The sequence below is a fragment of the Saliphagus sp. GCM10025317 genome (genome assembly GCF_042663665.1).
GTDB lineage: Archaea > Halobacteriota > Halobacteria > Halobacteriales > Natrialbaceae > Natronosalvus.
In genome coordinates, this window is record NZ_JBHTAQ010000007.1 from 1333236 (window position 1) to 1445782 (window position 112547).

The 112547-nt window shown below is 65.2% G+C and carries 106 protein-coding genes and 1 pseudogene (2 of these 107 cut by a window edge); 59 read left to right on the forward strand and 48 right to left on the reverse strand.

Features of this window, described 5'->3' with window-relative positions; all coding sequences use genetic code 11:
* The 3 genes from ACFQS4_RS21265 to ACFQS4_RS21275 form a co-directional block, all read right to left on the reverse strand.
* Positions 1–1526, reverse strand: partial view of an outer membrane protein assembly factor BamB family protein gene (locus tag ACFQS4_RS21265; RefSeq protein ID WP_500196340.1) — the beginning only. It extends 2833 nt beyond the left edge of the window; only the first 1526 of its 4359 coding nucleotides appear in the window; it begins with the start codon at positions 1524–1526; its stop codon lies off the left edge, out of view.
* A 242-nt stretch (positions 1527–1768) separates the two neighbouring features.
* Positions 1769–2269, reverse strand: coding sequence for a DUF2062 domain-containing protein (locus ACFQS4_RS21270; protein ID WP_500196342.1), 501 nt, complete (start codon positions 2267–2269; stop codon positions 1769–1771).
* Between the two features lie 259 nt (positions 2270–2528).
* Complete coding sequence (locus ACFQS4_RS21275) at positions 2529–3527, reverse strand: AIR synthase family protein (protein WP_500196345.1); 999 nt, start codon at positions 3525–3527, stop codon at positions 2529–2531.
* 193 nt (positions 3528–3720) lie between these two features.
* On the opposite strand from ACFQS4_RS21275, the gene ACFQS4_RS21280 reads away from it, so the two are divergent.
* Together ACFQS4_RS21280 and ACFQS4_RS21285 are read left to right on the forward strand one after the other, a co-directional pair.
* The gene (locus ACFQS4_RS21280) at positions 3721–4074 is read left to right on the forward strand and encodes a four-helix bundle copper-binding protein (RefSeq protein ID WP_500196691.1); all 354 of its coding nucleotides are present in this window, start codon (positions 3721–3723) and stop codon (positions 4072–4074) included.
* A 100-nt stretch (positions 4075–4174) separates the two neighbouring features.
* Positions 4175–4498 (forward strand): hypothetical protein, encoded by a 324-nt coding sequence (locus ACFQS4_RS21285; protein WP_500196347.1) that lies wholly within the window; start codon positions 4175–4177, stop codon positions 4496–4498.
* A 137-nt stretch (positions 4499–4635) separates the two neighbouring features.
* Here the strand turns inward: ACFQS4_RS21285 and ACFQS4_RS21290 are convergent, their stop codons facing one another.
* On the reverse strand, positions 4636–5058 hold the full coding sequence (locus ACFQS4_RS21290) for a CopG family ribbon-helix-helix protein (RefSeq protein WP_253436824.1): 423 nt from the start codon (positions 5056–5058) through the stop codon (positions 4636–4638).
* Between the two features lie 482 nt (positions 5059–5540).
* Here ACFQS4_RS21290 and ACFQS4_RS21295 point away from each other — a divergent pair, with 482 nt between their 5' ends.
* The 7 genes from ACFQS4_RS21295 (at position 5541) to ACFQS4_RS21325 (ending at position 12653) form a co-directional block, all read left to right on the forward strand.
* Positions 5541–6992, forward strand: a complete 1452-nt coding sequence (locus tag ACFQS4_RS21295) for an extracellular solute-binding protein (protein ID WP_500196349.1) — start codon at positions 5541–5543, stop codon at positions 6990–6992.
* An 8-nt stretch (positions 6993–7000) separates the two neighbouring features.
* Positions 7001–7996, forward strand: coding sequence for a carbohydrate ABC transporter permease (locus ACFQS4_RS21300; protein ID WP_500196351.1), 996 nt, complete (start codon positions 7001–7003; stop codon positions 7994–7996).
* Positions 7997–9055, forward strand: a complete 1059-nt coding sequence (locus ACFQS4_RS21305; protein ID WP_500196353.1) for a carbohydrate ABC transporter permease — start codon at positions 7997–7999, stop codon at positions 9053–9055.
* A gap of 3 nt (positions 9056–9058) precedes the next feature.
* Complete coding sequence (locus tag ACFQS4_RS21310; RefSeq protein WP_500196356.1) at positions 9059–10267, forward strand: ABC transporter ATP-binding protein; 1209 nt, start codon at positions 9059–9061, stop codon at positions 10265–10267.
* Positions 10264–10467: a DUF8005 family protein gene (locus ACFQS4_RS21315; RefSeq protein WP_500196359.1), complete on the forward strand. Its 204-nt coding sequence runs from the start codon at positions 10264–10266 to the stop codon at positions 10465–10467. The genes ACFQS4_RS21310 and ACFQS4_RS21315 overlap by 4 nt, the downstream gene beginning before the upstream one ends.
* Positions 10468–10506: 39 nt before the next feature.
* Positions 10507–11586, forward strand: coding sequence for a Gfo/Idh/MocA family protein (locus ACFQS4_RS21320; RefSeq protein WP_500196361.1), 1080 nt, complete (start codon positions 10507–10509; stop codon positions 11584–11586).
* 98 nt (positions 11587–11684) lie between these two features.
* The gene (locus tag ACFQS4_RS21325; RefSeq protein ID WP_500196363.1) at positions 11685–12653 is read left to right on the forward strand and encodes a sugar phosphate isomerase/epimerase family protein; all 969 of its coding nucleotides are present in this window, start codon (positions 11685–11687) and stop codon (positions 12651–12653) included.
* Between the two features lie 50 nt (positions 12654–12703).
* Here the strand turns inward: ACFQS4_RS21325 and ACFQS4_RS21330 are convergent, their stop codons facing one another.
* Together ACFQS4_RS21330 and ACFQS4_RS21335 are read right to left on the reverse strand one after the other, a co-directional pair.
* Entirely contained in the window at positions 12704–13597 is an 894-nt protein-coding gene (locus ACFQS4_RS21330; RefSeq protein WP_500196366.1) for a phosphatase PAP2 family protein, read from the reverse strand.
* Positions 13598–13775: 178 nt separating this feature from the next.
* The gene (locus ACFQS4_RS21335; protein WP_500196368.1) at positions 13776–15656 is read right to left on the reverse strand and encodes an ABC transporter substrate-binding protein; all 1881 of its coding nucleotides are present in this window, start codon (positions 15654–15656) and stop codon (positions 13776–13778) included.
* 452 nt (positions 15657–16108) lie between these two features.
* Here ACFQS4_RS21335 and ACFQS4_RS21340 point away from each other — a divergent pair, with 452 nt between their 5' ends.
* The 4 genes from ACFQS4_RS21340 to ACFQS4_RS21355 all read left to right on the forward strand — a co-directional run bounded on the left by ACFQS4_RS21340 (position 16109) and on the right by ACFQS4_RS21355 (position 19792).
* The gene (locus tag ACFQS4_RS21340; protein ID WP_500196370.1) at positions 16109–17281 is read left to right on the forward strand and encodes a tubulin/FtsZ family protein; all 1173 of its coding nucleotides are present in this window, start codon (positions 16109–16111) and stop codon (positions 17279–17281) included.
* 200 nt (positions 17282–17481) lie between these two features.
* Entirely contained in the window at positions 17482–18258 is a 777-nt protein-coding gene (locus ACFQS4_RS21345) for an SDR family NAD(P)-dependent oxidoreductase (RefSeq protein ID WP_500196372.1), read from the forward strand.
* A 36-nt stretch (positions 18259–18294) separates the two neighbouring features.
* The gene (locus tag ACFQS4_RS21350) at positions 18295–19299 is read left to right on the forward strand and encodes a TIGR04024 family LLM class F420-dependent oxidoreductase (RefSeq protein WP_500196374.1); all 1005 of its coding nucleotides are present in this window, start codon (positions 18295–18297) and stop codon (positions 19297–19299) included.
* 112 nt (positions 19300–19411) lie between these two features.
* On the forward strand, positions 19412–19792 hold the full coding sequence (locus tag ACFQS4_RS21355) for a cupin domain-containing protein (RefSeq protein ID WP_254160592.1): 381 nt from the start codon (positions 19412–19414) through the stop codon (positions 19790–19792).
* Positions 19793–19837: 45 nt separating this feature from the next.
* Here ACFQS4_RS21355 and ACFQS4_RS21360 read toward each other — a convergent pair whose 3' ends face one another.
* Complete coding sequence (locus tag ACFQS4_RS21360; RefSeq protein ID WP_500196376.1) at positions 19838–20278, reverse strand: hypothetical protein; 441 nt, start codon at positions 20276–20278, stop codon at positions 19838–19840.
* Positions 20279–20447: 169 nt separating this feature from the next.
* On the opposite strand from ACFQS4_RS21360, the gene ACFQS4_RS21365 reads away from it, so the two are divergent.
* Positions 20448–21374 (forward strand): MBL fold metallo-hydrolase, encoded by a 927-nt coding sequence (locus ACFQS4_RS21365; RefSeq protein ID WP_500196378.1) that lies wholly within the window; start codon positions 20448–20450, stop codon positions 21372–21374.
* 6 nt (positions 21375–21380) lie between these two features.
* Here the strand turns inward: ACFQS4_RS21365 and ACFQS4_RS21370 are convergent, their stop codons facing one another.
* The 6 genes from ACFQS4_RS21370 to folP all read right to left on the reverse strand — a co-directional run bounded on the left by ACFQS4_RS21370 (position 21381) and on the right by folP (position 26838).
* The gene (locus tag ACFQS4_RS21370) at positions 21381–22118 is read right to left on the reverse strand and encodes a TOBE domain-containing protein (protein WP_500196380.1); all 738 of its coding nucleotides are present in this window, start codon (positions 22116–22118) and stop codon (positions 21381–21383) included.
* A gap of 9 nt (positions 22119–22127) precedes the next feature.
* A complete protein-coding gene (locus ACFQS4_RS21375; RefSeq protein ID WP_500196382.1) occupies positions 22128–22973 on the reverse strand; it encodes an amino acid ABC transporter ATP-binding protein in 846 nt (281 codons plus the stop codon).
* The gene (locus ACFQS4_RS21380; RefSeq protein ID WP_500196384.1) at positions 22970–23689 is read right to left on the reverse strand and encodes an ABC transporter permease; all 720 of its coding nucleotides are present in this window, start codon (positions 23687–23689) and stop codon (positions 22970–22972) included. The genes ACFQS4_RS21375 and ACFQS4_RS21380 overlap by 4 nt, the downstream gene beginning before the upstream one ends.
* Before the next feature lie 47 nt (positions 23690–23736).
* Positions 23737–24705: an ABC transporter substrate-binding protein gene (locus ACFQS4_RS21385; protein ID WP_500196387.1), complete on the reverse strand. Its 969-nt coding sequence runs from the start codon at positions 24703–24705 to the stop codon at positions 23737–23739.
* A 105-nt stretch (positions 24706–24810) separates the two neighbouring features.
* Positions 24811–25509 carry a 6-hydroxymethylpterin diphosphokinase MptE-like protein gene (locus tag ACFQS4_RS21390; RefSeq protein ID WP_500196693.1) on the reverse strand — a complete coding sequence of 233 codons (699 nt, stop codon included), beginning with the start codon at positions 25507–25509 and terminating at the stop codon, positions 24811–24813.
* 135 nt (positions 25510–25644) lie between these two features.
* A complete protein-coding gene (gene folP / locus ACFQS4_RS21395; RefSeq protein ID WP_500196390.1) occupies positions 25645–26838 on the reverse strand; it encodes a dihydropteroate synthase in 1194 nt (397 codons plus the stop codon).
* A 226-nt stretch (positions 26839–27064) separates the two neighbouring features.
* Between folP and ACFQS4_RS21400 the strand changes: the two genes are divergently transcribed.
* The 4 genes from ACFQS4_RS21400 to ACFQS4_RS21415 all read left to right on the forward strand — a co-directional run bounded on the left by ACFQS4_RS21400 (position 27065) and on the right by ACFQS4_RS21415 (position 30206).
* The gene (locus ACFQS4_RS21400) at positions 27065–27622 is read left to right on the forward strand and encodes a DoxX family protein (protein WP_500196392.1); all 558 of its coding nucleotides are present in this window, start codon (positions 27065–27067) and stop codon (positions 27620–27622) included.
* A gap of 52 nt (positions 27623–27674) precedes the next feature.
* Positions 27675–28226 carry a DUF8114 family protein gene (locus tag ACFQS4_RS21405; RefSeq protein WP_500196394.1) on the forward strand — a complete coding sequence of 184 codons (552 nt, stop codon included), beginning with the start codon at positions 27675–27677 and terminating at the stop codon, positions 28224–28226.
* Entirely contained in the window at positions 28223–29008 is a 786-nt protein-coding gene (locus tag ACFQS4_RS21410; RefSeq protein ID WP_500196396.1) for an RNA methyltransferase, read from the forward strand. The genes ACFQS4_RS21405 and ACFQS4_RS21410 overlap by 4 nt, the downstream gene beginning before the upstream one ends.
* 82 nt (positions 29009–29090) lie before the next feature.
* Positions 29091–30206 (forward strand): hypothetical protein, encoded by a 1116-nt coding sequence (locus tag ACFQS4_RS21415; protein WP_500196398.1) that lies wholly within the window; start codon positions 29091–29093, stop codon positions 30204–30206.
* 123 nt (positions 30207–30329) lie between these two features.
* Here the strand turns inward: ACFQS4_RS21415 and gatE are convergent, their stop codons facing one another.
* The 3 genes from gatE to btuC all read right to left on the reverse strand — a co-directional run bounded on the left by gatE (position 30330) and on the right by btuC (position 34663).
* Positions 30330–32201: a Glu-tRNA(Gln) amidotransferase subunit GatE gene (gatE, locus tag ACFQS4_RS21420; RefSeq protein ID WP_500196400.1), complete on the reverse strand. Its 1872-nt coding sequence runs from the start codon at positions 32199–32201 to the stop codon at positions 30330–30332.
* Positions 32202–32273: 72 nt separating this feature from the next.
* Complete coding sequence (locus ACFQS4_RS21425; protein ID WP_500196403.1) at positions 32274–33632, reverse strand: heme ABC transporter ATP-binding protein; 1359 nt, start codon at positions 33630–33632, stop codon at positions 32274–32276.
* Positions 33629–34663: a vitamin B12 ABC transporter permease BtuC gene (btuC, locus tag ACFQS4_RS21430; protein ID WP_500196694.1), complete on the reverse strand. Its 1035-nt coding sequence runs from the start codon at positions 34661–34663 to the stop codon at positions 33629–33631. Before btuC ends, ACFQS4_RS21425 begins: the two co-directional genes overlap by 4 nt.
* A gap of 116 nt (positions 34664–34779) precedes the next feature.
* On the opposite strand from btuC, the gene ACFQS4_RS21435 reads away from it, so the two are divergent.
* Positions 34780–36003 carry a PGF-CTERM-anchored ABC transporter substrate-binding protein gene (locus tag ACFQS4_RS21435; RefSeq protein WP_500196406.1) on the forward strand — a complete coding sequence of 408 codons (1224 nt, stop codon included), beginning with the start codon at positions 34780–34782 and terminating at the stop codon, positions 36001–36003.
* 211 nt (positions 36004–36214) lie between these two features.
* On the opposite strand, the gene ACFQS4_RS21440 is transcribed toward ACFQS4_RS21435, so the two are convergent.
* On the reverse strand, positions 36215–37078 hold the full coding sequence (locus tag ACFQS4_RS21440; RefSeq protein ID WP_500196409.1) for a hypothetical protein: 864 nt from the start codon (positions 37076–37078) through the stop codon (positions 36215–36217).
* Positions 37079–37435: 357 nt separating this feature from the next.
* On the opposite strand from ACFQS4_RS21440, the gene srp19 reads away from it, so the two are divergent.
* Positions 37436–37717, forward strand: a complete 282-nt coding sequence (gene srp19 / locus ACFQS4_RS21445; protein ID WP_312908984.1) for a signal recognition particle subunit SRP19 — start codon at positions 37436–37438, stop codon at positions 37715–37717.
* Positions 37717–37992, forward strand: coding sequence for an H/ACA ribonucleoprotein complex subunit GAR1 (locus ACFQS4_RS21450; RefSeq protein ID WP_500196416.1), 276 nt, complete (start codon positions 37717–37719; stop codon positions 37990–37992). Before srp19 ends, ACFQS4_RS21450 begins: the two co-directional genes overlap by 1 nt.
* 88 nt (positions 37993–38080) lie before the next feature.
* Here ACFQS4_RS21450 and ACFQS4_RS21455 read toward each other — a convergent pair whose 3' ends face one another.
* The gene (locus tag ACFQS4_RS21455) at positions 38081–39703 is read right to left on the reverse strand and encodes an outer membrane protein assembly factor BamB family protein (RefSeq protein ID WP_500196418.1); all 1623 of its coding nucleotides are present in this window, start codon (positions 39701–39703) and stop codon (positions 38081–38083) included.
* A gap of 363 nt (positions 39704–40066) precedes the next feature.
* Here ACFQS4_RS21455 and ACFQS4_RS21460 point away from each other — a divergent pair, with 363 nt between their 5' ends.
* Positions 40067–41182 (forward strand): presenilin family intramembrane aspartyl protease PSH, encoded by a 1116-nt coding sequence (locus ACFQS4_RS21460; protein WP_500196421.1) that lies wholly within the window; start codon positions 40067–40069, stop codon positions 41180–41182.
* A gap of 94 nt (positions 41183–41276) precedes the next feature.
* Positions 41277–41714, forward strand: a complete 438-nt coding sequence (locus tag ACFQS4_RS21465; RefSeq protein WP_500196422.1) for a DUF7575 domain-containing protein — start codon at positions 41277–41279, stop codon at positions 41712–41714.
* A gap of 199 nt (positions 41715–41913) precedes the next feature.
* On the opposite strand, the gene cysS is transcribed toward ACFQS4_RS21465, so the two are convergent.
* Positions 41914–43413, reverse strand: a complete 1500-nt coding sequence (gene cysS / locus ACFQS4_RS21470; protein WP_500196424.1) for a cysteine--tRNA ligase — start codon at positions 43411–43413, stop codon at positions 41914–41916.
* A gap of 156 nt (positions 43414–43569) precedes the next feature.
* Here cysS and ACFQS4_RS21475 point away from each other — a divergent pair, with 156 nt between their 5' ends.
* Positions 43570–44736, forward strand: coding sequence for an inorganic phosphate transporter (locus ACFQS4_RS21475; protein WP_500196426.1), 1167 nt, complete (start codon positions 43570–43572; stop codon positions 44734–44736).
* Between the two features lie 39 nt (positions 44737–44775).
* On the opposite strand, the gene ACFQS4_RS21480 is transcribed toward ACFQS4_RS21475, so the two are convergent.
* Entirely contained in the window at positions 44776–45267 is a 492-nt protein-coding gene (locus tag ACFQS4_RS21480; RefSeq protein ID WP_500196429.1) for a DUF7523 family protein, read from the reverse strand.
* Positions 45268–45412: 145 nt separating this feature from the next.
* Here ACFQS4_RS21480 and ACFQS4_RS21485 point away from each other — a divergent pair, with 145 nt between their 5' ends.
* From ACFQS4_RS21485 to ACFQS4_RS21515, 7 genes are all read left to right on the forward strand, one after another.
* Positions 45413–45670, forward strand: a complete 258-nt coding sequence (locus ACFQS4_RS21485; RefSeq protein ID WP_254160583.1) for a BolA family protein — start codon at positions 45413–45415, stop codon at positions 45668–45670.
* A gap of 172 nt (positions 45671–45842) precedes the next feature.
* Positions 45843–46304: a PH domain-containing protein gene (locus ACFQS4_RS21490; RefSeq protein ID WP_500196433.1), complete on the forward strand. Its 462-nt coding sequence runs from the start codon at positions 45843–45845 to the stop codon at positions 46302–46304.
* Positions 46301–48022, forward strand: a complete 1722-nt coding sequence (locus ACFQS4_RS21495; RefSeq protein WP_500196436.1) for a PH domain-containing protein — start codon at positions 46301–46303, stop codon at positions 48020–48022. Before ACFQS4_RS21490 ends, ACFQS4_RS21495 begins: the two co-directional genes overlap by 4 nt.
* A 20-nt stretch (positions 48023–48042) precedes the next feature.
* Positions 48043–49449 carry a class II fumarate hydratase gene (locus ACFQS4_RS21500; RefSeq protein WP_500196439.1) on the forward strand — a complete coding sequence of 469 codons (1407 nt, stop codon included), beginning with the start codon at positions 48043–48045 and terminating at the stop codon, positions 49447–49449.
* Positions 49450–49683: 234 nt separating this feature from the next.
* Positions 49684–49917 carry a transcriptional regulator gene (locus ACFQS4_RS21505; RefSeq protein WP_253436729.1) on the forward strand — a complete coding sequence of 78 codons (234 nt, stop codon included), beginning with the start codon at positions 49684–49686 and terminating at the stop codon, positions 49915–49917.
* 123 nt (positions 49918–50040) lie between these two features.
* Positions 50041–50529, forward strand: a complete 489-nt coding sequence (locus ACFQS4_RS21510) for a PH domain-containing protein (protein WP_500196442.1) — start codon at positions 50041–50043, stop codon at positions 50527–50529.
* Positions 50526–52301, forward strand: a complete 1776-nt coding sequence (locus tag ACFQS4_RS21515) for a PH domain-containing protein (RefSeq protein ID WP_500196445.1) — start codon at positions 50526–50528, stop codon at positions 52299–52301. Before ACFQS4_RS21510 ends, ACFQS4_RS21515 begins: the two co-directional genes overlap by 4 nt.
* 38 nt (positions 52302–52339) lie before the next feature.
* On the opposite strand, the gene kynU is transcribed toward ACFQS4_RS21515, so the two are convergent.
* A complete protein-coding gene (kynU, locus tag ACFQS4_RS21520) occupies positions 52340–53674 on the reverse strand; it encodes a kynureninase (RefSeq protein WP_500196448.1) in 1335 nt (444 codons plus the stop codon).
* A gap of 25 nt (positions 53675–53699) precedes the next feature.
* Here kynU and lipP1 point away from each other — a divergent pair, with 25 nt between their 5' ends.
* Entirely contained in the window at positions 53700–54644 is a 945-nt protein-coding gene (gene lipP1 / locus ACFQS4_RS21525; RefSeq protein ID WP_500196449.1) for a LipP1 family hormone-sensitive lipase, read from the forward strand.
* Positions 54645–54883: 239 nt separating this feature from the next.
* Complete coding sequence (locus ACFQS4_RS21530) at positions 54884–56269, forward strand: glycerate kinase type-2 family protein (RefSeq protein ID WP_500196451.1); 1386 nt, start codon at positions 54884–54886, stop codon at positions 56267–56269.
* Positions 56270–56391: 122 nt separating this feature from the next.
* Here the strand turns inward: ACFQS4_RS21530 and ACFQS4_RS21535 are convergent, their stop codons facing one another.
* Positions 56392–57432, reverse strand: a complete 1041-nt coding sequence (locus ACFQS4_RS21535; RefSeq protein WP_500196453.1) for a tyrosine-type recombinase/integrase — start codon at positions 57430–57432, stop codon at positions 56392–56394.
* A complete protein-coding gene (locus tag ACFQS4_RS21540) occupies positions 57422–57814 on the reverse strand; it encodes a DUF5805 domain-containing protein (protein WP_500196455.1) in 393 nt (130 codons plus the stop codon). The genes ACFQS4_RS21535 and ACFQS4_RS21540 overlap by 11 nt, the downstream gene beginning before the upstream one ends.
* Positions 57815–59693: 1879 nt before the next feature.
* Here ACFQS4_RS21540 and ACFQS4_RS21545 point away from each other — a divergent pair.
* Positions 59694–60092, forward strand: coding sequence for a universal stress protein (locus ACFQS4_RS21545; RefSeq protein ID WP_500196457.1), 399 nt, complete (start codon positions 59694–59696; stop codon positions 60090–60092).
* A 129-nt stretch (positions 60093–60221) separates the two neighbouring features.
* Here the strand turns inward: ACFQS4_RS21545 and ACFQS4_RS21550 are convergent, their stop codons facing one another.
* Positions 60222–62132 carry a glycoside hydrolase family 36 protein gene (locus tag ACFQS4_RS21550; protein ID WP_500196460.1) on the reverse strand — a complete coding sequence of 637 codons (1911 nt, stop codon included), beginning with the start codon at positions 62130–62132 and terminating at the stop codon, positions 60222–60224.
* Between the two features lie 132 nt (positions 62133–62264).
* Between ACFQS4_RS21550 and ACFQS4_RS21555 the strand changes: the two genes are divergently transcribed.
* Positions 62265–64331, forward strand: a complete 2067-nt coding sequence (locus tag ACFQS4_RS21555; RefSeq protein WP_500196461.1) for a beta-galactosidase — start codon at positions 62265–62267, stop codon at positions 64329–64331.
* A gap of 52 nt (positions 64332–64383) precedes the next feature.
* Here the strand turns inward: ACFQS4_RS21555 and ACFQS4_RS21560 are convergent, their stop codons facing one another.
* Genes ACFQS4_RS21560 through ACFQS4_RS21585 form a run of 6 tightly spaced genes read right to left on the reverse strand, consistent with a single transcriptional unit; the run spans position 64384 to position 70739 of the window.
* Positions 64384–65202, reverse strand: a complete 819-nt coding sequence (locus ACFQS4_RS21560) for an SDR family NAD(P)-dependent oxidoreductase (RefSeq protein WP_500196464.1) — start codon at positions 65200–65202, stop codon at positions 64384–64386.
* 1 nt (position 65203) lies between these two features.
* Positions 65204–66352, reverse strand: a complete 1149-nt coding sequence (dgoD, locus tag ACFQS4_RS21565) for a galactonate dehydratase (RefSeq protein WP_500196467.1) — start codon at positions 66350–66352, stop codon at positions 65204–65206.
* A complete protein-coding gene (locus ACFQS4_RS21570; RefSeq protein ID WP_500196468.1) occupies positions 66353–67474 on the reverse strand; it encodes an ABC transporter ATP-binding protein in 1122 nt (373 codons plus the stop codon).
* A gap of 37 nt (positions 67475–67511) precedes the next feature.
* Complete coding sequence (locus ACFQS4_RS21575; protein ID WP_500196470.1) at positions 67512–68348, reverse strand: carbohydrate ABC transporter permease; 837 nt, start codon at positions 68346–68348, stop codon at positions 67512–67514.
* Positions 68348–69379: a carbohydrate ABC transporter permease gene (locus ACFQS4_RS21580; protein ID WP_500196472.1), complete on the reverse strand. Its 1032-nt coding sequence runs from the start codon at positions 69377–69379 to the stop codon at positions 68348–68350. The genes ACFQS4_RS21575 and ACFQS4_RS21580 overlap by 1 nt, the downstream gene beginning before the upstream one ends.
* Positions 69380–69398: 19 nt before the next feature.
* Positions 69399–70739: an ABC transporter substrate-binding protein gene (locus ACFQS4_RS21585; RefSeq protein ID WP_500196474.1), complete on the reverse strand. Its 1341-nt coding sequence runs from the start codon at positions 70737–70739 to the stop codon at positions 69399–69401.
* 318 nt (positions 70740–71057) lie between these two features.
* Between ACFQS4_RS21585 and ACFQS4_RS21590 the strand changes: the two genes are divergently transcribed.
* The 3 genes from ACFQS4_RS21590 (at position 71058) to ACFQS4_RS21600 (ending at position 73758) form a co-directional block, all read left to right on the forward strand.
* Entirely contained in the window at positions 71058–71822 is a 765-nt protein-coding gene (locus ACFQS4_RS21590; RefSeq protein WP_500196476.1) for an IclR family transcriptional regulator, read from the forward strand.
* Positions 71823–71909: 87 nt separating this feature from the next.
* Entirely contained in the window at positions 71910–73055 is a 1146-nt protein-coding gene (locus ACFQS4_RS21595) for a methionyl-tRNA formyltransferase (protein WP_500196478.1), read from the forward strand.
* A complete protein-coding gene (locus tag ACFQS4_RS21600; RefSeq protein ID WP_500196481.1) occupies positions 73048–73758 on the forward strand; it encodes a polysaccharide deacetylase family protein in 711 nt (236 codons plus the stop codon). The genes ACFQS4_RS21595 and ACFQS4_RS21600 overlap by 8 nt, the downstream gene beginning before the upstream one ends.
* Positions 73759–73797: 39 nt before the next feature.
* Here the strand turns inward: ACFQS4_RS21600 and ACFQS4_RS21605 are convergent, their stop codons facing one another.
* From ACFQS4_RS21605 to dph2, 4 genes are all read right to left on the reverse strand, one after another.
* Positions 73798–74727, reverse strand: a complete 930-nt coding sequence (locus ACFQS4_RS21605) for a phosphoribosyltransferase HisG-related protein (RefSeq protein ID WP_500196484.1) — start codon at positions 74725–74727, stop codon at positions 73798–73800.
* 218 nt (positions 74728–74945) lie between these two features.
* Positions 74946–76784, reverse strand: a complete 1839-nt coding sequence (locus ACFQS4_RS21610) for an AAA family ATPase (RefSeq protein ID WP_500196487.1) — start codon at positions 76782–76784, stop codon at positions 74946–74948.
* A gap of 71 nt (positions 76785–76855) precedes the next feature.
* Complete coding sequence (locus ACFQS4_RS21615) at positions 76856–77698, reverse strand: MBL fold metallo-hydrolase (RefSeq protein ID WP_500196489.1); 843 nt, start codon at positions 77696–77698, stop codon at positions 76856–76858.
* 157 nt (positions 77699–77855) lie between these two features.
* On the reverse strand, positions 77856–78905 hold the full coding sequence (dph2, locus tag ACFQS4_RS21620; protein ID WP_500196490.1) for a diphthamide biosynthesis enzyme Dph2: 1050 nt from the start codon (positions 78903–78905) through the stop codon (positions 77856–77858).
* 97 nt (positions 78906–79002) lie between these two features.
* Between dph2 and ACFQS4_RS21625 the strand changes: the two genes are divergently transcribed.
* The 3 genes from ACFQS4_RS21625 (at position 79003) to ACFQS4_RS21635 (ending at position 81546) form a co-directional block, all read left to right on the forward strand.
* The gene (locus ACFQS4_RS21625) at positions 79003–79395 is read left to right on the forward strand and encodes a YlbF/YmcA family competence regulator (protein ID WP_500196492.1); all 393 of its coding nucleotides are present in this window, start codon (positions 79003–79005) and stop codon (positions 79393–79395) included.
* Positions 79396–79515: 120 nt separating this feature from the next.
* A complete protein-coding gene (locus ACFQS4_RS21630) occupies positions 79516–80424 on the forward strand; it encodes a cell division protein CdpA domain-containing protein (protein ID WP_500196495.1) in 909 nt (302 codons plus the stop codon).
* Positions 80425–80520: 96 nt separating this feature from the next.
* Positions 80521–81546 (forward strand): disk-shape morphogenesis protein volactin, encoded by a 1026-nt coding sequence (locus tag ACFQS4_RS21635; RefSeq protein WP_253436680.1) that lies wholly within the window; start codon positions 80521–80523, stop codon positions 81544–81546.
* Between the two features lie 97 nt (positions 81547–81643).
* On the opposite strand, the gene ACFQS4_RS21640 is transcribed toward ACFQS4_RS21635, so the two are convergent.
* Positions 81644–81814 (reverse strand): zf-TFIIB domain-containing protein, encoded by a 171-nt coding sequence (locus ACFQS4_RS21640; protein ID WP_254157201.1) that lies wholly within the window; start codon positions 81812–81814, stop codon positions 81644–81646.
* Positions 81815–81975: 161 nt separating this feature from the next.
* Between ACFQS4_RS21640 and ACFQS4_RS21645 the strand changes: the two genes are divergently transcribed.
* The 3 genes from ACFQS4_RS21645 (at position 81976) to ACFQS4_RS21655 (ending at position 84511) form a co-directional block, all read left to right on the forward strand.
* The gene (locus ACFQS4_RS21645) at positions 81976–82383 is read left to right on the forward strand and encodes a DUF7961 family protein (RefSeq protein WP_500196499.1); all 408 of its coding nucleotides are present in this window, start codon (positions 81976–81978) and stop codon (positions 82381–82383) included.
* A gap of 3 nt (positions 82384–82386) precedes the next feature.
* Complete coding sequence (locus tag ACFQS4_RS21650) at positions 82387–83085, forward strand: METTL5 family protein (protein ID WP_500196501.1); 699 nt, start codon at positions 82387–82389, stop codon at positions 83083–83085.
* A 169-nt stretch (positions 83086–83254) separates the two neighbouring features.
* Positions 83255–84511, forward strand: a complete 1257-nt coding sequence (locus ACFQS4_RS21655; RefSeq protein ID WP_500196504.1) for an RNA-guided endonuclease InsQ/TnpB family protein — start codon at positions 83255–83257, stop codon at positions 84509–84511.
* A 76-nt stretch (positions 84512–84587) separates the two neighbouring features.
* Here ACFQS4_RS21655 and ACFQS4_RS21660 read toward each other — a convergent pair whose 3' ends face one another.
* Complete coding sequence (locus ACFQS4_RS21660) at positions 84588–86417, reverse strand: rhomboid family intramembrane serine protease (RefSeq protein WP_500196506.1); 1830 nt, start codon at positions 86415–86417, stop codon at positions 84588–84590.
* Positions 86418–86574: 157 nt separating this feature from the next.
* Here ACFQS4_RS21660 and ACFQS4_RS21665 point away from each other — a divergent pair, with 157 nt between their 5' ends.
* Positions 86575–86859: a DNA-directed RNA polymerase subunit L gene (locus tag ACFQS4_RS21665; protein WP_500196508.1), complete on the forward strand. Its 285-nt coding sequence runs from the start codon at positions 86575–86577 to the stop codon at positions 86857–86859.
* Positions 86860–87109: 250 nt separating this feature from the next.
* Here ACFQS4_RS21665 and hisF read toward each other — a convergent pair whose 3' ends face one another.
* Positions 87110–87922, reverse strand: coding sequence for an imidazole glycerol phosphate synthase subunit HisF (hisF, locus tag ACFQS4_RS21670; RefSeq protein WP_500196509.1), 813 nt, complete (start codon positions 87920–87922; stop codon positions 87110–87112).
* Between the two features lie 214 nt (positions 87923–88136).
* On the opposite strand from hisF, the gene ACFQS4_RS21675 reads away from it, so the two are divergent.
* Complete coding sequence (locus tag ACFQS4_RS21675) at positions 88137–88319, forward strand: DUF7550 family protein (protein WP_253436664.1); 183 nt, start codon at positions 88137–88139, stop codon at positions 88317–88319.
* Positions 88320–88506: 187 nt separating this feature from the next.
* Here ACFQS4_RS21675 and ACFQS4_RS21680 read toward each other — a convergent pair whose 3' ends face one another.
* Together ACFQS4_RS21680 and ACFQS4_RS21685 are read right to left on the reverse strand one after the other, a co-directional pair.
* Complete coding sequence (locus tag ACFQS4_RS21680; RefSeq protein WP_252701061.1) at positions 88507–88719, reverse strand: ribbon-helix-helix domain-containing protein; 213 nt, start codon at positions 88717–88719, stop codon at positions 88507–88509.
* 122 nt (positions 88720–88841) lie between these two features.
* On the reverse strand, positions 88842–89135 hold the full coding sequence (locus ACFQS4_RS21685) for a hypothetical protein (protein ID WP_500196513.1): 294 nt from the start codon (positions 89133–89135) through the stop codon (positions 88842–88844).
* Between the two features lie 200 nt (positions 89136–89335).
* Here ACFQS4_RS21685 and ACFQS4_RS21690 point away from each other — a divergent pair, with 200 nt between their 5' ends.
* Positions 89336–89926: a sulfite oxidase-like oxidoreductase gene (locus ACFQS4_RS21690; protein ID WP_500196516.1), complete on the forward strand. Its 591-nt coding sequence runs from the start codon at positions 89336–89338 to the stop codon at positions 89924–89926.
* 1 nt (position 89927) lies between these two features.
* Here the strand turns inward: ACFQS4_RS21690 and ACFQS4_RS21695 are convergent, their stop codons facing one another.
* The 4 genes and pseudogenes from ACFQS4_RS21695 to ACFQS4_RS21710 form a co-directional block, all read right to left on the reverse strand.
* On the reverse strand, positions 89928–90713 hold the full coding sequence (locus tag ACFQS4_RS21695) for an ABC transporter permease (RefSeq protein WP_500196518.1): 786 nt from the start codon (positions 90711–90713) through the stop codon (positions 89928–89930).
* A complete protein-coding gene (locus ACFQS4_RS21700; RefSeq protein ID WP_500196520.1) occupies positions 90706–91722 on the reverse strand; it encodes an ABC transporter ATP-binding protein in 1017 nt (338 codons plus the stop codon). Before ACFQS4_RS21700 ends, ACFQS4_RS21695 begins: the two co-directional genes overlap by 8 nt.
* A 163-nt stretch (positions 91723–91885) precedes the next feature.
* Positions 91886–92245 (reverse strand): annotated as a pseudogene (locus tag ACFQS4_RS21705) (group I truncated hemoglobin).
* Positions 92246–92387: 142 nt separating this feature from the next.
* Positions 92388–95087 carry a heavy metal translocating P-type ATPase gene (locus ACFQS4_RS21710; protein WP_500196522.1) on the reverse strand — a complete coding sequence of 900 codons (2700 nt, stop codon included), beginning with the start codon at positions 95085–95087 and terminating at the stop codon, positions 92388–92390.
* A 193-nt stretch (positions 95088–95280) separates the two neighbouring features.
* On the opposite strand from ACFQS4_RS21710, the gene ACFQS4_RS21715 reads away from it, so the two are divergent.
* From ACFQS4_RS21715 to ACFQS4_RS21760, 10 genes are all read left to right on the forward strand, one after another.
* Positions 95281–96633: an isochorismate synthase gene (locus tag ACFQS4_RS21715; RefSeq protein WP_500196525.1), complete on the forward strand. Its 1353-nt coding sequence runs from the start codon at positions 95281–95283 to the stop codon at positions 96631–96633.
* A 4-nt stretch (positions 96634–96637) separates the two neighbouring features.
* Positions 96638–98440 carry a 2-succinyl-5-enolpyruvyl-6-hydroxy-3-cyclohexene-1-carboxylic-acid synthase gene (menD, locus tag ACFQS4_RS21720; protein WP_500196527.1) on the forward strand — a complete coding sequence of 601 codons (1803 nt, stop codon included), beginning with the start codon at positions 96638–96640 and terminating at the stop codon, positions 98438–98440.
* Between the two features lie 88 nt (positions 98441–98528).
* Positions 98529–99767, forward strand: coding sequence for a cation:proton antiporter (locus tag ACFQS4_RS21725; protein ID WP_500196529.1), 1239 nt, complete (start codon positions 98529–98531; stop codon positions 99765–99767).
* Between the two features lie 97 nt (positions 99768–99864).
* Positions 99865–100752, forward strand: coding sequence for a 1,4-dihydroxy-2-naphthoyl-CoA synthase (locus ACFQS4_RS21730; protein WP_500196530.1), 888 nt, complete (start codon positions 99865–99867; stop codon positions 100750–100752).
* Between the two features lie 34 nt (positions 100753–100786).
* Positions 100787–101437, forward strand: a complete 651-nt coding sequence (gene thiE, locus ACFQS4_RS21735; protein ID WP_500196532.1) for a thiamine phosphate synthase — start codon at positions 100787–100789, stop codon at positions 101435–101437.
* 70 nt (positions 101438–101507) lie between these two features.
* A complete protein-coding gene (locus ACFQS4_RS21740) occupies positions 101508–102476 on the forward strand; it encodes a 1,4-dihydroxy-2-naphthoate polyprenyltransferase (RefSeq protein WP_500196535.1) in 969 nt (322 codons plus the stop codon).
* Positions 102476–103519 carry a mandelate racemase/muconate lactonizing enzyme family protein gene (locus ACFQS4_RS21745; RefSeq protein ID WP_500196537.1) on the forward strand — a complete coding sequence of 348 codons (1044 nt, stop codon included), beginning with the start codon at positions 102476–102478 and terminating at the stop codon, positions 103517–103519. Before ACFQS4_RS21740 ends, ACFQS4_RS21745 begins: the two co-directional genes overlap by 1 nt.
* On the forward strand, positions 103516–105189 hold the full coding sequence (locus ACFQS4_RS21750) for a class I adenylate-forming enzyme family protein (RefSeq protein WP_500196539.1): 1674 nt from the start codon (positions 103516–103518) through the stop codon (positions 105187–105189). The genes ACFQS4_RS21745 and ACFQS4_RS21750 overlap by 4 nt, the downstream gene beginning before the upstream one ends.
* A 100-nt stretch (positions 105190–105289) precedes the next feature.
* The gene (locus tag ACFQS4_RS21755) at positions 105290–106123 is read left to right on the forward strand and encodes an NRDE family protein (protein ID WP_500196540.1); all 834 of its coding nucleotides are present in this window, start codon (positions 105290–105292) and stop codon (positions 106121–106123) included.
* Between the two features lie 75 nt (positions 106124–106198).
* On the forward strand, positions 106199–106549 hold the full coding sequence (locus ACFQS4_RS21760) for a helix-turn-helix transcriptional regulator (protein ID WP_253436621.1): 351 nt from the start codon (positions 106199–106201) through the stop codon (positions 106547–106549).
* A gap of 56 nt (positions 106550–106605) precedes the next feature.
* Here ACFQS4_RS21760 and ACFQS4_RS21765 read toward each other — a convergent pair whose 3' ends face one another.
* The 3 genes from ACFQS4_RS21765 to gatC form a co-directional block, all read right to left on the reverse strand.
* Complete coding sequence (locus ACFQS4_RS21765) at positions 106606–107034, reverse strand: DUF8048 family protein (RefSeq protein WP_500196542.1); 429 nt, start codon at positions 107032–107034, stop codon at positions 106606–106608.
* 67 nt (positions 107035–107101) lie between these two features.
* On the reverse strand, positions 107102–108376 hold the full coding sequence (gene gatA, locus ACFQS4_RS21770; RefSeq protein ID WP_500196544.1) for an Asp-tRNA(Asn)/Glu-tRNA(Gln) amidotransferase subunit GatA: 1275 nt from the start codon (positions 108374–108376) through the stop codon (positions 107102–107104).
* A gap of 6 nt (positions 108377–108382) precedes the next feature.
* The gene (gene gatC / locus ACFQS4_RS21775; protein ID WP_254157170.1) at positions 108383–108661 is read right to left on the reverse strand and encodes an Asp-tRNA(Asn)/Glu-tRNA(Gln) amidotransferase subunit GatC; all 279 of its coding nucleotides are present in this window, start codon (positions 108659–108661) and stop codon (positions 108383–108385) included.
* 224 nt (positions 108662–108885) lie between these two features.
* On the opposite strand from gatC, the gene ACFQS4_RS21780 reads away from it, so the two are divergent.
* The gene (locus ACFQS4_RS21780) at positions 108886–109014 is read left to right on the forward strand and encodes a hypothetical protein (RefSeq protein WP_256499061.1); all 129 of its coding nucleotides are present in this window, start codon (positions 108886–108888) and stop codon (positions 109012–109014) included.
* A gap of 50 nt (positions 109015–109064) precedes the next feature.
* Here ACFQS4_RS21780 and ACFQS4_RS21785 read toward each other — a convergent pair whose 3' ends face one another.
* Entirely contained in the window at positions 109065–110225 is a 1161-nt protein-coding gene (locus tag ACFQS4_RS21785) for an asparagine synthase C-terminal domain-containing protein (protein WP_500196546.1), read from the reverse strand.
* Complete coding sequence (locus tag ACFQS4_RS21790; protein ID WP_500196548.1) at positions 110222–110908, reverse strand: CehA/McbA family metallohydrolase; 687 nt, start codon at positions 110906–110908, stop codon at positions 110222–110224. Before ACFQS4_RS21790 ends, ACFQS4_RS21785 begins: the two co-directional genes overlap by 4 nt.
* Before the next feature lie 334 nt (positions 110909–111242).
* On the opposite strand from ACFQS4_RS21790, the gene ACFQS4_RS21795 reads away from it, so the two are divergent.
* Positions 111243–112547 carry the 5' portion of a S8 family peptidase gene (locus tag ACFQS4_RS21795; protein WP_500196550.1) on the forward strand. The gene runs 1506 nt beyond the window's last position, so only the first 1305 of its 2811 coding nucleotides appear in the window; it begins with the start codon at positions 111243–111245; the stop codon falls past the right edge of the window.

Genomic DNA, 112547 nt, shown 5'->3' on the forward strand with positions numbered 1-112547 from the left:
CACGCGTCGATTTCGTCGTCTCGCCCCGCCTCGAGCCGTGTGAGAGACCGTTCGACGACCGCCTGATCGACGGCGCCGTCGCGAGCAATGGCACCGAGCGCGTCGGCGGCCGGCCGTCTGACCGACTCGTTCGGCTCGTCCAGGCACGCGGTGAGGGAGGAAACCACGGCGCGAACGGCGTCGGGGTCGGCCACTGCGACGGCGGCCAGGGCTCGAGCGACGTTCGCCCGCACCGACGTCCCGTCTTCGTCTTCGTCCTCATCCTCGTCGTCGAGGCGAGCCGCGAGTTCCGCCACGACGGGCGCGACGGCGTCGGGGTGCTCCCCGGCGACGGCCTCGATTGCGGCGGCGGCGTGTTCGCGGGTTTCGATCGCGTCGTCCTCGAGCACGGCAGCAAGCGCGACGACCGACGACCGAACGGTGGCTGGCCGTTCGTCGGCGACGGCGCGCAGGGTCGCCGCCGCGTCGGTACGGACGGCCGTCTTGACGTCGGTCAGTCGATCGGTGACGGGCGGAACGGACGCCTCGAGACCCGCCAGCGCGGGGTCTGCAGTGGCGACGTGCCGGAGTGCGCGGGTGGTTGGTTCGCGAATCGAGGGAGCATCGGCGAGCGCCGCCGTGAGCGGATCGAGTGCGTTCGACGCTCGTGCCGGCGTCACGGTTGCGACCGCCAGCAGCGTGTGCGCGGCGTCCTCTCGGACGTCCCGGCGATGGTCGTCGAGTCGGTCTGCGACGGGTTCGACGGCGATCGGTGCGGGGTCGTCCTCTGCCGCGAGCGCGCGGAGTGCGGCCATCGCGTCGGCCCCGATTGCGCCGTCGTCGTCGAGTCGCTCGAGCAGGGGCGAGGCAGCGTCGGTCGTCTCGGCGAGCGCGGTCGGGTCCGATTCGGCGACGGCCCGCAGGGCTCGAACGGCGTGTTCGCGAACCGTCTCGTCCTCGTGGTCGGCGGCCGCGGCGATCGAGGCTGCCACGGGTCTGACCGCCTCGGGGTCGGCGTCGGCGACGGCCGCCAGTGCGGCGGTCGCTCGCCGGCAGACGAACGCGTCTTCGTGTCCGTGTCCGTGTCCGTGTTCGTCCTGGTCCTGGTCCTCGCCGGAGACGATCGCCGCGAGCGCGTCGACCGACTCGAGCAACGCCGTCGGTTCTGCGTCACCGATCGCCGCGAGCGCGTCGACGGCGTCGGCGCGGACGGCGGTCGATCCCTCGAGTCGATCGGTCAGCGCTGAAACGCCAGCCGTGACTTCCGCTGGGTGCTCGGCGGCGATTGCCGCGAGCGCCGCCGTCGCGTTGGCGCGAACCGACGGTTCGTCCTCGAGTCGGTCGATCAGTGCCGGAACTGCCGAGCAGACCTCGCGCGGTCGGTCGGCCGCCTCGCCGGCGAGCGTGCTGGCCGCGTACGTACGAACGTCGGGGTCGTCGGCCGAGAGAAAGCGCTGTAACTGGTCGATCCCGAGGGTGACCTCGAGGTCGTCGTCCGGCTCCCCGAGCACGGGGTCGTCCGGGTTCGAAGTGTCGTTTCGTGGCATAGATACGTGATGGACGCGGACCGTGCTGGTTCAGCACGGTCCACAACTGATTGTGAATCCGTCCGGGGGGAGTTAATTCTATCCCCGCCGTTTCGGTGCCTAAAACAGTCAGTCGGCGCTGTATCTCGAGTCTGGGGACGCGGTCGATCGTCTCGAAGTGCGGGTGTGTAAGTGTCAGTGGGGCGAACGCGTCAACTACCCCGTTGACGGCAGGAACGAGGCAAAAAACGGGCCGGAAACAGTCACTTCCGCCAGAACGGAGTAGGGAGGTCGCTGGCCGGGGAGGCCGTCTGCTGGTCGGCGCGCTCAACGTAGTTCCGGACCAGATAGTACGCCGCGACGTAGGCGAGGCCGGCGAGCATCACTGCGAGGATGAGGTTTCCGATGAGCAGGAGCTGAATCAACAGCAGGGCGGTCTCGAGGTGTGTCCACCTGGTCGCGATAATGGGATCGGTGCCGAAGAGGGTCGCACCGACGTAGAAACTTCCGAGGTAGACGGCGGGTTTGATGGCGGGATTCAGGACGGCCACGGAGGAGAAGATGGCGGGCTTCGAAATCCAGGACCACCAGTACGCGAACAGGAAAAACGAGCCGATTCCGAGCCCGCCGGTCGGCAGGGCCGTGACGAAGATGCCGATGGCGAAACTCGTCGCGACCTCGTGGGGCGTGTGTTCTTCTTCCCACGCCGTCCGGAGCGCGTGCCGGACCCGGTCCTGCACGCGTATCACTCGGTCACGAAACATACTGCCTATCAGCGCAACCTCATCTATCGAGAGAGAAAAGCGTGTCGACAGGTGTCAACCGTAAATACTGTATTGGAGGTCGAGTCGGGTTCACACGTTTGCACACCAACGCTCGAGCGAGCGAGTGAGAGTAGGTGATAGTGATAGCGAGGATGAGGAAGGCTGCAATCACGGTGCACGATTCCGACCGCGCCATCCGTGGTGCGGATCTTCTGATCCGCTCGTATGAGTATGCGAACGTACGAATTCGACGCTCTCCTCAGGCGTCGCTCTCCTCCCAGAGCGAATAGAGGTCGTCCATCACCGGGTCGGTGATCGATTCCCCGTCCAGGACGAGCGACGGTCGTTCGGTGTCGCCCTCGAGCGCCCTGACGCGACCGACGATCGCCGCCTCGAGGTCGGCCGCCGAAAGCGCGTCGAGACACGCCTCGAGGTCGTCGTCGGGAACCGTCGCGAGCAAGGCTCCTGAACCGAAGATCCGAAGCGGATCGACGCCGGCCGCTGCACAGAGGGTCGCCGTCTCCGACCGGACCGGAATCGCGTCGCGGTCGACCTCGAGTCGAACCCCCGAGGCCTGCGCGAGTTCGAGCAGGCCGGCCGTCACGCCGCCCTCGGTCGGGTCGTGCATCGCGGTCGCGTACTCCCGGAGGATTCGGGCGTCGGGGACGACGCTGACCTCCGCCAGGAACGCCTCGGCACTCGAGCGCGTCGCCTCGTCGACGCCGAGTTGCTCGCCGAAGTCCGCCGCCAGGATGGCCGTCCCCTCGATGGCGGCGGCCTTCGTCAGAAGCACGTGGTCGCCCGGCTTGGCACCGCCGGTCTCGAGGACGCGTTCGGCGGCGCCCATCGCCGTTAGCGAGACTAGCGGGCGCTCGAGGGCGTCGACGTACTCGGAGTGGCCGCCGACGATGGTCGCCCCCAGCGAGCGAGCGGCCGCGTCCAGGTCGCGGGTGACGGTTTCGAGAGTATCGTCGCCGTCGTCGGCCGCCGATGGAGGGAGCAGGATGACGGTCGTGAGCCAGCGGGGGTCGGCCCCGCTGGCGGCGACGTCGTTGCAGGCGACGTGAACGCCGAGGGTGCCGACTTCGCTGGCGGCGAGCGAGATGGGGTCGGAACTCACGACGAGGTGGCCGCCGGGCCAGTCGATGGCCGCCGCGTCCTCGCCCGTCGCCGGACCCTGCAAGACTGAGTCGTCGGCGTCGCCGGTCCGGCCGAAGACGTGCGCCACGAGGTCGTCGGGGTGGACTTTGCCGGGCATACGACGAACGTGGGCGATGGACGGCTTGTAGCTGTCGAAGGACTCGAGTCGGTCGTCAAATTCAGGATCAGCTTCTGTTGCAGTCCACAACGCGTACCTGTTTGATACTATCAATTATCAGTAGAGCGTGTTCAGCGAACGGTTGCCTATTCCAGCCCCGCTTTTAGGCCGTAGGATGCTGGAACAGTGAGTGATGGTGTTAACTCAAATCGACCACGTAGGTGAGAACGACCAGATGGGTGAGTGCATCGATACCTGTCTCGAAGCCGCGCAAGCGTGTGAATGGTGCGCTAATGAATGTGCTGGTGAAGGCGAAGGGATGGCCAAGTGCCTTCGTCTCTGTCGGGATGTCGCCGATCTCACGACGCTGCACGCACGCTTCATGGCACGGAACTCGAACTACAGCACGCAACTTGCAGAAGCCTGTGCTGGTGCATGCGAAGAGTGTGCGGACGAGTGCGAACAACACGATGAAGAACACTGTCAGGTCTGTGCTGACGTGCTTCGCAAGTGTGCCGAATCCTGCCGGGAGATGATGTCGACGTAGAACTCACAACCATTCCTGCCCGTCCACAAACCCCCTTTATTTTCGTCACCAGCGTATTGTCGGCCTGAATAACCCTGTACGATGCTAGAAATCATACGCTATGGCTCGTGAGACAGCACCACCCACCCGAGAGGAGATTGAAAGGCGCATTCAACAGATCGGAAAATACTCCCGCGCGGTCCGTATAGGATTGATAATCATCCTCACTGCGTTTCTGTTGGCCGTTGGTGTCGTCCTTCCCGCAAATCTCGACAGTCCCTCACAGGCAATCGAGTCGATACTGATGCCGCTTACGTTCGTCGGACTGGGGACCATCCTGTACGGAATTGGAATGCACCTTCACTTGATGCATTTGAATCTCGTCCGCCAGTTACAGCCAGAGCCCACGGACGACCAGCGGTCAGCCCCCGACTCAGATGACTGATTTCAGGCGAGAGGCAGTATCGAGTATGCACAGTTTACATTCACAGTGACCGGAAATCCACCCTGTGAAGCATCTACCGAGGAGAGTTTCGATGGAGCCCAAAATCTATCGAAGGTCGCGCTACGAGCGACGAACGGTCACTCGCTGATCGTCTCGAGTCCGTCGACCGGATTGACCGAGTAATCGACCGAGAGGACGTCCTTGGTCGCCCGGATCTTGCCGACGAACGTCGAGATGTCCTCGAGCGAGCCCTCCAGGACGAACAGTTCCATGCAGAAGTGGTCGCCGACGTGGCTGTGGAAGTTCGAGGCGACGAGCGACTCGTGTTCGTGGCGGAGGCGCATCATTCGCTCCTCGACGCTGGTCGTCTCGTAATCGAACATGACGGTGACGATGCCCATGAGTTCGCGACCCTCGAGTCGGGTGTCCTCGAACTCGCCGAGGAGGTTTCGCGAGGCTTCCCTGACGACTTCGCTCCGACCCGTGTATCCGTGATCATCGGCGAACTGATCGATTCGCTCGAGTAACGCATCCGGCATCGAGACGCTTACGACGGCCATGTAATAATTCGGTGCCATGAAATTGTTAAGCCTTATTATTCCGGCGTGATTCGTGTTCAGCGTCAGAGACAGGTCCGGATTGAGATTTGAATCCGGATTTGGATCGGGTAGTCGGCATTACCGCCCGAGTCGACGGGTCGACGACCAATGAACGACAATCGAGACCGATAATTGGCAACCGACGACCGAAAACTAGCAATCGACGACCGACGGTTCCGTAGTCCCAGAGAACCCCTCGTTACACTTCCTTGCTGAGGTCCAACGGTATCTTGCCCGGAAACCTGTCGACAGCGACGGGCGTCGACGAACGACGGAAGCCGAACACTCGTGGCGAAACGCGGGGTCGGAACCGTTCCATTCCGTCCTCGAATCGGCGTCTCTATCTCCCGATCGGTAACTCGAGATTACACGCCGGAAGCGTCGGGGCTGGGACGTGTATTCTCTCTATTACAATGGCCGGTCCCCGCACACGAGTGCACGTTATGTCTGGAAATCGGCCCCGAAACGCGCCACGCTCGCGGGTCTCCCGTCGGACGTTCGTCGCCGCGGCAGGTGCCTCCGGTGCGGTGGGGCTCGCCGGGTGCATCTACGGCAACGGCGGTGGCGGCGACTCCGAGGGAACGGTCTCGTTCGGCTTCGATCCGAGCGCCGCGAACGAAGTGGGCGACGACATCGAGAGCCTGTACCACGAGAACGGGCTGAGCGAGGACATCGAGATCGAGTTCCGACCCGGGGCGGACAACAGCGACGAACGCCGGGACAACTACCAGACGGCCCTCGACACCGGCGAGGCCGAACCCGATCTGATGCTGATGGACAACGGTTGGGTCAACGTCTTCATCCAGCAAGGACTCATCGCGAACCTGAACGAGGAACTCGAGGAGGAGGACGTCCAGCGCGTCAACGACGAGTACTTCGAGGGGTTCACCGCGACGGCTCGCGACCCCGAATCCGAGGACCTCTACGGCGTACCGCTCTTTCCGGACTTCCCGGTGATGATCTACCGAAAGGACTACGCCCGCGAGGCCGGCTACGAGGACGGCGACTTCGAGACCTGGGCCACCGAACCGATAACCTGGGAGGAGTGGTCGAACCTCGCGGAAGAAGTCGTCGACGCCTCCGGCGCCGAGTTCGGCCTCTCGACGCAGTGGGACGTTTACGAGGGGACGTCCTGTTGTACGTTCAACGAGGTGTTGAGTTCCTGGGGCGGCGCGTACTTCGGCGGGCCGGACAACCTGTTCGGTCCGGTCGGGGACCGGCCGGTCACCGTCGACGAACCGGAGTTCATCGACTCCCTCCGGATGATGCGAACCTTCGTCGATCCCGAGTACGGCGACGCGCTCGAGGGCTACGCGTCTGGCGTTGCCCCCTCCGACATCACCTCCTGGACCGAGGACGAGTCGCTACCGGAGTTCGAGAACGGAAACGCGGCGTTTCACCGCAACTGGCCGTACGCGATCCGGGCCGCCGCCGAGGAACACGGCGTCGACAACGTCGGCACGATGCCGATTCCCTACGCCGTCACCGAGGACGAGGCGAACCAGTCCGGGACCGGCGGGACGACCTCCGCCCTCGGCGGCTGGCACATCGTGCTCAACCCGAACTCGGACAACCTCGAGCAGGCCCGCGAGGTGTTGCGAGTGTCGATGGAGGACGACCTGCTCCTCGGCATCCTCGACATCTGGGGCTGGCTCCCGCCCAAGCCCGAGCTCTTCGAGTCCGAGGAGGCAGAGAGCATCGAACCGATGGGCGCGTACATGAACACGCTTCGCCTCGCCGGCGAGAACACGATGCCCCGCCCCGTTACGGAGGTCTGGGGCACCGAATCGACGCGGATCGCCGAGGAGGCCAACAGTGCGGTCTCCGGCTCGAAGGATCCCGAGGACGCCGCCGCGGACCTCCAGTCTGCGCTCGAGGATATCGAATCGGGGTGACGTGACTCATGAGCACCGAACAGGGATCGAGCGGCCCGACGCGCGAATCGAAGCGGTCGGGTCCGTTCGTCGCGATCACCAGGTGGATGGAGAACCTCGGCGAGACCGGGTTCGCCTACCTCCTGTTGACGCCCGTCTTCGTCCTTCTGGGGGCCATCGCGCTGTACCCGCTCTTGCGAACCCTCGAGATGTCGCTGTTCACGGACCTCATCGGCACGGGATCGGGGGAATTCGTCGGCCTCGATCACTACGTGAGTCTGTTCACCGGCGATGCGGATCGGTGGCTCCCCGGATCGTCGACGTTCCTGCCGACCGATCTCACCGGCAGCGCGATGTTCCGAAGCGCCCTGATGGTGACGCTCATCTTCACGTTCGTGAGCGTCTTCTTCGAGACGATCATCGGGTTCGGTCAGGCGCTCGTCCTGGACCAGGACTTCCGGGGCCGGAGCTGGGTTCGTGTGGCGATCATCATCCCGTGGGCGATCCCCATCGTCATCCAGGGGATGATCTTCTACCTGATGTTCCACCCGAGTACCGGCTTCGCCGCCGACCTCGTCGCCGCGCTCGGCATCGTCGCCCAGGAGAACACGCTGAACGACCCCTCGAGCGGACTGATCATAGTCACTGTCGCGGACATCTGGAAGACGTCGGCGTTCATGGCCTTGCTCATCCTCGCCGGCCTCCAGAGCATCGATCGGAACCTCTACGACGTTGCGAAGGTGGCGGGCGCCACGCGGTGGCAGCAGTTCAAGCTCATCACGTTCCCGCTCATCGTGCCGACGCTGGGCATCGCCATCCTCTTCCGGACGATCGACGCCATGCGCGTCTACGGCCTGATCGACTCGACTGCCGGCTGTACGGCCGTACCGTCGCTGACGTGCATGGTCGTCGCAACGTTTACGAACCAGCGCGGCCTCGCCTCGGCGATCGCGTTCGTCACGGCGGGCATCATCGGCGCGGTCGTGTTGATCGTCGTCTACCAGCAGTACAAGGAGGGATTGTAGATGGGGTCCGAATCAGGAACTGGAACGCCGGCGCGAGCCGAGTCCGGAACCCCCGACGCCGTGTCGGAAACCCGGCGCAGACAGGACGAAGATGGCGGAGGGGGGCCGCTCGAGCGATGGACGCGGTCGGTACTCACCGACTCGGGGAGCCGGGACCGCCTCTACCGGGCGCTGTTTTACGTCGTCGCGATCTTCTTCCTGGCGACGACGCTGTTCCCGTTCTACTGGTTGCTCGTGCTCGCGCTGACGCCCAACACGGACATCATCGCAGGCGACTGGACGCTCTCGTTCCTGGGCCTCGAGATCCCGTTCCCGACGCCGCAGGCGTTCCGCGTCGAGTCGTTCGTCGAGGTGTTCGAGGTGATCCCGTTTCACCTCTACGTCTTCAACAGCTTCGTGCTGGCGACGATCACGACCGTCATCGTCATCATGATCGCGAGCCTCGCCGGTTACGTCTTCGGCCGCCTCGAATTCCCTGGTCGGGGGGCGCTGATGCTCGGGATCCTGGCGATTTCGTACTTCCCGCCGGCGGCATTCCTGGTGCCGCTGTTCGAGGCGTTCACCGGCAACGCCGTCGTGATTCCGTTCCTGGGCGTCGAACTGTTCCAGTCGCCGCGGCTGGTCAACAGCCCGCCGTCGATGGTCCTGCCGTTCAGCGCGCTGTTCTTGCCGCTGGCAATCTTCATCCTGACGACGTTCTACGCCCAGATCCCCGATGGGCTCGAGGATGCCGCGCGCGTCGAGGGAACCACCAGACTGGGAGCGCTGTTCCGGGTGATCATGCCGCTGTCGGCGCCTGGCGTGGCGACGGCGGCCGTACTCACCTTTATCGCCGTCTACAACGAGTACTTCTTCAGTTCGATCATGGCCATCGGGAACGAGCCCCAGAACTGGTCGCCGCTGGTCGGCGGCATCCTGAGCTACCAGACCCAGTACTCGACGGAGTTCAACCTGATGGCAGCCGCGAGCATCATCGGGGTCCTCCCCGTCGTGATCCTCGTCGTCGTCGCCCAGGAACGCATCGTCAGCGGACTGACCGCCGGCGCACTCAAGGAGTAAATCATGGCACGCGTAACACTCGAACACGTCACGAAACGCTACGAAGACGTCACCGCAGTCGACGACATGAACCTCGAGATCGAAGACGGGGAGTTCGTCTGTCTCGTCGGTCCCTCGGGCTGTGGGAAGTCGACGACGATGGAAACGATCGCCGGTCTCACGAAGCCCACGGAGGGGACGATTCACATCGGCGACGTCGACGTCACGAACTTGCCGCCGAAGGATCGCGGGGTGTCGATGGTCTTCCAGAACATCGCGCTGTTCCCGCACATGGACGTCTACGAGAACATCTCGTTCGGCCTCCGACTCAGGAAGTACGACAAGGACGAGATCGACCGCCGGGTTGACCAGGCCGCCGACATCGTCCAGCTCGAGGGCATGCTCGACCGGATGCCCGACGAGATGTCCGGGGGACAGCGCCAGCGCGTCGCGATCGCGCGGGCGATCGTCCGCGAACCGGACGTCTTCCTGATGGACGAGCCGCTGGCGAACCTCGACGCCAAGCTCAGAGTCCACATGCGGACCGAACTCCAGCGCCTGCACAAGGAACTCGACACGACCATCGTGTACGTTACCCACGACCAGGCCGAGGCGATGACGATGTCCGATCGCATCGCCGTCATCAACGCGGGCGAACTCCAGCAGATCGATCCGCCGCTGATCTGTTACAACGAACCCGCTAACCTGTTCGTCGCCGGCTTCATTGGGTCGCCGTCGATGAACTTCGTCGAGGGCGAACTCGTCGAGGACGGCCTCCGAAGCGAGTGGTTCGACGTAGCGTTCGATCCGGCAGCGATCGAGGGCGTCACCGTCGGCGACCCCGTGACGCTCGGCGTCAGACCGGAGGACGTCCACCTGGCCGACCGAACCGAGTCGCTCTCGACCGCCACGCGGGAGATCCCCGTCACCACGGACGTCCTCGAGCCGATGGGCAACGAGGTGTTCGTCTACCTGCGCCTCGCGGACGGCCCGAGTCGAACGATGGACGAGGACGTCGCCGGCGCTTCGACGGGCGAGTTGCTCATGAGCCTCGACCCCGACACGCCGATCGAGGAAGACCAGGAGACCAGTGTCGTCCTCGATCGCTCGAGCATCCACCTCTTCGACACCAGGTCGGGCGAGGCGCTCGCCCACGGCATCGAGACGCTCGCCGAACAGCCCCGGGGCGACGACACGACGCCGACCGAGGCGGAATCCGACAGCTACTCATGAGCAACCTCGTCATCGCGATCTACTACGGCGGCCTGCTCGTCCTGTTTTTCTTCTGGATCTACGGCATCGTCTCGTTCGTCCTCGACGTGCGACACAAGATCGTCCCCGGAATCCGCCGATATCGCCGGGGACGTCGGCGTCTCGAAGACGACGCGATGGAACGAGACGAGCGGGACGAACGGGAACGACAACTGTACTGAGTCGGATTCGAACTCGACCGGGAGACGCACTCACCGCACATGACGTCACAACACGACCGAACGACGCTTCGAACCGGCCTCGTCGGCCTCGGTAACATCGGGCAGTACCACGCCGAGCGCCTGCTCGACCTGGGCGTCCCCCTCGTCGGCGGCATGGACATCTCCGCGGAGGCTCGAGAGAGCTTCGCGCGCCGCTACGACGTCGACGCGTACGACGACCACACCGACCTCTACGACGAGGTCGACGCCGTGATCGTCACCACGCCGAACAAGTTCCACGAGGAGTACACCGTCGCCGCGCTCGAGCAGGACGTGCACGTGCTGGTCGAGAAACCGCTCGCCCACTCCCTCGAGAGCGCCAGACGAATCGTCGACGCCGCGAAGGCGAGCGACGCCGTCTGCATGGTCGGGTTCAACAACCGCTTCCTGAACACCGTCCGAATCGTCCGCGACCGGATCGAACGCGGCGACCTCGGGCGAGTGAACCACATCGAGGCGAACTACGTCCGCCGGCGAGGGGTTCCAGGCCGGGGCTCCTGGTTCACCCGGCGAGCGGTCGCGGGCGGCGGCGCGTTGATCGACCTCGGCGTCCACGCCATTGACCTCGCGCTCTACCTGCACGAGTACCCCGACGTCGTCGAGGTCAACGGCGTGACGCGAACCGCGTTCGGCACCCAGGAGGAGTACGCCTACCTCGACATGTGGGGCGACGACGCCGGGCCGGAGGAGTTCGACGTGGACGACTCCGCCAGCGCCTTCATTCGCTGTGCGGACAACCGGACCATCTCGCTCGAGGTCGCCTGGGCGACGAACCGCCCGCCGACCCACGAGTTCTTCGTCCGCGGAACCGAGGCCGCCGCGCGGTTCGACTTCCTCGAGGGGGATCTCTCGTTTTATTCCGCGAGTGCAGCCGGGCCACACCACCTCGAGGATACGTCCGTGGAGACGGCTCACAACGACACCCATGCCGACGAACAGCGTGCGTTCTTCGACGCCATCGTCAGCGGCCGGTCGCTCGAGGACAGCGTCGACCAGGCGTTCGCGGTGCAGCAGGTGATCGACGCGATCTACCGCTCGAGCGACATGGGCAGGTGCGTGATGGATTTCGAGTCCCCTTGATCGCCTCAGGTCCCGTCGTCCCGCCGTCGAGACGTCGAGAACCGGATAACTGCGCGTACCCGCCCTTTTATTTCGCCGGCAGCCGTCGGTCGAGACGTATGGACATCGGCGTACACACCCCACCGCTGTACGGTGAATCGCTCGAGGACGCCGTCGCCTACCTCGCCGAGCGCGGCGTCGGTGCGATCGAACCCGGCGTCGGCGGCTACCCGGGCGACACCCACCTGCCTCGAGACGAGTACCTCGACGACGAGGACGCACAGGCGGACCTCCACGCACTGCTCGAGGACCACGAGATGCGAATCAGTGCGCTCGCGACCCACAACAATCCGCTCCACCCGGACGAGGAACGGGCCAGCGAGGCGGATACGGAACTCCGGGAGGCGATCGAGTTGGCCGACCAGCTCGACGTCGGCACCGTCACCTGCTTCTCGGGCCTCCCGGCGGGCGGGCCGGAGGACGAGGTTCCCAACTGGATCACGGCACCGTGGCCGAGCGAACACGCCGACGCCCACGAGTACCAGTGGGAGGTCGCCCGCGAATTCTGGGGCGACCTGGCCGCGTACGCGGACGAGCACGGCGTCGACCTGGCGATCGAGATGCACCCGAACATGCTGGTCTACGAACCCAGCGGCCTGCTCGAGTTGCGCGAGGCGACCAACGAGCGCGTCGGGGCGAACTTCGACCCCTCGCACCTCTACTGGCAAGGCATCTCGATCGCGGACGCGATTCGCCATCTCGGGAAACGTGACGCGATCCACCACGTCCACGCAAAGGACACCCGCATCTACGAGGAGGAGTCACGGGTGAAGGGTGTCCTCGACACGACGGCCTACGACGACGAGCCCAACCGGTCGTGGCTGTTCCGCTCGGTCGGCTACGGTCACGGCGAGGCCCACTGGAAGGACATCGTCTCGACGCTCCGGATGGTCGGCTACGACGACGTGCTGAGCATCGAACACGAGGACTCGCTCACGAGTTCGACGGAGGGCCTCGAGAAGGCCATCGAACTGCTCGAGCGGGCGGTCTTCACGGACCAGCCGGGCGAAGCCTACTGGGCAGAATAGCCAGTTTCGCCGTCACCGCCGATTGTGCTGATCTGGCGCTGTGCTATGCGCTACCCGCTGTCCGCCCGCCCCCACGTCCGGCGAGACACGGCCGTCAGGAGCGGCCCTCGGTACTTCTCGAGGTCGAAGTTGAGCCCGATGTAGACGCTCACGGCCGCGAGAACGACCCCGGCGGCGACGTCCGAGAACCAGTGGATGCCGAGGTACATCGTCGAGACGACGACGCTCAGCGCCAGGACGCCCGAGATAGGCACCCAGAGCGGATACTCGTCGCGAGTCGCCAGCGCGAGGAAGAAGACGCTCACCGACAGCGACGTGTGAAGCGAGGGGAAGACGTTCGTGTTCTGGTTGATCTCGTTGGTCAGGAACCGGGCCTGCGGATAGGACTCGTAGAGGAGCGGCACGACCTCAAGGGCGAGCAGATTTCGCGGTCCGTAGGCGATGAACAACACGTAACAGAGCAGGCCGATGGCGTAGTTCGCGGTAAACGCGAGCACCAGCGAGTTGAACCGGTCCATTCGCCGCAGCGAGAAGTACGCGACGAACGGGAACAGGAGCAAGAAGGCGTAGCCATAGAGGTAACTGAAGACGAAAAACGACGTCAGGAGGTCGCTCTCGAGCGACTGGAGTACGATGACGGGGTTCTCGGCGAACAGTTCCCGCTCGAACCGGTCGATCAGCGGCGTGATGTTTCGGCCGACGACGCGAAACTGTAACCACGACATGACGTCCTGGGAGGTCCACGGGACGCTCTGGGAGGACCCCCATCTGAGGAGCAACACGCCGAGGAGGGCGCCGAGAGTGAGGGATGCGTTTCGAAACCGCGAGCCGGCATCCCTGAGTGCGCGGGTGAATCGTGCCGGCCCGACCAGGACCAGCGTCGCAGAGCAGAGCATCACGCCGACGCCGAGCGCGAGGTCCAGCACGACTCCTTCGAGTGCCATACGCTCCCGGTACGTTCTCGACGGGGTTAAAACAATCTGCTCGCGGGCGAATTAGTGTACGGTGACCGACCGAAAGCCTGAGTGGGTTCTGTGACCGAGGGTATAGGTGGAGAAGTGGGCCAAAGCCCGAGTAAGCACTGTAACCGATGACTCGAGTGTGCAAAACTGACGCACTCGATCACTCGACGAGGTCGCCGTTGACGTAACTGTATCCGGCCTCCTCGAACAGCTCTCGTGCCTGCTCTTCGTCGAGTTCGCCCTCCTGGCCGGGAAATGCGTATCCCGAGGCGTAGCGGTCGGTGTCCCACCGGTCGTCGGGGATGCCGACGAAGGCGCTCTGGGTCTCTGGCGCCCTCGCATACCCGTGAAAAATCGTCTCGACGGCATTTTCGCGGTCGATCAACTGCGATATCACGCCCCTGAACCGTGGATTGCCGAGCGAAGAGTGAGTCAGGTTGTACCCAATCATGTAGAACGCCCCGGTGTCCTGGGTCGTCGTCCGTATGGATTCCTCGTCCTGGATTTCGTCGAGTTGGGCAGCCGGAATCTGATTGGCGATGAAGTCGAGGTCGCCGTCGATCAGCGCGTCGAGAGCGGCACCGGCGTTCGGCAGGACGCGAAACTCGAGGCCGTCGAATCTGGCGTCGGTCTCTGTGGACGTGTCTTCGTCGTCGAACTGCTCGTCTGTGCCCCCTTCCCCATCCCCGTTTCCATCCTCGATTCCGCTCCCGTCGTCCGTCTCGTTGGCGCCGCCGTCTGACTCGGGCTCTGTCTCGGGTTCGTCCGTCGCCGGTTCGTCTTCGTCCGCGGATTCGGACTCGTACAGAACGTGGTCCTCGAACAACTCGAGCGTGACCGACTCCCCGTCTTCGGACTCGACGAACGCGAACAGGCCGGAACCGATGGGTTCGGAGTTGTCCCACTCAAGGGCGTCGGTCCGGTGATCACCGACGAGTTCCGACCGCTCGTACCAGATGTGCTCGGGAAGGAGCGGGAGCGTGAGCGCCCATCGAGCCACTTCTCGGGAGACGTCGTCGAAGCGAACGCGGGCGGTTCGCTCGCCGACGACGGTGACCTCGTCGATCAGCGACTGCCGACCCCGTAACTGTGGTGCCGTGACGGGGCTCTCGGCTTCTCCGAGCGAGGTATCTGAGAGGAAATCGACCGTGAACCGGACGTCCTCGGCATCGATTGGCTCGCCGTCGTGCCAGAGGAGGCCGTCGTGGAGCGTCACCGTCGCCTCAAGCGCGCCGCCGGATTCATCCCACTCGATACGCTCGGCGAGCCAGTGGACGTACTCCTCGTCGAACTTTCGAACGAGCGGGTCGTACACTAGGTCCAGAATCGTCTGGACGTCGGTCAGGTCGACGACGAGCGGGTTCAGGCGTGACGTGCGCTGATAGCCGAACAGGCCGGCACGAAGCGGTCGGTCGATCTCGTCGCCGGGTGGGTTCGTGACGGCCTCGAGGTACTCCCGTGGGGTAAACGGGATCTGAAACAGCGAGAGGTCGGCGTCGACGGCGCCGAGGTGATCGTGGTGGGCGACGACGGTGTACGGAGCCGTATCGTCTTGCGTGAGGTAGGTAAACAGGGTATCGAAAATCTCACGTCGGTCGTCTCCCCTGGCCTCGCGCTGTGAATCGAGGTGGTCGTCAGTCGTGGGATCGGAGAATCGAAACGGGTTCTGCCAGCCCTGTTCGCCGACGAAGTCCGAGTGGAGGAGCGACCGGAGCGAGTCGACCTCGTCGAAACCGGGGTGGCGGATGATGAACACGTCGTAGTTTCGTTCGATTAGCACCTCTCGGTAGAGTTCGGCTTCCTCGAGCGGGGCGTGATCAGTGTCGATCCCGACCGTTCGGAGGTTGTTGGTCAACTGGTTCGCGATCTTCGGAGCGATGACGTCGTCGTCGGTCGGAACGGTCTTGATCTCGAGCGAGATTGGGTCGGGCGAGGTGCCATTGGTTCCCGACCAGATGTACTCCGAACAGCCGGCGAGGGACGTGCTGGCAGCGGCCCCGAGTGTAGCCAGGACGTCTCGCCGGCGTACCCGATTATCCATCACCTCACTGGTTACTTACGGCGCAGTATATGACTTTCTACTCAGTCGACATTGCGTGTCTTTGGCAGTTCGTCGCCCTCGAACGAAGGCGGTACCCCTTCGGTCACGTCGGAGAGGACACACCAAATATTACGAACACCAGCAGGTATCGTTCGGTCGTGCAACATGTGAGAGTTGGAAATCGAGGGTCAGACCAGAGTGATGATTCGAGCGTCGAGACTCGAGTTCTGGTTCGAGTGAAGCCTCGAGTAACCGCTCCCAAACGTGTCGTAGCGACTGGTTACTCGCTCACTCGAATCCCGGCGTTCGCAGTACGGCCGGCATAACAATGGACTCATAGGCAGCCCTGACTATACGGCTTCCAGATAGGTCTCCCGCGGCGATCGCCCACCGGGAACGGGCCGAGCGCTGTAAGGCGGGGATACCGGGCGGTAGCCGGCAGAAACAGAGCCATGAAACTCGCACTCATCGGTTTCGGTCAAGCAGGCGGAAAGGTCGTCGACGCCTTCTGTGCGTTCGACGAAACGATCGGCGGCCACGTCGTGGAGGCGGCGATCGCCGTCAACACCGCGACGGCCGACCTGCGCGGACTCGAGCACGTCACTCCCGAGAATCGCGTCCTGATCGGGCAGTCTCGCGTGAAGGGCCACGGCGTGGGCGCCGACAACGAACTGGGCGCCGAAGTCGCCGCAGCCGACGTCGACGAGATACAGACGGCGATCGACCGCGTCCCCGTCCACGACCTCGACGCCTTCCTGATCGTGGCCGGTCTGGGTGGCGGGACGGGATCGGGCGGCGCCCCCGTGCTCGCGACGCACCTCAGACGGATCTACAACGAGCCGGTGTACGGCCTCGGCATCCTCCCCGGGACGGACGAGGGCGGCATCTACACGCTCAACGCCGCCCGGTCGTTCCGGACTTTCACGCGCGAGGTCGATTCGCTGCTCGTCTTCGACAACGACGCCTGGCGCCAGACCGGCGAGTCGGTGGGGAGCGGGTTCGAACGGAGCAACCGGGAACTCGTCGAGCGAGTCGGTCGACTCTTCGCCGCGGGCGAAGTCTCGTCGGGCGACCACGTCGCCGAGAGCGTGGTCGACGCCTCCGAGATCATCAACACGCTCGAGACCGGCGTCGCCACGGTCGGCTACGCAACTCAGTCGGTCGAGTCGAGCACGTCCGGAATCCTCGAGCGCGTCTCCAGAACGTCCTCGAGCACCCACTTCGGCACCGAACACGAGGCGACGAACCGAATCACGAGTCTCGTCCGAAAGGCGACGCTGGGCCGACTGACGCTCCCCTGTTCGGTCGCGAGCGCCGACAAGGGACTCGTCGTGGCGACCGGTCCGCCGGACGAACTGAGTCGGAAGGGGATCGAGCGCGGACGAACCTGGCTCGAGGAGGAGACCGGGAGTATGGAGATCCGCGGCGGCGATTATCCGCGACCGGGCGCCGACGAGGTGGGGGCCATCGTGCTCCTCTCCGGAGTCACGGACGTACCCCGCATCGAGCAACTCCAGTCCGTCGCCGTCGAGACCAAGGAGACGACTTCGGCGATTCGAGCTGAACAGGCTGGCGACCTGGAGTCGCTGCTCGACACCGGTGGGGAACTCGACGCGCTGTTCTAAGCGCCGGACGTTCGAGAAGGCCGAGCGCCCATCCGTTTCGACGTTTCGCGACCGCCACCGCCCTCGAGTACCCACTCCCTTGGTTTTAGCACGGGTTCGAGAATCGTCCCCCGTCGATCGATCACGGGACATACAACGTTAAGAGAGTTGACTGTGTATTCGGCCACGAGCATGGGTACCACGAGACGGAGTGACCAGCGATGACGGTCGAACAGTTCCACGTCGACGGCGACGTCGCCATCGTGACCGGCGCCTCGAGCGGCATCGGCCGGACCATCGCCGAGCGATTCGCCGACGACGGCGTCGACGTCGTGATCTGTTCGCGCGAGCAGGAGAACGTCGGTCCCGTCGCCGACGCCATCGAGGACAGCGATCGACCTGGAAACGCACTCGCCGTCGAGTGCGACGTGACCGATAGCGAGGCCGTCGCGGCCCTCGTGGAGGCGACCGTCGAGACGTTCGGCGGACTAGATATCCTCGTGAACAACGCGGGTGCCAGCTTCATGGCCAACTTCGACGGTATCAGCGAGAACGGCTGGCGAACGATCCTGGACATCAATCTCACTGGAACCTACCTGTGTACCCACGCGGCCGCCGACCACCTCAAGGACGGCGGCGGCATCGTCGTCAACCTCTCGAGCGTCGCCGGGATCCAGGGCGCGCCGTACATGAGCCACTACGCGGCGGCGAAAGCCGGCGTCAACGCCCTCACGTCGTCGCTGGGCTTCGAGTGGGCAAGTGAGGGCGTCCGCGTGAACGCTGTCGCTCCCGGCTTCGTCGCGACGAAGGGCGTCGAGGCCCAGATGGGGATCGCCGCCGACGAGGTCGACCGCGACGAAATCGACCGACGGATGGGAACCGTCGAGGAAATCGCCGACATCGTCCAGTTCCTCGCCAGCCCCGCCTCGTCGTACCTCGTCGGCCAGACGCTCGAGGCTGCCGGCAAACCAGCGATTATGGAGACCCCCGACACCTGACACCAGGCATCTGAGATTTAACACCTGCTACCTACGATGACCCGAAAAACGCTTCACCTGCCGGTCGCCGCACAGCCCTCCGTCCAGTCGCTCGTCGACATCGCCAAACGGGGCGAGGATCGGGGATACGAACGCGCGTGGGTTCCCGAAACGTGGGGACGTGACGTCGTAACCGTCCTCACGCGAATCGCCACCGAAACCGACGAGATCGGCATTGGGCCGAGCATCGCCAACGTCTACTCGCGCTCCCCGGCGCTCCTGGGCCAGACGGCCGCCACACTTCAGGAGGTCTCCGACGGTCGCCTCCGCCTCGGCATCGGCCCCAGCGGCCCGGCCGTCATCGAAGGCTGGCACGGCGTCGACTTCGATCGCCCCCTCCGGCGCACACGCGAGTACCTCGAGATCGTCCGGGCGGTGACCAGCGGCGAGACGCTGTACTACGACGGCGACATCTTCTCGCTGGCCGGCTTCCGGTTGCGATGTGATTCGCCCGAGACGCGGATTCCCGTCGACGTGGCCGGCATGGGGCCGAAGTCCGTCGAACTCGCCGGGCGGTTCGCGGACGGCTGGCACGCCATCGTCTTCACGCCAGACGGCATGCGCGAACGTCTCGAGGACCTCGAGCGTGGCATCGACCTCGGTGACCGCGAGCGCGACGACGTTCGCGTGACGCTCTCGCTGACCGCTTGCGCGCTCGAGGACGGCGAGCGGGCCCGCGACCTCGCCCGTCAACACCTGGCGTTCTACGTCGGCGCGATGGGCACGTACTACCGGGAGTCCCTCGCCCGGCAGGGATACGAGGAAGAAGCGAACGACATCGCGGCTGCCTGGTCGAGCGGCGACCACGAGCGGGCGTGTTCGCTGATCCCCGACGACCTGCTCGATGACCTCGGCGCGTCAGGGACGCCCGAGAGAGCCCGCGCCGAACTCGAGAAGTTCGAGGCGATCGACGGCGTCGATTCGCTCGCTATCGGTTTCCCGCGGGGGGCCACGACCGAAGAGATCGAGGCGACGATCGACGTGCTCGCGCCCGAACGCTGAGCCGCGCTCGAGGTTCCGGGTAGGGACTTCGACGGACGAATCCGCTGATCTCCTTCGCCAGCTAACACGTGTGAGCGTTTAAGAGAACTCGTCACGAACTTCACCCATGAGCATGAGCTATCGGAAGGTCAACTACGAGGAGGTCGAGCAGGTCTCGGACGCGATGCACCTCCTGAGCGAACCGCTGGGCTGTCGCCAGGTCGGCGTCACGTTCTCTCGGTGTCCGCCGAACTGGAACAGCAAACCGCACGACCACACCGGCGACGACCACGAAGAGGTGTACGTCCTGGTTCGAGGCGCCGCGGAGGTTCGCGTCGACGACGAGTCGGTCCCCGTCGAGGAGGGGGACGCGGTCTGGATCGCCCCGGAGGCAGAAAGGCAGATCAGAAACGGCGACGAAGAGAGCGCGTTCGTGCTGATAAGCGCCCCCGAGTTCGATTCGGGGCAGGCCGACGACGACGATACCTGGTCGCTCACGGGTTTTCAGGGCTGAGTCGCGGTCACGGTCTCGCTCTCGCACGTACCCTCGTTCTCACTCTCACTCTCGAGCGTCAGTCGGGCGAATTGCGTTGTCGACAGCCTCCCGAAACCCGTCGCTCTCGCAGTACCAGAGCCACGTCCCGGTCAGGGCGGTCACGAGCGACATCGCGACGAGCGCGGCGACGGACGCGGTGTACGCGACCGAGCCGTCGCCCGTGACGGCGCCGACGTTCGCAGGGTTGTCGTGGACGAAGAAGAAGTAGACGACGAACCAGCAGGTCGTGGCGGTCGTTCCCACCAGCAGCGGCGCGCCGTAGCCGTAGTTCTTCACCCAGACGAACCCCATCGCGAGGAGCGGGCCGAGGTAGCCGACGAGCACGATGAACTCGACCTGGCTCTCCGTGTACGTCACGCCGGCTGCTGATTGGGCGATGGCGAATAGGGCGCCGCCGACGAGGTAGCCGGTGAACGCCATCGTGACGATGAGGCGTCGATCCACGTCTCTCACTGGCCGTGTGAGGGGCTTAATTGTTGTCGACGACTCGAGAGCTGAGTCGTCGCGACGGTTGCGGACGTCTCGAGCGTTTCGAATCGTCGGCTACGGGCGCCGCGAACCACTCGCGTTCGGAAACCGTTCGACTCAGGTACCGGACGGCCAAACGACACCCATGACCGTGGTTCGAATACCGGTCGGCGGCGGGACGCCCGAAGGAACCAACAGCGCCTACCTCGTCGACGAACGGGTTCTCGTCGATCCTGGACCGCCGACCGAGGCGGCGTGGTCGAATCTCCGAACGGGACTCGAGGCCGAACTCGAGGCGCTCGCGGACCTCGAGTACGTCGTCTGTACCCACTGGCACGCCGACCACGTCGGGCTGGCGCCGCGCCTCGCCGAGGCCACCGACGCGACGGTCGCGATGGGCGAGCACGACACGCCCCTGCTCGCAGAGTACGCCGCCGAGCGCGAGGCCCGACTCGAGCGAGACGCTGCAGCGATGACCGCCTGGGGCGTCCCAGAGGACGTCATTACCGCAGTCGTCGGGGGTGATCAGCCGTCACCGCTTCCCGACGCGACGCCCGTCGAGTCGCTGGTCGACGGGCAGACCGTCGCCGGCCTCGAGGTGCTCGAGACGCCCAGCCACACGGCGGGGCACATTTCGCTCGCGACCGACGAGGCGCTCGTCCTCGGGGACGCCGTACTGCCCACGTACACCCCGAACGTCGGCGGGAGCGACACGCGGACGCGCGGAACGGACCCGCTCGACACCTACCTGGAGACACTGGATCAGCTCCTCGCCCGTGAGGGCGTCGAATCGGGTGCGGTGACGCTCCGCCCAGGACACGGCGAAACCGTCGACCGCGTGCGGATCGAGGCGATTCGAAACCACCACGACGAGCGAACCCGGCGCGTCGAGACGGCCCTCGAGGCGCGTACGAAAGCGACACCGTGGGCCCTCGCCCAGGATCTGTTCGGCGAACTCGAGGGGATCCACGCCAAGTTCGGGGCCGGCGAGGCCGCGGCCCACCTGGAGCGACTCGAGCGAGACGGCGTCGTAGAGTGCGAGGAGGGCGGCCGCTACGCGCTCGCTGAGTAAGTTTTCTCAGTCCACGAGCGAGTCGTCCACGCCCTCGAGCGGAATCGCCCGTGCCGCGGTCGCCTTGAACGACGCGACGATGGGACGACCGGGTTCGAGACCGAGGGAGTCGACGCTCGCGCGCGTGACGAGCGCCTCGAGCCCGGCTCCGTCGGCCCCCGTTCGCGCCTGCGTTCCGTCTACGCCGACGCGAACCTGGGCGACCGCGGTTCCCTGCTCCACGCGCTCGACGGTGCTCTCGAACCGGTTGCGAAAACTCGTCAGTCCGGGTTTCGATCGGTCGTCCGGATCGGACAGGACGACCGCGTCCGATCGGACGCTCACCTGGACCGTCTCCGCCTCCACGGGAGCGACGGCAATGACCCGCCCGATTTCGGTCTCGACCGTCGCGAGTTCGCCCTCGCGCTCGACGACCGTCCCCGACAGCACCGACTCCGTGACGCTCGCGACGCCCTCGAGCGCCGTCTGGTGGCGCTCGAAGCGCCGTCGGAGGTCCCGCGCGGTCCCGGTGATGGTGGTGCCGCCGCCGTCGGCGCCACCACGGTGACGCTCGGTGAGTGGGCCGAGTTCGTCCTCGAGTTCGACGATCCGGCGCTGAAGGCGGGCGTAGGATCGCCCCAAGGCGTCGGCGGCCGCGTGCATCGAGCCGTGAGCGTCGATCGCCTCGAGCATCTCGACGTCGCGGCGGTCGACCGTCACCTCGCCGACGGTGAGTTCCGTTCGATACCCGCGCTCGATCGTCATGGATTCGTTTCAGTAGACCAGGTCCCCCCGGATAAACTGTCGCGTTCGGTCGTCGCTGGGGTCCTCGAAGATGGTCTCCGTCTCGTCGATCTCGACGATTCCGTCGTCCAGGAGGAGGCCGACGCGGTCGGCCACGCGCCGGGCCTGGTGCATGTCGTGGGTCGCGATCGCGACTCCGATGCCGTTCGTACGGGCTGTCCGGACAGCCTCCTCGAGGATCGCCGTGTTCCGTGGGTCGAGTTCCGACGTGGGTTCGTCGAGGACGAGGACGTCCGGATCGTACGCGAGCGCTCGAGCGAAGGCGACGCGCTGGGCCTCGCCACCCGAGAGCGAGTCGACGTCGCGGTCGGCGTACGACTCTAGGCCGACGACCTCGAGGGCCTGTGCGACGGCCGGTGACGTCGATTCGCGTCCGAGGACCGATGCGAAACTGATCCGGATCCGTTCGGGCCACCCCCGTCGAACGCGCAATCCGTAGGCGACGTTCTGCCGGACGGTCGCGTCGAAGAGGTTCGGTTCCTGGAACACCATGCCGACGCGGCGGCGGTGTTCGAGACGCTCGCCGTTACCGCTCGCCCAGACGTCCTCGCCGCCGTGACGAATCGTCCCGTCGTCGGGCCGCTCGAAGAGGGCGAGCAGTCGCAACAGCGTCGTCTTCCCGACGCCCGAGGGGCCGATGAGCGCGACGACCTCGCCGGGGTCGACCGAGAGGGTGACGTCCTCGAGGACGCGTTCGCGGCCGTAGCCGTGGGAGACGCTGCGAGCCTCGATGGGTGCCCTCGGTGCGTTCGTCGCGTTCGATCCGTCTGTCTCGTCCGTTCCACCCGTCGAACCCACTCCGTCTGTCGCCCTCATCGGTACCGCCCACCCCCGCTATCGCCCAGCCGAAGCACCAGCGCGTTCACGAGCAAGACGAGCGCGACCAGCACGCCCCCGAGGATCATCGCCGTCTCGTAGCGTCCCTGTCGGGCCTCGAGCTGGATCGCCGTCGTGAGCGTTCGCGTGTACGACTCCCCGGAGACCACGATGTTCCCGCCGACGATGAGCACCCCGCCGACCTCGCTGATCGCCCGACCGAAGCCGGCGAGGACGGCCGTCGCAATGCCGTAGCGGGCCTCCCTGATCGTCACGATGGCCACGTCGAGCCGGGTGCCGCCCATGGCGAACGCCGCGTCGCGAACGCCGTCGTCGACGCTCGAGACCGCCGCGAGGCTGACGCCGGTGATGACCGGCATCGCGAGGACGATTTGAGAGAGGATCATCGCCTCCGGCGTGAAGGCGAGCTCGAGCGAGCCGAGCGGCCCCTGGTTCGAGACCCCGAAAAGTACGACGAGTCCGACGACGACGCTCGGAAAGCCCATCCCGGTGGTGATGATCGAGGTGAGCAGCCCCTTCCCACGAAACGACGTAAATCCCAGCGCGAGCGCGATGGGCAGGCTGAGCAGCGTGCTCACGAGGACGGCGGCGGTGCTGACGTACAGGGAGACCTCGATGATGCTCCTGACGTAGGGCCACTCGAATGGAAACGCGACGGCCGGGATCGTCAGGGCCTCGAGTGGCAGTTCGCTCATCGTCCGCGTCATCTCCGTGGAACCATTGTAGCCGTTCCGAATAGTGATCACTCCTGGTCGGTCGACCCGTTAGACGAGCCGCTGGACGAGGTGCCGGACGACGGCTGCCAGGCCGTTGGCACGTACTGGTCGAAGTTCGGCTCCTCGGCGAGCGCCTCGGGGAAGAACAGCTGTTCGTCCGAGACGGTGTACCCCTCGATGATCTCCTGGCCCTCGAGGCTCGTGAGGAAGCCGATGTAGGCCATCGCGAGGTCGTAGGCCACGTTCTCGTGGACGGCCGGATTCACCGCGACGATCCCGTAGGGGTTCATCAGGGACTCCGGACCGCCTTCGACCGGGCCCTGGACGTGAATCTCGAGGTCGATCTCGGATCGCATCGAGAGGTAGGTCCCCCTGTCGGCCAGGGTGTACCCGCCCATCTCGTTCGTCCGGGTGAGTGCCTCGCCCATCCCCGACCCGGTTCCGACGTACCACTCGCCGCTCTCGGCGGGGTCGATGCCCGCGTCCGCCCACAGTTGCTGTTCTTTCGTGTGGGTGCCCGAGTTATCGCCTCGAGAGACGAACGTGGATTCGGTCTCGGCGATGGCGCCGAGGGCGCTCTCGACCTCGTTCCCGCCGTTGATCCCCGCCGGGTCGTCGCTCCCACCGACGATCACGAAGTCGTTGAACATGAGGTCCCGACGGTTCACCCCGTACCCGTCCTCGAGAAACTCGTCCTCGAGCGCGCGGGCGTGGACCATGACGACGTCGGCGTCGCCGTTTCGCGCCGTCTCGAGGGCCGCCCCGGTTCCCTTGGCGACGACGTGAACGGTCGCGCCGAAACGTTCCTCGAACGGTTCGTTCAGCGCGGCCAGGAGCCCCGTGTCGTCGGTACTGGTCGTCGTCGCCAGCGTGAGGGTTTCGCCGGCGATCTCGGCCCCGTCATTTTCCGAATCGCCGCTCGCGAAACAGCCAGCGACGCCGGCGGCCGCGGCGGATCCGGCAACGGCCAGGAACCGACGGCGTTGTATCGGCATGGATACCACGATACGCTCCAGTTGCAAATAACCGTCGATCGGGCGTAATTGGATGTGGTTACGAGTCGGTGAGTTCGGGACGACACGACGTTGCTTCGTACTGATTCACTCGAGCGGGAGTAATCGCGCGTCGATCGCGTCGCGGCGACCGTCGAGGACCGAAAAGCTCTCGCCGCGACGACGCTCGAGCCAGTAGAGCAACCGTTCGGCCCACGCAAGCTTTTTCGATTTCGTCGGGTCGACGGTGGGGTCGTCGAAATCCCAGCCGACGAATGCCAACCGACTGGCCCCGAGGTGGTCCGCGAGAAACGCCGCCCGGTCGCCGTCGGTGAATCCGCCGAAGTTTCGGACGAGCCCGGCGGGTTCGGCCTGCGTGGTTGGCAGGACGAAATCCTGGTCGCACTCGGGGACCACGGTCCGCAGAGCGGGAACGTTGTCGCCGTGTGCGTGGACGGCCACCGGGGTTCCGCGGCGGGTGAGCCGTTCGACGGTCTTCGGATTCTTGTCGAGGTCAGTCACCATGCAATCGACCTCGACGCCGGCGTCCTCGAGTGCGTCCACTGCCGTCGAGGCTGCGATTACGACCTCGGCCGCTCGAGCCGTCTCGAGGGCCGCGTCGGTCTCGAGCGACGGTCCCGCTCCGGCGACGACGACCCGGGCTCCGCGCACGAACGCGAGTCGCTCGAGGTCGAAGGGCGAGGTGAGGTCGGCGAGGACGTCTCGAGCGCGTTCGTCGGCTGCCCGGTCGAACCCGAAGTCGGCCAGGATTTCGTCGTACACCGGTTCCCACTCGTGGTAGTCCATCGTCGTCACTGTGGTAGTGTAGTTCCGACCGCAATAATCCGTTTGTGGGCCGAGCGTTGCCTCGCAAGTACCCCTACCCGTGAGGCCACCCGGCTTCCACTTCCCTCTTTCGAAGCGGATGCCATAAGCTTTCTCTTACTCGAGCACCCGTCTGACGGCGTTCCAGACGTCTTCGGTATCGTCGTCTGAGCCCTCGAGGCGCCGGAAAATCGTGGATATTTGATCTTCCGATGCACACAGCAGCATGCGTCCGTCAGACATTTCGGCCGGGGTTGCGCCCGTATCGCGGGCCAATTCGCCGACTCGTTCCCGTTTCGAGGGGTCGAAGCCGTCGATTTCGAGAACCTGATGGATCATTTCGTGGGCCAGCGAGGGATCGACCCCACCCTCGCGAAGGTGCGCTCTGAGGTCGCGCGCCGACTCGACCTCGAGCCGAGCGACACGAACACCGTCTTCCACAACCCGGTCGCGGTCGGTGAACGCCTTCCCGATGCGTGCGGCGTCGCGCGTCTCCGCCACGTCGTGCGTTCGGACGACGTGGGCCCCGCGCTCGACGGCCAGCGCGGTCGCCGCGAGGCTCGCGGGGAGTCGACCCTCCGTATCGCGCCCGATGAGGTCACCGAGGAAGTTCTTCCGGTTGATCGAGACCAGCATTGGCCTGCCGAGCGCGCGAAACTCACGAAGCCGGCGAAACGTCTCCCGGTCGTGTTCGAGCGTCTTCGCCTCGCTCCAGCCGCCGAAAGCGGGGTCGACGATGGTCTTCTCGGTCAGCCCGTTCTGCTTCAGCGCCTCGTAGACCTGGTCGACGTAGTCGGCCGACTCGGCCCACTCGGGTGACTTCCGTTCGCGCCAGTCGGTCTCCTCGACGGCACCGGGTCGCTCGAGGTCCGGCGGACTCGCCATCTTGACGACGGCGGCGTCGTGGTCCCGACAGACCGCGGGCATCTCTGGGTCGGCGAACCCGCAGATGTCGTTTACCATATCGAAGCCGCTCGCGAGGGCCTCGTCGGCGACCGCGGCGTAGCGCGTCTCGATCGAGAACACCGCGTCCCCGGAGACGCGATCGATCGTCTCGAGAGCGACGTGGAGGCGGTCGAGTTCTTCCGCTGCGGTGAGCACGTCGAAGCGCTTGTTCGCCGACTCGAGGCCGACGTCGACGATGTCCGCTCCCTCGCCGATCAGCTCGTCGTCGACGTACCGGGCCGCCTCCTCGGGGTCGTCGAACACGCTCGGGTCGTACGGCGACTCCTCGCTGACGTTGAGCACGCCCATGATCCGGGGCGGGTGCTCGTCTCCGATGCCCAGTCCCGCGGCGTCGACGCTGTCCATGAGGGTACTCGAGCGGGCGGCTACAAAGGGACCGTGATTCCGGCGAACAGTTCAGTCGTCGGGCCCAGAGTGCGTCCGTCACGAGGCGGTCTGTCGAGATGGTCACGAAAACGCCCCTCGAGTGAAACAAACGTTTCCTCGAGTGTCTATTTCCCATCGAACGGGAACCAGGACCCCTTCTTAGGTGGATAGACAGCCTACGATTACCTGTAAGAGGTGCCAGACAATGTCAACTAACACGTTCAACCGGCTCGAAAGCCGCTACGGCGGTATCACCCTCGAAGGCCACCCCCACGCCCTGTCGGCATGGTTCGTCGTCGCCCTTCGGTTCGTCATCGGCGGCATGATCCTGTTCGCCGGGATCGGCAAGGTCAGCGACTGGCCGTTCGACGCGAGCGGCTACCTCGTCCACGGCGTCGACGCGGCCAGCCCCGTCAGCGGGCTCTACGCCTCGATGGCAGCCAACGCCGCGCTGATGGACGTCATCAACGTCGCCATCCCGGTGACCCAGGTCCTGATCGGCCTCGCGCTCATCGCGGGGGCGTTCGTCCGACTGGCGGCCCTCGGCGGCGCGCTCCAGATGACCGCCTTCTACCTCGGCGGATGGGAAGGCGACGTGCTCGCGCTGTTCGACTCGACGCTGATCTACGCGGTCGTCTTCCTGGCGATCGCCGCCTTCGGCGCCGGCCGCATCCTCGGGATCGACCGCTACCTCGAGCAACTCGAGATTCGCGGCGAAGCGCTCGTCGAGCGGTACCCGGCGATGCGGTACCTGCTGGGCTGAGCCTTCGACCACCGAACAGTCTCTTTTTGTCTTCGCGGCCGAAACTCCGACCATGGGAAAAGTGAGCATCGGGATGCGCGGCTGGCGCTTCGACGAGGAAGACATCCTCGACGAAGACGGCGACTTTCTCCCGCTCGCGCAGATGCCCGAGGACGCCCGCAAACGGATGATCCGACTCGACGTCATCTACAACGCGCCGTGTCACGGCTGCTGGTTGATCCACGGCGACGACAACCTCGAGGCGTGCAACCGGGCGCGGTACGTCTACGGCGAACCCCTCTCGGAGGTCATCCTCTGTGAGGAACACGAACCCGACTTCGTCTACTGGTTCCGCGAGGAGGGTGGCGACGCCCACCGCGGCAGCGACGACTTCGCGGAGGCGTTCTACGAGTGGTTCCTCGAGGGCGGTCGCGCACCCGAGGGCTACGAGGGAATGGAGTACGTCGAGACGGACCCGACGGATCTGCCGAAGCCGCCGAAGGCCGATCCCAACGAGCACGGCGACCTGATGGGCGACGACATCAGCGACCGGGTCGGCCTGAGCGACGAGGACATCGCCAACGCGGACGTGGATTTCGGCGCCGAGTATCCGGGCCGGAAATGACCGACGACCCGCGAGCGTCTTCGCCGGAAACCGGTGACGAGCGTCGTCGAAATCCGCCCGCCGTCGCCGTCGTCGACGCCCAGACGCCCGGCAACGTCGGCACCATCGCTCGAGCGATGAAGAACTTCGGCTTCTCGGAGCTGCTGCTCGTCGACCCGCCCGAACTCGACCCCGACGGGGAGGCCTATGGCTTCGCCGGTCACGCGCGCGAGGACATCCTCCCGAACGCGCGGGAGGTCTCGTTCGAGCACCTGGTCGATACCTACCACACCGTCGGCACCACGGCGATCACGAACGAAGACGACCAGCACCACGTGCGCTTTCCGTTTTCCACGCCTGCCCAGCTCGCCGACCGCCTCGAGACCGTCGAGACCGACACCGTCGTCGTCTTCGGCCGGGAAGGCGTCGGCCTGACGAACGAGGAACTCGCCCGCATGGACGAGGTCTGCTCGATCCCCGCAAGCACCGAATACCCGGTGCTCAACCTCGGCCAGGCCGCGACCATCACGCTCTACGAACTCCGGACGCTCGCGCTCGGACCCGACGACGTCCAGCTTCCCGACCTCGAGCGCGTCCGAGCCGACGAACCGTCTCTCGAGCGGCTGTACGATCAGTGGGAGGCCCTGCTGGCGGAGATCAACCACCCCGAGGAGAAGCGAGCGAAGACGATGCGTATGCTTCGACGGCTCCACGGTCGAGCCGATCCAACGGTCCAGGAGGTCACCACCTTGCTCGGCGTGTTGCGCCGGGCGACCGAGCGCCCGGACCGCGAGGGGAACTGAGGAATACGAGTCGCTGCGAAGAGGTATCGATACTCCTGGAGTGGCCACCAGCGATATAGTCCTCGGCTCACGACCACGAGCAATGGATACACACCGCCGCCACGTTCTCGCGATGCTCGGCGCCGCCAGCACGCTTCTGGCCGGCTGTTCCGACCTCGCCGACGAGGGCGATCAGTCGCTCGAGCCCAACGATGTGGGGGACAACGAGGATTCGAACGCAGACGATGACACCGACGGGGCCGCCGAGGACGACGAAACCGACGAGGAGACGACGCCCGCCTGGCTCGAGGGCGGCGAACTCCCCAGTTACGCGTCAGTGCTACCGTCGGCCGACGCGCTAGCCGACGACGAAACGACGTCGCGAGAGTACTTCTTCACCGCCGTCGACCTCGCGACCATCGTCGGGACCCTCGACGACGACCCGGGCGAGGGAACGGTGCCCGACGACCCCCTCCTCCAGAATCCGATCGCCGTGGTGTCGCTCGGCATCTACGGACTGTTCGCACTCGGATCCTCGCCCGTCGCACAGGTACAGGCCGAGGCGGAGGGCGAATCCGACGACGCCGCCCTCGTCTACGTCGACGGCGCGTACGCCCTCTACGGGGCGTACGGCCTCGAGACGGCCCGCTCGGGGCTCGAGGCCGAGGGCTACGAACTGCAGGCCGAGGCGGAAGACGGCGCCGACGACTTCGTCGTCTTCGCGGACGGCGCCTCGAACGAGGTCGTCGGCGTCACCGACGACGCGTTCGTCTACGCGTTCGGCGCCGACCAGGCTCGGTCCCTGGCGGCCGTCTCCGCCATCGTCGAGACGAACGTCGGCTCGCAGTCGCCGGCCCACGAATCGGACGCGACACTCGAGACCCTGCTCCGTGCAGGGGCGAACACCGGAATCACATCGTGTCTCGCGGGCGGCGGCGAATCGCTCACCGACCTCGAACCGGGCGACCAGGTCCAGGAGGACGACGTCGCTTTCGACTTCTCGCCCTTCGAGGGGGCGACGGGAATCGTCCAGGAACTGCAGCTCGTGGAATCCGAGTCCAATGCTCGCGTAATCGTCACCTACGAGTCCGAAACCGCCGTCGACGCCGAGCGTCTCGAGTCGGGACTCGGCGGCGAGGCGCGTTCGTTAGACCTCGAGACGGGCGGGTCTGCAGCACTCGTCACCGCCGTCTACGGGACCGATCCGATCGAGGAGTGACGGCGGGCGGTGGCCGATCGGCTGGCTGTTATCACTACGATATCTATACTAATTCACTTCAAAAAATATAGTGAGTGGTTCGATTCGACTACTACGACCGCTCGAGGAAGAACAGGTCCAGAATCAGGCCCGTTTCTGAATCTCCTCGCGCAACACCTGGCTCACGAGGTCGCCGTCGGCCTTCCCACGCAGGGCGCCCATACACTCGCCCATGAGTCCCGAGAACGCCTGCATACCCTCGCTCTCGACCTGCTCGGCGTTTCGCTCGACGACCTCGAGGACGGCCTCGCGAACGTCGTCCTCGGCGGCGGATCCGAGTCCGGCCTCGTCGGCGATCGTCTGCGGATCCTGGTCGGGGTCTGCTGCCAGTTCGGTGAGGAGATCAGGCACGCCCTCCTTCGCGATGTCGCCGTCCTCGGCCATCGCGAAGACGGTCTCGAGGTGATCGTCACTCAAATTCTCGACCGGGACGTCGTCTCGGCGCAGTTCGGTGAGCGTCGACTCGAGCGTCGTCGCGGCGAATGTCGAATCGACGCCGTCGGCGACGACGCGCTCGAACAGCGGCATGTGGGTGCCGTAGGCGACCTGTTCGGCGAGGCCGGCGTCGAGGTCGTACTCGGCCTGGTAGCGCTCGACCTTCTCGGTCAGCAGTTCGGGTTCGGGAACCTCGCTCGGATCGGGTTCGACCGGGGGCACGTCCGTCTCGGGGTACATCCTGGCCGCACCCGGAAGCGGGCGGAGGTAACGTGTCGACCCGTCCTGGTTCGCGCCGCGGGTCTCCTCGGGAACGCCCTCGAGGGCCGTCCGTGCGCGGTCGGCGACGGCCTCGATCGCGGATTCGGCGACGTCGGTCGCGGCGGCGACGATGGCGACGGCGTCCTCGTCGGTCGCCCCCACGGCCTCCCGGAGCGCCGCCACCTCGTCGTCGGTGACGCCGTAGGCCGGGAGTTCGTCGGTGTGGAAGATGCCGCCCGCGCCGTGGCGCTTCGCGTGGTCGGAGAACTCGGTGCCGAGGCGCCGGTCGGGCGCGATTTCGCGACCGACGAGGTCGTCGAAGCCCTCGAGGCGGACCCCGAAGACCGACCCGCCGTCGTTCAGCGCGCTCGCGACGACCCCGCTGTCGGTGTCCTCGAAGACGATGGTGACGTCCTGGGGCTCGTGGACCGCAGCGCCGCGAGCCTCGAGTTCGTCACGGATCGAGACCAGTTCGGCCTGGCGCCCGACCTCGGTACGGACGATGTCGGCGATGTCGTCCAGACTCTGGACGCCTTTGATCTCGACGCGAGCGCCGTCGGCGATGGAGACGTTGACGTCCTGGCGGATGGTTCCCAGGCCGCGCTTGACCTTTCCGGTCGATCGCAACAGCATCCCGATGCGCTCGGCAGCCTCCTGGGCCTGTGCGGGCGTTCGAACGTCGGGTGCAGTGCCGATTTCGACCAGCGGGATGCCGAGGCGGTCGAGGCTGTAGGTCACGCCGTCGTCGGTCTCCTCGACGCGCTGGGCGCTCTCCTCCTCGAGCATCATGTCCTCGATGCCGACGTCGCCGTCGCTCGTCTCGATCGACCCACCGGTGGCGACGAGCGTCGACCGCTGGAAGCCCGAGGTGTTCGAGCCGTCGACGACGATTTTCCGCATCACGTTCGCCTGGTCGACCGGCGTCATGTCCATCAGCTGGGCGACCTCGAGCGCGGTCTCGAGGGCCTCCTCGTCGAGGCGGTGGGGTGGTTCGTCGTCCTCCTCGACGAGGCAGGTGCTGTCGTAGGCGAGGTAGGTGAACTCCCGTTCGACCCGACTTTCCTCGAGGGCGGCCTCGTCGAGTTCGCCCAGCTCGCTCCGCGTCGGGTGGAGGTAGCGGGTGAATCGGCGGGCCGACTCGTCGGGTTCGCGAAGGTCGGTCGGACACGCACAGAACAGTTTCGTCGCCGTGTCGAGTTGCTGGTGGATCTCGAGTCCGGCGACGAGACCGAGCGCCTCGTAGTCGTAATCCGCGGTCATTGGCGAGCACTCGGTGGCGGAGGGGTAAAAAACCGTCCAGTCCGTCACGGGGGCGCCGTCACGAAAGCCGACTCAGTCGTCGTCGCTCGAGGCGTCGTCGAAGGCGGTTTCGCGAACGTCAGCGTCTCGGCCGGCGATGGCTCTCGCCGCCACCTCGAGCACCGAGCCCTCGGTCGCCTCGAGCGCGTCCGCCTCGACCCGTCGGTATCGCTCCGTTCCAGCCTCACCGACGAAGTTCCGCTCGGACAGCGGCCGGGTTTCGAGGGCGACCAGCGACGCCGCGTCCTCGAGTGCCTCGAGCAGGAGTTGCGTTCCGGGCGCGAGGTCGAAGTCGACGAGCACCGTCGCGTCGGCCGCGCCAACGAGTTCGGCGACGCGTCTTCGAGCGGCGGCAGAGACCGGCGCGAACGGTTCGGTTCGCACACACTCGAGGCCGCGGTCGGTCGTGCGCTGGTCGACGATTCCCCCGGCCGGTGCGGGACCGGTCGTCACCTCGCTGCCCGCCCGCTCGAACCGCCCTATCACGTCGGCGGCGGCCTCTCCCGTTCCCACGACGTGAACGCGCCGCCCTTCGAGCCTCGCCGGAGTCGTCGATTCAATCTCCCGGTCGTCCACGATATCACGATCCCCCGACTCCGAGCGCGGAAACGCCGTCACGCTCGCCGCCCCCGTCACCGGATGTCGAGTGACCGTCGCGTTCGCGTCGAAGGCCGACTCGAGCACGTCGGCCGTCAGCACCTCGCCCGGCGGACCGTCGGCCTGGACCGTCCCACCCGCGAGGACGACCAGCCGGTCGCAGTACCGGGCCGCCAGGTCGAGGTCGTGGATCGCCGCGACGACGGCCCGCCCGTCCGCGGACAGCTCGCGGGCCAACTCGAGCGTTTCGACCTGATGGTTCACGTCCAGGCTCGCCGTCGGCTCGTCCAGCAACAGCAGCGGCGTGTCCTGGGCGAGCGCCCGCGCGATGAGCACTCGCTGACGCTCGCCGCCGCTGACCGCGTCGATCGGTCGATCGGCGAACCGGGTCGTTCGCGTCCGCTCGAGCGCCCGGTCGACCTGCTGCCGATCCGCCTCTGCGGGCGGAGAGAACCGCGAACGGTGGGGGTAGCGCCCCATCTCGACGACAGTGCGGACGTCGAAGGCGAACGACAGCGACGTGTTCTGTGGGACGACGCTCACGAGTCGACTCGCCTCGCGGGAAGCGAGCGTCGCAATGTCCTCGCCGTCGATCCGGACGTCGCCGCCCGCGGGCGTGATCTCGCCGCTGAGCGCTCGCAGGAGGGTGGTCTTCCCGGCACCGTTCGGACCCACAAGGCCGACGAACTCGCCGCGGTCGACCTCGAGCGAAACGGCCTCGAGGACCTCGAGGGTTCCGTAGGCGACCTCGAGATCCTCGATTTCCACGAGCGGTCGAGCAGGAGCGTCGGTCACAGCGAGTGCACCTCCCGTCGAACGAGCAGAAAGAGGAAGAACGGCGCGCCGAGAGCCGCCGTGACGATTCCGACCGGAACTTCCGCGGGGCCTGCTCGAGCGAGGGTGTCCGTCGCGACCAAAAACGACGCACCGGCGAGCGCGCTCGTCGGGAGCAGGATTCGGTGGTCGGGGCCGACGAGCAAGCGCATGACGTGCGGGACGACGAGACCGACGAAGCCGATGACGCCGGCGACGGCGACGCCCGCAGCGGTGACGACGGAGGCGATCACGAGCAAGAGAAGTTTGGTCCGCTCGACGTTCACCCCGAGGTGGTGGGCATCTTCCTCGCCGAGCAGGAGGACGTTCATCTCGCGAGTGTAGGCGCCGAGGACGCCGACGCCGACGAGGGCGACGGGGAGGGCGAAGCCGACGTCGCCCCAGTTGCTTCCGCCGAGGTGGCCCATCATCCAGACGACGGCCGCCCGAAGGCTGTCCCCGCTGTGGACGAGCATGTAGGAGATGAGCGCGCCCAGGAATGCCTGGACGGCGACGCCGGCGAGCAGGAGGGTCGCGACGGGGGTGCGTCCACCTTCGGTCGCGATGGCGTAGACGAGCATCGCGGTGGCGATGGCCCCGACGAACGCGGAGAGGTGCAGGCTCGTCAGGGGAACCAGCGCTGGGTACGCGATGGCGGCGACCGCTCCCGCCGCCGCACCGGTCGAGACGCCGATGATGGAAGGGTCGGCCAGCGGGTTCCTGAAGAAGCCCTGCATCACCGTCCCGGCGGCGGCCAGACCGAAGCCGACCGTGGCTGCCAGCGCGATTCGCGGCAGCCGGACGTCGCCGACGATCGTCTGGTGTGTCCTGGGAACGTCGAATGCGAAGAGGGAGGCGTAGGCGAGATTAGGTCGAGGGACCATCAGATCGAGCAGCGGAACCGCCGTCGCGGTCCACTTGAGGCCCGCAGGGACGACGAGCACGTTGAGCATCGCTTTCGTGACGACGAACGGGTCGATCCGGACTGGTCCGAGGGCGGCGCTCCCGATCATTACGAGAACGAGCAGGATTGACAGCCCAATCGACCACGAGAGTCCGGATCGCTTCACGTTGGCAAGCTCGCTTGCTTTAGATAAATATTTATTGGATAGCCGTGGAGCATCAGGCGATGCGACGACTACTCATCGCCACAATCGCGTTACTCACGCTTTCCGCGGGCATCGGTCCCGCGCTAGTTGCCGGGGACACCACGCTATCGGCTTCGAACGGGGCTCAAGCGCCGTCCCAGGCCGACTCTACGTGCGAGTATCCGGTCGAACTCGAGGACGCGACAGGCGAACAGTTGACGCTCGAGGAACCGCCCGAATCGATTGTCGCGCTCTACCCGAGCGACGCGCAACTGGTGTACAGCGTCGGCGCCGAAGGCCGGCTCGAGGGCATGCCGATTGGTCCGTATACCGAGGAGCTCGACACCGAGGGCAAGACCGACATCACCGCCGACGACGGCGTGACGCCGGTCGTCGAGGAGATCATCGCGCTCGAACCTGACGTCGTGCTCGCGGCGAACGTCGTCACGTTCGAGGAGGACAAGTTGAATCAGCTCCGAGATGCCGGCATCGACGTCTACGTATTCGAGTCCTCCAGTTCGCTCGAGGACGTACGCTCGGCGGTCGAAATCACCGGACAGCTCACCGGTGCCTGCGACGGCAGCGACGTCACGCTCGAGTGGATGGACGAGCGCCTCTCGATCATCGAGGACGTACTCGCGGACGAGCCGCGCCCATCGGCCCTCTATGCGATGGACGGCGAGGTCTACACCGCCGGAACGGGCACGTTCCAACACGAGATTCTGACGATCGCAGGCGTCGAAAACGTGGCCGCAAACGCCGGTATCGAGGGCTGGGGCATCATCAGTGACGAGACGATCGTCGACGAGGACCCCGAGTGGATCCTTTACGGCGACGACGCCTACGACGAACCGCCCATCTCCGACGCCGTCGGCGAGACGACGGCGATGCAGGAAGATCAGCACTTCGGCGTCGATGCGAACGCGATGAGTCAGCCCGCACCGAACGTCGTCTTCGCTATCGAGGACATCTTCGCAACCGTGCACGCCGACGCCCACGCTGAGGTCGAAGCGGACCTCGAGGCGGCCGATCAGTCCTACGAGGAGTCGCTGGCCGACCTGCAGACGACTGGTTCCGACGAAGAAGACGCCGATAGCGGGAACGAAAGCGAGGCGAATGAAAGCGAGGCGAACGACAACGAGAGCGAGACGGAAGACGAAGATGAGGACGCAAACGAATCCAACGACGAGGATTCGATTCCCGGCTTCGGCGTCCCCGTCGCACTCGCTGCTATCGCGGGTCTGCTCGCACTCCGTCGACTGTAGCGCTCCAGACACGACAGGTCTGGGCTGAACCACCGCGACACTCTCACGGTGACGTGTTTCGTTGTCCACCGTCTGGTCGACGAGTCAGCACTCACGCTCGAGTTTGTGGTGGCTAGGGAGGTGCTCGAGGGAACGCCAGTCCGATCGAACAATAGTCGAGAACGTACGTGAGGCAGATTCACCGCCCTGGTGTGTCGATTAGTCCCCGCGTTCACTCACATTTCTGTTGCGTTTTCGATTGCTCTTTGGCCTCTTCCTTTCGTTTTTCCTTTTTCGACTTTCCGTCCTGGTCGTCAGTGTCGTCGCTGCCATCGTCGCCGTCGTCAGTGTCGTCGCCGTCATCACCGTTGCCACTGTCATCATCGTCGTCGCCGTTATCGCCGTTACCGTCGTCATCGTCGCCACCGTCGTCACCTTCACTGCCATCGCCGTTATCACTATCTCCGTCATCACCGTCATCGCCATCATCTCCGTTACCGCCATCGCCGTCATCGCTGTTATCACCATCTCCGTCGTCACCGTCATCACCATCGTCTCCGTTACCGCCGTCACCGTTGCCTCCATCTTCGTCGTCGCCGTCATCGCTGTTATCACCATCTCCGTCGTCACCCTCGTCGCCACCGTCGTCCTCCTTGAGTTCACCACAGAATCGAATATTTGATATCCCGGCTTGCTGTCCACTCTGTCCCGCTTCGAGGTCCGTTTCAATTACCCCATCGGTTGCGCCGTCGCCGTAGTCGTAATCCTCGCAATCGTTACCGCCGTAGACGCGCACGGCGTACACGACGCAGTCGTCGTCGACGGCCCATTCGAAGCTGAACGCCTCACAGTCGTCGTCCTCGCCCTCCGATTCGGTCACTTCCACGGTGATCGCACAATCGCCCTCGGTCTGTTCGACGGAGCAGTCGTCGAACTCGTGTACCGCGATCAACTCGCCGTCGGGACAGTCGTACTGCCCCGGCGGTACGCACCCCTCTTGCCCACTGTCCTGTAGCGATCCGAGACACCCGCTCAGCGAACCCATGGCCACCCCGGTCGCCACCAGTACCGTTCGTCGTTTGATGGTGTTACCCATGGGCACACCGATACCGTCACCGGATATTGTTAGAGACAAGTTGAAAATGTGAAAAAAGACCAGGCTTGCGATCCGATTGTACCTTCTCTCTGTATGATCGCCTTATTTCCCGGCACACTGGGACTACATACCAGGTAGGGTCACCGAACGCCCGGTCTCCCACCACGGCGAGCAGCTCTCCAGTCGACCGCGTCGCAAGCGACCGAGGGCTGATCCTCACAAACCGCTATTCAAGACGAGGCGGCACTCGAGTCCCGATTCCACGTCCCATACCGATTCGAAACCGGATTCCGCTCTATCTGCGCGCCCCGTCTCGTTTTGAAAAGCGTTTACTCACCCGCCCGCCGAGTTGGTCCCATGGTCGAGAACGTCATCTGGCCCGCGTACCTGGATTCCACCCGCTCGCGGGCCGAGGGGCGACGCGTACCCCTCGAGCTGGCAGTCGAGGAGCCGACGGTCGAGGAAATCGCGAAGGCGGTCCAGCAGATAGGCTACGATGCGACCGTCGAACGCGACAAAGCCTACTCGAGAGAACACTGGGAGCCTCGTGGACGGGTCGTCGTCCGCGGAACCGAGGACTCGACGAAGAACGACCTCGTTCAGGCAGTCGCGGCGTACGTCGTCGCGCTGCGGGAGTGATGCGGCGGGTTGGAACGGTCGTCCGGACGGCTCAGGGGCTCGCGGTGTTGCGGGCTGAGCCTGTGGGCGATGGGGACGGCGACGACGGCGGGGACGGTACTAGCAACGATAGCGGACGAAACGCCATCGGCACGATGGTCCTGAACGACTCCCTCGAAACCGTCGGTCGCGTCGTCGACGTGTTCGGCCCGGTCGATCGACCGTATCTCGCGGTTACGCCGCAGTCGAGCGTTCACCTGCCGGGTCTCGTCGGGTCGACATTGTACGCACGATAACGCCGCGCGTTTCGTGCGTTGTGGTGGTACCTCGTCGTAGTGGCCGTCGTCGGCCTCAAGTCATTATTCTCGGGTCGACCTCGAGTCGTTACTCCTCGGATTCGTCTTCGTCGACTCGGCGCCGTAGCCACTCGAGGGCGAGTCCACCTCCGGCGAGCGCCCCAATGCCGGTGAATCCGGGGGTCGAGTCGTCCGCCTCGTCGGCCGCCGATCCGGTGTCGTTGGAGTCGTTGGAGCCGATGGTCTCGTTGGTCTCGTTCGTATCATCGGAACCGCTCGAGTTGTCGGTACTGTTGCTCTCGTTCCCTTCGCTGATGTCGCTCGATTCGTTCTCGGAACCACCGTCGTCAGTATCGCCATCTTCGTCGGAGCCGTTCTCTTCGTCGTCAGTATCGCCATCTTCGTCGGAGCCGTTCTCTTCGTCGTCGGTATCGTCGTCGATTTCGCTCCCTCCGTCGGACTCGTCGTTTCCGTCCTCGCCATTGTCGCCCTCGCCGTCGTCGCCCCCACCGTTCGGTCGCAACGCGGCCAGCGCCTCGCCGTTGACGCTCCCGACGTAGAGCGTTTCGTCGACGAGTGCGAGGGGATTCAGTACCGCCGTGGTGTCTCTCTCCCACTCGACGGAGCCGTCCCAGGCGTCGAACGCGAAAAAGCGCATCCAGGACCCCTCGTCTTCGTCTGTCGATTCTGAATCACTCTCGAGACCGGCATAGACGTGCTCTTCGTCGATGATGAGTGGACTGGCCCCTTCGCCGGACGGGTCCGGTTCCCACTCCTTCTCCCCCGTCTCGATATCGTGGCCCGTCGCGGTGTCGTTGTTCGTCCCGTCGACGGTGTAGACGAGCTCCGAGCCGATCACGGGTGGGTGGTTGTGCGCTCGACCGGCCACGCGAGCGATTCGGTCCCCGGATTCGACGTCGTGGTAGGAGAGCCCAGCGTCCGACTCGCCGTGGTAGCCAGCGGCCAGGATGCCGTAGTCCACGACCGGCGTGACCGCGCTGAACTGTCCATCGTCGTCGTTGGCCTCGAGGTCGAACGTCCAGCGTTCGGCACCGTCGCTGGCCTCGCGGGCGTACAGGCGCGTCTCGTCCACGACAAAAACGGCGCCATCGTCGACCGGGACCGGCGATTCGTGGAGTTCCCCGTCGTCCGGATCGAACTGCCACTGTTCTTCCCCACTCGAGGCGTCGAACGCGTAGAGGACGCCGTCGCCGACGACGAACACGACCCCATCGGCGACCTTCGGCGATCGAATCCCGTCGCTGTATTCGAGCTCGACCCGCCAGCGAATTTCGCCGTTCTCGGCGTCGACCGCGGTGAGCGCCTCGCCGCCGACGTAAACGGTTCCGTCGGCAACCGCCGGCGTTCGATCGGCGCCGAAGTCGTCGGTTTGCCACAGCTGTGACCCGTCCGCGGCTTCGTAGGCGTGTACGGAGCCGTCGTCCGCTCGGAGGTAGACCGTCTCGTCGACGACCGCGATATGGCCACCGCAGTCACACGACCAGGCGACCTCGAGGGACCCGGGATCACTGATTCCCGAGGCGACTCGCGCGTTGTTTCCCGGCCTCCCCCCGAGGGAGGGCCAGTCGCTCGGGTCGGCGGCCGTCGACGAGGTGGCGGCAGCCGTTCCACTCGCTGCGGCGAGGGTGCTTCCGGCGGTGATCGCCAGCCCGGTACGCCGGAGGAACGTTCGTCGGCTGTGGTCTGACATACGCGGGCCCTTTGGCGCTACCCAGTTATCTACTGTTTCGGTAACTCGATTTCGACATCGAAACGGTACCCGTGAGACGATTGCGCCGGGAGCAACGGACCACGTCCCTGGGTCGAAAATAACCGTTCACGAAACCGAGCTCCGCTTCGTTTCGCCGAAGTGACACGCGCGGTGGCTAATTCAGGGACATCGTGCGCTTGTCAGGGGCGCTCCTCTCACGAAGTGGCTTTCGGTCACCCGCCGGCACGGCCACTCGAGGGTGGATCCGCCGCCCGCGAACGCCTCGACGTTGGTGAACACGGGCGAAGGGTCGTCCGCCTCGAGAACGCAACACCAATACGACGGCCGCTCAAATCGCGACTCATGAACGAGCGGATTCGCTTGGGCAGTGCAGTCGGATTTACCTGTCTCCTCTTTATCGGCGTCCAGTTCGGCGCGCTCGCGCTCGTCGAACCCTTCACCGCCGCCGAGATGCAGGCCGTCGAGGACCCCTCCGACCCGACGAACAGCTTGGTCTACGTCGGGGCGATTCTCGTGATGACGGCGTTCATGCTCGCGGCGTTCAAGTACGATCTCCAGTGGATCATCCGCGGACTCATCGTCGGCGTCAGCGTCATGCTCTCGTGGTTCGTCTTCGCCGAGATTCTCCCGCCCGTCGCCACGGTCGGCTCGTTCGGTGTCTTCCCCCTCCTCGTCTCGCTGGGCGTCGGCGCCGCCCTCGTGATCTATCCAGAGTGGTACGTCATCGACCTCGCCGGCGTCGTCATGGGCGCGGGTGCGGCCGGCCTCTTCGGGATCAGCTTCGGCCTCTTGCCCGCTCTCGTCTTGCTCGTCGTGCTCGCCGTCTACGACGCGATTAGCGTCTACCGGACGGAACACATGCTCGACCTCGCTGAGGGCGTGATGGACCTGCACATTCCCGTCGTCCTCGTCGTCCCGACCTCGCTGTCGTACTCCTTCCTCGAGGCCGGCGACGTGCCCGGTGAGATCGAAAATCGAGACGCGGAATCGACGGTGACGACCAACGGCGGTTCCCCGGAAGCCGATGCGGACGATTCCGAAGGCCCCACCGTTGAGCCGACCGATTCCAAGGCTGTCAAGGACGAACACGAGCGAGAGCGGACTGATGCAGAGCGGACAGAGCCTGAGCAAACAGAGCCAGAACCGGACGCAGCACCCGAAGGCGTCCGTGACGCCCTCTTCATCGGCCTCGGTGACGCCGTCATCCCGACTATCTTGATCGCCAGCGCCGCCTCCTTCCTCGAGGTTGGCTCGTTCGACGTTCCGCTGATCACGCTCAACGCGCCCGCGCTGGGTGGCGTGCTGGGCACGCTCGCGGGGCTGCTGGTCCTGATGGCCATGGTCCTCAAGGGCCGACCGCACGCTGGACTGCCGCTGCTCAATTCGGGAGCGATCGGCGGCTACCTCGTCGGCGCGCTGTGGGCCGGCGTGCCAATCGCGACGGCGCTCGGCTTGTGAGTCGGCGACTCCCGATCACGCCGTTTCGTGCCCCGGGACGGTCTCGATGGCGTGGACGTGAAGGCTTATAGCTACCTAACCAGTTAGTTAACCTATGGATCGGTCGTTCTCGAAGAAGCGCCCGTGGCTCGCCGCGTTACTCGGGGTCCTCGTCACCGGCTTCGGTCACTGTTACCTCCGGCGCTGGCGGCGTGCGCTGGGCTGGATCGTCCTCCTGTTCGGCGTCAGTATCCTGTTCGTCGAGACGGCCACACTCGAGGCCCTCGCGGCCGGCGAGGGCGCAGATCTGGCGGAACTGTCTCCGCTCCTGTTCGTCGCGGTTATCAGCGTCGTCGACGCGTATCTGCTCGCGGTGGCGCACAATCAGGTCGTCAGGCGATCACCGGCGCCCGACGGGAGCCTCACACATTGCCCGTACTGTGGGAAGGAACTCGATACGGATCTCGAGTTCTGCCACTGGTGTACGAGCGATCTCTCGGACTTCTCTAATCTGGAAGCACAACAGGAGACGTCCACCGCGTCGGATCGGTAGTCCCCGGGACGGCTACCGTAACACGGTACAAAAATGGACGACGCAGTCTCGACCTATTCCTACGCGTCTCGCCGCCTCGTTCCCATCGCGAGAATAGACCCGCCGCGGTCGTTCCTGCCATCGCGACGAACACGAATCTCGAGTCCGTCACGAGCACTGACGACGTTCGAACCAGAAGGGGAGTGGTGAACAGCCGCCGTCACGGAAGCCGGAACGTCGGCCCCTCGTCCGTATCTTGCACCTCGACGCCGATCGCCTCGAGTTCGTCGCGCAACTCGTCGGCGCGCTCGTAGTTGCCCGCGTCTCGCTCCTGTTCGCGGATCTCGAGGACCAGGTCGACGACCTCGCCCGCGAGTTCGACGTCGCCGCTCGCGTCGGCACCGCCGAAGGTCAATCCGAGCACGCTGCCGAGGTCCTCGAGCGTCTCGACGGCTCGTTTCAGGCCCTGGTAGTCGTACGCCTCCGGTCCGTTCTCTCCCTCGGTGGCCTCGAGGTGACGATTCGCCGCGCTCGCAATTTCGAGCAGCGCCGACTGCGCCTCGCGGGTGTTGAAGTCGTCGTTCATCGCCTCGGCGAACGCCTCCCGAGCGGCGTCCACGGACTTGCGAAGCTCCTCCTCGACGAGTTTCGACTTCGCAGCGGGGGAATCGAGGGCGTCGACGGCGGCGTCGTAGGCGCGCTCGAGGCGTTCCCAGCGCTCTTCGGCCTCCGCGATGGTCTCGTCGCTGTAGAGTTGCTGGCTGTTGTACGCGCCCGCGGTGAGGAACGTCCGGAGGATGTTGGGTCCCCACCGCTCGACGGCCTCGTCGACGGTCACGAAGTTGCCCAGACTCGAGGACATCTTCGTCTCGCCCATCTGGAATAGCTCGCAGTGGAGCCAGTAGCGGGCGAACTGGTGGCCCGTCGCGGCCTCGCTCTGGGCGATCTCGTTCTCGTGGTGAGGGAAGACGAGGTCCCGGCCGCCGACGTGGACGTCGAGGGTCTCCCCGAGGTGGGTCATGCTCATCGCCGAGCACTCGATGTGCCATCCTGGCCGCCCCTCGCCCCACGGCGAGTCCCAGGTCTGGCCGGTCGGCGTCTCCTCCCAGGTCGCGCCCTTGCTGTGTTCGTGGACTGCCTCCTCCGATACGGGTCCCGCCTTCCAGAGGGCGAAGTCGGCCGGGTGGCGCTTCTCGGCCTGTTCGTCGGGTTCGCCCTGCGCTTCGATCGACTCGATGTCCTGGTTCGAGAGCGCCCCGTAGTCCTCGAAGGTCGTCACGTCGAAGTAGACCGATCCGTTAGATTCGTAGGCGTAGCCCGACTCGACGAGCGTCTCCACGAGGTCGATGATCTCGGGGATGTGCTCCGATACCCTGGGGTACACTTCCGCGCGCAGGAGGTTCAGCGAGCGCATGTCCTCGATCGTCCGCTGGACGTAGGTTTCGGCGACTGTGGCTTCGTCGTTGCCGAGGTCGTCCTGGCCGACGCGGGCGACAATCTTCTCGTTGACGTCGGTGAAGTTCTCGACGTGACGAACGCCGTAACCGAGGTGCTCGAGCCAGCGGTGCATCACGTCGACGTGCACCCACGAGCGGGCGTGCCCGAGGTGGGGCGGGTCAGAAACCGTCAGGCCACAGTAATAGAGGAGAACGTTCTCGGGGTCCTGTGGCTCGAACGGCTCTTTTTCGCCCGTCAACGTATTCGTCACGTGCAGGGTCATTACTCGAGTGTCCTCGCGGGCGTACCTTAAAGCGTCGGATGGGGTGTCGACCGTCGACACGGACTCACTCGACCGTCCGATGGATTGCGTTCCGTGCTCTCTACCCCAAGCTATTTTGGGCGAAGCGTTATCTGCGGATTTCGAAACGTTGAGACAATGCCCGAGCTACTGCTGATTTTTGCTATTCTCATCGCCGTCTTCGTCGGGTTCAACATCGGGGGCTCGACGACGGCGCCGGCGTTCGGACCCGCCGTCGGAGCGTCGCTGGTACCGAAGGTCGTCGCCGGGGGGCTGATGGCCGTCTTCTTCGGCCTCGGTGCCGCGACGATCGGCCGTCGCGTCGTCGACACGCTTGGACAACAGCTACTCAACGATTCGTCGCTCTTCACGCTCGAGTCGAGCATCGTCATTCTCGGCCTCATCGGTCTCGTGCTGTTCGCTGGGAACCGGACCGGCGTTCCGGCCTCGACTTCGATGACCACCGTCGGAGCGATCGCCGGTCTCGGCGTCGCCAGCGGCGAACTGCAGTGGGCGACGATGCGCGAGATCGTCTTCTGGTGGACCGTCGCCCCGATTGCTGGCTTCGCTGTCTCGGTTGCCGTCGGGTACTTCTACTACCAGCGGATCGACGACTGGATCTCGGAGTCGAGTTCGAACGAATCGCTGTTCGCCGTGGACCACTCGGGTACGATTCCCTCGATGACCGTCACCTCGAGCCAGCGCGACGAATTGCTGGCCGGGGGCGTGGTGGTCGTCGTCGGCTGTCTCATGGCGTTCAGTTCCGGCACCTCCAACATCGCGAACATCGTCGCGCCGCTGATCGGCGGTGGCGTTCTCGACATGCCAGTTGGCATCGTTCTGGGATCGGCCGCCGTCGCCCTGGGTGCAGTGACGATCGCTCGACGAACCCTCGAGACGCTGGGCAACGATATCGTCGAACTCCCCCTCCCTGCCGCGCTCGTCGCGTCGACGGTCAGTGCGTCCATCATCGTCACACTCTCGCTGCTCGGTATTCCCGCCAGTTTCGTGATCGTCGCGACGGTCTCCATCGCGGGACTCGGGTGGAGTCGGACGCTCCGCGGCGACCACGACGACGATTCCGGCGGCCGAATACGCGCACCCGTCGGCGATGGAGGCACCGATCCTGCCGAGGCCAGAGGGGCAATCGCGTCGAAGGACACGTCCGACCCCGAACCCGAACCCGAACTCGAGTTCGAGTTCGACCCGTTCGAGAGCGCCCGCGTGCTCACGCTCCAGCATCTGATCCCGGTCGTTGCGACCGTCGGCGCCTACGCCGTCTTCTCCGTCGCACCGGTGTACTGACGCGCGGTCCGCCTCGCTCGGAGTCCGACGCTCTCCTCCTCACTCGAGTGCCGTCTCCAGGGCGCTCTCGACCGCCCGAACGGCGTTCGCCCCGTCGAGGCGCTCGACCGCGACGACCAGGGTTTCGGGCTCGAATCCGGCAGCGATCACCTCGATACCCGCGATGTGCAGCGACGCGAGCGCCGTCGAAACCGCTCGGGCGCCCACCTCGCCCGTCGCGACGATGGCCGTGTACGCACTCGAGTCGGACCCGGTGCCGAGGACGGTAGAGCCGACCGCCAGGAGCACCTCGTCGGGGTCGTCGACCGGCCCGACGCCGCTTTGCATCCGGACGCGGACGGATCGGTTACTCGGACCGAGCGCCTCGAGTTCGTCGCTGTAGCGCCTGAGCGCCGTCGCGACCGCGTCGGTTTCGCCGTCCACCGCGAGGAAGCGGGCGGCGGCGGTGTAGTTGACCACGCCTGCACGAAGCGCGGCGTGGAGAAACGGGTGGGCGTCGACCGCCCGTCGCGTGTCGGCTGCGAGTGACATGTTCGGCGGTGTGGAGGCGACCAGTATAAACGCGCCGGCCGACGGCGACGACAACAGTGACGATGGCGACGATGTCGGCTACGGGGACCGTGACGAAGATGACGAGACCGGGGCGCTTTTGGGCACTTCGGACGATGAACCGGACATGGAACCCGAAGCCGTCGAATCTCTCATCGAATCCGAGCTCGAGGACGCCGACGTGACCGTCGGCCGTGCCCGCGGCGACCACGACGACGATCACCTGGCGGCAACGGTCGTCTCGCCGGCGTTCGAGGGTCTGCCCCTCGTCCAGCAACACCAGCGCGTCTACGACGCCCTCGAGGGCCACATGACGACGGACATCCACGCCCTCGAGTTGTCGACGTACACGCCCGCGGAGTACGCCGAGCGCGTCGACGACTGAGTGTTCGTCGGTACTGGTTGAGCGCTCGACGGCCACGACTCGAGATCGGACGACCCGAGACCGGACGCTCGACCGCAACGGTCCAGCAATTGAACGCTCGGCCGCAACGCATCGACGATCGAAGGCGCCACCAATCCTCACGTTTATCCGACCTACGTGTGAGGATTCGGCTATGGAATCGTTGCATCCGCGCATTCGCCTGGTGTGGATCGCTCGGTGGGTGCTGCTGGCGGTCCTCCTCGGCGTCGCCGTCAGCGCCGTCGACCAGTGGCTATTCTCGATCCCGGTCGCCGTGACGGTCACCGTCGTCGCGCTCGCACTCGTTCTCGGCGTCGTTTACGCGGTCTTGCTCTACGGGCGCTGGCACTTCGACCTCCAGGAGGACGCCCTCTACCTCGAGCGAGGCGTCGTGACGTTCGTCGAGACGGCCGTCCCGTTCGTCCGCGTCCAGCACGTCGACACGCAGTTCGGCCCCGTCGAGCGCGCGCTGGGCCTCTCGAGCGTCGTGATCTACACGGCCGGCTCGCGAAACGCGGACGTGCGGGTCCCGGGACTCACCCCCGAACGCGCCCGCCGACTTCAGGACACGCTCCGGGAACTGGCCGTCGAGAGCGAGGCCGACGACGGCGTATGACCGACTCGAATACTCATCGTCTCCACCCGTTGAGCGCGGTCACGACCACGCTCCGGTCAGCAGTCGTCGGGCTCTCGATGCCGTTCTTCCTCGTGAGCGTGCTGAGCGCGGTCTTCGACGCCGTCTCCGTCACCTGGGCCCTGTATCTGGCACCCGTCGGACTGCTCGTCGGCACCGCCTACGGCCTCGCGTACTACTACCGGTTCGAGTACGCACTCACCGACGACACGGTCGACGTCGCCTCCGGGGTCTTCTCCCGGCGCGCTCGAGAGATTCCCTACCGGCGCATCCAGAACGTCGACGTTCGTCAGGGCGTGTTCCACCGCGTGGTGGGCCTCGCCGTCGTCTCGATCGAAACCGCGGGCGGCGGCGAGACGGAAGCGGCGCTCGACTTCGTCGGCGAGGACGAAGCGAAGCGCCTGCAGCGCGAGATTCGGCGACGAACCGCGCGTCGACCCGACGAAGCCGAGGCCGACACCGATACATCCGCTCCAGCACCGCGGTCTACGAGCGCACCGCACGAAACCAACCAGCACGAGCGCGAAAGCGAGCGCGAGCACCCCTCGAGCGGCCAGGTCTCGGCCTCCACAGACTCGGGCCTCGAGGCCTCGACCACGGAGACGAAAGAGACGGAGACCGGGACAGAGGCACCGTTCGAGGACGACCGACCGACGCTACTCTTCGCGCTCGACGCCCGAGAGTTGCTGCTTTACGCGTTCACGACGGTTCGCCCGGCGGCGGCCGCCAGTGTCCTCGCGCTCGCGTTCTTCTTCACCAATCAGGTCGAGGCATTGTTGCTCGCGACGGCCCAACCGTTCGGCGGCCCGGCCTCGTTCACGGACGCGACGCCCTCGGGGTACGTCGCCCTGGGGCTCGCCTCGGCGATCAACGGCGTCGTCGTCACCTACGCCGTCAGCGTCGCGTACACGTTCGCTACCTACTACGACTTCCGACTCGGCCGGGCCGGCGACGACTTCGTCTACGAACGCGGCCTGCTCCAGCGCTACAGCGGCTCGGTGCCCTCCGAGAAGGTCCAGTCCGTGACGATCACCGACAATCCGCTCCAGCGCGCCCTCGGCTACGCCGGCCTCTGGGTCGAAACCGCCGGCTACGGCCCCGACTCGAGCGACGGGAGCACGTCTGCCGTCCCGCTGGCGAGGGTCGAGCGCGTCCAGACGTTCGCGGAGAACCTCACGGGCACTGAGCCCCCGCGATTCGAGTCGCCGCCAACAGTCGCCCGCCAGCGCTACCTCGTGCGCTACGCCCTCGTCGCGGCGGTTCTCGTCGCGCTCGCGTTCGGCGTCTCGAGCCTGACCGGTTTCGGGACGGGGTACTGGTACCTCTCGGCAGCCATCTTCCTCGCGGTACTCCCGGCAGCCCACCTCCGATACGTCAACCTCGGCTACTCCGTCGGCGACGACCACCTCGTGATCCGCCGGGGCTTCTGGCGACGCCGGACGACCGTGATTCCCTACTACCGGATCCAGACCGTCTCGAATCGCCGGTCGATCTTCCAGCGTCGACTCGGACTGACCTCGGTCGTCGTCGACACGGCCAGCTCTCAGACGTTCGTCTGGAAGACGCCGACGGTCTACGACGTCGACCTCGAGGACGGCCGTACCGTCGCTTCGACGGGTCGAAAACGGTTGCAGACCGCCCTGCGCGAGCGCCGCGAGGCGACGGACGAGGGGCCGCGGTTTTCGGTGGATTTTACCTGACGCCCGCGAACCGCTAGGGTATGGGAGACGAATTTCGCACGGAGCAGGACAGTCTCGGCGAGATGCAGGTCCCGGCCGACGCCTACTGGGGCGCACAGACCCAGCGCGCGGTCGAGAACTTCCCCATCTCGGGGATCACGTTCGGCCGCCGGTTCGTTCGCGCCCTCGGCGTCGTCAAGAAGGCCGCGGCTCAGGCCAACCGCGACCTCGAGTTGATCGACGAGGACGTCGCCGACGCTATCGTCGAGGCAGCCGACGAGGTCATCGCCGGCGAGCTGGACGACCAGTTCCCCGTCGACGTGTTCCAGACGGGCTCGGGCACCTCCTCGAACATGAACGCCAACGAGGTCATCGCCAACCGCGCCGCCGAGATTATGGGTTCGGAGATCGGCGACCGCGTCGTCCACCCGAACGACCACGTCAACTTCGGCCAGTCGAGCAACGACGTGATCCCGACGGCGATGCACGTCGCCGCCCTCGAGGCCGTCGAGAAGGACGTTATCCCCGCCCTCGACACGCTTCGCCAGGCGCTCGAGGCCAAGGAGGCGGAGTTCGACGACGTCGTCAAGACCGGACGGACGCACCTTCAGGACGCCACACCAGTCACCCTCGGCCAGGAGTTCGGCGGCTACCGAACCCAGGTCGCGAAGGGACTCGCCCGCGTCGACAAGACCCGCGAGCACCTCGCGGAACTCGCCCTCGGCGGGACCGCGGTCGGGACGGGGCTGAACACCCACCCCGAGTTCCCCGGGCGCGCCGCCGAGTACATCACCAAAGAGACCGGCGTCCAGTTCCGCGAGGCCGACGACCACTTCGAGGCCCAGGCCGCGCACGACGCCATGTCGGAGGCCCACGGTGCGCTTCGCGTCGTCGCTGGCTCGCTGAATAAGATCGCTAACGACCTGCGACTGCTCGCCTCCGGCCCGCGAAACGGACTCGGCGAGATCGAACAGCCCGAGAACCAGCCCGGGTCGTCGATCATGCCCGGCAAGATCAACCCGGTCGTCGCCGAGGCCGTGAATCAGGTCCACAAGCAGGTCGTCGGCAACGACGCCGCGGTCGCCGCTGGCGCTGCCGAGGGCCAGATCGACCTCAACCTCTACAAGCCCGTCCTGGCGCACAACTTCCTCGAGTCGGCGGAACTCCTCTCGAACGCGAGCACGGTGTTCGCCGACCGCTTCGTCCGCAAACTCGAGGCCAACCGCGAGTTCTGTGAACGGCAGGTCGAGCAGTCGATGGCGCTAGCGACCTCGCTCAACGTCCACATCGGCTACGACAAAGCCAGCGAGGTCGCGAAGACGGCGCTCAAGGAGGACAAGAGGGTCCGCGAGGTCGCCCTCGAGAAGGGCTACCTCACCGAGGACGAGGCCGACGAAGTGCTCAACCCGCGGAAGATGACCAAGCGTGGCATCCTCGGCGACGAGTAACTACCAGAAACTCGACATAGTTCGAGTAGCGTTTTTCCACCGCGGATTTCCCTCGTTTTCTCGAGTCGACCTGTAACCGAAACTGACCGGCTCACATCACGTTCATCGGATTGTGACGCTCATTTTTTCTCGAACCCGACGCCAAAATCGACCGAGAGCCGCCCAATCGGCGGCGTATACGGTGAAATAAACGAACCCACGTAATTTTTGGCCTGGGTTCACGTCACTTCTAGTATGCACACCTGTCGCAACTGCAACCAGTCGTTCCAGACGTCGCTCGCCCTCGAGATTCATCGGGACTCGTGTGAGAAAGGACAATTATACTGCCAGGTCTGTGGGGAGCGATTCCGGGAACGCGACGCGACTCGAGACGGGTGGCACTACGCGTGCCCGACGGAGGACTGTGACGGCGAGGGACTCCACGAGGACCTCTACGAAATCGACGCGATTCGCAAGGCAACCCACTGATCGACTGGATCGACTACTCCGCTGCCCTTCTGACTGGCTGCCCCTCTAATCGTTGCGGCCACAACTCTCAATTTCTGCCCGCTGTCAGACGCTTTATCGGGCTGACCGTCGAATCCCGACTCGATGGAACGACTCGAGCCGAGGATTCGCTGGGTCTGGATCGTCGCCGCCGTCGTTCGAACCGTGATCCTGGGCACCGTCCTGGGGGGCCTCCTGGTGGCGTTACAGACTCGCGAGGTGCTGGCGATCGGCACGGATCGGATTCTCCTGGGAACCGTCGTCCTCGTCGTCCTCGTCTCCCTCGTCCGGACCGCCATTGCCTGGCGACGATACGCCGTGTTCGGCTTCACGCTCCGCAACCAGTCGCTGTACATCGAGCGCGGCGTCTTCACCCGGATCAAGACCGTGGTTCCCTACGTTCGCGTCCAGCACGTCGACTCCAGACGGTCGCCGCTCGAGCGAGCCCTCGGACTCGGGACGCTCGTGGTCTACACGGCGGGGTCCAGGAACGCCGACGTGGCGATTCCCGGCCTCACGCCCGATCGGGCCGAGGCGTTACAGGAACGGCTCCGCGAACTCACGATCGAAACGAACGGTGAAGACGCCGTATGAAGCGCCTCCACCCGTCGTCGGTGGTCGTTCGCTCGCTCTCGCGGAGTCTTAACCTCGGCTTTTTCTTCTTCGTCATCGGCCTCGTCACGTCTCCCGGTGAGGCCGGGGCGAATCTCTTCGTCGTCGGCGTGTTCGTCCTGGGTGGGATCCTCGTCGGCGTTCTCTACGAACTGGCCTACTACGAGCGGTTTCGGTACGCCGTCACCGACGACACGTTCGACGTCGTCTCGGGAGTCGTCTCGCGACGCGACCGCGAGGTCCCCCTCCACCGGGTCCAAAACGTCGACGTTCGTCAGACGGCGCTCCACCGCCTGTTCGGCATCGCGGCGGTTCACGTCGAGACGGCCGGCGGGAGTCAGACCGAGATCACGCTCCGGTACGTCGACGAAGCGGAGGCTCGAGCGCTCACTCGCCGCCTCCGATCGGGTTCCGAGGCCGGGGTGGAGTCCGGTGACGTCGAACGCGATGGGGTGGCCGCCGGTCGCGACGGGCCGACGACCGCCGAGACGGACGCTGACCGCGCTCCTCGAGGACCCGGTGACGGACCCGGGGGCGCTCGAGAGGCGGACGCCGAACGGACGCTCTTTCGAATCAAGCCAACGGAACTCGCCATCCTCAGCGTCTTCACAATCGACCCCGGCGCGAGCCTCCTCGGGGGGCTCATCCTCTCGTTCGCCAGCGGGTTCGACCCGACGACGCTCGTCCCCATCGACCTCCTCGAGAGCGACCTCCCCGGAACGGGTCTGGTGGCCATACTCTGGGCGGGGTTCCTCTTCCTCCTCGCTGCCTGGATTCTGAGCGCGCTCCTCACGCTGACGCGCTACTACGGATTCCGGCTGACGCGAGTCGGCGACGAACTCTACTACGAACGCGGCCTGCTCCAGCGCTACAGCGGAACCATCCCGCTCGAGAAGGTCCAGACGCTCACGATTACCGAATCCGTCCCCTACCGGTGGTTCGGCTACGCCTCACTGGCGGTCGAGACTGCCGGCTACGGTCCCGAACAGTCCGGGTCTCGCGGGACCGAGTCGGCGATTCCGCTGGCCGAGTTCGGGCGCGTCGTCGCGCTGGCCAGGTCGATCGAGCCGTTCGAGACGAGCGAGGCAAGCGAGACGGGTGAGGCGACCGGGACGAGAGAGCGGGCCGAGACGGCTGATTCCACGGGGCCTGCCCTCGACGACGTCGGCGGCGTCGGCACTCCTGCCGACACCATCGACGCTCCTACCGACGCTATCGACGCCATCGACGCACCTACTGACGAATCGCACGACAGTGACCTCCCATCGCTCGAGCGACCGCCGCTCAGAGCTCGCGAACGGTACGCCGTCCGGTACATCGCCGTCATCACCGTGGTGCTTGCCGTCGGCTACGTCCTGGCCTCCCGAACCCAAATCGTACGCGACTGGCACGCGTTCGCGCCGCTGCTCTTCCTCGTCCCGCCCTCCGCCCACCTCAAATGGCGCAACCGCGGCTATCGGGTGGACGAGGCGTACTTTTACGCGCGAACCGGCTTCTGGCGGCGCTCGACCAAGATCGTCCCCGCTTACCGGGTGCAGTCCGTGCTGAACGCACAGACGGTGTTCCAGCGCCGGCGTCGCCTCGCGAGCGTGACGGCGGACACGGCCAGTTCGGCGACTCTCCTCGGACGGTCGGCGACAGCCCACGACATCGACGCCGAGCGGGCGCTCGAGATCCAGTGGACGCTCGAGCAGCGGTTACAGGAACAACGACGAGTTCGGTCTGGCGAGGGCAGTGGGTCGGCCAGCGACTGAGGCGAGGTGGACCTGAACAATTCGAGACCGCCGGATTCTCAGGTTACGGCATCGGGGTCGACCGCCTCGAGCGAATCCTCGTCGAACAGTGTCTCCACCACGTCTACGAAGGCCCACACGTCGTGAAAGCCCATATACAGCGGTGCGGGACAGACCCGGACGACGTTCGGCGGACGGACGTCGACGACGTAGTCGCGCTCCCGGAGGGCCGCGCCGAGAGCGTAGGCCTGCTCGTGCTCGAGGGCGACGTGGCCGCCGCGGCGGTCGGTCTCGCGAGGGGTCCCAACGTCGACGCCGTACTCGGCCAGTCGCTCGTCGGTGAGCGCGACGAGGTACTCGGTGAGCGCGACCGACTTCCGCCTGATGGCTTCGAGTCCGGCCTCCTCGAGGACCGACAGCGCGCCGTCGAGCGGCGCGGCCGAAAAGATCGGAATCGTGCCGATCTGCCAGGCGCCAGCCGAGCGAGCGGGCGTGTACTCGAGGTTCAGATCGAACTGGGTCTCCTTCTCGTGACCCCACCAGCCGGCGAGTCCGGGGCGCTTCCCGAAGTGACGCTCGGCGACGTAGAGACCGGCGACGGCGCCGGGGCCAGCGTTGCAGTACTTGTAGTGACACCAGACGGCGAAGTCCGCGCCGATTCCCGAGAGGTCGTGGGCCATCGCGCCGACCGAGTGGGCCAGGTCGAATCCCGCGAACGCGTCGTGCTCGTGGGCGATTTCGGTGAGTACCTCGAGGTCGAACAGCTGCCCGCTTCGGTAGAGCACCGAGGGGAAGAAGACGATGGCCGTCTCGTCGTCGACGACCTCGCGGATCGCGTCTTTCTCGATGGTTCGGCCGTCCTCGCTCTCGACGCATACGAGGTGCTCAGCGGGGTCCAACCCGCGCGCTCGAAGCTGGGAGGCGATGGCGTAGTGGTCGGTCGGGAAGTCGAGTTCGTTGACCACGACGGTGTCGCCGTCGGCCGCCTCGAGGAACGTTTCGATCAGCGTGTGGATGTTGACCGTCGTCGAGTTTCCGACGACGACTTCGTCGGGCTTCGCGCCGACCATCGGCGCCAGTCGCTCCCCGAGGCGCTCGCCGTACCAGAACCACGGCGGGTCGCCCTCGGTCCAGCCGCGCACTCCGAGGGTGCGCCACTCCTCGACGACGTGTTCGAGGGCGGCGACGGCCTCGTCGCTCGCCGGGCCGAGCGAGTTGCCGTCCAGGTAGCAGGTATCGGGTACGTCGAAGCGGTCGCGGAAGCCCGCGAGCGGATCGCTCGCGTCGAGTTCGCGGGCCGTCGACTCGGTGGCGTCGAACTCGCGGTCGCTATCCGGTCCGGATCCGCCCTCGGGGTCGCTCATGTCCTCCCCTTCGTGGCCACCCCCATTCATCTTTGTGCCGCGGCAAGGGGCCGTCATGGACGCTCGACGGACCGACCTCGACCCGCAGGTCGCGACGCTACTCGAGGAGCCGACCTACCAAACGCTTCCGCCGTGGCACGCCCTCTCGGTCGAGGCGGCCCGGCGACTCGAGGACGACGTCTTCGGCGGCGAACCGACGATTTCGCTCCTCGAGGTGACAGAGACCGCGATTCCCGGAGCCGACGCGGGAAGCGAGATTCCGATTCGTGTCTACCGCCCGCTCGAGGCTCACGACCTCCCGGTCCTCGTCTTCTACCACGGGGGTGGGTGGACGCTCGGCACGCTCGATTCCGCCGACGACCTCTGCCGGGCCTTCGCCGCAGAGACGGAGTCGCTGGTCGTCTCGGTCGACTATCGCCTCGCCCCCGAACACCCGTTTCCGGCTCCGCTCGAGGACGCCATCGCCGCCCTCGAGTGGGTCCACGAGCACGCGGCGGCCGTCGGCGGCGACCCGGATCGGATTGGGGTCTGTGGCTCGAGCGCGGGAGCCAATCTCGCGGCCGCGGTCGCCCGGTGGGACGCCGGAAGGGGAGCCGACGTACTGGCCCAGCAGGTGCTCTGCTATCCGATCACCGACCACGCGTTCGATACGCCGTCATACGCGGAGAACGCGGACGGCCCGCTGCTCACCCGCGCGGACATGCGCTGGTTCTGGGACCAGTATCTCCGCCACCCGGTCGACGGTGTGAACCCCTATGCGTCGGTCCTCCGGGCCCCCTCCTTCGATGGGCTTCCGCCCACTACTGTCGTCACCTGTGGTCACGACCCGCTTCGGGACGAAGGAATCGCCTACGTCGAGGCGCTCGAGGATGCGAGCGTGGCGACGACTCATCACCATTATCCGTCGTTACCCCACGGCGCGTTGAGCCTGGCCGATGAGGTAGAGCAGTCGGCCGAGGCGATGGAGAAGCTCACCGACCGGATCCGGTCGGCGTTTTGAGCTGGTTCCGATGGCGACGCGCACGCCGGCCCGCTGATCAGCCGAGTTCAGCCCTACTAGCTATAGATAGTATAGTATCAACTCAGGGGAGAATTCGAGGGGTACGCGCGTTCGCGAGTAGAACGATGCACAATGTTGGTTCGACGTCCAACATTTTAGGCGAGCGTCTCGAACACGTCCCGTATGTACGGACACACGACGACCGATTCGCGACAGCGACTCGAGAGGGCGGTTTCGGGATGACCTCGCGTGTTTCCATCAAGGACTACCACGCACTCGCCTCGAGCGAGCCGCGAACGGTCGCCCTGGACTGTCTGACCGCGGGTATCGACGCGGCCCACCCGCAACGGGTCGTATTCGACGCACTCACACTCGAGGGCGAACGACTCACCGTCACCCCGGTCGCCGGTCCCTCACAGACGTACGACCTCGAGGCGTACGACGATATCATTGTTCTCGGCGGCGGAAACGCCGCGGGCCACTTGGCCGCGGCGCTGGAATCCCTGCTGGGGGATCGAATCGACGGCGGCGTCGTGGTCACCGACGACCCCGTCGAGACCGACTGGATCGACGTGATGCCCGGCGATCACCCCGTCCCCTCGGAACGCGGAGTCGAAGGGGCAAACGCAGTCCTCGAACGGGCCGCCGCCGCCGGTTCGGACGACCTCGTCCTCGGCTGTCTCACCGGAGGTGGGAGCGCTCTCCTTCCGACACACGCCGAGAACATTTCGCTCGAGGACTTTCGGAAGACCACGGAGGCACTGCTCGCGAGCGGTGCGTCCATCGACGAGATCAACGCCGTCCGTAAACACCTCTCGAGGCTCAAGGGCGGGAACCTCGCCCGTGTCGCGGCTCCCGCGACCGTCGTCGGCCTGCTCGTCAGCGACGTCGCCGGAGATGACCCGAGCGTCATCGCCAGCGGGCCGCTCTCGCCCGACGAGACGACCTTCGCGGACGCACTCGACGTGATCGAACGTTACGGCATCGACGCTCCGGAGCCGATCCTCGAGCACCTCCGACGCGGGGCCGACGGCAACGAACGAGAGACGCCGACCGGCGACGATCCGGCGTTCGACGACGTCGACTGCTACGTCGTCGCCAATGCGAACACGGCACTTGAGGCAGCCCGCGAAGTCGCCGTCGACCACGGCTACGCGCCGCTCGTACTCTCCTCGTCCGTGCGAGGCGAAGCACGCGAGGCCGCGAAAACGCAGGTCGCCATTGCCGAGGAAATTGCCCGCACAGGGACGCCGGTCGAGCCACCGGTCGTCGTCCTCTCGGGCGGGGAAACCACTGTCACGCTCACAGACAATCACGGACGAGGCGGCCCGAACCAGGAGTTCGTCCTCGGTGGGGCGCTCGAACTCGCGGTCCCGGCGGTCGTCGCCAGCGTCGACACCGATGGCATCGACGGTGCGACGGACGCAGCGGGAGCCATCGCCGACCAGCGAACCGTCTCCCGAGACGGATCCCTCGATCCGCTGAAAGCGCGACGAGCGCTCGAGCGAAACGACGCCTATCCGACGCTCGAGACGGTGAACGCGCTGATTCGGACGGAAGCGACCGGAACGAACGTTAACGACCTTCGGGCTCTCGTCGTCGAACGAGGCGTCGCCGATCGGTAAAACCCGACCCAAGTTCGATATAGCAGGATACGATTTATTTGTCTGGTGTGGGTCGGGCAGTGTAGACAATAATTCGACATTTCTGGCACGATTTACGACTCGAAATTCCGCAAATCGCTCGTTCAGACTCCCAGCGAGTAGATGTTCGCTTCGTACACCGTTCGAACCTGATCCCCCCAGTCGTGGGTATACGTATCGATGACGTCGCTCGCGACGTCCCCACGCAGGTACTTGACGACCCCACGATCACCCGTTCGGTCGCGGAGGTGGGTCGTGAAAAAGTGCCGAAAGTAGTGGGGAGTTACGTTCTCACTTGCGCCGCCGCCGGTCCGATACCAGCCTCGTCCGCGGGCGTGTTCCTCGACGATGTAGCGCACGTCCGAGGGCTCGAGGCGCTGGCCCCAGCTGTCGCCGGTGTCGAGGAAGAGCGGTTCGGCCGTCGACCGTGCGTCGGGTCGAATCGCCAGCCACTCGGCGAGAACCGCCTGTAGCTCCGAATCGACCGGGATAACGGTCCCCCGCTTGCGCTTGTTCGACGCCGTCCGCTCCTCTCCGTTGACGACCGCACCGCGAACCGGCTTCTCGTCGACGTACAGCGAATCGGGACGGGCCTCGAGTTGGACTCGCGGCGTCCACTCGAGATCGACCGCTTCGATGTCGGCGTGGAGGTCGCGTAAATCTAGGTTACAGAGCTCGCCGACACGCATTCCCGTCTTGAGGAGAGTGACGACCACGGCACGCTCGAGAAGGTGTGCGAGGTCCCCGACGAACGACTGCATTTCGGGGATCGAGATCTCACGCCTGGTCGGGTTCGTGTCGATCGATTCGTTCATCTCCTCGACGACCAGCGTCATCGGATTCCCCTCGAAGGCGTCGACGCGGGTCATGTAGTCGTAAAACCGGTGGACGTAGGAGGCGTAGGTGGCGATCGTACTCGGCTCGAGGCGGCCGCGCAGGGAGTGAACCCAGGCCATACACTCCCGACGGGTCGCGTTCGCAGGCGAGACGCCGCTCTCGTCCTCGACGAACGCCTCGAACTGCCCGAGAACGCGCTCGTAGGCCTCGACTGTCCGCTCGCTCTTGCCGTGATAACGTTGCTCCTCGAGGAAGTAGGAAACTGGCTCTTCGATCGTGGCTGGTTCGCTCGTTCGATCAGTTGCCATCGATATCACCGCTCAGGGTGTATCCACCGTGGCGACCGCTGTATCGAACCTGGTTCGTCGCCTGGAGACGCTCGAGCGTTTCGTCGAGTTGAGACTCGATGTCGTCGCTCACTGCTTCGAGTAATTCTTCCCAAGAAGATGTCCCGGAACGAAGTAACTCGAGGACCTGGGTTTCGAGGCCGCTACCCCCAGGGGTGACGTCCGGAGAACGGGGTTGCTCTGACGGCGATTCGAACCCCTTTCGGCCGGCTTGTACCATACTTCTTACATACTCGCTCTGGTTCATGTCGAGTTCGTCGGCGTGGGCGGTCCAGTTCTCTTTCTGGTATCTGGGGACGTAGGTTCTGACGACGACAGTCTCGGAACCCGGATCGTCACTCATGAACGAGGGTCCGTACTCGAGGATAATCAATCTAGCTGTTACTCGAGATAAGAGACCTTATCTGAACTTGGATACCTGAATTACGCCTGTATCTAAGTATGTTATTCTAGATTTTCTGCTCTAATATACTACGAGTTGAGATTATAATCTATTCAATGTGGGTACGTGACTCGAGATTAATATCTACTCGATTGCCGCTTCATTTGGAGACTCGCCTGGTGAGTTGCGTATGACGAAACTGAACTAGGGGCGCTTCCTTCAGCGTCCGTGTCGTTTACATCCCAAATCTCTGGTTATCCAAAGGAGGACTTCACCGATTTTTGAGAGGTATTTCGACGGCTATCGAGCCAACGGAGGCTGGTAGCGACAACCGCTCCTGGCGAGTGACCGAACGATGGTCAAATGAGCTTCAGACGTTCGCTCAAGAGGCCGATGAATGCGTTCGTCTGACGTCGCGAGGATCCACCTCTGGGTGGCAAGCGACGGCGGGATAAGTTGCCTGTGCGAAGCCGCTGGTCTAGGAATTCGTGGGGCAGCCATTCCAGAAACCGGCCGAAGTATGCACATCACTCCGGTATCGAGTGGGCAGAGTCCATCCACCTAGCGGACTCGAGCGTCTAAGTGAGGACGGAAGGGAACCCACGGATGCGGATTGCGTATCACAACCAGGACGTTATCAGTCCGAGGTCATCCGAAGATCGGAAACGACTCGTTCTGCAGGATTGAGCTCGGCTGATGCCGTTCTAGAGGGGTTTCACCGGGATTTTGGTCGAGGGACCGGAGAAATCGTTCCCTCTACGAGGGACTCCGTCTGGAGGCGATTGCGACACTGAGACGGTACTGACAATGCTGTAGCAGCGTCGAGAAGCCTTCGTTTGGCTGGGGCGAGAATAGTGACTGTCCGGGACGGGAATTCGCCCCGTATTCGATAACGACCTCTATCGGTCGTCTGGCTAGACTATATTTTCGTGTCGCTGTACTCTCGGTGCTCCTGCATTCGTCGATTATAGCGAGTGAACTGCAACTGAACCGTAACTGAACCGCTTGAGGAGTACGCAGTCGAGGGCAGCTCTGATCGTTTTGTCAATGGGATTAGCGCGTCCTGGTCATGGAAAGAGCGCATTCCTTCGACTCGGCCAGGTCGCCTCGAGCCGTTCGAACCTGGCCTCGGTCCATACAGTACGTACGGACGTCAGTGTACGGGTGAGAGCTGATGGGTTGGGGCTCGAGCACCACTCTCTCGAGGGGCAGAGAACCGCTCACACGGCCTGTGAATGTGTTCAACGCCATGGTGAACTACTATACAGAGCTGCCCCGGTGATGTGCTGCGTCCAGCTACTGACGTTTTCGTCCGAACCTGGCACGCCGTTGTCTCACGCTAGCTTCGGAACTGGTGACGGGAGCGGTCGATGTACATCGTGGGACGGCGAGCGTGAATATCGATGGGGCCGTGGTCGGATCGTCCGATTCAGGCGTTCGATTGCTGCTCATCCTGGACCTTTCGTGCAATTTTCCGTCCAGCCCGTATTTCCGGGCTGGAATACACCGACGTTCGGTCCCTCGGTAATTCCTCTCAATCCCGACGAACCTGGGCTGAACTGGTGGTAGTTGCGGGTTACATATCAATAAAGCCATATAAATTCTGTCTAACTGAGGGCTGATGTACGACGGATAAATTCTATATTGCTATATCGAATTGGTGCCATTGAGAACAGTCACGAGAACTCGAGTATCGCCAGAAATATCGCCAGACGGCGTGGCCACCGCGATAATCGGAGTCGGTTTCTCGAGTGCGTTTCGTCCGGGTCACGAACTAATGGCTTCCGGACTGGTCCCGTTCGACCGTACCTATTTGTCACCACGTCGTGACTGTCCACCTATGTCTACGATCCTGCTGGCAGTCGATCGAGACGAGGACCGGGCGGTCGCACAGGCAGAGTCCATCGTCAATCTCGAACTCGAGTCGGCGTCGACCCGAGTCCGAGTCGTCCACATCTTCACCAATAACCCCGAAGGGGCGTCCGTCACACAGCTCGGCGCCGTCCGACGAGCGAAGGCGGTGCTCGAGGCCGCCGGGTTCGACGTCGGCGTCGAGGGCCGTAGTGGGGAACCCGTCGACGAAATCCTCGACGCCGCGGACGAACACGACGCGGACGTCATTACGATCGCCGGTCGAAAACGGTCGCCGGCCGGAAAGGCACTGTTCGGCAGCGTGGCCCAGGGTGTGTTCCTCAACACGAACCGGTCTGTCTTGCTGTGCAGTGAACGGGACGCCTGACCGTCGTCCGGGGCTAGTCAACTCAGTACGAGTAGCGGTTACTCGACTATACATTCTCGTGTTCCTGTGACCGTCGAGCGACTGCGGACCCCTGTCGCCATCTCGAATACAGGGTTATACAGCGTCGACTCAAACGGGACCGCCCGTGAGCGTATCCGCGCTCCCGACGATCGATTCCTCGGCATCGGATTCGACGACTGCGTAGAGGGCGACGCCGTGGCTGGGGAGCGTCCGTTCGATTCGCTCGGACGCCTCGATCTCACAGCCATCGAGACCGTCCCAGATGGCGACCGGTTCGTCGGCGTAACGCCGGGGATCGAGCGTAACGGTCCGCGGTTCGTCGGCCCAGTTGAAACACGCGACCGTGGTCGCACCGTCGCCGGGTCGCTCACAGACGACGCGATCCGGGAACTCGTCTTCGGCAACTCCCTCGACGACGCCACGCTCTGCGGGGGGTAGCGATCGCTCGAGCAGGCGCCTGCCCGTAGAATCGATTTCGGCGATGCGGTCGGAGAAGACGTTGACGCCCCCAGTCGTCGCGACGAGCGCGGCGAACGCCTCGCGTTCGGCGGTCGTCAACTCACTGGTTTCCCTGACGAGCTGGCAGTCGGGGTCGTTGAGCCACCAGCGTCGGTGGAGGAACTGGCGCGTGAGCGTATTTCTGACGGCGTTCTTGAGCGCGGGCTGGCTCGCGGCTTCACCCTCCGTCTCCCAGACCGGGTCCGTGTCGGGACCGATTCGCATGGCGTCGACGAGTCCGACGCTGGGGGCTAAGGGAGCACCACAGCCGAGAACGAAGACGTCTCGTCCGACCGTCTCGTCGATGATCTCGAGACCTTGCCGGTAGGCTTCGAAGCGGGTGGCTTCGTCGTCGTAGCGATCACCAGGGAGAGCCGCGGCGAAGAGGAAGTCGAGTTTGAGGTACCGAAAGCCCCAGTCGTCGACAACCGTCTCGAACGTCTCCCGGAGCCACGACTGGACCTCGGGGTGTGTCGTATCGAGCCCGTAGAGTCGGTCCCCGGCACGGAACCCGCCGTCGACAGGGTCGCCAGTGTCGGGGTCGGTGACGAACCACTCGGGATGGTCCGAGAACAGGTTCGACCCCGCCTCGGCGTAGAACGGGGCCAGCCACAGCCCCGGCGTGTATCCCGCCCCGTCGATGTCCTCCGCGAGGGTGCTCATGTCCGAAAAGTCATCGTCGATGGTCCGCCAGTCGCCGAACGCGTTCATGTAACCGTCGTCCAGCTGGACGAGGTCGACCGGGATTCCCCACTCCTGGAGTTCTGCGAGGTTCTCGCGCACGTCGTCCTCGGTGACGTCGGTGAAGTAGTGATACCAGGAACACCAGCCCGTCGGAACCTGTTCGGGGACCCGTGCGTTCATCTCGGCTCCGACGAGGTCGGCCAGTGTGGGAAGAGCGTCCTCGAGGCCCCGGTTCGCGTCGATCCAGAGCGTCGGCACGTCGAGCGTCTCGCCCGGTTCGATCGTTCTTCCTTCGAACGGACACACTGCCTCGACCCGGTGGATTCCGTCCGCGTCGTCGACGATATCGAACCGGGTGCAGTAGTGCTCGTGCTCGAGGTACCCCATCGTCAGCGTTCTCTCCTCGGCGACGAATCCCGTCAGGTAGTTGCTGGTGCGGCAGTCCGTCGGCGCCTTGAGGTCGAGCATCATCGGTGCGTTATCGGGCGTTTCGTCGGGGAACCGTTCCCCCACGGAACGCGTCGCCGTTGGGGACCACGACTGGTACCCGTGCTCGTAGATGCGACTTTCTGGACCGAATCCGTCCACCTCGCACTCGAGGACCACCGACTCGAGCGTGACCGATTCACCGCCGTCGTTCTCGACCGCGACCGAGAAGGCGACGCCATCGGCTTGTTCCTCGAGACGGGCGTGAATTGGGAGGTCGACTACACGTCCCGATTCGGCGACGACCTCGAGGTCAGCGCGCAGGAGTCTCCTCGCGCCGTCCGCTACTGCCAGCGTTCTGTCGTCGAAATCGTATCGAAGCGTCGTCTCGCCGGCGGCGCACTCGTCCATATGGTAGCGAACGAACGGGCAGTCCAAATAGCCAGCCATTGCTGCAGAAATCGTCGGATTCGACGCCTGGTTCGGCGTGGTCAAAGCGGCCGCTTTGAGAACGTTTAGGTTGCTGCCGTGTGACGGTTTGTTATGTCGATTGGCGTCTGTTACTTTCCGGAACACTGGCCCAGCGAACGCTGGGAGACCGACGTCGCGCAGATGGCCGACGCGGGCCTCGAGTACGTCCGCATGGCGGAGTTCTCCTGGGCCGTCTTCGAGCCCTCCCGCGGCGAGTTCGAGGTCGACTGGCTCGAGGAAGCCGTCGAGTTGATCGGCGAACACGGCATGCAGGCCGTCCTCTGTACGCCGACGGCCACCCCGCCGAAGTGGCTCATCAACGACCACCCCGAAATCCTCCAGGAGGAACGCGATCGCACGGTTCGAAACTTCGGGAGCCGACGCCACTACTGTTTCAACTCACCGGTCTACCGGGAGGAAACCGAGCGCATCGTCGGGAGACTGGCCGATCACTTCGCGGATGACCCTCACGTCGCCGGCTGGCAGACCGACAACGAGTTCGGCTGTCACGACACTGTCCGGTGTTACTGCGACGACTGCGCGGACGCGTTTCGCGACTGGCTCCGGGAGCGGTACGACTCGATCGACACGCTCAACAAGGCCTGGGGCAACACGTTCTGGAGCCAACGATACAGTTCATTCGGCGAGATTGACCCACCGCGGCACACCCCCGCCGATCACCATCCCTCGAGGCTGCTCGAGTACTACCGATTCGCGAACGAGTCGGTCGTCGACTACAACCGCCTCCACGCCGATTTGCTCCGGGAGCGAAACGACGACTGGTTCGTGACCCACAACTTCATGGGCCGGTTCGACTCCCTCGACGCCTACTCGGTCAGCGAGGACCTCGACCTCGTCTCGTGGGACTCTTACCCGACGGGGTTCGTCCAGGATCGCCTCGAAGCGGGGGGCGATCCGACGCCGGACCAGCTTCGAGCCGGCGACCCGGATCAGGTCGGGATGGACCACGACCTCTACCGTGGGGCGCTCGACCGACCGTTCTGGGTGATGGAACAGCAACCGGGCGACGTCAACTGGCCGCCTCACTGCCCACAGCCGGGTGAGGGCGCGATGCGACTCTGGGCCCACCACGCGACGGCCCACGGCGCCGATACCGTCCTGTACTTCCGGTGGCGACGGTGTCTCGAGGGCCAGGAGCAGTACCACGCGGGGTTGCGAAAGCAGGACGGTTCGCCCGACCGGGGGTACGAGGACGCCGTGACGGTGGCTGACGAACTCGCGAACCTGCCTGAGACGGGAACGGAACGCGAAGACGTCGGGGGACGCCCCGCGCTCGACCACGTCGACGCCCCCATCGCCCTCCTGCACGACTACGATGACCTGTGGGCCCTCTCCGAACAGCCTCACGCCCCCGACTTCGAGTACTGGAACCTCATGGATGCGTTCTACGCTGCCTGCCGTGCCCGCGGCGTTCAGGTCGACGTGGTCCACCCCTCCAGGGACCTCTCGAGTTACGAGGCCGTGGTCGCACCCGCCTTGCACCTCGTCACGGACGACCTGGCCGACAGATTGACCGCGTACGTCGAGCGCGGCGGCGAACTCCTGTTCGGACCGCGAACGGGGGTCAAGGACGAGTACAACAAGCTTCGGTCCGTCCAGCAGCCGGGCCCGCTCGGGGACCTCGTCGGCGCGAGCGTCGATCAACACGAGTCACTTCCCGGCTACCTCGAGACCCGCGTTCGATCGCTCGAAGACGGGAACGAGTACGCGTTTCGAACGTGGGCCGAGTGGCTTGAGGCCGACGCGGCCGAGCCTCTCTTCGCGTACGGGGGCGACAATGTCGCAGCCGACCGTCCCGCCGTCGTGCGCAACTCGGCGGGCGAGGGATCGGTCGTCTACTGCGGCGTCTGGCCCGAAACCGACCTGGCCGACGCCGTGATCGGAACCCTCCTCGATCGGGCCGAAATCGAGACGAGCGAGCGACTACCCGAGGGCGTTCACGTCGCCGCCAGGGGCGGGTATACGTGGGTGACGAACTTCTCGAGCGACGAAGTGCGTGTGACCAGTCCGGACGGGAACCTGACCGCCGTCGTCGGCTCCACGACAGTCGGACCGTTCGACGTGGCCGTCCTCGAGGGGCACGTGGTCGACGGACTGTCGGCGGCTCTCGAGTCCTGACGGTCAGAGGAACGGGTCGAGAAGGGGCGATTCGCAGACGGAACCGGTGGGTTCAGTTCTCTCGAGCCTCGTAGTCGGGAAGCACGTCGTCTTGCATCACCGCGCCGCGGCCGCCGTCGACCACTAGGGTCGTCCCGGTGACGAACGCGGCGTCCTCGCTCGCGAGAAACGAAATCGCGCCCGCGACGTCCGCCGGTACGCCGATGCGGCCGACGGGGTGAATGGACTCCACGTCCTCGAGGCGGCCCTCGGGCAGTTCCTCGCGTGTGCGCTCGATCTCGATCCAGCCCGGCGCGACGGTGTTCGTCCGAATTTTTGGGCCGAGGTCGAGCGCCATCGCCCGCGTCATCCCGTTGATTCCCGCCTTGACGGCGTTGTACGGGAAGTGGGCGGGCATCGTCTGTTGCGAGTGGTTCGAGGAGACGTTGACGATGGACCCGCGGTCCATGTGCTCGACGGCCGCCTTTGCCGCGAGCCAGTAGGCGCGGAAGTCGGTCTCGAGAACGAAGTCCCAGTCGTCCATCGACGCCTCGGCGACGTCGGTTTCGGTCTGGACGCCGGCGTTGTTCACGAGCACGTCGATGCTTCCGTACGTCTCGGCGGCCGCCTCCGCGAGCGCCGCGACGTCGTCCGGGTCGCGCACGTCCGCGCGAACGAAGACGGCCTCACCCTCCTCGTCTCGAATTTCCTCGACCACGCGGTCGCCCGCTCCGGCGGTACGCCCGGAGACGACCACGTTCGCTCCTTCGGCCGCGAGTCGTCTGGCGACGCCGGCGCCGATACCTCGAGTCGAACCGGTGACGATAGCGGTCTGCTCTTCGAAGCGGCCGGGGACGGCGTTCGCGGTCGGTGATGTCGGTCGCTTCGTCATCTCACCACTCCGCGACGCTGCCGTCGTCGTGACGCCAGATGGGGTTGTGCCAGTCGACGCCGCCGGCCCGTTCCCGGACGTGGTCCTCGTCGATTTCGATGCCCAGTCCCGGTCCGTCGGGGAGGTCGACGTAGCCGTCCCGGTACTCGAACACCGACGGATCGGCCAGGTAGTCGAGCACGTCGCTAGTCTCGTTGTAGTGAATGTCGAGGCTCTGTTCCTGGATCAGGGTGTTGGGGGAGCAGGCGTCGACCTGGATGCACGAGGCCAGCGCGATCGGCCCGAGCGGGCAGTGCGGAGCTACCGACACGTCGTAGGCCTCCGCCATCGCGGCGATTTTCTTGACCTCGGTGATGCCGCCTGCGTGGGAGAGGTCGGGCTGAATCACGTCGACCGCGTTAGACTCGAAGACTTCCTTGAAGTCCCACCGCGAGTACATTCGCTCGCCGGTGGCGATGGGCGTCGTCGTCGCCGCCCGAACGTCCGCGAGCGCGTCGTTGTGTTCGGGAAGCACGGGTTCTTCGATGAACATCGGGTCGTAGGGATCGAGCGCGCTGGCCAGCCGTCGAGCCATAGGTTTCGCGACCCGGCCGTGGAAGTCGACGCCGATGTCAACCTCGTCGCCGACGGCCTCGCGAACGGCCGCAATTCGGTCGACGGCGTCGGCGACGGCCCGTGGGTTGTCGACGGTCCGTAACTCCGGCGTCGCGTTCATCTTCAGGGCGGTGAACCCTTCGTCGACCTTCTCCTTCGCGGCGTCGCCTACGTCGCGGGGCCGGTCGCCACCGATCCACTGGTAGACCCGAACTCGATTCCTCGCCGGGCCGCCGAGTAGCTCGTAGACCGGCGCGTCGTAGGTCTTGCCCTTGATGTCCCACAGCGCCTGATCGACACCGGCGATTGCCGACATCAGGATGGGGCCGCCGCGGTAGAACCCGCCGCGGTACATGGCCTGCCAGTGGTCCTCGATTCGACTCGGATCCTCGCCGAGCAAGTAGTTGTCCAGCAGTTCTTCGACAGCCGTCCGGACGGTCTTCGCGCGGCCCTCGACGACCGGTTCACCCCAGCCGACTGTGCCGTCGCTGGTCGTCAGCTTCAGAAAGAGCCACCGCGGCGGTACCTCGAACAGTTCGTAGTCAGTGATTCGCATTTAGTTAGATGCCTCCGTGTGTAAATCGGGTGTCGTCTCGTCGGTTCTGGTCTTCAGGGCGTCGCCGCTCTCGAGGCCGAACAGGTAAAGCGCCCGCTCGTCGAACGTGAAGACGACCTCCTCGCCTGCGATAGGGCGCAGGGTCGGGTCGATCCGAGCGGTCATCTCGACGTCACCGAGATCCATGTAACAGAAGTTCTCGTTCCCCATCGGTTCCACGACGGTCACCTCGGCCCGGTTCGGACCGCTCTCGACGAGCGTGATGTCCTCGGGTCGGACGCCGACGCGTACGCGGTCGTGACCCTCGAGCGGTGAGGGATCCGCGAGTTCGTAGGAAAATCCGCCGGGGCCCGAGAGCGTCGATCCTGTTACCTCGGCAGTGAACAGGTTGATGCTCGGCGAGCCGATGAAGTTCGCGACGAACTCGTTTTCGGGGTGGCGATAGACTGTCTCGGGCGGCCCCACCTGCTGGAGGACGCCGCCGTTCATCACGGCGATTCGGTCGCCCATCGCCATCGCCTCCGTCTGGTCGTGGGTGACGTAGACGGTCGTCACGTCGAGGTTCTGCTGGAGTTCCTGAAGCTCGGTTCGCATCTCCGAACGAAGCTTGGCGTCGAGGTTCGAGAGGGGTTCGTCCATCAGAAACACCGCGGGTTCGCGGACGATCGCCCGCCCCAGCGCGACCCGCTGTTGTTGGCCACCGGAAAGCGCCTTCGGCTTGTCGCCAAGCAACTCGGTGATGCCGAGCATCTCGGCGACCCTCTCGACGCGCTCGGAAATCTCCGTCGAAGATAGACTCGTCGAGAGCTTGAGGCCGAAGCCGATGTTCTGGCGGACGGTCATGTGCGGGTACAGTGCGTAGTTCTGGAACACCATCGCGACGTCCCGTTCGCTTCCCCGGTAGTCGGTGACGTCTTCGTCGCCGAAGTGGACCGATCCCTCGGTGACGTCCTCGAGACCCGCCACACAGCGAAGCGTCGTGGACTTTCCACAGCCTGAGGGGCCGACGAGGACGAGGAACTCGCCGTCCCGGACCTCGAGGTCGAGGTCGTCGACGGCGACGACCGCTTCGCCGCTGGGGTCGTACACCTTGGTAAGGTTTGTGAGTGTTATGCCTGCCATGGGTCGTGTGTGTTGGTAGCGTTGTATACGTGCATGATTACTCCTTGAGCGATCCTGCCAGGATGCCGCTGACGAACTGCTTCTGGAGGACCAGAAACAGCACCGCCAGTGGGATGATCGCGAGGCTGGTCGCGACCATGATCTGATCGTAGTACACCCGCTGGGTGCCTTCGAGTCCGGAGAGGGCAACGGGGATCGTGTAGTTCGCCGAATCCTCCAGGATGACCAGCGGGTAGAGGAACAGGTCCCACTGGAACAGGAAGAGGATAATCGCGAGCGCGGCCAGCGAGGATCGCATCGCCGGAAGCGCGATTCGGTAGAACAGCTGGAACTCCGTGGCGCCGTCCATCCGCGCCGACTCGAGCAGCGCGTCGGGAATCGACTTCATGTTCTGGCGCATGAGGAAGATCCCGATCGGGTTGGCGAGCCACGGCAGGATGATCGCCCGGAACGTGTCCGTCCAGCCAACCTGTGACATCATCAGGAACAGTGGGATCACTAGCAGCTGGATCGGGAGGACGAGCGTCGCCAGGATCAGGTAGAAGATCGGCTCTTTGAACCGGAATTCGTACTTCGCGAAGGCGAATCCAGCCATCGAGCACAGGAGTACCGACAGCACGGTGTAGACGACGGCGATGAAGACGCTGTTCCAGATCGACCGTACGAAGTCGGTGCGTTCTTGCAGTGCCTCGAAGTTCTCGAAGAAGGCCGTACCCGGGTAGAGCCGCGGCGGGAACTGAATAAACTGCTCCTGAGGGAGCGTCGCCGAGACGATCATCCAGTAGAGGGGGACGAGCATGACGACCGCCATCACGAGGATGAACGCGTAGGTCAGGAACATCCAGACGGCGTCCTTGCGGCGCTGTTCGCGCATCAATCTTCACCTCCGATCTTGATCTGGACGATCGAGATGGCGCTGACGATCGAGACGAAGATGACCGTGAGCGCGCTGGCGTACCCGAGGTTCCAGTTCTGGAACGCCTCCTCGTAGATGTACTGGACGATGGTGATCGTGGCGTTAGTTGGTCCGCCGCCGGTGATCACGTACGGCTCGGCGAACAGCTTGAACGTCCCGATGGTCGAGAGAACGACGACGAACAGGAGGACGGGTTTGAGCTGGGGGAGCGTGACGTAGCGGAACTTTTCCCAGCGCTTAGCACCGTCTATCTCAGCGGCTTCGTACAGTTGCTGAGGGATATTTTGCAAGCCTGCCAGTAGGATAATCATGTTGTAGCCGGTCCACCGCCAGGTAACGGCGGCGATGATCGTCTTCCGTGCCCAGAACTCGCTTCTGAGCCAGGCGATCGGTTCGACGCCGACCGTCGTCAGGGCGTAGTTGATCAGTCCGAACTGTTCGTTGAACAGGAGGAGAAATACCGTCGAGTAGGCGACGATGTTCGCCGAGACCGGGATCGCGATGGCTGTCCGAAAGAAGCCCTTGAACCGAACGAACGACGCGTCGAGCGCGAGCGCGAGGGCCAGCGCCAGTCCGATCATGATCGGCACCTGGATCGCCAGGATGTACGTCGTGTTGAACATCGACTGCCAGAACAGCCCGTCACCGAGGATCCTGGCGTAATTCCCGAGGCCCACGAATTGGAGTTCGGCGATGCGAGGCACCTCGAGGTAGAGCGGTCCGACGTCGATCCAGAACAGCCGATCGCTACTGACGCTCTGGTATTCGAAGAACGACAGGTAGACGGTGTAGACGATCGGGAACGCCAGGAACAGCCCGAACAGGATGAAAAACGGTGCGATGAACAGGTACGCGACCGGCCCAATGCGGGGCATTCGAGCCGTGTACGCCTGCCTGAAAAACCGGAAGCGGTCCCAGGCACGCAGGTGGATCGGATCGGAGCCGCCGCTCGAGACGGCGTGCTCGTCGTCCGTATGTTTCGTTGACATGAAAGCGGGTGTCTCGTGATCAGGCGAGGTCGCGACCCGTTCGCTCGGAGACGGTCTCGGCGGCGGCCATCACGGCGTCTTCAGGTGCCACGTCGTCGCGGAGCATCCGTTCGAACTCGGTGTTAATCGCGTCGGTCACTTCGGGGGTGTCGACGGAGAACTGGTAGTCCGGGATTTCCTCGGCGACGTCGGCGAAGACGCGCCGAGCAGCCTGGCCGCCGAAGAAGTCGAGTTCCTCGTCGAAGACGTCGTCGTCGTAGGTGGTCTCGAGCGCCGGGAAGAGGCCGTACTCGTCGTACATGAGCAGTTGCATCTCCTCCGTGGCGAGCGACCACTGGATGTAATCCCAGGCCCGGTTTCGCTCCGCTTCCTCGATCTGAGAGGGGATCATCAGGCTCGACCCGCCCCAGTTCGAGGCGCGCGGGCCGCCGGACTCGTGAGCCGGAATTTTGTAGACACCCCAGTCGCCGGCGGTGCTCGGCAGTTCGTCGCGAAGTGTTCCCTCCATCCACGCCGCCGAGGGCAGCGAGGCGATTTCGCCGCTCTCGTAGGCGCCGAACCAGGCCGAGGACCAGCCCTCGAGTGTCGCGGCAATGCCGGCGTCGTAGAGGTCCTTTATCGTCTGAGCGATCATCACCGAGTCGTCGGCGTGGATGTTTACCGCACCATCCTCGGTGAACGGGTTGTTGCCGAGTTGACGGAACTGATAGCGCCAGACGCCGTCGAGGTCGTTCAGCGGGAGGTTCAACATGTAGACGTCGTCGGGAAGCTTCTCGCCCTCGGTGAGGACGTCGTCCCAGGTCTCGATAGCGTCGACGTCCAGACCGTGTTCGTCGTAGACGTCGCGACGGTAGAAGACTGCGGTTGGGCCGATGTCCCACGGAAGCGCGTAAATCGTGTCGTCGTCGCTGAGCGCGTCCCAGACGCCCGAAACGAAGTCCTCGCGCACGCCAGCGTCCTCGATGTGACTCGAGAGGTCGGTGAGCGACCCCGTGTCAATGTAGGACTGACCGTCGATCATCTCGAGCATCGACACGTCTGGAGCACCGGATCCGCTCGCGAGTCGCGTCTGCAGGTCGTCTTTCATCGCTTCGCGACCGAACTCCTCGACTTCGACTGTGGCGTCGTGTTCGGCGTTGTACTCGTCGGCCGTCAGCTGGAGGGACCGAGCTGCAACGTCCCAGCCCCAGCCAAGGATTTCGTCGGCCATCGGCGCGTCGCCGTTGCCGTTACTGTCGTTACCGTTGGCGCCATTGCCGTTGGCGCCATTGCCGTTGCCGCCGTTCCCATCCTCGGGATCGCCGGTTCCGATACATCCTGCGAGTGCTGCAGCCCCGAGTGCTCCAGCTCCCTTCACCATTCGCCGTCGACTGTAATTGCTAGTGCGTGGCATTGTCCCAGTGGCTATACCCACAAAAACGAGGGGCATTACTTAAATCTTTTGGCAGCGGTGGGAGAGAACGCGCTACTGCGTCCGATTTTGTGCTGTTTTCGAAGAGAAAACACCCCGCTTTTATATACTATTCTTGGGCAATATGGGCCTATTACCGGCAAATTTTGCCTCATTATTGAATATCGCATGTTATTTTCCCGGTAATAAAGGCGCGACTGTCACGGGCTGTTCACCAATGGAGAACAACAGTTTTGTACGAGGGGTTCCGTATATCAGAGACGAACGATGGGGGAACACAATGGGGTCTCCGTTCAGGCCACCGCGACCACGTTCGCGATCGTGGAGGCGCTCAGGGACCGCGACCAGGCCGGTGTCACCGAGTTAGCGAGCGAACTCGAGCTCTCGAAGAGCGCCGTCCACAACCACCTGTCGACGCTCTCGACGCTCGGATACGTCGCCAGCGAGAACGGACGCTACTCTTTGACGCATCGATTTCTCCGTCTCGGATTGACCACGCGAGAACGTAACCCCGTGTATCGGGCCGCACGGTCGGACCTGCGAACGCTGGCACAGACGACCGGCGAGAGCGTCAATCTCGTCGTTCCCGAGGACGATCACGGAGTCTACCTCTACCGCGTCGGCGACGGCGAGCATCCGATACCCGAGGGTGGCCGCGTCGCACTCCACGCCTCGGCCGCCGGAAAGGCGATCCTCGCCTACCGCGACCACGAAGCCGTCGACGCGTTCGTCGAGGGACATGGCCTTCCCCAGCTCACCGAGCGAACCGTGACCGATCCGGCAACTCTCCGAAGCCAGCTTCGATCGATCCGCGACCGCCGCGTGGCGTTTGACCGCGGCGAACAGACCCCCGACTGGCAGTGCGTCGCGAGCGCCATCGTCGTTGAGGGCGACCCCGTCGCCGCAATCAGCGTTTCCGGCCCGATCGAACGCATGCGCGGCAAACGGCTCGAGGAGGACGTCACCGGACTCGTCGTGAGCACCGCGAAGGCGATCGAACTCGAGTTGCTGACCGAGGGAGCGCCGACCTGACCGACGGGTCGACCTAATCGAGGAAGGCATCGACCACGTGGTGGAAATCGGCATCTAACAATGTGACCGTCTGTCTTCACTGCGGACATGACCGCCGATAGCGAGCACTCGATCGTCTACGTCGGGTGTACCGCGCCCGGGAACCAGGTGCTCGAGTCCCTCCTCGAGCACGACCTGCCCATCGACTCGGTCGTGACGATCGACCCCGAAATGGCCGCGGCGAACGACGTCTCCGGCTACGCGTCCCTCCGCCCGACCGCCGAGGCTCACGACCTCGAGGTGTACCACCCGCGAACGTACTCGATGACCGACGCGGCCGACCTGGATCATTTCCGGACAATCGATCCCGACCTCCTGATCGTCAACGGCTGGCAGCGACTGATCCCGGAATCGATTCTCGAGACGGCAACCCACGGTGCGCTCGGGAACCACGGTAGCGCGTTCGGCCTGCCGAAGGGTCGCGGCCGTTCGCCGCTCAACTGGTCGCTCATCGAGGACCGCGACCGATTCCTCCTCTCGGTGATTCGACTGGACCCCGGCGCCGACTCCGGGGACGTGGTGACGACCCGTAAGTTCGATATCACTGAGTTCGACACCATCGAGACACTATACTACAAGGTCTCGATGTGTCTCGAGGCGATGCTCCTCGAGGTCGCCGAGCCGATTCTCGAGGGCGAGCGGCTCTTCGAATCGCAGACCGGGGAGCCGACGTACTATCCGAAGCGCAATCCCGAAGACGGCGAGATGCACTGGGCGAACGGTACTCGAGAACTGTACAATCTCGTTCGAGCGGTAGCCGATCCCTACCCGGGTGCGTTCACCTACGTCGATGCCGACGGCGACGTTGGCTCCGATACGAACACCGACGCAACCAGCAACGACGACATCTCCCGAAACCGCCTCGAGCAGGTCATGATCTGGGACGCCATTCCGTTCTCGTCGGACCTCGCGAAGTCGGCTCCGCCCGGGACGATAGTCGAGGTCTTCTGGACCGACGAGTTCGTCGTCGCGACCGGTGACGGGACCTTGCTCGTCCGCGAGTGGGATGTGGACTCGAGCCCAGGCTCGGATTCGGGCTGGGAACCCGCCGTCGGCGATCGGTTCGAGTCTCGCGGTGAACCGGATCGTATGGACCGGCCTGGGCACCACGAAAATCTCTCGAGTTCGGGTTCGGGTTCGGGTTCGAACACAGATTCGGATTCAGATTCAGATCAGGGTGACCGGAATGCCTGAGCTCTCGACCCTCGAGCGCCTCGAGTACACCCTGGAGGAGTACGAACATCTCCTCCGTTCGTTGCTCGAAGACGGCGTCTCCTTCGTGGGCTTCGGCCGGTCCCTCGACCACGACGAGGTGATCCTGCGCCACGACGTCGACCTCTCGCCGGAATTGGCTCTCGAGATGGCACGACTCGAAGCCGCACTCGACATTTCGTCGACCTACTGCGTACTGGTGACGACGCCGATTTACAACTTGCTCGAGGTCGATCAGTCGAAAGCCCTGGCGGAGATCCAGGCACTGGGTCACGACGTGGCGGTCCACTTCAACACTCACCACTACTGGGACGACCGACCGAGCGACGACGAACTCCGAACGCAGGTGCGCGCCGAGTGCGACGTGCTGGGGACGATACTCAACCGTCACGTCGACGTCGTCTCGTTTCACCGCCCGCCCGAGTGGGTTCTCGACGTCGATTTCGACGGCTTCGAGAACACCTACCAGCCGGCGTACTTCTCGGAGGTAACCTACCGGTCGGACTCGAGCCAGAAGTGGCGCTCCGAACCGCCGTTCCCGGAGGGACGACCGGAGCGGATGCAACTGCTGGTTCACCCGGGGCTGTGGGGTGAATCTCCCAGACGGATGGCCGACATCGTCGCCGAGGTCGCGACGAGACAGCGCGCGCACGTCGACTCGTACCTGGATGGACTCGGCGTCTGAGGGGTGTGGCGTACCCGGAGACCCGGTGAGGTGTTACGACTACGAGAGCGCGACCTCGAGTTCCGTCTCCGTTTCGTCATCCGCGAGGAGTGACCGCACGGCGGCAACCTCGGGCGAGATTTCGGCTGCGTTTTCCATCAGCACCGTCTCGCTGGGGAACAGTTGCTCGCCCAGCACCAATCCGTGGTCCCTGGCGGTCGAGCCGGTGACGGTGAGGTAGACGCCGACGCCCGCCTCGGCGATGGCACGCTCCTCTTCGACGCCCTCGTCGGGGTATCGAAACCGGACGTTCTCGAGGCTGTCGGTACCGAGGACGGCCCGAACCAGCCGTTCGTAGCGCGGGGTGATACACAGCGGCCCCGCGTAGTCTCGCAGGAAGTCCCGATCGATCGGCTCGTTCGAGGGGGCCGCCTCGGGCGTCGCCATCAGCGTGTGGTAAACGGTGTCACCGAGACCCGAAACGACCTGGATGTCGGTGTTCGCGGGATCGATCCGCGCGTTGACGTCCGCGATGCGCTCGAGCGGTTCGGCGCGCAAGTCGACGACCTCCTCGAGGACGAGGTCGGCGCTGTCGAACCCGAGCGCGAACTCGTGGGTTCGGAGGGCGCGAAACGGCTCCTCGCGGCCAACGAGGACGAGTTCAGTTCCCTCGGAGATGCCGTCGACGCCCTCGAGCGGAATTGTGACGCTGTCGAAGACGATCCGCCGTGGCTTGCCGGCTCGATCGTCCCGGAGCAGAGTGTACTCGGGGGCCGTCGGATCGTCGACGGTGCTGTAGGTGGCGAGGCGATGGTAGACGTCGGGTTCGTCGGGCTCGACGGAGCCCTTGGTCACGGCCTTCTCGTGTCGAAGCGTCGTGATGACGTCGTCCGCGAGATCCGGTACGTCGAGTCGACGTGCCAGCAGGTCGAGGACCGACTCGAGCGGCCGACCCTTTCGCGGTATCGCGAGTGGAATGCGCTCGCCCATTGGCGTAGCTGTGAGACGGGCGGCTAAACCGGTTGCGTTTCAGGTGAGATTGTCGTGGCTATGGTGTCCGTGGCGGCTGTGGCGACGGTGGTGTCTGCGGTGGTCGTGGCCACCGTGGTGTCCATGGCGCCAACCGGAACTCGGATCGAAACGAGAGCACGGAACGACCGGCAGAACAGCACGATCGACGGAACAGAACGACCGATGGAATGAAACAGCTACTCCGAGAACATCGAACCCAGCTGGTTTCGCCACTCCGTGATGTCCGTGACCTCGTCTCGAACCTCCTCGAGGTCCTCCTCGAGGGTCTCGACGTCAGACTGGACGTCTTCGACCGACGATTCGACGTCGTCGATACCTTCCTGCAGATCTGTTTCGACCTCCTCGAGGTCACCTTCGACGCGCTCCAGATCGTTCTCGACGTCCTCCAGGTCGGCCTCGAGGTCGTCGACTGCCGAATCGGTATCAGCGAGTTCGGCCTCGAGGTTCTCGGTACGTTCGTCGACGGTTTCAACCGTCTCGCTGACCGCCTCGAGGTCGGCCTCGAACGAGTCGACCAGTTCCGTGAACTCGGTGATGAGCTGTTCGCCGGTTCCGTTCTCGTCGAGGAATTCCTCGAGGGCGCCGGTGTAGGCGGCGAGTTCTTCGACCCGGGACTGGAGGTGCTCGATCTTCGCGGCGTCACTTCCCGAGAGGGTGGCCGTCGGTGGTTCGGAGTCGACGTCGACATCCAGGGCCGACCGGATCGCCTCGCGGTCGTCCTCGTCGAGTTCACCGGAGCGGAGTTCCTCGGCGAGGGCCGCGCCGATGGATGTGGCGTCGGTCGGAAGCGGTTGGGCGTCGGCCGCCGCATCTGGGCTCTGCTCGTCGGTCACGTCAGTTTCGTCCGCGTCCGCGTCATCGTCTTCGTCCGTATCGCCGTCGGTGGGATCCTTGAGGTCCAGTTCCTCTGCCTCTGCCTCTGCCTCTGCCTCTGCCTCGGCGTCGGCGTCGGCGTCTTCGGCGTCGGCGCCTTCGGCGTCGGTATCTTCGGTATCGTCTACCGCATCGTCTGCGTCGTCCGCCTCAGCGGCCGCCGCCTCGAGGTCGAGTTCGATCGTCGGCGCGTCGTCGTCTTCCGCTTCGGCCTCGTCTGCGGGATCCGGCAGTTCCTCGCCGTCGAACCCGAGGTCGATGTCGGGGGCGTCCTCATCCTCGTCGGCTCCTTCGTCCTCGTCGACGGGAGTCGGGTCGGTGTCGACGTCGCCAAGGTCGAGGTCGAGTCCCTCGTCCTCGTCGAGGAAGCCGCCGGTGTCTTCGTCAGCGTCGCCAGCGTCGTCGGAAGTCGTGTCCTCGCTTTCCGATTCATCGAAGTCGAGGTCGATGGACTCGTCCTCGTTTTCAGCTTCTGTAGGCTCGTCGTCTTCGGCTTCTGCGGCTTCGTCCTCGTTCGCGGCTTCTGCAGTCGCTTCCGCGGATTTGTCCTCTGCTTCGCTCGATTCCTCATCGTCTCCATCGTCCACACCATCCTCGTCGTCCTCGAGGCCCGGCACGCTGTCGGCCTCTCCCGACAGCATGTCCTTGACCACCTGATTGCTGTCGTCGGCGATGATGTCGTCGATCATCGTCTCGTCGAGGTGGCCAGCCGCCTCGTCATCCGCCTCGGCTTCGTCCTCCAGCTCTCCGCCCCCATTCTCGTTCCCGTCTTCGTCCGTGGACACGCCCTCGATCGTCGGTTCAGTCAGGAAGTCGGTCTGATCCGTCTCCTCGTCGAGGCGGACGCCGTAGACTGTGACCAGCGGGTCGTCGGGCGAGACGACGCCGGAGAACTCGACGTGGTTGTCCTGGAACGCCGTCCAGTTCTCGCTGTGGTACTCCGGGTGAAAGCCGACGCTGTCCATCGGGAACGATTCGGGAATGTCCTCAGAGAGTCGGACTGTCGCCGGTTCATCTCGCGTCGATTCGAACTCGAACCGGACGGCCGGCACGGGGAACTCGTCTGCGGTGAACGACTTTCGCACCGTTATCCCACTGTCGGTCACCTCGACCACTTTCTCACCATCCGCGGTTTCGCTCATGCGAGCAACGTTAATTCAGCATTACCTTAAAACGAACGGGCGCTCGTTCGGGTGATCGAACGGGCTCTTTCTCAGGCGAGGTCGACCCGATCGCCGATCTCGACGACCTCGAGTCGCTCGGGGTAATCGAAACTCCGTGCGTGGTGGTGGAGCACTTTCGGGTCGGCGGTCAGCCCCTTCCACATGTCCCAGTGACTGGGGAGCAGGGTCTCGAGTTGCAGTGCCTCGGCGCACTCGATGATCTGATTCTCGTCGTTGTACCATCGTGTACGCTCGGGTTCGCCCGTCTCCTTGTCGGGGATGGTGCCGACCGTGCCGAACGCGAGGATGCCGAGGTCGAGGTCGTACGCCTCGCCGATAAGCTCGAACGAATCGTCCTCGGGGGGTTTGGTGTCGCCTCCGTGGAACACCGTGCCCGCCTCGTGTTCGATCACGTAGCTCACGGGATGGGTCGCGTCGGGGTCGTTGGCCGGCTCGACGTGGACCGTGAACTCGCCGACCTCGACGGTGTCTCCCTCCGTCACTTCCGCGAACTGGTCGTCCCTCACGTCCCAGTTGTCGGTCCACGCTTCGTCCTCGCGCGCGACCGCGAGGCTGTCGTCGGGGCCGTACAGCGTGGCGCTCGAGTTCGCCAGGATCGGTGCCTGACTCGGGCCGTGGACGTGGTCGGTGTGTTCGTGGGTGACCAGAACGGCGTCGGCGTGGTCGACGTCCTCGGGGTCGAAGGGCACTGGAACCATCCGTACCGTCCGCGGCGGATCGCCCAGTCCGACGTAGGGGTCGACGTAGATGGTCGTCCCCTCGCGTCCCTTCAGGACGAAGCCGTTACAGCCCAGATACCAGACCGCGACCCCGTCGGGGTCGGCCGATTCGATCGCGTTCGGGAGCCAGTCTCCCCAGTCGCTCGTTGCCATACTCGAGTCTGTGTGAGGACGGTGGGTAAGTGTTGTCGTTCGATTTTCGCTCGCAAATTCTGGGTTCTTCCGAACGTTTGCAGCTGCCAGGTATGCTATAGAATTTATAGAAATTGCTATAATTGGTATAGTGAACCCAGCTCGATCGCGTCTGTGCTCACCAGGTCCCGTGGAACGTGTCGAACTCGAGGCTCTCCAGAGGTTCGTTCCCGACGGCAATCTCGTACTCGCCGGGGGTCAGCATCGGTTTGTGGAATCGCGGCCCATCGTCGGTCGTGATCCGGGGACAGCCGGTGTTGACGAAGGCGTCCATGTCGAAGTTGCGCAGGCGGTCGGGGGTGACCTCGTCCATCGTGATGAGGTAGGCGTCGTCGTTGCCCTCGAGGATCTCCTGGGCCTTCTCCCAGCGGCCCTGCCCGATTTTGGTACAGAAGATGACGCCCCACTTCTCGGCGTCCATCGCGCGGTGGACGGCGCCGTAGCGCTGTTTCATGAACTTCTCGGTATCCGCCACGGTGACGACGTTGTTGACGGGGTCGGCGATGACGACGTGTTTGTCTGGATGTTCCATCGCGAGACCCAGCGGGTGGAACTTCCCGCCGCCGACGTAGAGCACCTGGTCGGCGGGCACGTCCGCGCTGGCGTAGTTGCATCCCAGTACCTGTCCCTCGTGGGTCAGGCGGTCGTCGCCGCGACGCGTCTTCACGTCGTAGCCCTGGTCCTCGAGGAAATCGCGCATCTCCTCGAACCGGTTCATGTGCTGGGCGGTGGTGACGAGTCCGACGTCCGGCGTCTCCTCGACCGGCTCGAGGGTCTCGAGGGCCTCCTCGATGATCGGCGTCACCTCGACGTTCGAGAATAGCGGGACGTAGATCACCTTGTCCGTGTCCTTCATCGGCGAGTGGCCGAAGTGGACGAACACGTCGGTGCGTTTCATCAGGTAGGTGTCGAGGTCACAGGCGCCGTAACAGGGTTGGCCCGAGAGCATGATCGTCACGTCCTCGGGGACCAGTTCCCGGAGGTCGTCGGCCACCTTCGGGCCGCGGCGTTTCAATCCCTCGGGAAACTGTAACCCGATCTTCTTCGCGTCCTTCTCCTCGACGGCGTCGACGATTCGCTCGAGTTCGTAGTCCCACTCGCGATCGTGTTTGAGGGACATACCCGTGTTCCGGAGGTCACCCTCGCTGTACTCCGACTCCTGGCTCATTGGACGATATTGCGGACGCGGACGTAAAACGACGCGGGTTTGCGGCGCCGACAGCGGATCCGGCACATACAAACGGCCCGCGTCCCAACCTGGGTTCATGAGCGTCGAAACCGCCCCCGACCCGACCGAGACCGACGTCGAATCGCTCGGCGAAGAACTCGGCGAAGCCATCACGACCCTGCCCGAGTACGAGGCCTTCGAGGAGGCCCAGCGCGCCGTCGAAGCGGACGACGAGGTCCAGGCGAAGATCGACGAGTTCGAACGCGTGCGCCAGGAGTTCATGATGGCCCGCCAGACGGGGACGGCCTCCCAGGAGGACTTACAACACCTTCAGGACACCCAGCAGGAATTGCACGCGATGGAACCGATGGCCGACTTCCTCGAGGCGAAGGGCGACCTGACGGCACGCCTCGAGTCGATCAATCGGGCGATTTCGGACCCGCTCGCGGTGGACTTCGGCGGCGAGGCTGGCGGCTGTTGTCACGACTGAGCGGCGTCGCACTGACCTGAACCGCCGTTTTGATCACTCACGTTCCGTTCGAATCGAGCGCAAACGGAGCGAGTATTTTTCGTCCCAACAGTCATAATACTGGAGGGTAAATGGAGGTCAATGGCAGCCGAAGACCCTGCAGATGGGTACCTGTTCGACCTCTACCGGCGCTACATCGGCGAACCGGACGACCGGACCGATGTGTACGTCGGGTTCGGACTGTTTCTCGGTGGTATCGGATTCGCGATCGTCGCGCTACTCATCTACCTGTGGAGTAGCACGCTCGAGCCTCGCTCCCCGGCGCACCTCGCGTGGGTAGAGCCGGCGTACTCCGTAGCGATGGTCTCGCTCCCCGTCCTGATGCTGGGGATCGTGGTCTTGCTCCCGTCGGAGCGACGGGTCCTGTTCACCTCGATCGCCGGGCTCGCCGTCACGGTCGTGGCCGTCGGTGGATTCCTGTACGCCTACCCCGATCACTGGAACGGGTACGGGAACGATTACACCGCCCAGATCGTCGCGGTCTACGCCGTTGGACTCGCCGGCGTCACCGCCTCGACGGGGGCGGCCCTGATCGCGCACTACCTCGAGATGGCCCGGGTCGTCGAAAACGTGAAAACGAACGACGACGGCGAGGAACTCACCTACTCCGACGAGGAGATCCGAGACGACATCGACGCCGCAATGGAGGGCGTCGAACTCTCCTGGGGTGGCGTCGAGAAGTCCGAGCACAAGCGACTGACCTTTTCGGACCACGAGTTCGACAGCGAGAACCTGAACACGAACATGGCGACGAAGACGACCCGCTCGAGCGGTGTCGACGCGCAGGTCGCGGGCCTCAAGGGGCTCAAGGGTGGAGAGAAGAAGACCGCCGTCTCCGAGTCGTCGGTCGACGACCAGACCCAGAAACTCAAGGAACTGCGCGAACAGCGACGCAAGGAACAGGCCGCTAAAGAGGCCGAGGGTCGTCGCATCGCGAACCCGTTCTCGGGGCTGCTCGAGCGCTTGCGTTCGCTAGTAAATCGTAATTAACGCACCCGTCGGTGGAGTAATCCGGGCTTATAACATCTAGCGGTACCGGAAATAAACGCACATAGATTTATAATCCGTCAGTGGAGTTGAGGAAACATGGCCAAAGGCCTAGACGTTGGAACAATGAACATCCTGTCGGCACAGCAGGATGGTTCCGATACCGTATTTGTGCAGCAGCGTAACTCCTTCGTGGAAATCGAATACTCCGATATGGCGGAGCAGATGCTCTCGCGGAGCGAAGTCCTTCACATCAGGAAGGACGACAAGGTGTACGTCGTCGGCGACGACGCCCTCAACTTCGCGAACATCTTCAACAAAGAAACCCGTCGGCCAATGAAACACGGCATCCTCTCGGCCGACGAAAAGAGCGCCATTCCGATGATGAAACTCATCATCGAGCAGGTCGTCGGTGAGCCATCCTATCCCGACGAGAAACTCTACTTCTCGACGCCTGCCGATCCGATCGACGACGATCTCTCGACGCTCTACCACCAGAAGACGATCGAGTCCTTCCTCAACGACATCGGCTACGACGCCGAACCGATCAACGAGGGGATGTCCGTCATCTACTCCGAACTCGCGGACAACAACTTCACCGGCCTCGGCATCAGTTTCGGTGCTGGGATGACGAACGTCTGTCTGGCGTACTACGCGGTTCCCGTCATGAAGTTCTCCGTCGCCCGCGGTGGCGACTGGATCGACGAGCAGGCCGCCCGTGCGACCGGAACCCCGGTCGACAAGGTCACCTCCATCAAGGAGGACAACTTCGAACTCGACTTCACGACCGATGTCGGCGGCGTCGAGGGTGCGCTCTCGATCTACTACGAGAACCTCCTCGACTACGTCATCGAGAACATCGTCAAGGAAGTCGACGACGAGGACGTCGAGGAAGGCCTCGACGTGCCCGTGGTCGTCACCGGCGGGACCTCGAGCCCCAACGGCTTCGAGGCCCTGTTCCGGGACCACCTTCAGGACGCGGCGATCCCGTTCTCGATCAGCGGTGTGAGCCACGCCGACGAACCGCTGTACAGCGTCGCTCGCGGCGGACTCGTCGCCGCTCGTTCGGACGAGGACGTCGATTACGAGGAAGAGGAAGCCGAAGCGACGGCTGCGAGCGAGTAACTCGTCCGTTTCCCGGTTCTCGGGTCCCGGTTCTCGAGTCCCAATTCGCGTATTTCTTCGATAGCGTTTCCCTCGAGTTCGACGGTCGTCAGCGACGCTACGTTTCGTAAAAGCGGTTGAACGCGTCTTGCCAGGATTCGAACGCCATCTCTCGGCTCTCGTGTTCGACGGGTACGTCCGCGAAACCGCATCGGCTACACGCGATCGTCGTGACCTCCCCCAGCGTGAGCCGCTCGAGTGGAGCCTGGCACCGTGGGCAGTCGTCCATGGCTACGGAATGACAGGCAGCTATCTTAAGTGTATGTTCTCGATCCGCTGGCGATGATACTGGCACTGGCGCTCACGGCGAACGGGCGTCGTCCGACCTCGACCTATATTACCACTAAGCATTTGAAAAACTATTTGTATGCGGCCTGTGTATGCCGTCGTATGAGCACCACTTCGTCCCCCCAGTTCGAGCGAACGATCGACCGCTGTCGGCCGACCGACGTCACTCCCGTGGCACTCGACGCCTCTGATCTCGACTCGACGGCCCCCGAGTACCTGCGCGACCTCAAGCGCGAGTTCACGCGAAACGACCTCTTCCCGGCCGGGTTGACGGTCGACGCCTGTTTCGCCGAGGACTGTTCGCTCGATACGCAAGCCGAAATCGATCGGGTGCGAAGCTACGTTCGCGCCGGCGCGTTCCTCGGCGTCGGCACCGTGACCGTCGATTGCGACGACGTCGCGAACGCCGAGAAGGTCCGTCCCGCGCTCGAGGCCTGCGCGGAACGCGCCGACCGCGAAGGGCTCGCGTTGGAACTCGACGCACCCATTACCCTCGACCGCGAAGCGTAGGCGATGCCCTCGGGGCTCTCCCGCCGACAACTCGCCCGCGTTCTCGAGTCAGTTGCTGATTTTCCCACGCCTGATATCGACCTCGAGCAGTACCTCACGCCCGCAGAGCTCGCCGCCCACCTCGTTCACCTCGCCGCCGTCCAGGGCGACCTCACCGGCGCGACGGTGCTCGACCTCGGAACCGGAACGGGGATGCTGGCGCTGGCTGCAGGCCAGTACGCCCCCGGCGTCGTCGTTGGCGTCGACGTTGACGCCGATGCCCTGGTCCAGGCGAGACGCAATCAGGGGCGCGTCGACGAGGTGGGCCGCGGGGTGGGCGCCACCTCGACCGTCGGACCGAGTTCGGGCTACGAGTGGATTCGCGCCGACGTGACTCGGCTCCCGCTCGGGCGGGGGAGATTCTCCGCGCCCGTCACCGTCCTCTCGAACCCGCCGTTCGGCGCCCAGCGCGGGAACCGCCACGCAGATCGACGGTTCCTCGAGGCCGCCGCCGACCTGGCCGACGTCTCCTACACCATTCACAACGAGGGGAGCCAGGCGTTCGTCGAGTCGTTCGCGGCCGACGAGGGTGGAACCGTCACCCACGCGTTCGGAGCCGAGTTTCCGGTCGACCACCGCTTTGCCTTCCACGACCGCGAGCGGGCGGTGCTCGAGGCCGAGGTGTTTCGGGTCGAGTGGCGGAAGAATGGGTCGCGGTCGTAGTTCGGATTCGGATCAAAGTCAGCGTAATTCAAGGTGGAGCCTCCGGCCTCAAGGAGCGACCGAAGTAAGCGAATAGGCCGGAGAGGAAACCGACATGGGACGACACAACCGGCATACCGCGACCGACTGACTCCCGAACGTACACGTACCGCCGAGTCTTCTCTGAAGTATGGACGTGCGTCGAACCGCCGTCGTGAAACTCGCCGTTTCCGACGAGCAACGCGACGCACTCCACCGAACCGCCGAGCAATACCTGTACTGCGCAAACCGAACCGCCGACTACTGTTGGTCTGAAACCTCGTACAGCGAGTGCAAGACCAACAAACGGCAGGTTCGTGACGCGCTCTACTCCGAACTTCGCGAAGAGACGGACCTCCAGGCACAACTCGTCCAAGCCGCGATACGTCGCGCCGTCGAAGCCATCAAAGGCGTTATCGAACGCTGGAAGAAGAGACAGCGCGTCGCTTGTCCGACGTTCACCGCCGAAACGATGGACTACGACACGCGAAGCGCCACCTTCTACCGATGCAAGGTGTCGTTAGCGACAATTGAGGGCCGGGTCGAACCCTCGTTCGTTCTTCCGGCAGACAGTCCAACGCCCTACGAGCGGTACGTCCTCTCCGAGGACTACGAGTTCCGCGAGAGTACGCTTCGGTACGACGCGGCAACAGACGAGTTCTACCTCAACATCTCGACGCGGCGGTGTGAGTCGGACGGTGACGACGTAGAGGTTCCGGTAGATACCGGGCACCTCGACCAAACGGTCCTCGGTATCGACCTCGGCGTCAACAGTCTCGCCGTCTCCTCGACCGGTACGTTCTGGCAGGGAGACGAGTACGACCACTGGTGTCGTGAGTTCGAGAAGCGACGTGGTGAGATGCAACAGCGCGGCACGCAGGCCGCACACAACGCCCTGCTTCGCCTCGGGAAACGCGAAGACGCGTGGCGCAAACAGTACATCCACACCGTTGCTAACGAACTTGTCGCGGAAGCTGTCGAACACGACTGCGACGCGATCGTGTTCGAGGACTTGACCGACATCCGCGAACGGCTTCCACACGCGAAGTGGCACCACCTGTGGGCGTTCCGACGCCTCTTCGAGTACGTGGAGTACAAAGCGCCCGATCGGGGTCTCTCCGTGGAGCAAGTCGCGCCGAACCACACGTCCCAACGCTGTTCTCGGACGGATTGTGGATTCACGCACGAGGACAACCGCCACGGAGAACGCTTCTGTTGCCAGAAGTGCGGGTACGAGGTGAACGCGGATTACAACGGCGCGAAGAACATCGGGCTCCGCTACGCCCGAAAGCGGACACACAGACTCCGTTCCTCGCCCACGTCGGGGGACGGAGATGCACCAGTAGACCTGCGTATACATGGTGGGACGGTGAACGGCGAGAGTCATCGGCCTATTGCCGGAGACTGATTGCCGGGAGTTCACATCAAAGCCCCACCCTCGAGGACCGAGGCGCGTCTGCGCCGAGGGAGTAGGGTGGGGTAGTTTACTTGTACGTCTCCTTGCTCGCGATCTGAACCGTCGTCTCGCCGGTGGTCACGAACAGGTCGTTCCTGAGGCGAGTGAACTCGAGGCCGTCGACGGTGACCGACTCGTCGGCGGCCGGAATATCGGCTCTGGCCGGGTCGGCCGATTCGTTCGCGCTGACCTCGAGGACGAACGCGCCGTCGTCGGGTACGATCGTGACGTTCTTGCCGTCGATTATCGCGTTAGCCGTCGACGGCTCCGAGGCGTGGGCGAGCACCCGCCGGTCGTCGTGCTCGAGCCAGACCTGGTAGACAGTGTCGTTCCCAACGGGGGTCCACCCCGCGCGAGTGGCGGTGATCGACTCCCGCCAGCCGGGGCCGCCGACGTGGACGGTTTCCGAGCCGCTGAAGGCCAGGCGCTGGGCGGAGACGGACTCCGACCAGATGTGACGGTCGGGACTCGAGACGATCACGCCGCTGCCCTCGACCCCTCCTGCGTCGAACGCCTCGAGGTCGACGACGGAGGCGATTGGGTTTTGCGCCTTCTCGGCGTACGTGATCGAGTAGTCCTCGACGGCGAGCGTGCCTTCCGTCGAGCCTGCGCCTTCCCCGTCGAGGACGAACAGGTTGACCGGAATCGCTGGCCCGCAAATCGCCGCGAGGACGACGAAGACGACCACGACCGCCGCGTACTGGCGCGACGTCTTCGCGAGCGACGGGACCCGGGATTTCGGCCGCGCGACGAGTTCGCGAATTCGCTCGTCGGTCGCCGCGTCGTCGGCCAGGAATCGGGAGAGGAGGCCGCCGTCCTCGAGTATCGGCGCGGTCGGCCGCGAGAGTCGGCGCTCGAGGCGAGCGGGGAGGATCGAGCGCTGGGAGCCAGCGACCGCGACGGTGATCACGAGCGCGAGCGCGATGACGACGACGACGCCGGGGCCCCGGAACAGGACGTACCGGTTCGCGCCGTCGAACCAGTAAATCGCCCAGAGCGACTTCGAGAAGCCGTAGATGAGGACGGCGAGCCAGATCGCGAGCGGGTCCGGCCGGTAGCTGTCGTCCCGCCGATCGAAAATCGCGAGTGCGATGACGAGACCGACGAAGAACCCAAGGGCGTGACCCTGGATGGCCGTCGACGCCCACCACGGGGCCGACGGCGGTCGGGGCTGGACGACGTACCACCCGATCGGCCGCTGGAGTGCGCCGTAGATCGTCGACAGGGTGCCGTGGACGCCGATGGCGCCGATCAACGTGACGATCGGATACCGAACGATCGCGAAGCCCGCGAAGGCGAAGACGACGCCCGAGAAGCCGATGACGGGGCCCAGCGCGAAGAGGCCGGTGATCACGCCGACGACGATGACGCCCGCGGGAAAGACGACGAAGGCGCGAAGGCACGGGTTCGTCAGGAGGCTCGAGGTGAGGCCGCTCGACGTGCTCGAGTTCGACTCGGCGGTTCGAGTTCGAGTTTGGCTCCCGTTCGCGTAGTGCCCCCACGCGTACTCGGCGATGGGCGCTACGACGACGGCGCCAGTGAGGTTCCCCGTGAGGTGGCCGGGGTAGGCGTGAGCGAACGGGGCGGTGAGGAGGCCCAGCGGATAGAAGAACGACCACGCGCGAAACGGCGTTACGACGGGGTTGTCGAAGTCGGTGATCCCGTCCTGGACGAAGAGGTAGACGGCGATCACGAAGCCGACGACGACCAGCGTTCCCCACGGCACGCCGAGGACGAACCGGTCCTCGAGGACGTCCCGCCAGCGGCGCTCTCTCGGATCGAGTCGGCTGACGACGAACAGCGAGCCGAGCACCGTCAGGACGACGAGTGCAGTGAGTCCGGTCGTCAGCCAGTTCATATCTGCTGGTAAGGGGGGAGCCGTATAGGGATTTCCCTCTTTACAGGGCTCGAGTGTTGTCTGGTTTGTGGCGAGGGGAATCGACGGCAGTCGACGAGTGAGGCCGAGTGCCAGCGGCTTCGAAAGGTACAAGCGGCCAACGGCCGGAGAGTGGGACATGGAACTGCGGGTCACCGAGAGCAGCGAGAACGAACTCTCGATCGAAATCGTCGGCGAGGATCACACGTTCATGAACGTACTCAAGGGTGCGCTGCTCGAGCACGACGACGTGAGCGCGGCAACGTACGACATGAACCCAGAACAGTCGGGCGGTCAGACCGATCCCATTCTGACGATCAAGACCGAGGGTGACGTCGCACCGCTCGACGCGCTCGAGGAGGCGGCCGGCGACGTCCGGTCGAAGACGGCGGCGTTCCGAGACGCGTTCGAAGCGGCGGTTTGAGGAGCTCGCTGCTGTTCTCGCCTGGTGTGACAGACGGATAGTACGTGGTCCGTCGTGAGTCGCACGTCTCGAGTCAGGCAAACCGTACGAGTCTACGAACAAAGTGAGCCCTACGAACTGGACCAGCGGGACGACCCAAGCGAGTAGTGCGAACGGCGTCGGCCGTCCTAGATCGCTCAACGAGGCACCGAGTGTGAGACTCGAAACGAATGCGATCGTTCAGTGGTGAGTGAGAGCTAGCGGCGAGCGGTCACAGCCTGACCGGCACGTCGCGCTCGTCGAGGTAGCGCTTGACCTCCTCGATCGAGTACTCCCCGAAGTGGAAGATGGAGGCGGCCAGCCCGGCGTCGGCGTCCGCCTCGGTGAACACCTCGTACATGTCCTCGGGGCCGCCACAGCCCGAGGAGGCGATGACCGGCGTGTCGACCGCCTCGGAAACGGCCTTCATCAGGTGCACGTCGTAGCCGTCTTTCGTCCCGTCGGCGTCGATCGAGTTGACGAACAGTTCACCGGCGCCCCGAGACTGTGCCTCCTGGGCCCACTCGACGACGTCGATGCCAGTCCCCTCGCGGCCGCCTTTCTTCGTGCACTCGAACCAGCAGGACTCGCCGTCGACGTCGACGTAGTGTTCGCCGCCTTCGTCGAACCGTCGCCGCGCGTCGACGCTGATGACGATGCACTGGCTGCCGAACGCGCGGGCCCCCTCGTTGATGAGTTCCGGACGCTCGAGGGCGCCCGTGGTGATCGAAACCTTGTCCGCCCCCGCGCGCAGGGTCTCCTTGATGTCGTCAACGGTTCGGATGCCGCCGCCGACGGTGAGCGGGATGAACACCTCGTCGGCGACTTGCTCGACGACCGAGAGCATGGTCTCGCGGCCCTCGGCGGAAGCGGTGATGTCGAGGAAGACGAACTCGTCGGCCCCGGCCTCGTTGTACGCGCGAGCCATCTCGACGGGGTCGCCGGTGTACTCGAGGTCCTCGAAGTGAACGCCGGTGTAGACCGCCGGGTTCCCGTCGTCGTCGACGTCGACGTCGATACACGGGATAATTCGCTTGGTGAGCATCTGACTCGAGGTTGGGCCGACCGGGGTTTGACGGTTTCGACCACGGCAGGTGTCCATGTCCGCGCCGTTTCGGATTGTGTGGCCGTCGCGTGTTATGGCCAGCCAATGGTGTTGGCCGTCTGTCGTCTGCCGTCAGTCGTTCGTGATCCGTCAACCGTCACTCGTCTTCCGTTGTCTAGTAGCGCTTAAGTGCTCGAGTCCGAAAGACTCGCGTATGACAGACGAGACGGAACCCACCCACGACGAGGATTCGGGAGCCACCGTCGGCCACGACCTCGAGGACGAGCGAACGACCGCGCCGATGAGTCCCTTCTCGCCGCGCGATGCGGCGTTCGGGTTCGTCGTGATGGTCATTGGCGTCGCGATCACCCTCGCAATCCCGATGGGTCTGTTCTAACCCTTCACTACCATCCGCGGTTTCGCCGTCGCTCGAGGCTCGCGGTTCGCTCGAGCACGCCACGTCGAACACATCACGCTGAGCACACCGCGCCGAATACGGGGAATTCCCGTGGCTCGACCGTGAGCGGACACGGTACTATAAAATAAAAAACGGCGTCGGAGGCCACCACAGCCACCAGAGAGCGTCAGAAAACGTACTCGTCGTCGTGGCCCATCATCCCGTCGTTCTCGAGGCCCGGCTCCTCCTCGTCCATCGGGCCGCTCGTCTTGTACGCCTTGATCCCCGTCGAGAGCAGGTCTTCGATCGCTTCTTCGCGGTTGACGAACTCGCCGCGTTCCACCATCTGCGCGATCTGCATCTCGAGATGTTCCGGTATCGTGATCTCTACTTTCGGCATCTGATTCGGGTTTCGGTGAGGGGGTATTTAAGATTGACGGGGCCGGGAACGGGCGTCCACGATGCAGTCGCTCGCGACCGTGTAGCGGTGAAAAATAAGCGCGTCAGAAACGTCGGTGCCCGCTACTTGCTCATCATCGACTCGAGCGTGTTCTTGATCGACGAGGCCGGCTTCGCCAGCATGTCTAGCTGTTGGCTCATTTTCCGCTGATTGAAGTAGCTCGCGAACGCCAGGATCGTCGGTGGCCAGAGGCCGACGAAGAGTCCTCGCTCCTTGTCTCCTCGCGCGAAGAAGTAATACCACGAGAGGCCGACCGACGCGGCTGCAGCCATAAACGCCGGCCCCATGGCCTGGGATCCCTTCTTTTCCATCTCGCCACTCGTCTCTCGCTCTGTGAGTCGTTGTGTACTCGCCATGCGATAGTCTCATCGCCCACGCCCGTATTGGTTATAAAGCGCGTATCCCTCAGTACCGAGGGATTGGTTCCCTCGAGCGTTCGTTCCATCCGGTTCCATTGGGGTCAACGGGCGGGGAATCTCGGATTTACTGCGCGAAACGGAGCGCCCGTCGACCTCGAGCGGTACGGTTACGGTCGTCCCGCACGGACAAGTCGACGATGAAGGACGTCACGAACCTCTACCAGGAGTTCGGCGACGAACGGTTGCCGCCCGGACAGCGCGAGACGTCGAAGTTCCCGGTCCTCTCGAAGGGCGAGACGCCGCCGTGGGACCCCGATACCTGGGAGTTTACGGTCACCGGCGCCGTCGAGAATCCGCTCTCGTTCACGTGGGAGGAGTTTCGAAACCTGACGACAGAAACTCAGCGCCAGGACTTTCACTGCGTCACCGGGTGGAGCAAGTTCGCCTGCGAATTTACTGGCGTGCCCTTCACCGTCCTGGCCGAGCGCGCCGGGGTGGCGGACGACGCGGTCCACGTCATGTTCGCGGCCCTCGACGACTACACGACGGACCTCCCGCTCGAGGACTGTCTCCGCGACGAAGTGCTCTTCGCGTGGGCCTTCGACGGAGAACCGCTCGCGCGCGAACACGGTGGGCCACTTCGAGTCGTGACGCCACACCGCTACGCCTACAAGGGGGCGAAGTGGGTCACCGGCGTGGAGTTTCTGACCGAACCGGAACTGGGATACTGGGAACGACGAGGGTACTCCGAGACGGCCGACCCGTGGAAGGAAGAGCGGTACAGCTAGCTTAGACGTCTTTTCGCGTGAACCAGGCGCTGCTGGCGAGGACCAGGACGAGCGTAATCGCAACGAGAATCGCGACGCCGACGAAGTCGTACTTGCCCTGGAGGAGAACGTCGTTCGGATCGTAGTAGCGCATCGGGACGACGGCCCCGAGGAACTCGTAGCCGGTCCCCTCGAGCAGCGATTCGACGAGGAAGATCCCGAAAGTGATTCCGAGGGCGGCGCGCTGGGCGATCCCCACCCGGTCGAAGAAGACCGAACAGCAGAGGCCGATCCCGGCGCAGGCGAACAGGTAGGGGATCGAGAGCAGGTGGACCGCGAAGACGTCCGCCACGGAGAGCGACTCGTCGATGAGCCACCCGCCCGCGAGGATCACCGGCGGGAGGAGGAGGTTCACCGTGACGATGGGCACGGCGAGGGCGGCGAACTTCTCGGCGACCAGTTGCGGTCGCGAAACCGGCATCGCCAGGATGGTGTCCATCCGGCCGCGGTCGACGTCGTCGGCGATCAGTCCGGCGGCGCTGTAGGCCAGGTAGAGTCCGAGGAGGATGACCCAGCCGAAGACGTAGAACTCGAAGGCGAGAAAGCCCTCGAGCGATGCCATCGTCTCGACGTCGAACAACTGGAGGATCTGTGGCGGGTACGCATCGAGGAGTTCGTCTTCCTGGAAGGAGTCGCGAAAGGACGGATAGACCCAGACGATCATCCCGGCCAGCGCAATCATCCCGATCGAGAGGTAGAGGCTGCCCTTCACCCGCTTTCTGGCCTCGTACCAAAGGAATTCAAACATCGTCCTCGCCTCCGTAGAACCGCATGAAGACGTCCTCGAGCGGCGCCTCCTCGATCGAGAGGTCGAGCAGGTCGTACGGCGAGAGGCGCTCGAGCAGGGCGTTGATGTCGCCGGTGAAGGTGAACGCGCACTCGGTGAAGTACGCCGTCTGTGCACCCGTGACGGCCGGGCTACCCTCGCTGTGTCCGTTGCCATTGCCGCCACCGTCGCCTCTGTCACCTCCGGGTCCGTTGGTACCTCCGGCACCGCCACCACCGTCGCCGCTGGCGCTCGTCTCGAGCCCGTGAACGCCCTCGAGGTCGAGCGTGTCCACGGGGATCGACTCGCTGGCGTGGATGCGGACGACTTTCCCGCTCCGGGTGAGCAGGGTCTCGATCGGGTCCACGGTTACCAACTGCCCGTTACGGATGATGCCGACGCGGTCACAGAGTCGGCGAACCTCGCCCAGAATGTGCGAGGAGAAGAACGTGGTTACGCCCCGGTCGCGTTCGGCTCGCAAGAACTCCGAGAAGCGCTGTTTCATGAGCGGGTCGAGCCCACTGGTCGGCTCGTCCAGGATCACGAGGTCGGGGTCGTGCATGAACGTCGTGACGATACCCAGCTTCTGGACGTTCCCGCGGGAGTACTCGCGCACCTGGCGGTCGAGCGGCGGGTCGAACAACTCGAGCAGTTCGTCCCGGCGCTCGCCCCCTTTCACCGCGGCGTGGAGGTCGAGGATTTCGGTTCCGGTCGCCTCCTCGTCGAACCCGGGGTCGTCCGAGAGGTAGCCGACCTGGCGCCTGGCCTCGAGCAACGCCTTCCGGTCGCGGATATCCGCGCCGAGGACCTGGGCCGATCCTGCCGTCGGCGAGATGAAGCCGAGCAGCATGCGGATCGTCGTGGTCTTGCCCGCACCGTTGGGACCGAGGTAGCCGAAGATCTCGCCACGATCGACGGTGAGCGTGAGGTCGTCGGCCGCTCGCACGTCGCCGTAGTCCTTCGTGAGCCCCTCGAGTTCGATGACGGCCATACCGAAGCCTACTCAGCACGACCATTTGGTTGTACTGGTGGTGTTACCAGTAGTCTGGGATATTTTCGGAACGGCCCGTGACTGTGGCTCTCGAGGGGAGTTTACTACCAACCGAGGATCGAGTCTCGTGTCAGTTACCGACCGAGACTCGTTCTCGCGTCAGTCACTGACCGAGGATCGGTTCCTCGAGTTCACTTACTTCCGCGAGAATCGCCTCGACGTAGTCTTCGCCGACGCCGTTCTCGAGGAGGGCCGTCTCGAGGTAAGCCGCGACGGCGTCGAAATCGGCGGGATCAAGATCCAGATCCGCGTGCGCCTCGCGCATGTCCGCACCCGTGTACGTGACGGGACCGCCGGCGACCGAACTGATGAACTGGACCTGGTGGGCGTACAGTTCCTCCAGGTCGTAGCCGTCGAAGTAGCCTGCGAGCTAGTCGTCCGCGAGAACCTTGTCGTAGAAGTCCGTGACGACCGATTCGACGGCTTTCCGTCCACCGATTTTGGCGTACACTTGTGGTGCCATCGTCGGCTCTATTTTGCCGGGAGGTTCGAATCGTTCGCCACGTTCTCACCGCGTGGGAATCGGCGAAAGCGAGCGCCTACTCGTGAAGTGACCGGGGCGTCTGGAACGCCTACTCGAGGAGTGACCAGAGCGACCGAAATACCTACTCGAGGAGCGATCGGAGGCAATTCCCGCCCAGCAGGCCGAGTCCGACGACACTCGCGAGGATCGCCACGAGCGGGTTCAACAGACCTGCAGCGGCGGCGGGAATCGTGAGCGCGTTGTACGAGAAGGCGAGGCGCTCGTTTTGCTCGACCCGTTTGCTGGCGGCCGCGGCCAGTTCGAACGCCGTCTCGATGGACGCAAGGTCGTCCTCGACGATCGCCAGGTCGGAGGCGTCCGAAGCCAGGTCGGTGCCGCTTCCCAGCGAAATACCCAGGTCCGCCTCGGCTAGCGCTGGCGCGTCGTTCGTCCCGTCGCCGACCATCGCCACCCGCCCGCGTTCTCGGAGGTGGCGAACCGTCGCGACCTTCCCCTCGGGCGGGACGCCCGCGAACGCGTGGGAGACCGCCGGGTGGGCCTCGAAGGCGTCCGTGGCGTCCGGATCGTCGCCGGTCAACACGACGACGTCCATGCCGCGCGCCTCGAGCCCCGAGAGCGTCTCCTCCCAGCCAGCGCGGGGCTCGTCGCCGACGACGATCACGCCCTCGGCGGCGCCGTCTCGACCGACGACGACGGGGAGGCGTCCGAAGCCGCGCGCCTCGCTCGCGCGGGTTTCGACGTCCTCACCCAGCGTCCACCCCTGGTCGGCGAACGCGTCGGGGTGGCCGACGAGCACGCGAGTGCCGCCGACAGTTCCTTCGACAGCGTTTCCGTGGCTCTCGAAGTCCGACACCCGGTTTGCGGCGGCATGTTCGCCGGCTGTGCCGCCGTCGGGGCGAGTCGCGGTGTCGTCGCCGTGGTCGGTACCGGTCGAGTCGGACCCAGCCCCGTAGGTTCGAGCGATGGCGTCCGCAGCGGGATGGGACGCCCGCTGCTCGAGCGCTCCCGCTGCAGACAGGAGGTCGCCGGGCGCCTCGGCCTCGAGGACGGTCATCTCGCCGCGGGTGAGCGTCCCGGTCTTGTCGAAGACGATCGTGTCGATCGCCCGGAGTCGCTCGAAGACGGTCTCGTCGAAGATGACGATACCGCGCTCAATCGCCGATTCGATGTTCGTCGCGATGGAAAGCGGCGTCGCCACGCCGAGCAGCCAGGGGGTGCCGACCAGGACGACCGTCAGCGACCAGAGGGTCGCCTCGCCTGGACCGCGCCCCAGGACGAGCGCGACGACGCCGGCGGCGAGTGCGATGCCGACGAGCGGTCGAACGAGTCGGCCGGCCAGGTCGTCGACCCGCCGCTGGGTTCCGTGGACGGCGGTCTGGAGGTCCCAGACCGTTTCGGTGAGACGGTCGAGACTGCTCGAGCCGCGATCGTCGACCTCAATCACGGCGGCGTTGGCGGTCACGATCGAGCCGCCGACGACCTCGTCGCCCGCGTCTTTGGCGATGGGAACGGACTCGCCGGTCACGATCGCTTCGTCGACCGTGCAGGTCCCCTCCGCGAGGACGCCGTCGATCGGGATGCGCTCGCCCTGCTTGACGAGGACGGTGTCCCCGGCCTCGAGGTCGGCTACGTCGACGTCGGTGACCGATCCGTCCGCCTCGTACCGGCGGGCGCTGTCGACCTGGGAGATCGTGAGTTCGGTCAGGCGGTCCATCGCGCGCTGTTTGACCATCGACTCGTAGAGGATCGCGCCCATGACGGCGGAGGCGACGACGAGCACGAGGTCGAAGTAGACGTTCGGGCTGGTCACGAAGACGGCGACGGAGCTGTAGAGGTAGGCACCGACGATGGTCATCGCCGCGAGGAGGTCCGTGTTCGGGCGTCGAAGCTTGAGGCTGACGTAGGCGCCCCGGAGCAGCGGCATTCCGGTGACGTAGAGGACGATCCCGGTCAGGACGAAGTAGACCCGCATGAACATGATCCCGCCATCGGTGAAGATCGTCTGGAACGACGAGAGCGGGCCGATCGGTGCCATATCCGCCATGTACGACGGATAGAGCATCACGATGTAGGGCAACAGTAGGAACGACCCGAAGACGACACCGAGGACGTACCGGACCTGACGCATGTCGTCGGTCCGCCGCTTGCGCACGCCACTCATCTCGCGCGAGCGGCGGCTCTTTCCGGTCTGGTCCGCCTGTATCTGAGAACCGGCGTCGTCGCGGAGGTACGCCGTGTACCCCGTGGTGCTCAGGGCGTCGCGGAGGTCCTCGGGTGCCACCGCCGTCGGATAGTGATCGACGCGAACCGACTCCGTCACGTAACTCGCCTCGGCCTCGAGGACGCCGTCCAGGTCGGTCGCGACGGACTCGAGGTAGGCCTCGCAGGTGGCGGTGTGCATGCCGTCGACCCGGAGGTGGGTGCGTATCGGTGGGCGGTCGTCCTGGTCGTCCTGGTCGTCCTGGCCGCTCCCTTCGTCAGCCTCGACTTCCGGCGAGGTCTCGCTCTCACCTGCAGTTGGGTCACCGTCGGCATCGTCTGGGCAACCCTCGTTCTCGACGTCAGTGTCTTCCGGCGGGTCCACTGCCTCACCGTCTTCGTCCGCCGCCTCGAGGGATTCATCGCGGGCGTTGCTCGAAGGATTCGGGGAGCCCGACTCGACCGCGAGATCTGCCGACGGGTCCGGCTCGAGCGCCTCCCAGACGCGTCGACAGCCCGGCGAGCAGAACGTCGTCTCACCCTCGAGCGTGGATGGCTCGTCGATGTCGCGACCACACAGCGAGCAGGCGGCTGCCGTTGCTGTCGAATCGTCTTCAGCCACTGCAGACCACCGGGCGGTCGGCGATCCACCTCTGAACGCGGGCCCGTGCGAGTTGCCCGACGGAACCGCTTTGGCTGCCCGATCTCGAGACCATTGGCGAGGGTAGGGACGCGAACGGTTAAACGAGTTCGAAATCGGAATGCTGGAGAACGACCTCGAAACGCTGAAGGCGCCCCCACACAGAAATGCGCCAATGGATCGACCGTCGGGACAGGGACGAGTCGACGCGAGCGGGCGGGCGACGACGGCCGCTGTCGATGGCCGACTGGTGAGTCGAAGCCGTCCCATCGGCGACGTCTCGTTCGGCACGGTTCTGGAGCACGCCCAGGGAACGCGGGTGCAGTGGGCGACGGCCGACGGCCTCGAACTGGTCGGCTGGGGCGAGACCGCCCGGCTGACCGCGAGCGGACCGGATCGGTTCGACGAGATTCGAGCGCAGGCAACGGCGGCGTTCGACGGCGTTGACCACGACGGGCCCGCCGTCGCCCGCCCGCGGGCGTTCGGCGGATTCGCCTTTCACGACGGCCACGAGCCGCGCGACCCCTGGACGGGGTTCACCGCGGCGACGTTCGTCGTTCCGTCGGTGGTTCTCGCGCGAACCGACGAAGGAACGTGGCTCACCGCGGTCGACACGAGCGACGATGAGGCCACCAGCGCGCTCGAGTCCTGGTACGACCGACTTTCGGGCGGACCCGCGATGCGCTCGAGCGGGACGGGCCCCGGAATCGACAACACCCGGCGAACGACGACGCGCGAGCAGTGGACCGCGGGCGTCGAGACGGCCCTCGAGCGCATTGCGGACGGCGTCCTCGAGAAGGTCGTCCTCGCCCAGGCCCTCGAAGTCGACCTCGAGGGCCCCCTCGACGTGCCGGCCTGTCTCGAGCGACTGCGCCGACGGTACCCAAACTGCTACCGGTTTCTCTTCCAGGACGGCGAGAGTGGCACGTTCTTCGGAGCCCCGCCGGAACGCCTGGTTGGAAAGTCCGGCGCCGACGTCCGAACAGAGGCGCTCGCGGGGTCGGCCCCCCGGGGCGACTCTCGGGAGGCCGACGAGGAGCTGGCCGACCGACTCCTCGACAGCGAGAAGATCCGGCGGGAACACGGCATCGTCGTCGAGACGATTCGCAGCCAGCTCGAGGCGCTCGCGGCCGACATTCAGGTCGAGAAGCGGCGGGTCAAACGGCTGGCCACGATTCAACACTGCTGGACCCCAATCGAGGCGACGCTCGAGGCCGACCACCACGTGCTCGACGTCGTGGAGGCGCTCCACCCGACGCCCGCGGTTGGTGGCATTCCTCCCGAAACCGCTTGGGAGACGATCCGCGACGTCGAGACGTTCGACCGGGGGTGGTACGCGGCACCGATCGGCTGGTTCGACGCTGCCGGCGACGGCGAGTTCGCCGTCGGCATCCGGTCGGGGGTCGCCCGCGATAACGCAGTGACGCTGTTCGCCGGCAACGGCATCGTCGCCGACAGCGACCCCGACGACGAGTGGGACGAGGTCGTGCTCAAGTACCGACCGATCCTGGACGAACTCCGCGAGTGATCTCATGACGGCACCGAACCGCGCGACACTCTGGGGTCGCACGCTCGTCAACGAACTGGCCGCCGGAGGGCTCGAGGCCGTCTGTCTCGCCCCCGGCAGTCGGTCGACGCCGCTGACGGTGGCGTTCGCCGAGCATCCCGACGTCGAGACGTACTCCCACCTCGACGAGCGCTCGGCGGCCTTTTTCGCCCTCGGACACGCGCGACGAACCGGCGAGCCCACGGCGCTCGTCTGCACCTCGGGGACGGCCGCGGCGAATTTCCACCCGGCGGTGATCGAGGCGAGTCAGGCCCGGGTTCCCCTGCTCGTCCTGACCGCTGACCGGCCGCCCGAACTGCGCGACAGTGGGGCGAATCAGACGGTCGACCAGGTGAAACTCTACGGCGACGCCGTTCGCTGGTACGCCGAACTCTCGGTGCCCGAACCCGACGAACGCGCGCTTCGAAGCCTGCGGACGACGGCCGCTCGAGCCCTCGCCCAAACGACGGGCACGCCGGCTGGCCCGGTTCACCTGAACTGTCCGTTCCGCAAGCCTCTCGAGCCGACGCGAGTGCCGGACGCGGTGCCAGCGGGGCTCGAGGACACGCTGGCCGGACGGGGACGCGACGGGTCGTTCGTTCGGGTGTCTGCGGGGGAGACGTCGTCGCCGGAGGACTCGCGAACACCCGAACGCATCGCTCGAGCGCTCGAGGACACGACCCGGCCGCTGTTCGTTGCGGGACCGGCGGATCCGCCGGTCAGGGAACCTGCAACGAGCGCCGTCGTCGACCTCGCGACAGCCGTCGGCGCGCCGATCTTCGCGGACCCGCTGTCGACGTTGCGGTTCGGGCCGCACCTCGAGACGCCGGGCGAGTCGTTTCCGGGCGTCTACGGCGGCTACGACACGTACGTCGAGGCCGTCCCGGATCCCGACGTCGTCCTCCGATTCGGCGCCTCTCCCACGTCGAAACCTCTCCGACACGCGCTGCGGGACGCCGACTGTCAGCAGTTCCTGGTCGATCCGGCGGGCGAGTGGCGCGAGGCGACGTTCACCGCGACGGATCTCGTCGTCTCCGAACCGACATCCCTTTTCGAGGCCGTCTCGAGCGAACTCGAGGTCGAGACAGCCCGCGAGCGAGCTGATGATGACTGGCTCGGGACGCTCGCGGCGGCCGAAGCGCGCCACTGGGAACTGTGCAACACGGCCCGGTCTCGATCGAGCCTCGAGTCCGCTCCCTTCGAGGGGGCCATCCTCGCGACGGTGCTCGAGCACGCCCCCGACCCGTCGACCGTCTTCGTCTCGAACAGCATGCCGATCCGGGACGCAGACCGCTTCGGCGAGCCTCGAGACGCGGACCTCACCGTCCTTGCGAACCGCGGGGCCAGCGGGATCGACGGGATAGTGAGCACCGCACTGGGGGCCGGCAGCGCGACCGACGACCCACTGGTGCTCGTCACCGGCGACCTCGCGCTCTACCACGACGCCAACGGCCTGCTCGCGCTCGAGCGCTGTGGCGTCGACGCGACGATCGTCCTCCTCGACAACGACGGCGGCGGCATTTTCCACAAACTTCCCATCGAGTTGTTCGATCCACCCTTCACGGAGCAGTTCAGGACGCCTCACGGCCTCGAGTTCGATCCTTTCGGCGAACTGTACGGGTTCGACGTTCGCCACGTCGCGCCAGATACATTCGAGGACGCCTACCGCGAGTCGCTCGCAGCGCCCGGGACGCAACTACTCTCGGTGTCGTTCGACGCCGAGGCGAGCCACCGTCGGCGGGAAGCGCTCGAGGAGCGCGTCCTGAAGGCAGTTCGCGACCTCGAGTGAGAGCTCATTGAGACCGTTGCCGGTACGACCCGCGTATATGCCTCGTTACCAATCCTCTTACCGCTGGCGGGGGTACTCGGACCCATAGATGGTCGAAGCCGCCGGTATCGATCTCCTGAACCTGCTGCTGGTGCTCACGCTCGCGTGGATATTCGGGCTCCTCGTCGAGCGCGTCGGCTATCCCGCCCTGATGGGGGAGATCCTCGCAGGAATCCTCTTCGGGCCCGCGCTGCTGGGGCTCTTGCACCCGAGCGAGACGCTCGACGTCTTCGCCGAGTTCGGCGTCTTCTTGCTGATGATCTACGTCGGGATGGAGGTCGACATCAACGACCTGTTCGAACTCGGGCCACAGGCGCTGATGGTCGCGTTCGGCGGCTTCATCGCTCCGTTCGGACTCGGCTACCTGGTCGGCGTCTTCATCGGCGTCTCGATCGAGCAGGCGCTCTTCATCGGCATCGCCATGGCTGCAACCTCCCTGGCCACGAAGTCCAGGATTCTCGTCGACCTCGACATCCTCGACACGCGGATCGCAGGGGTGCTCCTCGGCGGTGCCCTGCTGTCCGACGTGGGGGTGATGGTCGTGTTTACTGGCGTCATGAGCTTCGTCGAAACGGGCAACGTCACCCCGCTGGGCCTCGGCCTGGTCGTCGGCGAAGCCCTGCTGTACTTCGCGGCGGCGCTCGTCTTCGGCAATCGGTTCCTGCCGTACGTCTGGAGCGGGATGGAAGGCTGGATGGAGCGTCACCGATTCGTCGACAAGACGTCCGCGTTCACCGTCGCGCTCATCGTCGCCCTCATCTTCGCGTTCTTCGCGGCGCTCGTCGATTTGCACATGATTATCGGCGGGTTCATCGCCGGACTGTTCCTTCGCCAGGCCCAGCTCGAGCCGGACATCTACGAGCACATGTACGACGTGATGTACGATCTGGCAATGGGTCTGTTCGCGCCGATATTCTTCGTCACCATCGCGTTCGAGCTCACGCTCGACGTGTTCACCGACAGCCTGGGACTCCTCGCGCTCATCGTTGCGACCGCATTTCTCAGTAAAATTCTCGGGAGCTGGCTGTTTACGCTCCCGACGAAACTCACCTCGAAGGAGGGACTCGTTATCGGGTTCGGGATGAACGGCCGCGGCACTGTCGAGATCGTTATCGTCTCGATCGCGCTCTCGGCGGGCATCATCGGCCAGGAACTCTTCTCCATTCTGGTCTTCACAGCGATTTTCACCACGGCGCTCGTCCCGCCGACGGTCAAGCTGGGCGTCGAGTGGCTCGAGCGGTCCGGCGAACTCGTCTTCATGGAGGATCTCGACCTCGAGGTCGATTGATCGAGCGCGACGGTCCGTCGAGGAGCGAATCCGCACACGGTAACGAGAGCAGCGGGAGACGAGAACCTATTTCACGACCTCGGACCCACGTCGAACCATGGTTTCGGAAACGTTCGACCCCGACCGGTGGGAGCCGGTCGAGGGATTCGACTTCCGCGATATCACGTACCACCGCTCGCTCGAGTCGGGGACCGTCCGCATCGCGTTCGACCGCCCCGACGTGCGCAACGCCTTCCGGCCGGGGACCGTCGACGAACTGTACGACGCCCTGGACCACGCCAAGCGCCAGACCGACGTCGGGTGCGTCCTGCTGACCGGGAACGGCCCCTCGCCGAAGGACGGCGGCTGGGCCTTCTGTTCGGGCGGCGATCAGTCGATTCGCGGCGAGGCCGGCTACGAGTACGAGGGCGACGAAGCGCGCGCGTCCGAACAAGGCCGACTGCACATCCTCGAGGTCCAGCGCCTGATCCGCCACATTCCGAAGATCGTCGTCTGCGTCGTTCCGGGCTGGGCCGTCGGCGGCGGCCACTCCCTGCACGTCGTCTGTGACCTCACGCTCGCGAGCGAGGAGCACGCGAAGTTCCTCCAGACCGATCCCGACGTGGGGAGCTACGACGCCGGCTTCGGCTCCGCGTACCTCGCCCGCCAGATCGGCCAGAAGAAGGCCCGCGAGGTGTTCTTCCTCGGGAAGACCTACTCCGCCGAGGAGGCCGCGGAGATGGGGATGGTGAACGAGGCCGTCCCCCACGAGGACCTCGAGGAGACCGCCCTCGAGTGGGCTGCAGAGATCAACGCCAAGAGCCCGAACGCGATGCGGATGCTCAAGTACGCGTTCAACATGGCCGACGACGGCTTCGTGGGTCAGCAGGTGTTCGCCGGCGAAGCGACGAGACTGGGCTACATGACCGACGAGGCCAAGGAGGGCCGGGACGCGTTCAACGAGGGACGGGAGCCGGACTTCTCGGAGTACCCGTGGCACTACTAACAGTACCCGTGGCACTACTAGCCCGAGAGCGACGATGACCGACTCGAGCGCAACGGATCCGGGCGGGTGGCGCACCTACCTCGTCACCCAGGAGTCCGTCTCGGCCGGGAGATCGACCCTCGAGGTCGTCGACGCGGCACTCGAGGGCGGCGTGGACGTGATTCAGCTCAGGGAGAAGGACGCGAGTGCCCGCCGTCGGTACGAACTCGGGCTCGAACTCCGCGAGCGGACCGCGGCCGCGGGCGTTCCCCTGATCGTCAACGATCGAGTCGACCTCGCGCTGGCGATCGAGGCCGACGGCGTCCACGTCGGCCAGTCCGACCTCCCAGTGGCGGTCGCTCGAGACCTCCTGGGTCCCGACACGATCGTCGGCTGTTCGGCCTCCACCGTCACCGACGCGAAGCGGGCGGAAGCCGACGGCGCGGACTACCTGGGCGTCGGCGCCGTCTACACCACGTCCTCGAAGGACGTCGACCCCGACGAATCGGGCGTCGGGCCGGCACGAATCGCCAGCGTCGTCGACGCCGTCTCGATCCCCGTGATCGGCATCGGCGGGATCACCGCTGAGAACGCGAGTCCCGTCGTCGAGGCCGGTGCTGCCGGCGTCGCGGTGATCAGCGAGATTACGGCTGCCGACGATCCGAAAGTAGCGAGTGAGCGGCTGGCGGCGGCGGTCCGACGCTGACAGCCACCGAAAGGCACCACCGCGGCCGCAATGCCAACGTTAACACTCTCTCGAGTGGCACGTTCGAACAATGAGTACGGCAGAGGTGTCTCAAACGAAGGCCTGGGTGATGGCCGCTCGTCCCCAGACGCTGCCGGCGGCCGCCGCGCCAGTGCTCGTGGGAACGGGACTCGCCGTTTCCGAGGGCGTGTTCGCGGCGCTCCCCGCGCTGATGGCCTTCGTCGGGGCCGCGTTGATCCAGATTGGAACGAACTTCGCCAACGACTACTACGACGCCGTGAAGGGTGCCGACACGGACGACCGCGAGGGATTCACTCGGGTCACCCAGTCGGGGCTGATCGACGCCGGAGCGGTCAAATTCGCGACACTCGTCACCTTCGCCGCGGCCATCCTCTCGGGCGTCTACCTCGTCTACGTCGGTGGCCTTCCCATTCTCGTCATCGGCCTCGTCAGCGTCTTCTGCGGCTGGGCCTACACCGGCGGCCCCTATCCCCTCGGCTATCACGGCCTCGGGGACCTCTTCGTCTTCGTCTTCTTCGGCGTCGTCGCCGTCGTCGGCACCTTCTACGTCCAGGCGGCCGCCCACGTCGAGCCCCTGATCACGACGATACCGGCCGGGACGATGCCACTCGAGGCGTTCGCAGCGAGCCTTCCCGTCGCCGGCCTCTCGACGGCGATTCTCGTCGTCAACAACGTCCGCGACCTCGAGACCGACGCCGAGACGGGCAAGCGCACGCTGGCCGTGCGACTGGGCTACCGGTTCAGTCGCCTCGAGTACGCGGGGCTCGTTTCCCTCGCCTACGTCGTCCCGCTCTGGTTCTGGCTCGGCTGGGGATTCTCCGCTTCGGTGCTCCTTCCGCTGCTCACCGCCCCGTACGCGCTCGCTGTCACTCGCACGATCTGGACCAGAACCGATGGCGAGGCGCTGAACCCGGCCCTCGAGCAGACCGGGAAACTCCTGGCGGGACACGCGCTCCTGTTCGCGGTCGGCATCGGCCTCGAGGTCGGGCCCGCGGTCGGAACCGGGGTGGGGCTCTGATGGGCCTCGACCTCCGGTTTCGCCCCTTCGAACTCGAACTCGAACAGCCCTTCGAGTCGGGCGACGCGACGATCACGACCCGTGAGGGGTTCCTGATTCGCGCCGAGTTTCAGGAGGTCGTCGGCATCGGCGAGGCGACCCCGCTTCCGGGCTGGACCGAATCCCTCGAGGACTGTGAACGCGCGCTCGAGGAAGCTGTCGATGCCGCCGCGGACGGGTCGGGCGCCGCCCTGGACGCGGTCGAGGATACGGCGGCGGCGAGACACGGCGTCTCCCTGGCAATCGCCGACTGCTACGCGACCCGCGGGGCGCGTCCGCTCTATCAGTACCTGGGCGACGGCTCTCGAGTCGCCAGGGTTCCGGTCAATTCGACCGTCGGCGACGACGACGCGGACGCGACCGCGGCGGCCGCACGCGACGCCGTCGATCGCGGGTTTCGGTCGTGCAAACTCAAGGTCGGCCGGCGCTCCGTCGACGAGGACGTGACGCGCGTCGAGCGCGTCCGAGAGGCCGTCGGCGACGACGTCGAGGTTCGGGTCGACGCGAACGGGTCGTGGACGTTCGACGAGGCCGTCGAGGCCATCCGCGGACTCGACGACGCGGGCGTCTCGATCGTCGAACAGCCGCTGCCGGCCGGAGCCCTCGAGGGGCACGCCGACCTCCGCGGCTGCGGCCCGAAGATCGCCCTGGACGAGGGCCTGCTCGAGCACGGCGTCGACGCGATTTGCGAGACGAGTGCCGCCGACGTGCTGATCCTGAAGCCGATGGCCCTCGGCGGGCTGGACGTCGCCCGGGAGGTCGTCACCTGGACCAGCGAGCTCGGCCTCGAGAGCCTGGTGACGACGACCATCGACGGCGTCGTGGCGCGGACGGCGGCGGTTCACCTCGCAGCCTCGGTGCCCGACGTCCCGCCCTGTGGCCTGGCGACGGGCGAGTTGCTGAAGACGGACCTCGGTCGCGACCCCGTGCTCTTCGAGAAGGGCGCTTCCGTCGTCCCGCAAGCGAAGGGGCTCGGCATCGACGACGTGTGGGGGGCGACGTGACGGGCGCAGGTGGCCCGGCGGGTGCAAACGACCCGACGGGGCTCGAGTGGGCGACCGAGGACCTCCTCGCGCGGCGAACGGCGACGACGCCCGAGCGGACAGCGCTGATCGACGCCGACGAGGGCACTCGATACAGTTACGGCGAACTCGATCGAGCCGTGGACGCCCTCCTCGAGCGGCTGCCGGGCCAGCCGGGTGATCGACTCGGCGTCGTCCTGACGACCCGGCCCGCGTTCGTGACGCTGCTCTTCGCGGCAATGCGGGGGAAGCGAACGCTCGTCCTGCTGAACGTCCGCGAGACGGCCGAGGAGTTGCGGTCGAAGGCGACTCGAGCGAACACCTTCGCCCTCATCTGTGAAGACGAGACCGAGGGCCTGGCACGCGACATCGGTGACGGATCGGTTCTGATCTACTCGGTGGACGGCGAGCGGGGCGGGAACGATTCGAGTCTGCTCGCATCGCTTGCGTCGCTCGTTTCCCTCGAGCCAAACGCGGGGCGCGACCGGTCACTCGAGTCGAGCGCGGGACGAGACCCGGCACTCGAGTCGGAGTCGGGTACGGGAGGCGAGACGAATCGAACCACCGAACTGGCCGACTCTGACGGACACAGCGGCGAGAACGACCTTCTCGTCGTATTCACCTCGGGCACGACCGGCGAACCCAAAGGCGTCCGTCTCACCACGAGGAACCTCGTCTCGAGCGCCACGGCGTCGGCGTTCAGGCTCGGCGTCGACCCCGACGACCGCTGGCTCTGCTGTCTCCCCATGTACCACGTCGGGGGGCTGGCGCCGGTCTTTCGGTCGGCGCTGTACGGGACGGCGGTCGTCCTCCAGCGCGAGTTCGAGCCGGACGCGACCGCACGGACGATGGAATCGCACGACGTGACCGGCGTCTCGCTCGTCCCGACGATGCTCTCGCGGTTGCTCGAGGCCGATTGGCGGCCGCCGGCGAGCCTCCGGTTCGTCCTGCTCGGCGGCGCTCCCGCGAGCCCCGACCTGATTGACCGCTGTGGACGATGCGGCGTCCCCGCGTGCCCAACTTACGGCATGACCGAAACGGCCTCCCAGATCGCGACGGCGACGCCCGAGGAGGCGGTCGCCCACGAGGGCACCGTCGGACGACCGCTCGTCTGCACCGAGGTGACGATTCTCGGCGACGACGGGGACCCCGTCGAGGCGGGCGAGACGGGCGAAATCGTCGTCTCCGGCCCGACCGTCACGCCGGGCTACCTCGAGGCCGAGCGAACGCGGGCCGCGTTCGACGAGCGCGGCCTCCACACGGGCGACCTCGGCCGGCGCGACCAGGACGGTCGCCTCTGGATCCTCGATCGGCAGAGCGACCGGATCGTCACCGGCGGCGAGAACGTCGATCCCACGGCAGTCGCTGCCGTCCTCGAGGACCATCCCGCGGTGTCGGCCGCCGCCGTCGTCGGCCTGTCCGACGAGGAGTGGGGCGAGCGCGTCGGCGCGCTGGTCGTCGCCTCGAGCGGGGGGGAGATCGAACCGCACGCGCTCAGAGCGTACTGCCGCGACCGCCTGGCCGGGTTCAAGTGTCCGAAGACGATCGGGATCGCGTCGTCGCTCCCGCGAACACACTCCGGAACCGTCGACCGCGAGCAGGTCCGCGCGCGGCTCGAGGAGACGGGCGTCGACGTCTCAAGCGGCCGATGAGGGGCCGAACGGGCGTCGATGTCTCGAGCAACCGATGAAATGCCGAGCGGTCAGTGCGGTCTGCTAAAGGGCTAAGGGCGTCGCGACCGTCCTTTTCAGCGTGTGCACCCTGACGCTCGCCTGGCAGGTGTTCGAGGAAGCGCCGGTCGTCGTCGCCGCCAACCGCGACGAGGGCCTCGAGCGACCGAGCGACTCCCCAGACCTGTACGCGACCGACCCCCTCGTCGTCGCCCCGCGTGACGCCGAGGCCGGCGGCACCTGGATCGGGTTCAACGACCACGACTTGTTCGTGGGGATCACGAACCGGTGGACCGACGCCGACCTCGCGGGCGAACGCTCTCGCGGCCGCCTCGTCGCCGACGCACTCGAGCGGCCGTCCGCGCTCGAGGCCCGGACGTTCGTGGAGGAGGCCGTCGACGCCGTGGAGTACGCGGGCTTCAGTCTCGTGGTGGCCGACCCCGAGAACGCCTTCGTCCTCGAGTGGGACGGCAGGTTGCGGACGACGACGCTCGAATCGGGCGTGCACGTCGTCGTCAACGTTGGCTTCGACGAGACGTTCGAGATTCCACACCGGCAAGCGGACGCCGCGACGACCCAGGCCGAGAACGCCCGCCGCGTACAGCGGGAGCTCTCCGCCGCGGCAGTCGACCTGGTCTCCGGCGCGGACTCGATCCGCACGCCGGCGTTCAAGTGGCTCGAGCGGGCCCGGATCGTCCTCGGCGATCACGAGTACGGCGTCTGCGTCCACGGCGACGGGTACGGCACGCGGTCGTCGTCGCTGATCGTCCTCGGGGACCGGCGAGGGTACGCGTTCGCCGACGGCCCGCCGTGTCGAACGCCGTATCGGGATGTCGAGGTCGACTCCGGGGGTTGCCTGGAGCGTCCACTCGAGCCACTGGCCTCGAACCTGACCGACCGCGAAGGGCACATTTAAGCGGCTTGCGACCGGTGGATGGAGTATGAACGCGCCGGAACCAGGACCGATTGGTACGGTCGGAGGGGAGTCGCGATGAGCGTCTCGGCCGCCGAAGCGGAGCTGTCAGAAGACGAGTTCGCGGGTCTCGAACTCGTCCGCCAGACGAGCGGGATCCACCAGAGCGACTTCTGGAAGGAACTCGGGGTCTCCTCGCGCAAGGGAAGCCGAATTGTCGAGTCGCTGGTCGAGAAGGAACTCGTCGACCGCGAGGAGACCGTCTACAACGGACACAACACCTACTACATCACGCCGACGGCTCGAGACCTCGATTTCACTCTGCTGATGGCCGGCGACATGCTCTCGCCGTTCATCGGCGAGGAGGAGGTCGATCCCAACAGCGACGCCTTCTCGCAGTGGATCATGAACCTGGCCTACCAGGAGTGACGGCTCGCGGTTCGCGTTTGGCGGTTCGCTGATTTTCGCCCCAGAAATCCCCGTTTTCAGACGCCGTCGGGACGCCGTTCGATCAACACGAACGGGTCTCGCTCGCGGTTGTAGTAGGGAACGTCGCCGTCGATCGCCTCGATGAGGCGGCGGTGGACCTCGTGCGCCGCCCGCCCTTCGTCGGGACTGAGGTGGTGGAGTCCGCGCATGTCGAGCCAGAAGTCGCCGTCGAGCCAGAGGAGCGTCTCGTCGTTCGACTGGTAGACCATCTCGCCTTCGTCGGTCAGCCCGTCGATCGCCAGCTGCCGGCCCGAGAGCTGGGCGCGTGCGAGCACGGCGACGAGCTGGCGTCGCGAGACTGGCGCGTGAAGGGCGACGTCGTCGATCGCCTCGCCGAAGTACTCCTCAACGAGGTCGCAGGCGCGAGAGAACTCGTCGAACTCGATTTCGGTAAACTCGACGTCCAGATCGGGTCTAATCTTCATGGGGACCTCTCGTCGTCAACTCGTGTCTCGGTTCACAAATCAAGTATATAAATTTACGTAAACGAATCTACTCGAGTGCGCTCGCCGCTCGCACGAGACGGCGCTCGCCGAAGGCGGGGCCGACGAACTGGACGCCCACTGGGAGCCCGTCCGTCTCGCCGGCGGGTGCCGAAATCGCCGGGAGATCTGCCAGGTTGACCGGCACCGTGTTCGCGTCGGCCAGGTACATCTGGAGCGGGTCGTCGAGGCTCTCGCCGAGTTCGAACGGCGTGGCCGGCATCGTCGGCGAAGCGAGAACGTCCGCTTCCTCGAGCGCCGCGTCGAAGTCCTGTTTGACCCACGCGCGGGCGTCCTGGGCCTTCTTGTAGTACTTGTCGTGGTAGCCCGCCGAGAGCGCGTACGTGCCGAGGAGGATGCGGCGTTTGACCTCGGGGCCGAACCCTTCCGCGCGCGCCTTCGAGAACGACTCGTTCCAGTTGCCCTCGTAACCGCCGGAGTGGCCGTAGCGGACGCCGTCGAAGCGTGCCAGGTTCGAGGACGCCTCGGACATCGCGATCACGTAGTAGGCCTCGACGGCGTGTTCGACGGAGGGGAGGCTGACCTCGTGTGTGGTCGCCCCCTGGTCTTCGAGCGTGCCGATGGCGTCCCAGAAGGTCTCGACGACGCCCTCGTCGGCACCCTCGAGCAGTTCCGTGGGGATACCGATGGTGAGGCCGTCCACGTCGCCGTCGGCCGCCTCGGCGTAGGTTCCGCGGTCGGCGTTGGGGTCCTCGCGGGTCGTCCCGTCGTACTCGTCGGGGCCGGCGATGACGTCGAGGAGAGTCGCAGCCCCTTCCGTGGTGGCCGCGAGCGGGCCGATCTGCTCGAGGCTGTTGGCGTAGGCGACGAGGCCATACCTGGAGACGAGCCCGTAGGTCGGCTTGATCCCGACGACGCCGCAGAACGCGGCGGGACAGCGGATCGAGCCGCCGGTGTCCGAACCCAGCGCGAGGTCGGCCTCGCCGGCCGCGACGGCCGCGGCGGAGCCACCGGAGGAGCCACCGGGAACGTGTCCCGGCGCGGCGGGATTGTCCGTCGGGCCGAAGTAGGAGGTTTCGGTGGTGGTTCCCATGCCGAACTCGTCCATGTTCGCCTTGCCGACGATGGTGGCGCCCGCTTCCGTGATGCGGTCGACGACCGTGGCGTCGTACGGCGGGACGTACTCCTCGAGCATCCGCGATCCGCAGGTGGTTCGCACGTCCGCCGTGGAGATGTTGTCTTTGACCGCGACCGTCTGGCCGGCCAGCGGCCCGTCGTCGGCCCCGTCGATGGTCGTCTCGGTGATGAAGATGTCCTCGCTCATGGCTGGTCAGGAGACGTTCGGCCCCTTGAAGTAGTCGTCCTCGCTGTCCGGCGCGTTCCGGAGCGCCGCGTCCGTCTCGAGGCTCTCCCGGACCTCGTCGGCACGCATGACGTTCGTCAGGTCGGCGTCGGTGTCGACGTCCGGAACCGAATCGAGCGTTTCGAAGGCGGCCAGGATGTCGGCGAACTGCTCGGTGAACTGGTCGACCTCGTCGTCCTCGAGATCGACCCGGGCCAGCGCCGCGACGTGGCGGACGGCCTCGGGGGTGACGGCGTCCTCGGTCATATGCGACCACTACGGGCATTGGGGAGTAAGGGTTTCGATACGCCGGGGGCCGGACGGGTTATCGTCCCCGGCGCGCTCGCGTTCGAATCCGAATGTTCCTCGAGCACTCGTGCAAATCGCGTCCCCTTCAGGCCCGCCTTGATTCCCCTGAAACGAGGGATTTCCGCCGCTCGAGGGGCGTTAACGACCCCATAGTAAGGGTAGGGAGTCTCGATGTACCTCGTATGGAATGCGATAACTGTGCCACGAACGACTCGGTCGCGTACACGCTCAAGACGCACCTCGAGAGCGAGCCATCGGAGACGGTCGACCTGCACTTCTGTTCCTCGCGTTGTCTCGGCGACTGGACCTGAGCCCGCACTTCGAATCGTCGACCGCCCGTTCCGCGCGGCCATTCCACCGATCAGCTATCGCTCGAGCACAGCGACTCCACGTACGTCGTGACGTGATCGTCCATCCGGCGTTTGTAGCCGGCCTGGCGGGCGAGACGGTCGAGTTCGCGAGCGACGAGGCTCCCGTACTGGACGGCCTTTTTCTCCCGCCGGGCAACGGAGTCGGGGAGGTATCGGCTGGCGACCGCCCGGAGCGCTCGCTTTCGTTCGTCCTCGTCGGCGAGCAGGTGCGGGGGAAGCGCGAGCGCCGCCTCGACGACGGCGTCGTGGAGCAGCGGCGCAACGGTTTCGACGCCGGCGGCCTCGACTGCCAGGACATCTCGCGGGAGCTGGTCCGGGAGCGTCTCGATCTGTTCTCGAACCGCACCGCGGACCGTCTCGGCCTCGACGCGATGATCGAGGTGGACGATCTTCTCGTAGCCGCCGAAGAGTTCGTCGGCTCCCTGGCCGACGGCCATCGCGTCGAAGCCGTCCGCGGCGATTCGTTCGGCCACGAGGTACAGCGGAAGCGCGATCTGGACGTCCATGGCGTTCGTTCGCCCGATTTCGCGGGCGACCTTGGGCGTCGAGCGCTCGAGGTCGCTCGGCTCGAGGGAAACGACGGTCAGGTTTCGGCCAATCGCCTCGGCGGCCATGCGAGCGGCTTCGACGTCGTGACTGCCCTGGAAGCCGACGACGTATAGTGGCGCGTCGAGTAACTCGGCGACGAGCGCCGAGTCGACCCCGCCGGAGAAGGCGACGGCGACGTTCTGTGCGTCGACGGCGTCGATAGCCTCGAGGATGGCGTCGTCGACAGCGTCGATGGCGGTGGCGTCGTCGCCTCCGCTGGCCTTCGGTTCCGAGACGTCGATTTCGGGAAGGGACCATACCTGTTCGAGTCCCGCCGGTCCAAGGCGGGAGCCCGCGGGAACGAGCGCTGGCTCCGCCAGGGGAATGGGCGAAAACCCCACCCGTTCGGGGGCCAACGAGTCGTCTCCCTCGAGGACTGGTTCCTCGACGAACAGTGGAACGCGCCCGAGGACGTCGCGCACGAGCGTGTCGTCGATCCAGCCGGCGAAGCCCGCGGTTCCAGGGAAGGGGTCCCGCGTCTCGAGGGCGTCGCGGACGAGGGCGTGCGAGGTGCCCCGGAGAGGGCGTCCGTCGGTATCGCAACGGGAATCGGAGTCCGTCATCGAAACAGCTGGAAGACGCCACCCTTGATCCGGCGCTTGACGCCGCCGGCGGCCTGCCGGAAGCTGATGTGCCAGGGCGTTCGCTTCCCCTCGATCGTCGTCCGTCCGTCGGCGATGGCCTCGAGGATCCCGTCGGCCGAACGGTCGTCGGTGTCGACGCGAGTGACCGCCTGGCCGACCATCTCGCCGATGTGAGCGTCGCTCCCGGCGGTCATCGGCAGGTTTCGGGAGCGCGCGAAGCGTTCGGCCTGGCGGTTAGCCCGCCCGGTCAGCAGTCGGGAGTTGTAGACTTCGATGGCGTCCGCCTGCGCGAGGTCGGCGCGCGACACGCGGGCCATCACCCCGTGTCGGGATTCCTGGAACGGGTGGGGGACGACGGCGATGCCGCCCTGCTCGCGGATCGCCTCGAGGGTGGACTCGTAGGAGAGCCCCGGCGGGACGGCTTCGGAGAGACCGAAGCCGAGAACGTGGCCCGCCTTGCTCGAGATCTCCATGCCTGGAATGCCTACGAGGCCGTAGTTCGGGGCCCGTTCGACGGCCTCGAGGCTCGCGGCGATTTCGTCGTGATCGGTGATGGCGATGGCGTCGAGGCCGACGGCCGAGGCCTGCTCGAGAATGAACTCGACCGGGTCGCGGCCGTCGTACGAGAGCGACGAGTGGACGTGGAGTTCGACCGACAACACGGTTCTCTGGGTCGTACTCGTGGCGGGCCGGACAAAATACTGCCGATCGGTTGCGGCCGGTGGCCGCTTCCGGATCGTGCGTATTTGGACGACTACGGACTGTAAAACGGTCGTTCGATACTGAACCGTTCTCGAGGCAAACCTGGACGACGCTGGACCAGCTGATCACTGGGTTCGAGCGTGATTCGCGAGACTCGATAGTTCGACGAACTCTGAAAACATCAACAAAAAACGTCGTTCTATCCATACGTTCCACAAACATGTAGCCTCATTTGGATCGGTTTGTCACAACCGTTTATGTTATCAAGGACGTTGGAATACGCGTTCACATCCCATGTCAGGGAGTAACGGAGATCAGCAGAGGGGAATCGGGTTCTCACGTCGAACATTCGTCAAAGCGACCGGGGTCGCCGTAGGGGCGGCGCTGGCCGGTGGGGCAGCGACGAACACCGTTGGAGCGACAGACGACGTCGATCCACGATACCTCAACTGGCGGGCGCTCGAGGCGCGTCACGCCTGGGATAGAGGCTATCGCGGTCGAACCGACCGGACGATCGCACTGACCGATTCCGGCCTGGACTCGCGGCATCCGGACCTCGGGCCGTGGAACGGGGTCCAGGCGTTCATCGAGGACGATCAGGTCAAACTCACGAAACCAGACGAAAACGACCTCGAGCGCGTCGAGACCGGCGACACCGAGTCCTTTTCGGGAACGATGGGACCGGGGACGTTCGTCTCCGGCGAGGAGGTCTACCACGAGTTCACGACACCCAGCGGCGTCGAGGAACTGGACGCCTCGCTCTCGTGGTCGCCGTTCGTCGAAAACACCAACGATCTCGAGTTCCGGATCGACGAGTACGTCGACGGCCAGTGGGAGACCGCCGCGCGAGCGGCCTCCGGCAGCATGCCCGAGACGATTCGAACCTCTGTCACGCCCGGCCGGCAGTACCGGTTCGTTGCCGAGGCGTACATCAACACGCTCTCGGAGTACGAGATTTCGGGTACGTACTTCGCCTACGAGGGCGAGCGAACGACCTACGACTCGAGCGTCGTCTTCGAGGGAACCGACGGGACGCCGACGGCCGACACCCCCAAGACGGTGGGCTGGTACGACGCCGGGTCGAACTACGGCTTTTACGAGCGACCGCGCGACGAGAACGGCCACGGAACTCACTGCGCGTCCATCATGGGCGGGAGTGGACGGGCGAGCGCTATCGACCCGGACGCGGTACAGACCGACGATCCTCGCACCGCGCTCTCGGCGGTGACCGGCAACTACCTCGCCTACGAGGTCGAGGCCGACGCCGGCACGGGGGTCTTCGGGTCCGCGTTCGGCGAACTGATCGAGGTCCTGATCGAGGGACCAGATGGGCGCACACTCGAGCGAACCACGCTCGACACCGACGAGGGCGTCCAGGACAACGTGACCGCCGTAACCCCGGCCGAGGAGTCGGGCACCTACACGGTCTACGTCCGGACGGCTGAAGGCGAACTGGCGACGGCTGCGTACGTCGACTCGGTCGCCGCCGGAGCGTTCTGTGACCCCGACACCACCGCCGCCGATCGAACCGGCGAACACGACGGCTTCCACTCCGGTATCGCGCCGAACGCGAGTCTCGTGTGCCTGCAGGGCCTCTCG

Excerpts from the sequence above, each read along its gene's own strand:
- ACFQS4_RS21405 (WP_500196394.1), top strand. The coding sequence starts at position 27,675 with ATGGGAAAAGTGAGCATCGGGATGCGCGGCTGGCGCTTCGACGAGGAA.
- ACFQS4_RS21350 (WP_500196374.1), top strand. The coding sequence starts at position 18,295 with ATGACCCGAAAAACGCTTCACCTGCCGGTCGCCGCACAGCCCTCCGTC.
- ACFQS4_RS21280 (WP_500196691.1), top strand. The coding sequence starts at position 3,721 with ATGGTGTTAACTCAAATCGACCACGTAGGTGAGAACGACCAGATGGGT.
- ACFQS4_RS21615 (WP_500196489.1), bottom strand. The coding sequence starts at position 77,698 with ATGGCAACGAGCGACTGGGGAGACTGGCTCCCGAACGCGATCGAATCG.
- ACFQS4_RS21415 (WP_500196398.1), top strand. The coding sequence starts at position 29,091 with ATGGATACACACCGCCGCCACGTTCTCGCGATGCTCGGCGCCGCCAGC.
- ACFQS4_RS21410 (WP_500196396.1), top strand. The coding sequence starts at position 28,223 with ATGACCGACGACCCGCGAGCGTCTTCGCCGGAAACCGGTGACGAGCGT.
- ACFQS4_RS21345 (WP_500196372.1), top strand. The coding sequence starts at position 17,482 with ATGACGGTCGAACAGTTCCACGTCGACGGCGACGTCGCCATCGTGACC.
- ACFQS4_RS21605 (WP_500196484.1), bottom strand. The coding sequence starts at position 74,727 with ATGGGCGAGCGCATTCCACTCGCGATACCGCGAAAGGGTCGGCCGCTC.
- ACFQS4_RS21575 (WP_500196470.1), bottom strand. The coding sequence starts at position 68,348 with ATGCGCGAACAGCGCCGCAAGGACGCCGTCTGGATGTTCCTGACCTAC.
- ACFQS4_RS21545 (WP_500196457.1), top strand. The coding sequence starts at position 59,694 with ATGTCTACGATCCTGCTGGCAGTCGATCGAGACGAGGACCGGGCGGTC.
- ACFQS4_RS21380 (WP_500196384.1), bottom strand. The coding sequence starts at position 23,689 with ATGAGCGAACTGCCACTCGAGGCCCTGACGATCCCGGCCGTCGCGTTT.
- ACFQS4_RS21700 (WP_500196520.1), bottom strand. The coding sequence starts at position 91,722 with ATGGCCGTCATCGAACTCGAGGGGCTCACGAAGGACTACGGCGACGTG.
- ACFQS4_RS21595 (WP_500196478.1), top strand. The coding sequence starts at position 71,910 with ATGACCGCCGATAGCGAGCACTCGATCGTCTACGTCGGGTGTACCGCG.
- ACFQS4_RS21465 (WP_500196422.1), top strand. The coding sequence starts at position 41,277 with ATGGATCGGTCGTTCTCGAAGAAGCGCCCGTGGCTCGCCGCGTTACTC.
- ACFQS4_RS21650 (WP_500196501.1), top strand. The coding sequence starts at position 82,387 with ATGCCCTCGGGGCTCTCCCGCCGACAACTCGCCCGCGTTCTCGAGTCA.
- ACFQS4_RS21300 (WP_500196351.1), top strand. The coding sequence starts at position 7,001 with ATGAGCACCGAACAGGGATCGAGCGGCCCGACGCGCGAATCGAAGCGG.
- gatE (WP_500196400.1), bottom strand. The coding sequence starts at position 32,201 with ATGACCGCGGATTACGACTACGAGGCGCTCGGTCTCGTCGCCGGACTC.
- cysS (WP_500196424.1), bottom strand. The coding sequence starts at position 43,413 with ATGACCCTGCACGTGACGAATACGTTGACGGGCGAAAAAGAGCCGTTC.
- ACFQS4_RS21365 (WP_500196378.1), top strand. The coding sequence starts at position 20,448 with ATGACCGTGGTTCGAATACCGGTCGGCGGCGGGACGCCCGAAGGAACC.
- ACFQS4_RS21715 (WP_500196525.1), top strand. The coding sequence starts at position 95,281 with ATGGATCGACCGTCGGGACAGGGACGAGTCGACGCGAGCGGGCGGGCG.
- ACFQS4_RS21690 (WP_500196516.1), top strand. The coding sequence starts at position 89,336 with ATGAAGGACGTCACGAACCTCTACCAGGAGTTCGGCGACGAACGGTTG.
- ACFQS4_RS21305 (WP_500196353.1), top strand. The coding sequence starts at position 7,997 with ATGGGGTCCGAATCAGGAACTGGAACGCCGGCGCGAGCCGAGTCCGGA.
- hisF (WP_500196509.1), bottom strand. The coding sequence starts at position 87,922 with ATGCTCACCAAGCGAATTATCCCGTGTATCGACGTCGACGTCGACGAC.
- ACFQS4_RS21680 (WP_252701061.1), bottom strand. The coding sequence starts at position 88,719 with ATGCCGAAAGTAGAGATCACGATACCGGAACATCTCGAGATGCAGATC.
- ACFQS4_RS21400 (WP_500196392.1), top strand. The coding sequence starts at position 27,065 with ATGTCAACTAACACGTTCAACCGGCTCGAAAGCCGCTACGGCGGTATC.
- dph2 (WP_500196490.1), bottom strand. The coding sequence starts at position 78,905 with ATGAGCCAGGAGTCGGAGTACAGCGAGGGTGACCTCCGGAACACGGGT.
- ACFQS4_RS21515 (WP_500196445.1), top strand. The coding sequence starts at position 50,526 with ATGAAGCGCCTCCACCCGTCGTCGGTGGTCGTTCGCTCGCTCTCGCGG.
- ACFQS4_RS21375 (WP_500196382.1), bottom strand. The coding sequence starts at position 22,973 with ATGAGGGCGACAGACGGAGTGGGTTCGACGGGTGGAACGGACGAGACA.
- ACFQS4_RS21275 (WP_500196345.1), bottom strand. The coding sequence starts at position 3,527 with ATGCCCGGCAAAGTCCACCCCGACGACCTCGTGGCGCACGTCTTCGGC.
- ACFQS4_RS21635 (WP_253436680.1), top strand. The coding sequence starts at position 80,521 with ATGGCCAAAGGCCTAGACGTTGGAACAATGAACATCCTGTCGGCACAG.
- ACFQS4_RS21685 (WP_500196513.1), bottom strand. The coding sequence starts at position 89,135 with ATGGCGAGTACACAACGACTCACAGAGCGAGAGACGAGTGGCGAGATG.
- thiE (WP_500196532.1), top strand. The coding sequence starts at position 100,787 with ATGACCGACTCGAGCGCAACGGATCCGGGCGGGTGGCGCACCTACCTC.
- ACFQS4_RS21725 (WP_500196529.1), top strand. The coding sequence starts at position 98,529 with ATGGTCGAAGCCGCCGGTATCGATCTCCTGAACCTGCTGCTGGTGCTC.
- ACFQS4_RS21665 (WP_500196508.1), top strand. The coding sequence starts at position 86,575 with ATGGAACTGCGGGTCACCGAGAGCAGCGAGAACGAACTCTCGATCGAA.
- ACFQS4_RS21295 (WP_500196349.1), top strand. The coding sequence starts at position 5,541 with ATGTCTGGAAATCGGCCCCGAAACGCGCCACGCTCGCGGGTCTCCCGT.
- ACFQS4_RS21455 (WP_500196418.1), bottom strand. The coding sequence starts at position 39,703 with ATGTCAGACCACAGCCGACGAACGTTCCTCCGGCGTACCGGGCTGGCG.
- ACFQS4_RS21630 (WP_500196495.1), top strand. The coding sequence starts at position 79,516 with ATGGCAGCCGAAGACCCTGCAGATGGGTACCTGTTCGACCTCTACCGG.
- ACFQS4_RS21660 (WP_500196506.1), bottom strand. The coding sequence starts at position 86,417 with ATGAACTGGCTGACGACCGGACTCACTGCACTCGTCGTCCTGACGGTG.
- srp19 (WP_312908984.1), top strand. The coding sequence starts at position 37,436 with ATGGTCGAGAACGTCATCTGGCCCGCGTACCTGGATTCCACCCGCTCG.
- ACFQS4_RS21435 (WP_500196406.1), top strand. The coding sequence starts at position 34,780 with ATGCGACGACTACTCATCGCCACAATCGCGTTACTCACGCTTTCCGCG.
- ACFQS4_RS21325 (WP_500196363.1), top strand. The coding sequence starts at position 11,685 with ATGGACATCGGCGTACACACCCCACCGCTGTACGGTGAATCGCTCGAG.
- ACFQS4_RS21505 (WP_253436729.1), top strand. The coding sequence starts at position 49,684 with ATGCACACCTGTCGCAACTGCAACCAGTCGTTCCAGACGTCGCTCGCC.
- ACFQS4_RS21540 (WP_500196455.1), bottom strand. The coding sequence starts at position 57,814 with ATGAGTGACGATCCGGGTTCCGAGACTGTCGTCGTCAGAACCTACGTC.
- gatA (WP_500196544.1), bottom strand. The coding sequence starts at position 108,376 with ATGAGCGAGGACATCTTCATCACCGAGACGACCATCGACGGGGCCGAC.
- ACFQS4_RS21500 (WP_500196439.1), top strand. The coding sequence starts at position 48,043 with ATGGGAGACGAATTTCGCACGGAGCAGGACAGTCTCGGCGAGATGCAG.
- ACFQS4_RS21315 (WP_500196359.1), top strand. The coding sequence starts at position 10,264 with ATGAGCAACCTCGTCATCGCGATCTACTACGGCGGCCTGCTCGTCCTG.
- ACFQS4_RS21530 (WP_500196451.1), top strand. The coding sequence starts at position 54,884 with ATGACCTCGCGTGTTTCCATCAAGGACTACCACGCACTCGCCTCGAGC.
- btuC (WP_500196694.1), bottom strand. The coding sequence starts at position 34,663 with ATGATCGGGAGCGCCGCCCTCGGACCAGTCCGGATCGACCCGTTCGTC.
- ACFQS4_RS21340 (WP_500196370.1), top strand. The coding sequence starts at position 16,109 with ATGAAACTCGCACTCATCGGTTTCGGTCAAGCAGGCGGAAAGGTCGTC.
- ACFQS4_RS21580 (WP_500196472.1), bottom strand. The coding sequence starts at position 69,379 with ATGTCAACGAAACATACGGACGACGAGCACGCCGTCTCGAGCGGCGGC.
- ACFQS4_RS21390 (WP_500196693.1), bottom strand. The coding sequence starts at position 25,509 with ATGGACTACCACGAGTGGGAACCGGTGTACGACGAAATCCTGGCCGAC.
- ACFQS4_RS21480 (WP_500196429.1), bottom strand. The coding sequence starts at position 45,267 with ATGTCACTCGCAGCCGACACGCGACGGGCGGTCGACGCCCACCCGTTT.
- dgoD (WP_500196467.1), bottom strand. The coding sequence starts at position 66,352 with ATGCGAATCACTGACTACGAACTGTTCGAGGTACCGCCGCGGTGGCTC.
- ACFQS4_RS21490 (WP_500196433.1), top strand. The coding sequence starts at position 45,843 with ATGGAATCGTTGCATCCGCGCATTCGCCTGGTGTGGATCGCTCGGTGG.
- ACFQS4_RS21730 (WP_500196530.1), top strand. The coding sequence starts at position 99,865 with ATGGTTTCGGAAACGTTCGACCCCGACCGGTGGGAGCCGGTCGAGGGA.
- ACFQS4_RS21330 (WP_500196366.1), bottom strand. The coding sequence starts at position 13,597 with ATGGCACTCGAAGGAGTCGTGCTGGACCTCGCGCTCGGCGTCGGCGTG.
- ACFQS4_RS21555 (WP_500196461.1), top strand. The coding sequence starts at position 62,265 with ATGTCGATTGGCGTCTGTTACTTTCCGGAACACTGGCCCAGCGAACGC.
- ACFQS4_RS21600 (WP_500196481.1), top strand. The coding sequence starts at position 73,048 with ATGCCTGAGCTCTCGACCCTCGAGCGCCTCGAGTACACCCTGGAGGAG.
- ACFQS4_RS21485 (WP_254160583.1), top strand. The coding sequence starts at position 45,413 with ATGGAACCCGAAGCCGTCGAATCTCTCATCGAATCCGAGCTCGAGGAC.
- ACFQS4_RS21270 (WP_500196342.1), bottom strand. The coding sequence starts at position 2,269 with ATGTTTCGTGACCGAGTGATACGCGTGCAGGACCGGGTCCGGCACGCG.
- ACFQS4_RS21695 (WP_500196518.1), bottom strand. The coding sequence starts at position 90,713 with ATGTTTGAATTCCTTTGGTACGAGGCCAGAAAGCGGGTGAAGGGCAGC.
- ACFQS4_RS21625 (WP_500196492.1), top strand. The coding sequence starts at position 79,003 with ATGAGCGTCGAAACCGCCCCCGACCCGACCGAGACCGACGTCGAATCG.
- ACFQS4_RS21640 (WP_254157201.1), bottom strand. The coding sequence starts at position 81,814 with ATGGACGACTGCCCACGGTGCCAGGCTCCACTCGAGCGGCTCACGCTG.
- ACFQS4_RS21550 (WP_500196460.1), bottom strand. The coding sequence starts at position 62,132 with ATGGACGAGTGCGCCGCCGGCGAGACGACGCTTCGATACGATTTCGAC.
- ACFQS4_RS21675 (WP_253436664.1), top strand. The coding sequence starts at position 88,137 with ATGACAGACGAGACGGAACCCACCCACGACGAGGATTCGGGAGCCACC.
- ACFQS4_RS21585 (WP_500196474.1), bottom strand. The coding sequence starts at position 70,739 with ATGGTGAAGGGAGCTGGAGCACTCGGGGCTGCAGCACTCGCAGGATGT.
- ACFQS4_RS21460 (WP_500196421.1), top strand. The coding sequence starts at position 40,067 with ATGAACGAGCGGATTCGCTTGGGCAGTGCAGTCGGATTTACCTGTCTC.
- ACFQS4_RS21320 (WP_500196361.1), top strand. The coding sequence starts at position 10,507 with ATGACGTCACAACACGACCGAACGACGCTTCGAACCGGCCTCGTCGGC.
- ACFQS4_RS21385 (WP_500196387.1), bottom strand. The coding sequence starts at position 24,705 with ATGCCGATACAACGCCGTCGGTTCCTGGCCGTTGCCGGATCCGCCGCG.
- ACFQS4_RS21535 (WP_500196453.1), bottom strand. The coding sequence starts at position 57,432 with ATGGCAACTGATCGAACGAGCGAACCAGCCACGATCGAAGAGCCAGTT.
- ACFQS4_RS21765 (WP_500196542.1), bottom strand. The coding sequence starts at position 107,034 with ATGAAGATTAGACCCGATCTGGACGTCGAGTTTACCGAAATCGAGTTC.
- ACFQS4_RS21285 (WP_500196347.1), top strand. The coding sequence starts at position 4,175 with ATGGCTCGTGAGACAGCACCACCCACCCGAGAGGAGATTGAAAGGCGC.
- ACFQS4_RS21450 (WP_500196416.1), top strand. The coding sequence starts at position 37,717 with ATGCGGCGGGTTGGAACGGTCGTCCGGACGGCTCAGGGGCTCGCGGTG.
- ACFQS4_RS21310 (WP_500196356.1), top strand. The coding sequence starts at position 9,059 with ATGGCACGCGTAACACTCGAACACGTCACGAAACGCTACGAAGACGTC.
- ACFQS4_RS21570 (WP_500196468.1), bottom strand. The coding sequence starts at position 67,474 with ATGGCAGGCATAACACTCACAAACCTTACCAAGGTGTACGACCCCAGC.
- ACFQS4_RS21760 (WP_253436621.1), top strand. The coding sequence starts at position 106,199 with ATGAGCGTCTCGGCCGCCGAAGCGGAGCTGTCAGAAGACGAGTTCGCG.
- ACFQS4_RS21440 (WP_500196409.1), bottom strand. The coding sequence starts at position 37,078 with ATGGGTAACACCATCAAACGACGAACGGTACTGGTGGCGACCGGGGTG.
- ACFQS4_RS21495 (WP_500196436.1), top strand. The coding sequence starts at position 46,301 with ATGACCGACTCGAATACTCATCGTCTCCACCCGTTGAGCGCGGTCACG.
- ACFQS4_RS21655 (WP_500196504.1), top strand. The coding sequence starts at position 83,255 with ATGGACGTGCGTCGAACCGCCGTCGTGAAACTCGCCGTTTCCGACGAG.
- ACFQS4_RS21785 (WP_500196546.1), bottom strand. The coding sequence starts at position 110,225 with ATGACGGACTCCGATTCCCGTTGCGATACCGACGGACGCCCTCTCCGG.
- lipP1 (WP_500196449.1), top strand. The coding sequence starts at position 53,700 with ATGGACGCTCGACGGACCGACCTCGACCCGCAGGTCGCGACGCTACTC.
- menD (WP_500196527.1), top strand. The coding sequence starts at position 96,638 with ATGACGGCACCGAACCGCGCGACACTCTGGGGTCGCACGCTCGTCAAC.
- kynU (WP_500196448.1), bottom strand. The coding sequence starts at position 53,674 with ATGAATGGGGGTGGCCACGAAGGGGAGGACATGAGCGACCCCGAGGGC.
- ACFQS4_RS21745 (WP_500196537.1), top strand. The coding sequence starts at position 102,476 with ATGGGCCTCGACCTCCGGTTTCGCCCCTTCGAACTCGAACTCGAACAG.
- ACFQS4_RS21335 (WP_500196368.1), bottom strand. The coding sequence starts at position 15,656 with ATGGATAATCGGGTACGCCGGCGAGACGTCCTGGCTACACTCGGGGCC.
- ACFQS4_RS21355 (WP_254160592.1), top strand. The coding sequence starts at position 19,412 with ATGAGCTATCGGAAGGTCAACTACGAGGAGGTCGAGCAGGTCTCGGAC.
- ACFQS4_RS21370 (WP_500196380.1), bottom strand. The coding sequence starts at position 22,118 with ATGACGATCGAGCGCGGGTATCGAACGGAACTCACCGTCGGCGAGGTG.
- ACFQS4_RS21510 (WP_500196442.1), top strand. The coding sequence starts at position 50,041 with ATGGAACGACTCGAGCCGAGGATTCGCTGGGTCTGGATCGTCGCCGCC.
- ACFQS4_RS21560 (WP_500196464.1), bottom strand. The coding sequence starts at position 65,202 with ATGACGAAGCGACCGACATCACCGACCGCGAACGCCGTCCCCGGCCGC.
- folP (WP_500196390.1), bottom strand. The coding sequence starts at position 26,838 with ATGGACAGCGTCGACGCCGCGGGACTGGGCATCGGAGACGAGCACCCG.
- gatC (WP_254157170.1), bottom strand. The coding sequence starts at position 108,661 with ATGACCGAGGACGCCGTCACCCCCGAGGCCGTCCGCCACGTCGCGGCG.
- ACFQS4_RS21475 (WP_500196426.1), top strand. The coding sequence starts at position 43,570 with ATGCCCGAGCTACTGCTGATTTTTGCTATTCTCATCGCCGTCTTCGTC.
- ACFQS4_RS21780 (WP_256499061.1), top strand. The coding sequence starts at position 108,886 with ATGGAATGCGATAACTGTGCCACGAACGACTCGGTCGCGTACACGCTC.
- ACFQS4_RS21645 (WP_500196499.1), top strand. The coding sequence starts at position 81,976 with ATGAGCACCACTTCGTCCCCCCAGTTCGAGCGAACGATCGACCGCTGT.
- ACFQS4_RS21590 (WP_500196476.1), top strand. The coding sequence starts at position 71,058 with ATGGGGGAACACAATGGGGTCTCCGTTCAGGCCACCGCGACCACGTTC.
- ACFQS4_RS21290 (WP_253436824.1), bottom strand. The coding sequence starts at position 5,058 with ATGGCCGTCGTAAGCGTCTCGATGCCGGATGCGTTACTCGAGCGAATC.
- ACFQS4_RS21610 (WP_500196487.1), bottom strand. The coding sequence starts at position 76,784 with ATGAGCGAAACCGCGGATGGTGAGAAAGTGGTCGAGGTGACCGACAGT.
- ACFQS4_RS21740 (WP_500196535.1), top strand. The coding sequence starts at position 101,508 with ATGAGTACGGCAGAGGTGTCTCAAACGAAGGCCTGGGTGATGGCCGCT.